Origin of the sequence: Paenibacillus rhizosphaerae (assembly GCF_014192015.1) — a bacterium.
GTDB lineage: Bacteria > Bacillota > Bacilli > Paenibacillales > Paenibacillaceae > Paenibacillus_AQ > Paenibacillus_AQ rhizosphaerae.
The window spans coordinates 671200-786122 of sequence record NZ_JACHXJ010000003.1; the positions used below are offsets into that span (position 1 = coordinate 671200).

Below are 114923 nucleotides of genomic sequence, written 5' to 3' on the forward strand. Positions count from 1 at the left end.
CTTCAGCGCCTGGGCGGACGTCTGCTGCTGCTTCCGCTGCTCATCCAGCTCTTGCTGCAGCGCCGCGTACTGCTCCTCGCGTTCCTTCAGCGCCTGGGCGGACGTCTGCTGCTGCTTCCGCTGCTCATCCAGCTCTTGCTGCAGCGCTGCATACTGCTCCTCGCGTTCCTTCAGCGCCTGCGCGGACATCTGCTGCTGCTTCCGCTGCTCCTCCAGCTCCTGCTGCAGCGCTGCGTACTGCTCCTGCTGCTCTTCAAGCAGAAGCTGGGCGAGCTCATACTGCTCCTCATGCTCAGCTACCTGCTTCCGCAGCTCACCGCACTGCTGCTCGTATTCGCCTGAACGGCTCTGCAGCTCGGTATACCTTGCCTGCTGCTTTTCCCACTGTTCCTTCAGGCCGGCATAACGTTTCCGTTCCTCTTCCGCCTGAAGCTGCAGCTCCGCATGGATCTCCCGTCTTCTCTCCAGCTCCTGCTGCAGGTTTTGTACGCTCTCCTGCTGCTCCTCCGATTGGATTTCGAGCTCGAGATACATTTCCTGCTGTTCCTCCAATTGAAGCCGAAGATCCTTAAGCTGCTGCGCATATTGGCTCGACTGCCGCTCCAGGCCTGCAATCTGCTCCTCTTTGGCCTCGATCTGCCGGCCGTAATCCTGCAGATCCTGCTCCCGCCCTTGCAACGCCTGCTTCAGCGACTCCAGCTCTTGCTCCTTCGCAGCCAGCTCCTGCTGCTGGGCTTCCAGCCGCTCCTCCAAACGCTGAAGCTCCTCTTCCTGCTCCGAGGAAGACATCTCCTGCGCGTGCAGCTTCTGCACCTGGGCTTCGAGCTGCTGCTGCTTGTTTGCCAGTTCCTGAGCAAGTTGCTGCAACTGCTCTTCCTTCGCGTCCAGCTCCTGCCGGAGCGTTTCACGCTGCAGTTCGGCTTCCTGGCGGAGCTTACTCTCTCCGTCCGCCTGCTCTTTCAGCACGCTCAGCTCGTCATGCAGCGAAGCCATGCCCGTCTCCAGCGTCTCGTTCTGCTCGCCGGCTTCCAGCACCTGCAGTTCCAATTCGCCGATTTCTTCCTTCTGCTTCTCGATCGTGCCTTGAAGGGTTTCAGCTTCGGCTGTCAGCTGGGCAATTTCGCCGGTCATTTTCTTGGATGCCTCGCTGTAATCCTCAAGCAGCTTCTGCATACGGCGGTGTTCCTCTTCCGAAGCGGCCGCCTCGTCCTTCAGCTTGCTGATCTGTCCGTTTAGCGCCTCCTCCTGATCGGTCAGGGCCTGCACCTGTGCCTTGGCCTCCTCCTCGCGCACCAGCACGACTTGATGCTGCTGCCGCAGTCTGGAATAGGCCTCCTTGGCGTTCTTCAGCTCCTGCTCCATGTTCTGCAGCTTCTCTTGGAGCTCGCCGCTGCTGCCGCGAAGCTCAGTCAGCTGCTTCTGCAGCTCTTGAATGGAGGCCGCATGCTTCTCTTCAAGCTCCTTGACGGCTCCCTGATGCTTCTGCTCCAGCTCGGTGATCTTCGCGCGATTCTTCTCCTCCGCCTCTTTCAATGCTCCGACCCGCTTCTGTTCGGCGGATTGAAGCGCAGCCGCATGCTGCCGTTCCAGCTCCTGCACGGCCGATTGATGCCGTTCTTCCACAGCCTGCTTGTCCTTCTGCATTTGCTCCGCGGCCTGTTTCTCCTTGCGGAGCAAGGATTCCTTCTGTTCCGTTTCCCGCTTCAGCGAAGCGCGGAGCTGATCCAGCTCCTTCGTCAAAGAATTGCGCGTCTGTTCCAGCCGCGCCGTAAGCTCGGACTGGGACTGCTCCAGCTCCTTCGCAAGCGCAGCCTTCTCCTGCTCCAGCCGCGTTTGCAGCTCTTCATTCTCCTTCTTGATCTGCTGCGCTTCTTCCTTCTGCTTGTTGACTTCCGCCAGCTGCTCGTCCCGCTGGGACTGCAGCCTGGTGAGCTGCGAGCGCAGCTCGCTGCGCTCGCCGGTCAACATCTTCACTTCGTTGCGGAGATCCTGCATCTGCACGGCTTCCTCCGCCATATGAACCGCGGCCAGAACGGCAATCCTTGGGGTGTCCAGCCGGGAATTGCTTTTGGAAATAGCATTCATCCGTTCATCGACATAACTGGCAATCTTCCTCATATAATCGGCACTGCTGCCTACCAGTTTATAAGAAGTCCCGTAGATCTCCACGGAGACGCGTGTACGATCAGGTGTAGTCACAGTTGTGCCCTCCTTCATATGTGTGTTGACTCTAAGATGTCTTGTTCTCTCCATAAAAAAATCACATCGAATCTCTGTGTCTAAGGATTCGATGTGATGGGATTCAATTCCTGCTATTTTCTTAATTCCGCTTGAAACTTTTGCTCAAGGGCGCTGACGACGCCGCCATGAGCCGCGGTTACTTCCTCATCCGTCAGCGTTCGCTCGTTGTGGCGGTAGACGAGCGAAATCGCGACGCTCTTCTTGCCTTCGCCGAGCTTGCTACCGGTAAACACATCGAATACCTGCACGTTCTGCAGGAGCTCGCCCGCGGCTTCGCGGATCGACTCAAGCAGGGAACCGGCTTCCACGGCGCTGTCCACTACGACCGCAATATCCCGCTCCGAAGCCGGGAAGCGCGGAAGCTCCTGATAGCGGATATCGAAATCGGCGTGATCGTACAGCGGCTGCAGCAGAATTTCGGCAACGTACACATCGCCGAGTCCGCGCTCCTGCTGCAATTCCGGATGCACCTGTCCGAGCGTTCCGATCAGCACCTGCTCACCGCCGCCATTGATGAGATAGACGGATGCCGAACGTCCGGGATGATATCCGGCCGGCTGGTTCGCCACATACCGGATCGCCCCTTCCAGGCCCAGATCCCCGAACAGGGTCTCCAAGGCACCCTTCAGGTCGAAGAAATCGACTTTCTCTGGCGAATGGTTCCACTGCTTCTGCCCGCGGCTGCCGCACAGCAGCAAGGACAGCACGTTCAGCTCTTTCGGCTGAACTGTCAGCGTCTCCTCCTGCGAGAAGAACACGTTGCCCACTTCGAACAGCGCCAGATCGTACTGCTTCCGGTTCGCGTTGTGCACCGCGATATCAAGCAGCTGCGGCAGCATGCTCGTACGCAGCACACTGCGCTCCTCGCTCATCGGCATCGACAGCTTCACCGGCACGCTTCCTTCCGTTAAGGCCGGGAACAGTACGGCCAGCTCCGGATGGGTAAAGGAGTAGCTGATCACTTCCTGCCATCCTCCATGAGTGAACAGTCTGCGGATTTCGCGGCGGATCGCCTGAGGCTTCGTATAGCCACCCGGCGTCGTCGGCCCTTCGATCGCCGTCGTCGGGATATTGTCGTACCCGTACAGGCGGGCGATTTCCTCGATCAGGTCGACGTCTTTCGTAATGTCGCCGCGGCGCGTCGGCACCTGCACTTCCAGAATGCCCTGGGCGGTATCCGCAGCGTGGAAATGGAGACGGCCAAAAATCGTCTTCACTTCCAGCATCGACAACTCGGTCCCAAGGAACCGGTTCAGCTTGTCGAAGGACAGAACGATCACCTTTTCCTCCGCCTGTGCGGCTCCTGCTTCGACGATGCCCTTATGAACCGTTCCTGCGCAATAGCGGGCGATCAGCGACGCAGCCCGGTTCAGCGCCGGAATGACCGCACCCGGATCGACTTCCTTCTCGAAGCGCTGGCTAGCTTCGGAACGGAGCCCGAGCTGGCGGGACGTCTTGCGGATGGTGCCTCCGTCGAACTTGGCGGATTCGAGCAAAATGTTTACGGTGCTGTCCGTGACCTCGGAATCCAATCCGCCCATAACGCCGGCCAATCCGACCGGCTTCACGCCGTCGGTAATGAGCAGCATGTGCGGCTCCAGCTTGCGCTCCTGGCCGTCCAGCGTCACGAGCGTTTCGCCTTCACGGGCCAGGCGGACGTCTACGGCCCCGCCTGTCAGGCGGTCCGCGTCAAACGCGTGCAGCGGCTGACCGTATTCGAGCATGACATAGTTGGTGATATCAACGATGTTGTTGATCGGACGGACGCCCGCAGCCATGAGGCGGTTCTGCATCCATTGCGGCGATGGCGCGATCTTCACGCCCGTAATATAACGCGCGGTATAGTGGCTGCAGTGCTCCGGCGAGCTGATTTGGACCGAGATATGGCTGCTTGCCGCATCAGCGACCTCAACCAGTTCTCTTTCCGGATCAGGCAGCTTGACGTCGCGGCCCAGAATGGCCGCCACTTCGTAAGCCGCGCCCCGCATGCTGAGGCAGTCGGAACGGTTCGGCGTCAGGTCAAAATCGAGTATCTTATCGTCCAGGCCAAGCACGGAAGTGATCGGCGTTCCGATCTCCGCGTTCTCCTCCAGGACGAAAATGCCCTCCTGCTGCTCCTTCGGCAGCAGCTTGTCGTTCATGCCCAGCTCTTTGGCGGAACAAATCATGCCTTGAGAAGCGACGCCGCGCAGCTTGGCCTTTTTGATCTCCAGCCCGCCGGGCAGCTGGGCGCCAACCAGGGCTACGGGTACCTTTTGTCCGGCATCCACGTTTTTCGCGCCGCAGACGATCTGCAGGTCTTCGCCCTGTCCCGCGTCAACGACGCAGACGTTCAGCTTATCCGCATCGGGATGCTTCTCCTTGCTTTTCACATAACCCACGACGACTTTCGAAATGCCGTGATTGCGGTGCTCAACCTCGTCGATCTCGATGCCCGCGCGCGTAATCTGCTCGGCCAGCTCTTCGGCCGTTACATTTTCCAGTGATACATAATCGGATAACCATTCTGTCGATACTTTCACTTACGTTCCCTTCCTTCTTCCCGTATTCGCTAACCTTACGCTTACATGCGGGCAAACTGCTTCAAGAATGCCACGTCGCCGCCATAAAAATGACGGATATCGTCGATTCCGTACTTCAGCATCGCAATCCGGTCCGGCCCCATGCCGAACGCGAAGCCGCTGTGCACTTCCGGATCGTAGCCGCCCTTGCGCAGCACTTCCGGATGCACCATGCCGCAGCCCAGAATTTCCAGCCATCCCGTATGCTTGCACACCCGGCATCCGCTGCCGCCGCATCTGGCACAGGTTACGTCGACCTCCGCGCTCGGCTCTGTGAACGGGAAGAAGCTTGGACGAAGGCGGATCTGCGTGTTCGGTCCGAACATTTCTTGGACGAATTGCAGCAGCGTGCCTTTCAAATCGCTCATGCGGATGTTTTCGCCGATCACCAGGCCTTCGATTTGGTAGAACTGGAACGAGTGCGTCGCATCGTCGTCATCCCGGCGGTACACTTTGCCCGGGCAGATGATCTTCACCGGCACCTTGCCCTCCATGCGTTCCATCGTCCGGATCTGCACCGGCGACGTCTGCGTTCTCATCAGAAGCTCCTCCGTAATGTAGAACGTGTCCTGCATGTCGCGCGCCGGGTGGTTCTTCGGCAGGTTCAGCGCTTCAAAGTTGTAATAGTCGGTCTCCACTTCCGGTCCTTCCGCAATGTGGTAGCCCATGCCGATGAAAATCTCCTCGATTTCCTGGATGACTTTGTTGAGCGGATGGGTGCCGCCCTGGGTCATTTTGCGGCCCGGGAGCGTAACGTCCACCTTCTCCGCCTGCAGGCGCTGCTCCGTTTCAGCCTTTTGGAAAGCCTGCTGCTTGGACTCGATCAATCCCTCGATCGCTCCGCGAACGTCATTGGCCACCTGGCCGATCAACGGACGTTCCTCCGCGCTAAGCGCGCCCATGCCCCGCAAAACCTCGGTCAGCGCCCCCTTTTTTCCCAGATACTTCACGCGCAAATCGTTCAGCGTCTGTACGTCAGCTACGTCATTCAGCTGCGCGATCGCTTCCTGCCGCAATGCTTCCAGCTTTTCTTTCATGAACTTCCTGCCTCCTTCTTGAAATCGCCAATACTGTTTTCGACCCATCCAATGCCCCGCAAAACAGAGCCTTTGCCCTGATAACTCCCCAGGTACTTAGCAGGGATCCTCAGAAAAAAATTTCCAAGAAATAAAAAAAGGCCTTTTCTCCCGAAAAGGGACGAAAAGACCGTGGTACCACCCTTGTTAGACAAGCGAAAAGCCATGTTGATTCGCACCCGCGAACTGCTGGCCTGCTTGATCTCACTCTCACTCGATGTAACGATCGAGAAACGGTATCCCCTACGCGGAATCCTGTCAGCACATATACTGTCGCCTGGATTCGTTCAGGGAACTGCTCCGGAGGGAATTTCGGCAGCCTGTTTCTGTAGAGACGCTCTCAATCTCCGGCGTCCCCTCCCTGTAAAGAGGCACTGCTTACTTATCTCCATCAACGCATTTGTCTTGGCATATAAATTGGATTGCAATGGCTGATCCATATGGCTCATTCATTCACCATGATCAGTCCGTTGACTATAGTCAATAATTATAGGCAAAAAAAGCTGAATTGACAAGTCCGAATCGCCTAAATCAATAGGCTTTCCCTTCTTCAGCATGCCCATTTTTCGCAGAACCAGACCTCATTTCTCGAATTACAGCCGTTCCAGCTCACTCCGGAGCCTGCGGATGCTCGCCATCCGTTCCGCAGCCTCCTCGTCGCTCCCGCCTTCTTCGTTCAGCAGCCGGGTCAGCTCCCATTCCAGCGCCAGCCGCGCGTTTTCCTTGTCAGTATCCTCCTTCAGCGCTCCGTTATGTCTGGCCAGCTGCTCTTCCTCTTCTTGAACCGTGCCCTCAAACAAATGCGGTTCTTCCGTATGGGAGACGGTCAGCAGCCGGTCCGCGAGCTTGCGGATCAGCATCCGGTCATGGGACACCACGACTAGGGCACCCGGATAAGCGGATAACGCCTCCTCGATGACTTCCCGCGTCGAGATGTCCAAATAGTTCGTCGGCTCATCCAACACGAGCAAATTCGCCCCGGAGAAATACAGCTGCACGAAGGCCGCACGGCATTTCTCCCCCATGCTTAAATCCCCGATCCGCTTGAACACGTCCTCCCGCTTGAACAGGAAGCAGCCCAGAAGCGTCCGCGCATGCGTCTCGGTCATCGAAGGGAGGCGGAGCAGACTGTCCAGCAGCGTTTCCTCTTCGTTCAGCACCTCCAGCTCCTGCGAGAAGTAACCGATCTTCAGGGCGGGATGCTGCCATACCGTTCCTTCGCCTGGAACAAGCTCGCCCATGATCAGCTTGAGCAGGGTCGATTTGCCCGCCCCGTTCGGCCCCCGCACGGCCAGCCGGTCGCCGCGGGAGAGGATCAGGCTGAACTTGTCGAACAGCTTCTTCGCCCCGTAGCCGAATGACAGCTGCTCAAGCCGCACCAGCACACGGGCGGAGAACCCACCTTCACCCAGCTGCAGGTTGACCTTCGGTCCGCTTTTCGGCTTCTCCACGCTTTCGCTCTCGAGCCGCTCCAGCTCTTTTTGCTTGGCATGGTACCTGGAGATGTTTTTCTTGGCTTTCGCTTTGTAGTAAGGCAGCGCTGCCTTCGTTTCCGTATTTTTGTCCGCCGATTTCTCGGCCTGGTGAAACCATTCCTGGTATTTACGGATCGATTCCTCCAGCGCTTCCCGGGCCTGCTTCTGCTTCTTGTAGAGCGCCTCCTGCTCCCGCAGTTCGCGGTCCTTTTCCCGCCGGTAATCGGAGTAGCCGCCCTTATATTTTTTCAGCCCGCTCTCGGTCAGTTCGCAGACTCCCGTCACCACCCGGTCCAAAAAGGTCCGGTCATGGGAAACGACAATGACGGTGCCTTCATAGTGACGCAGCCAATCCTCCAGCCAGTTCATGCTCTCCTCATCCAGATGGTTGGTCGGTTCGTCCAGGAGCAGCACCTCCGGCCTTTTGACCAGCAGGGCCGCCAGTCTAACCCTGGTTTTCTGACCGCCGCTCAGATCGGCAAAAGGGGCCGGCCACAGCTCGGGACCGATGTGGAGCATGGTCAAATGCTTCTCCAGCCCCGTCTCCCAGTCAAAACCGCCGCTAAGCTCATACTGCTCGAGCCGCTGGCCGTATTCCTCCAGAAGCTCAGGACTGACTTCGCCAGTCGCCATCGCCTGCTCAAGCTCCTTCAGCCGGCACTTGATCTGCCACAGCTCGCCGCTTTCGCGCCCCGCCGCATCCAGCGCGGTCAGATGCATTAACTCTTCCGACGTCTGCGTCATATATCCCCACTGCTCCAGCGGGACTCCACGCTCCACGGCGCCCCGGTCAGGCTCCAGCTGCCCGGTCAGAATCTGCAGCAGCGTCGTCTTCCCCGCGCCATTGACGCCGAAAAGCGCCAGCCTCTCGCCTTCGTAGATTTCCAGGTCTATATTTTCAAAAATGGTCTTCCCTTTGAATTCTTTGGCGATATGTTTCGTTTTAACGATGTTCAACATTAAGCATCACCCTTTAGAACATAGATTTGAATTTCCGTCGTTTCAGAAAAACCAGCCGTTTCAGTCCAGCCCCGGCCTCTGATCCATTTCACGAATCAAAAAAGCCGCAGGCAGTATCGCCTACGGCAGGAAATTCGTTTATCGTTGTCTATGTTAAGAAGAGGGAACACCCGTCCGAAATACCGTCCCGAACATCATAATTCCGGCACGAGATTACCCCATGAACACGTCAAAAACGCACAAAAAAAGCATTTTCCGTATCCATCGGTGAGGGTTCCAGTCTCTGAAAATAGACATAACGATTCTCTTCCCTGCGGCAGGCGCAGAAACTGCATGGTTTCAACATCAAGTTGGTTTGCAGATTACAGAGAACAGTCATGTTTATCCATCGGCTGTGTGGTTACCTCGTTTTCTTCAGGATGAAATGCTTGCTGTCATTTTAACAAAATTATCGGAAAAAGAAAAGCCCAAACCTGTTCGTCCACAGTCATGTACATCTCCGGGTGTACATCGGCCGAAAGAAAATCACCACACGGTTCGATTACGCGGCCGGTTCTCCTTGGTATGCTGGACTCATCACGATAAATGAATGAGGTGTTCGCGATGGATCAATACTCAACTTATATTATTATCCTGCTTGTCATCTGGCTTACCGCTAGAGAAAGAACCTTCCGCCCTTCCAGCATATGGATCGTTCCTGTGTTATGGGGAGGAATGACCCTTTCCTCCATCCCGTGGGCAACGGTAGGTCCGGTCGAAGTGGTGCTGTTCGCCGTGTTTGCCGCAGCAGGTTTGGCAACGGGGATCATCCGGGGTAAAATGGAAAAAATGCGCATGGGAACGGACGGCCAGGTTACCGTGCAGGGTTCCATTGCCAGCATCGTGCTGTTTCTCGCCGTGCTTGTTCTTCGGGTCCTTGCTCAGTCCTGGGGACAGACTCACGCCTTCTATCACATCGCAAATGCGCTGATGTTCATGCCGCTCGGTTCCATCTGCGCACGCCGTTACGTCATTTACCGGAGATATCAGGCGATGATGGGACAAAGGGCGTAAAGATCTGAAACGCGACGTCAATGTGCCAGCTAAAGGAGACCTGCTATGGAAACAGGCAACGACGAACGAACAATACAGTCTGCCAATCCGGCCAGAAGGGCGCTGCTGAGTTTGTTGATCGTGTATTCCGCGATTCAGAACGGAATGTACGGTGAGCCTCGCGCATTTGTTCCCGGCGTGCTGTTGACGTTGGCCGCGTTGTGCCTGCAATGGCGTCCCCGGTGGTTTACCCGCCGGGGGCCGGCTCCCGCTTTTGCCGTGTGCGCCTTGCTTGGTATCTCTTCCATTGGGGTCATGCTGGGACTTGACGGCAGCTTGTATATTATCGTCTTTTTTCTGCTGGGATGGGTGAGTTACCGGCTGCCGACATCGTACTCGGCCGCATACACCGTTCTAAATATAGCTACCGCAGCGTGGATCCTGCTGGATCAGCATCGGACTTTGGAAGCAGTGATGACCCAATGCCTGATTCTCGCGGCGGTCTATCTTTTATTTTTAGCCGGCAGGCTTCGGAGAACGACCCGAACGATGAAAGAAACGCATCTGCATGAGCTGACGGCCGCTCATCAGGAGCTGGAGGCTGCTTACCGCAGCCTGCGCCAAACTCATGAAGAGCTGGAGGAGACTTCCGAACAGGCGCTGCGCTATGCGGTATTGGAGGAGCGCGGCCGGATCGCAGCCGATATCCACGATAGCATCGGTCACGGCCTGACCTCCGTGATCGTGCAGCTGCAGGCGCTACCGTACATGATCGAAGCGGCGCCGGACGAAGCCCGCTCGACGCTCAGGCAGGTGACGGATGTAGCCCGCGGATGCCTTCAGGACGTCAGAACGGTCGTTCACGAAATGGGGCTTGTCCGGCCCGGCGAAGGGCTGAAGGAGCTTAGGAAGCTGGCGGATACCTTCAGTGAGCGAAGCGGGATTCCGGTAGCCTTTACCATGGATATCTCCGGCACAATCGCCCCGGAGCAGCTGTACGTCCTTTACCGCATCCTTCAGGAGTCACTGACCAACATGATGCGCCATGCCCAGGCCACCCAGGGTGAGGTCCGGCTTATAGGTAACGAGGAAGGCATCGTCTTGACCATCCGGGATAACGGCGTGGCGCAAGGTCCAATCCAGCCGGGATTCGGACTGACCGCTATGCGGGAGCGGTGTGAAAAAGCCGGCGGAAGTCTGACGGTCATCCCCCTCGTTCCCCATGGCCTGGAAATTACCGCAAGCCTGCCTTATTCCGCAGCGACACCCAATAACAGAGGGGAATGAATGCTAATATGGATCCAGAACATATCCGCATCATCATCGCGGATGACCAGCCCCTGATCAGGCACGGCATCGGGTTTATTATTAAAGCACAGCAGGACATGGAATGGTGCGGGGAGGCAGGGGATGGCCGCGAAGCCGTAACCCTTGCGCTCCGAACGCAGCCGCATATCGCCCTGATGGACGTGCAAATGCCCGGCATGGACGGGATCGAGGCGGCACGGGAGCTCCGGCGGCAGCTGCCGGAGTGCAAAGTCATCATCCTCACCACCTTCGACCTAGAGGAATACGTGTATGAAGGCATTCGGGCCGGAGCCGTCGGCTATTTGCTGAAAGATGCGGCACCGGAGGAGCTGCTCCATTCCATCCGCGCGGCGAGCCGCGGCGAAGCCATCTACCGGACGGGGGCCGCGGCCCGGATGATTTCAGAGGCGCTGCGCCAGTCGGAATCGTTCCAGGACCGCCAGGACGTGCGGCTGTCCCTGCCGGACCCGCTGACCGACCGCGAGCTGGAAGTACTGCAGGAAATGGCCTACGGCCTCAAAAATGAGGATATCGCCGCCAAGCTCCACATTAGCGAAAGCACGGTCAAAACCCACGTTCACCGCGTCCTGCAAAAAATCGGGGCCGAGGACCGCACCCAGGCCGTCGTGCTGGCCATCCGCAATCAATGGGTGCAGTAAATTGCCTTTACAAAAAAGCAGGCTTTGCCGGGGATCCCGCAAAGCCTGCTTTTATTTGAATTGAATCGTATTTATCCGCAATGCTTCGTCTTTACTCTGCTTCCGCCAAAATCATGACGCCGCGTCCCGGCACCTCAACTGCCCCGTCCACGGTTACCCCGCTGAGCAGATCCCGACGCTTAGCGTCCCCCGTGTGAACCGTTGCGCTCTCGGCGTTATGGTTCAGCACGAACAAGAATGAGCGTCCTTCTTTCACGCGGCGGGCAACCTCTACGCCGGCAGGAAGCCCAGGCACCAGCGGCTGAACGCCTTTCTCGGCGCAGACGGCTCCGAGGAAGCCTTCCATGAAGTCGCTGTCCGCGCTGGTCGCGACGTAATACGCTTTGCCTTCGCCAAAGCGGTTCACCGTGAGTGCAGGCATGCCTTTGTAGAAGTCCGAGCCGTACTCGGCCAGTACTTCCGCGCCTTCAGCATGAATGAGATCAAACAGCATCTCGCATTTGTAGCTGCCCTCCAAATTACCGTACGGCTGCTTCATGACGATTTCATTGTACTGTCCGAGCGGCAGGGCGTCGATTTCCTCCGCCCAAATGCCGAGCAGCTTGCGGAGCTCGCCTGGATATCCGCCAAGGGTCACGAGATCGGTCTCGTTCACGATGCCGCTGAAGAACGTCGTAATAAACGTGCCGCCGGCGGCAGTGAACGCTTCCGACTTCTCGGCAAAGCCCGGCTTGACCATATACATAACCGGCGCGATCACGATGTCGTACTTGCTGAAGTCGCCTAGGGCGCTGATCATGTCCGCCTCGATGCCCTGCTTGAAGAGGGCGTCATAAAACTTATGCACCTCGCGAACATAATTCAACTCAACAGTCGGTCCGCTCGAGAGCTCCATGGCCCACCGGTTTTCCCAGTCGTACACGATGCCGACTTTGGCTTCCGTTACCGCATCCAGCAGCGTGTCCCCGAGACGCCCCAGCTCTTCCCCGAGCTGCGCCACTTCTCGGAATACCCGCGTGTTCTCATGTCCGACGTGCTCAATGACGGCGCCGTGGAACTTCTCGCAGGCCCCCTTGGAGCGCCGCATTTGGAAGAACATGACCGTATCCGCGCCGCGGGCAACGGCCTGATAGCTCCACAGGCGCATCACGCCGGGACGCTTGAGCGAGTTGTACGCCTGCCAGTTTTGCTGGCTCGGCGTCTGTTCCATCAGCATGAACGGCGCCCCGTGCTTCAGGCCGCGCATCAGGTCATGCGTCATGGCGGTCTCACTGACCGGTGTCGTCAGAGACGGATAGTTATCCCAAGAGACGATGTCCATATGCTTCGCCCAGTCGAAGTAGTTGAGCAGCGGGAACGTCCCCATCAGGTTGGTCGTGATCGGCACGTCCTTCGAATGCTCGCGGATCGCTTCCGCCTCGATGTTGTAGCATTCCAGCAGACTATCGGACATAAACCGGCGGTAATCCAGGGAAATGCCCTGGAAAGCGCTGACGTTGCCTTCGCCCTCTTCACTCAGCCCGTCCGGAAGCACAATTTCGTCCCAGTCATAGAAGGTGTGGCCCCAGAAGCGGGTGTTCCATGCTTCGTTGACGGCATCCAGGCTGCCGTAACGCTTTTGCAGCCAGACGCGGAATTCGGCGGCACAGTTGTCGCAGTAACAGAAACCGCCGTATTCATTGGATACATGCCAAAGCAGCAGCGCCGGATGATCCTTGTAGCGCTCGGCGAGCTTGCCCGCCATCAAGCGGGAGTATTTGCGGTATGTCGGGCTGTTCGGGCAGGAATTATGTCTTCCGCCGAACTTTCTTTTCCGTCCGTAAAAATCGACGCGGGTCACGTCCGGATGCCGTTTGGCCATCCAGGCCGGATGTGCCCCCGTGCTCGTCGCCAGTACGACGCCAACGCCGTCCTTGTGCAGACGGTCCATCGTTTCGTCGAGCCACCCGAAATCGTAAGTGTCCTCATCAGGCTGGTTTAACGCCCAGGAAAACACGTTGATCGTCGCCACGTCGATCCCGGCCAGCTTGAACATCCGCTGGTCCTCTTTCCATTCTTCCGGTCCCCACTGTTCAGGGTTATAATCTCCGCCGTACCAAATCTTAGGCAGTTTATCGTTAATCACGTACCCACTTCCTTTCTTTTGTTGATTCGTCGATAGCCCGGAACCTTGGCCCATAACTTTAGCCCGTAACAAAAAATCATTTTCACCGGCTCCTTAGGCTTTCATTTCAGCCTCAGCTTCAGCTCACCGATACCTTTTCTTTGTCCCGTGGTGTAATCCGGTACGTCTCGCCCGCCACCGTAACAAACCCGCCGGCCGGAAGCTCCTGTCCGTCCGGCCCCTGCACCCGGTACAGGGAGTGGTCTGCGATCCGGCAGGTCCCGCCATGCGTGGAGGTTATTGCCGCTTCCTCGAGCGTTCCGGCGCTCCACTTCATGTCCACCACAAAACCGCCTCTCGCCCGCAGTCCTTTGGCTTCCCCTTCGCTCCAGGCTTCCGGCAGAGCCGGCAGCATCCGGATCTCGTCGAGATGGCTTTGCAGCAGCGCTTCCGCAACGCCGGCCGCATAACCGAAATTGCCGTCAATCTGAAACGGCGGGTGGTTGCCGAACAGATTTGGCAGGCTGGAGTCGCTGAGAATCCGCCGGATGGAGCGGTATACGTTTGCCGGCTCCTTAAGCCGCGCGTACAGGTTGAAAATCCAGGCCGCGCTCCAGCCCGTATGCCCACTTCCCGCCTCGATCCGCTTCTCCAGTGACAAGGAGGCGGCTTGCAGCAGCTCCGGCGTATTCTCGTTGACGGTGTCTCCCGGGTAAACTCCGTACAGATGGGATACATGTCGATGCCCCGGCTCGTTCTCGCCGAAATCGCGCTCCCATTCCCGCATCCGGCCGTCCTGCCCGATGCCGGGATGTGCCAGACGCTCCCTTTTCGAAGACAGCTCCTCCCGGAAATCCTCATCAATCCCAAGCATTTCAGCTGCATTGATGCAGTGTCCGAACAGCTCGTCAATGAGTGCCATATCCATCGCCGAGCCGGCAGCCGTGCTGCAACGCTCTCCCGATTCGGTCAGGAAGACGTTCTCCGGTGAAGTCGAGAGCCCCGTCGTCCATCGTCCGTCGGGAAGCTGGACAAGCCAGTCCAGGCAGAACGAGGCGGCTCCTTTCATCAGCGGATACGCCACCTCCTGCAGGTAGGCCGCATCCGGCCGGAACGCATACCGTTCCCACAGATGTCTGGACAGCCACACGCCGCCCATCGGCCAGAACGCCCACATGGCCCGCCCATCCGAAGGCGTCGACATCCGCCACAAATCGGTGTTGTGATGAGCCGCCCAGCCTCTTGCGCCGTAATGGATCGCCGCGGTCCGGCTGCCGGTGATGCTCAGTTCCCGGATCAGATCGAAGAGCGGCTCATGACATTCTCCCAGACCGCATACCTCAGCCGGCCAATAGTTCATTTCGGCATTAATGTTCGTCGTATAATTGCTGTTCCAAGGCGGCTGCTTGTGCGGGTTCCAAATGCCCTGCAGGTTCAGCGCCTGCGTGCCCGGACGCGAACCGGCAATCATTAAATAGCGTCCGTAATGGAACAGCAGCGTTTCGAGGGCCAGATCGTCGCCGCCTTGGCGATACAGCAGCAGGCGCTCGTCCGTCGGCATCTCCGCTTCAGCCTGCGGAAGCCGTGGGCTCAGCCCCACCTGCAGTTCCACCCGGTCAAACAGCCCACGGTGATCATCCAAATGCCGCTGTTTCAGATGAGAATAATCACTGTCCGCCGCGTCGGTATGTTCCCGGCACAAGCGTACCGGATCGACGGCGGATGCGCCCGGCATGACGTCAAAGCCTGCAAAATCGGTCGCTGCAGCCAGCACAAAGGTGACCGTGCTCGCTTTTTCGATCCGCAGCCGACCTTCTTCCTCCTTCAGCTCACCATCGGTCCGAACCGTCAGCACGGCCGCAAACCGGAGACCCAGTCCTTCTTCGTAGAGAACCGACTGAGGATGATCCCCTAAGTAATTGTCCGCGACATGCGACGGAGCTTGTCCTGTCAGAACCAAGGACGCCGGCTCTGCGCTCACATCGCTGAGATGCGGAGAGGTCAGCCAAGCCGACAACTCCGGCAGCTCCGCCTTCCCGGCCGGACTCCGTCCACCTGACTGTTCCGCCCGGAAATGGACGACAATGACCTCATCCGGCCGGCTCGCAAAAGCTTCGCGGATGACGCGCACCCCGCCGGTTTGAAAGGAAATTGACGCGACCGCATGCTCCAAATCGAGCTCGCGCTCATAATCGGTAATCTGATCGATGCGGCCAAAGGCAAAATGCAAATCGCCGAGCGGCTGGTAAGATTCCGTGCGGCGTCCCAGCATCCCGGCTTCGATCAGCGCCTCCGCTTCGGTATACCGGCCCTCGGCGACCAATGCCTTGGCCGGCTCCAGATGCCGTAGGGCGTTATAATTAACCGTGTCCCGGGGAAATCCGGACCACAAGGTGTCCTCGTTTAATTGAATCTTCTCTTCTTCCGCCCCGCCGAACACCATGCCTCCCAGCCGTCCGTTTCCGATCGGCAGCGCTTCCTCCCACACGGAGGCCGGCTTCCGGTACCACAGCCTTTTATTGGCGGCGCGTTTGCTGCTTTGCTCCACGCTTATCTCTCCCTTTATCCGCGATGAACGGTTGTTTCGTTCTGCACCTTGCCGGACCGGCGGCCGAAGCGTGATTTCGTATATCAGGCTGCCTTAAGAAACGTCTATCGACGTACCTTCAAAGAAGACAGACCGCTTCTAGAGCAGGTTTTTCTTGCGAGATCAGGAAGCAGAAGCTCCGAAACTTATACTTTCTGATCTCTTAAGAAATTACGGGAAGCCCGATGGATCGGACTTCCCGCCCTATTTGCTTTTCAGCATTTTAAATGAATGATCTCAAAAGTTATTGGCAGCACACGCCTAGCTGAACAGAGCCTTACGGTCCGCAGTTTTGGGGAATCCCCGCTATTTTTACCGCCAAATAGGCAAGGTACTGATGATCTACCCTTATTCTAAAGTCCTGAAAGCGATTGCAGTACCCCGAAAATTCGATAAAAAATCATGTCTAAATTAGACATTAAGCAAGGCTATCCGCATCTCATCCGGGCAAGGGAGGCTCCAGCTTCCTAGTTCCGGTAAGGAACCAGCTTGCGGTTCAGCTCGCGGGTTTGGCTGTATACTTCCTGATACAGGCTGAACAAGCCGTTGTACAATTCGGCCCGCTCCGCGTTCGGCGCGTACGTTTTGGCCGGACGGATGAACGCCTTCGCACAGTCCGTCAGCGACGGGAACCAGCCGCAGCCATATGCAGCCAGCATCGCCGCTCCCATAGCCGGGCCCTGCTCGCTTTCGAGCTTGATGATCGTTGCGTTGAAAATATCGGCCTGCATTTGCAGCCACGTTTCGTTCCGTGCACCGCCGCCAATGGCAACGACCTCATGGATTTCTTTGCCGGATTCGCGTACGATGTCGATCGATTCCCGCAGTGAGAACGTAATGCCTTCAAGCACCGCTCTGGCAAAATGGGAAAGCGTGTGGCCGGAGTCCATGCCGATAAAGCTTCCGCGGATATCCGCGTCCGGATGCGGGGTTCGTTCCCCGGAAATGTACGGCGTGAACAGCAGGCCGCTGCTGCCCGCAGGAATGGACCCGATACCTTCAAGCAGCTCATCGAAGCTCTTTTCCTTGGCGAACGTTTCCTTAAACCATGTCAGGCTGTGACCGGCCGCAAGCGTAACGCCCATGACATAGTACGCGTCCTTTTCACTGTGATTAAAGAAATGAAGCTTGCCGTCGACGTCCAGGTCCTTGCGGCTTTCAAAAGAGAGGACGACGCCTGATGTGCCGATGCTGCACATGGTTTGCCCTTCCTGCAAAATGCCCGCACCGATGGCGCCGCAAGCATTGTCCGCACCGCCCGCGAATACCTTGGTCGATGGCAGCAGGCCGGACGTCTCAGCGATGTCAGGCAGCAGCGTGCCCGTTTGATCAAAGGATTCCACGAGCGGCGGGCAAAGCGACAGCGGCAGATCAAAAGCTGCGGCAATGTCCTGGCTCCACGTTTTGCCCGAGACATCCAGCAGCAGCGTGCCTGCGGCGTCGGAATAATCCATCGCATATTCGCCTGTGAGGCGGTATCTCACGTAATCCTTCGGCAGCAGGAACAAGCTGGCTTGGGACAGAAGGTCCGGCTCGTTCTCCTGTACCCACAAAATTTTAGGCAGCGTAAACCCTTCCAGAGCGCGGTTTTTGGCAATACCGAGGAGCTTCGATTCCAGCGTATTCTCGATCTTGCGGCACTGCGCCGTCGTGCGGGTGTCGTTCCATAGAATGGCCGGACGCAGCACCTTTCCCTCCGCATCCACCAGCACAAGGCCGTGCATTTGGCCGGAGAAACTGAGGCCCTCCACCTGCTGCGGGTCGGCACCCGACTTTTCCATCAATCTGCGGAGACTGACGAGCGTCTTGTCCACCCAATCTTCCGGATTTTGCTCGCTCCAGCCCGGCTCAGGTCTGCTCAGCGGGTAAGCTTCAGAGTGCTCGTGCACGACTTCTCCCTGGGGATTCACCAATACCGTCTTGACGGCGCTTGTTCCCAGATCAACACCAATAACGTATTTCATACTTTTCCTCCTGTATGGATCGAATGAACATCTATGAATACCTGAATGTTCCTTAAGGAAATCCGGTTCAAAAAAAGGCTGCCCGAAGAAGCTTTCTTCAGGCAACCTTCGTTGCATTTCAAAGAGGTTTCATGACCGGCCTTGTAACCGGCCATGCCTGCTACCGTTATTGTTACTCGGCCAGGATGTATTGGTTCAGCTTCGCTTTCAGCAGCTCTTGGCGGCTGGACTCGTTGCGGCGCGGATTTTCATTGTTCAGCGCATACTCGGCCAGGGAAGCCAAGGTTGCTTTGCCGGATACGACGTCTGCGCCGATACCTTCCTTGAAGCTGGCGTAGCGCTTGTCGATGAAATCGTCGAACACGCGGTCTTCGATCAGCTTAGCGGCTACCTTCAAGCCTTTAGCGTACGTATCCATACCTGCGATATGCGCCAGGAACAGATCTTCCGGCTCAAACGACTGACGGCGTACTTTGGCGTCGAAGTTGATGCCGCCTTTGCCGAGACCGTCGTTCTTCAGCACTTCATACAGCGTAAGCGTGGAATCGTAAATGTTCAGAGGGAACTCGTCGGTGTCCCATCCGAGCAGCATGTCGCCTTGGTTGGCGTCCAAGGATCCAAGCATGCCATTGATGCGTGCTACGCGCAGCTCGTGCTCGAACGTATGTCCGGCCAGCGTTGCATGGTTGGCTTCCAGGTTCAGCTTGAAGTGCTTGTCGAGATCGTATTTTTGCAGGAACGAAATCGTCGTCGCCGCGTCAAAGTCATATTGATGCTTCGTCGGCTCCTTCGGTTTTGGTTCGATCAGGAACTGGGCGTCAAAGCCGATTTCCTTCGCATAATCCACAGCCATATGGAACAGGCGGGCCATGTTGTCCATTTCAAGCTTGAGGTCCGTATTCAACAGGGTTTCATACCCTTCGCGTCCGCCCCAGAATACGTAGTTTTCCGCACCAAGCTGTTTGCCGACTTCGAGGCCTTTTTTGACTTGAGCTGCAGCGTGGGCATACACGTCCGCGTTGCAGGTCGATCCGGCACCGTGCATGAAGCGTGGGTTCGTGAACATGTTAGCCGTGTTCCACAGCAGCTTCTTGCCGGAGGTTTTCATGCCTTGGCTGATCAGGTCGACGATCGTGTCGATGTTGCTGTAGAATTCGCGCAGGCTGCTTCCTTCCGGTGCGATGTCGATATCGTGGAAGCAGAAGAACGGCAGGTTCATTTTGTCCAAAAATTCAAAAGCGGCTTCTACGCGGGCTTTGGCCTTGTCCATGCCGTCGTATTTGTCCCAGCTGCGGACAGCTGTATCTGTGCCGAACGGGTCGGAACCGCCAGCTGTCAGCGTATGCCAGTAAGCCATCGCAAAGCGAAGATGCTCCTCCATCGTTTTGCCTGCTACCACTTCTTGCGGGTTATAAAATTTGAACGCGTACGGATTGGTCGAACGGCTTCCTTCATAAGCGATCTTCCCAACGTTCTCAAAGTATGCCATGTAATTAATCCTCCTCAAAATTTGCTTGTCGCAAACGTTTACAGGAACATAGTAACACATCGGATCGACTTTGTATATTGGTTAAACAAAGTTTTTTTTAAAAAGTGATTTCGGGTTGCTTTTTGCCGCGGATAACTCTAGACTAATTGATTATGTGCTAAAGGGATTACTCGAAGGATGTGCGATATACATGAAAGTCACCGGCGACCAGGCTCTGGTCAAAAAAATAAACCGCTCGCTTGTGCTTCACACGATCCGCAAGCATTCCTCCACCCTCTCCAGAGCACGGGTATCGGAATTGACCGGCCTTAATAAGGCCACCGTCTCCAATTTGGTGGCCGAGCTGTGCGAGCAGCAGCTGGTCACCGAGGTCGGCCCGGGCAAATCCAGCGGCGGGCGCAAACCGCTGCTGCTGCATTTTAACGCGATGGCCGGCACCGTCATCGGCATTGAGCTGCGGGTGAAGCAGCTGAAGGCCGTACTGTGCGACCTGGGGGGCAACGTACTGGAGGAACGTGATCATGCGTTGGAGCGTCACGATCTGTCTTATGTGCTTGAAGCCATGAAGAAAGTCATCTCCAGTCTTATGGAATCAGCTCCGGACACGCCATACGGCACCGTCGGGATCGGAGTCGGCGTTCCCGGCATGGTGGATGAAAACGGCGTCGTTTTGTTTGCGCCTAACCTCGGCTGGGAAATGGTTCATTTGCGGCAGCTGCTGGAGGAAGCCTTTTCGGTGCCTGTCACCATTGATAACGAGGCCAACGCCGGTGCTCAGGGCGAGCTGAACTTCGGTGCGGCAAAGGATGTGCGCCACCTGCTTTATATCAGTGCGGGCTCGGGTATCGGTTCCGGCATTATCATTGGCGGGGAACTGTACAAAGGTGCACGGGGTTACGCCGGGGAGACCGGCCATATGTGTATCGAGGCCGACGGTAGGCCCTGCACCTGCGGAAGCCGGGGCTGCTGGGAGCTCTACGCTTCGGAGAAAACCTACGATACGGCTGACGTTACCCTGCCGGCCCATAATACGCCCGAGCTCGTGCGCCTGGCTTCCACAGGAAATGAAGCCGCCCGGGAACAATTCGCCCAGATGGGCAAGTACCTGGGCATCGGCGTGACCAATCTCATCAACAGCTTCAATCCCGAGCTCATCGTGATCGGCGGAGCGCTCTCCGAAGCCCGTGAATGGCTGGCCGGACCGATGCAGGCGGTAGTTGCGGAGCGGACGCTTCCATACCATAAGCAGCAGCTTGAGATCACCTTCTCCCGGCTCGGCAGCCGTGGAACGATGATCGGCGCGGGCTTCGCCGCCGTCATGCACTTTCTCGGCCACGCGCGCGTCACGCTGTAACCGAAATTTTATAGAAAAGGCCGGAGATCCAATAGATCTTCGGCCTTTATGTTATCCCAATCCGACAGCGAACATTCAGCTCGCCCTCAAGGTAAATGTTGACACGCGTCCTGTTCGGCTCCTTCATGGATGCCTGCACGAACGGTCGAACCCTCGCGCGTGGGTTCTCTCCCACACAACCGCTCAACAACAAAAAAACGCCTTCCGGCGTTACCTTTTATTGTTTATGGAGCGGGTGGTGGGAATACTCAACATCTCGATCCAACAGCGAGCCTTCGGCTCGCCACTAAGGTAGATGTTGACGCGCGTCCTGTTCGGGTTCCTTCATGGATGCCTGCACGGATGGTCGCACCCACGCGCGCGGGTTCTCTCTTGCTCAACCGCTCTCAAAATAAAAAAAACGCCCATTGGCGTTGTTTCTTTTAACTAATATGGAGCGGGTGATGGGAATCGAACCCACGCTATCAGCTTGGAAGGCTGAAGTTCTACCATTGAACTACACCCGCATATCACCTGTAAAAGCAAAGCCGCAAAGGCGGATCTCATACTTTCTCAGGGTGAATGTCTAGTATCGGGATGACACGATTCGAACATGCGACCCCCTGGTCCCAAACCAGGTGCTCTACCAAGCTGAGCTACATCCCGTTGCATTCAAGATATATCATCTTGTGAAGACAAGAAATAATATACCACGGTAGCCGCGGGATTGCAATACTTTTTTAATTCAACAGAAAGGTCCGCTCAAAATCCTCCGGCGAGATCGGCTTGCTGAAATAATAGCCTTGACCCTCGTGGCAGCGCTGCTCCTTCAAGAAATGGAGCTGCTCCTCATTCTCTACGCCTTCGGCTGTTACCTTGAGCTGCAGATGATGCGCCATCGATGCGATCGTGGAGACGATCGCCGCATCGTTATGATCGCTCAACACTTCGTGGACGAAGGAACGGTCGATTTTCAACCGGTCGATCGGCATGTTCTTCAAATAATGCAGCGAGCTGTACCCTGTGCCGAAGTCGTCGATACTGATGAAGACACCGAGCTGCTTCAAGCGTCGAAGCTGGTCAAAGGCTGTCTCCTTGTCAAACGTCATGCTTTCCGTAATTTCCAGCTCGACGTACTTCGGATCCAAGCCGATTTCCTCCAGGATGAACCCGATGCGTTCAGCCAGCTGGGGCTGGAGAAACTGGCGCATCGATAGATTGATCGACACGCAGATCGGCTTATATCCGGCCTGCTGCCATTTTTTATTCTGCATGCACGCCGTGCGGAGAACCCATTCGCCTAGAGGAACGATCAGACCGCTCTCCTCAGCCAGCGGTATGAATTCGGCCGGCGATACGAATCCCCGTCTCGGATGCCGCCAGCGCAGCAGCGCCTCCATGCCGACGATCTCATTGCTTTCCAAATGAACGAGCGGCTGGTACTCCAAATAAAACTCCTCTCTCTCGATCGCTTTACGCAGGTCGTTCTCCAAGCGGAGCCGCTCCTTCGCCTTCATCTGCATGGATGGGACAAAGTGACGGACGTCAACTCCATAATCTTTGGCATGGTGAACGGCGGTGTCCGCGTGCTGAATCAGCTCTTCGGCCGTGTCTCCGTCCTGCGGAAAGACCGCCATCCCTGCGCAGAGCGTGATATGATAATCGTTTTCCTCGATGACGACGGGCTTTTCAAAGAGCTTCAGCAAATAGCGGATCCGCTCCATCCCCTCTTCCACGCCGGCAAGCGCAGGCAGAATGATGGCGAACTCATCGGAGCCCATGCTGAACACTTCCTCCCTAGACCCGGTATTCCGTTTGAGGCGGTCGCCGACAAGCTGCAGAATCCGGTCCCCTGCCTGATGGCCCAGGGAGTCATTAATATTTTTGAAGCCGTTGACGTTAAAAACGACGACCCCTGTCATTTCATGTCCCGCATTTTTGATCTTACTGGAAATTCGCTCAGTCAACCGGCGTTTGTTTGGAAGCCCAGTGAGGTCGTCATGGAACGCCAGATAGTTCATCCGCGCCTCCACCCGCTGCTGTTCTCGGAATGGATCCTCGATCGTCAGCCGGTAAACCCCTTTCAGCATCAGATAGTAAGCCACACCGCCGGAAAGGGTGCCAAACAGGTAATTCCACTGGTATGTATGATTCGCCGTCATCATCAGCCCCTGTCCGAGAGCGGAGTAAATCAGCGCCCGGATAATAATAAGCAGCGATGGGGCCCGGTCCTTTCTGCCCCGGTACATGATCGATCCGATGCCAATCAGGCATACCGCAATGATCACCAGGTCCAAATATTTCTTCAGCCAATTCATGCTGCCGTGGTTCAGCAGCAAAGGAAGTTTCTGATGCCACAGGAAAAAGGCAAGCACGCCAAATACGATCACGACCGACGTGATCATAAATACGAAGCGTTTATGGGCAATCGACACCATCGCGTCTTTCAGATTATAAATCGACAGAAGCCCGAGGGCACACGCCCCCTTGGAGATTATAAGCAGCCACATGGCATCGTCCTGGTTTAAGGCATAGCCGAATAGAGGGATTCCGGGCAAGCTGACCGTCTGCAAAAAGTCAAACACAGCCAGAAACAAAAACAGCGCAGCCGTATACAGCCTATGCCGCGACAGTTTGTGCGAAAATAACAGCCACCCCTGGGCGAACACGGCAAAGCTGACAGCTACGCTGCTCCAGCCGGCAAGGACATAAATCGTCTTGAACCAACCGGCGCCATCATGACGGTATAAAAATGCAGTTTGAACGATCTGAACTGCAACAAAAAACAAGATTCCCATCAAGGCCGTCCTGATTGTTCGTCTTTTCTCCACTCTGGTATGCATGCAGTCCTCTGACCCCCGGGCTTTTTCTGAAATATTTATATATGAATTTCATGCTAAATAATTCCACGTTCATGCCGACATTCCTGCTAACATCAGACAATAATTTCACATTAGGGCCATCGTTCGACATGAGTCGTTTTGCAAAAAAATGAATCCTCATCCTCCTTCATCCGTATTGTAGATTATAATACCTAAGGGGTGTGGCATTGTATGATCATTACAACAACCGAAAATGTAGCCAATCATGAAATTATCGAGGTACTCGGCACCACGTTTGGAGTCGTCGTTAGAGCCAGAGGCATCGGCGGGGATATTATGGCTTCCCTCAAGGGCCTTGTCGGCGGCGAGGTGAAGCAGTACACCCAGATGATTGAGGATGCGCGGCGGCAAGCGGTGGACCGGATGGTACAGAACGCGCATGCCATGGGCGGGGACGCCATCGTGATGATGCGCTTTGACAGCGGGGATATCGGCAATAACATGAGCGAAATTGTTGCCTACGGCACGGTCGTTAGAACCCGTCCTGTCGGCTGATGGGAGGTATGGTCATTATTCTGCTCATATACGCCTTGGAGCTGGTCGCTTTTCTGCTGCTGTTATGGGTAAGCTGGCGCTTCTTCGACAAGAGGTACCGCCGCCGGGACGACAGCGGGGGCAGCAGGGACATCATGAACGGATCGTTTACGCCGACTTCGGAAGTATTCATTGACCCGAAAGACGGCCATAAATACCAGGTCTATTATAATCACCGTACCGGTGAACGCGAATATATCAGACTCGATTGAAGCCAAAAAAGGGCTGCCCGCACACATGTGACGGGCAGCCCTTTTTTCTGGTGTATCTAATGATGTGGTTTACTTGTGTTTCGGATCAAAGTTGACTTCCGGAGTCGTCAGCTTGTCGTAGAAATCCACGTACTTGTCCTTATCCTCCGATGCCCGGAGCGCCATAGCGGAACGTGGATGCTCCCCCAGTGTTCCCGTAACCATGTAAGGAATCAGGTAGCCCCATTCTTCCTTCTCACGAAGCGGAATCATCAGGCGCTCGATCAAATCCAGCACCGGACGAAGGTTGTAATGGGTATTTTTCAGATGGGTGACGAGCAGCTCGGTCGGGCAGTTGCCTGCCGCGCGGCCCATTCCGTATACGGACGCATCCAGCAGTTCTACGCCCAGCTCTGCTGCGGTCAGTGTGTTGGAGAAGGCCAACTGCATATTGTTATGCGTATGGACGCCAAGACGCTTATTTGGCAGATGCTTCTTGAACTTCTCGACCAAGTACTCCATGTCCTTGTGGTCAAGGCTTCCGTAGGAGTCGACGATGTAGACGACATCCACCACACTCTCCCGAATCATTTCGAAGGCTTCCAGCAGCTCGTTCTCCATGACGTTGGACAGAGCCATAATATTCAGCGTCGTTTCGTAACCGCGTTCATGGAACGTCTGCACCAGCTCCAGCGCTTTATCCACGTCCTTGATGTAGCAAGCAACACGGATTAAATCCAGCATGCTCTCTTCACGCGGCAAAATATCATTTTCATCGACACGGCCGATATCCACGAGGGCGGACAGCTTGGTTTTGCCCTTCTGGGGGATCACTTCACGCAGGAAAGAATCGTCCAAAAAGCGCCAAGGTCCGGCAGAATCGGCGCCCTTCAGCAGTTTGGGTGAATTTTTGTAGCCGATTTCCATATAGTCAACACCGGCCTCATTCAGTCCGGCGTATAAAGTTTGTACAAACTCGACGCTGAAGTCCCAGTTATTGACCAGTCCCCCATCGCGAATCGTGCAATCGACAATTTTACAAGGGTTCGTTTTCATCCAACAAGCTTCTCCTTCCGGCATAAAATTTATTCCTTCATCATACTTGAAGGTGACCGGAAAAGTAAAGGTTAATTGTGCGGAGCGTATGACCGCAAATGACGGCATACGAAATAAAGCGGCTATCCCGCTCAGGATTCCGCTTTACGTTCATTGTCTTATGAGGATGCCGCTTGCGACAAAATCCACTCCAGCAGGGTGCGAACCATCACCCCGGTGCCTCCCTTGGGACTCACACCCCGCTCTTTTTGGACATAAGCGGTTCCGGCAATATCTAGATGAACCCACGGCAGCCCTTCGGCAAATGTGCCGATAAACAGGCCCGCTGTAATCGCAGCCCCCTTGCCTCCGGTGCTGTTGCGAATGTCCGCCACGTCGCTTTTGAGCATATCCCAAAATTCCTTATAAGCCGGAAGCGGCCATACTTTTTCGCCGGATCTTTTTGAAGCGAGAATCAGCTCCTGGAGAAAAGTATCATCGTTCGATACCGCTCCGGTCGCCACATCCCCTAATGCGGTCACGACGGCGCCTGTGAGCGTCGCTACATCGATCAGACGGACCGCTCCGAGCTGTCTGGCATAAGTCATGCCGTCGGCGAGTACCACTCTGCCTTCCGCATCGGTATTCAGCACCTCGATCGTCCGCCCGCTGAGCGACCGGATCACGTCGCCCGGCTTAAACGCACTGCCTCCAGGCATGTTCTCGGCGCTCGGAATGACGGCCACGACGTTCACTTTCGGCTTCAGCGTACCAAGTGCGTTCATGACGCCCAGCACCGCAGCGGCTCCGGCCATATCGCTGATCATCTCTTCCATGCCGAGCCGCTTCTTCAGCGAGATGCCCCCGGTATCGAACGTAATGCCTTTGCCGACAAGCCCTATAACGTCATCCCAGCTGTCTCTTCCCTGATACTTCATCACGATCATCCGCGGAGGGTGAGTGCTCCCCTGGCCAACCGAGAGCAATCCACCCATGCCGAGCGCCTTTTGCTCTTCGACATCCAGCGTACGTGATTCCATGCCATACTGCCGGGCAATCCGCTGCGCATGCTTCGTCAAATCTTCTGGAACCAGCATATTTCCGGGGAGGTTCGTTAAATCCCGTGCCAGACAGGTGGCTTCGGCCGCGGCCTTTCCACGGACAATGCCTTGACGCCATTCGTCAGCTTCCCGGGGATCCGCGTTTCCTTTTCGAAAAAGTACCAGCTCTTTGATTCCATGGTGCGCCGGAGGATTCCGTTTGTATTGATTGATCCGGTGTGCTCCCAGAATGAACCCTTCGGTCAGGGCCTGGGCGGCAGTGATCGTGCTCTGTTCCGCAGTAAATCGCATCATAGTGATCGGCACTTCCCATGCCAGGCTTTGGGCTTGGATTTTGAGCGCGGTTTTTGCCGCCCGGGCGGCAGCAAACCTGAGTTCTTCGGAGGTCAGCGGACGGTCGCCGGTCCCGACTAGAATGACGGCGCGATGACCACTTGAATCAGGAACAGGCAGTGCGTGGATTTGATTGAAGGCAGCACCGAACAGACGGCTGTCCCTGAGCTGCTGCACCATGGGTGCAAGACTGGGAGAAAGTGCGTTCCCCTCGAAGTCCTTCTGGGAAACCATAACAACAAGCGCATCCATACTGAGCTGTGAAGCTTCCGTATGATCCTTCCATGTGACCGTAATATCTTGTCCTTCGGAAAACGGATGTCCATTCATCGGCGTCATCTTCCTTTGTCTTCAAGTTTTCGGACGATAGTCATATATATTATTCCACCGTTGTCCAAAGCAACTCCAAAGACAAAATGTTCCTGCTGTGCCGAATCAGGACATTTCAACGATCGGAAGCGAGATCACAAACTCCGTTCCCTTCCCTACTTTGCTGTCAACAGAGATATATCCCCGGTGATTCTTGATGATCCGGTAACTGACGGACAGACCAAGACCTGTCCCGGTTTCCTTCGTCGTAAAGAAGGGATCGAATAAATGGCTCAGCGTGATATGATCCATACCCTTTCCGTTATCCGAAATACATATATTCACGTTTTTATGGTCCTTGCGCGTGCGGATTTCAATCCGTCCGGTATGCTCATGTCCCTGATCAGCGATCGCATCCATGGCATTTTTAATGATGTTGAGAATGACCTGCTTAATCTGCTTTACATCGACGGAAATATGAAGGGGTGTAGACTCATCGAGCAAAACGACCTCGCAGCCATTCATCAGCGCTTCACTCTCTGTAAGCAGAACAACTTCCTTCAGCAAAGACGAAACGGGGATGACGGTCGTTTGCGGCGCGGACGGCTTGGACGAATTCAGAAACTCATAAATAATGTCGTTCGCCCGGTCGATTTCGGTCAATATAATGCGTGCATACTCGTCTTTTCCGAGCTTGGTCAAATGAGGTCTCAGCAGCTGAATGAATCCGCGGATGGCCGTGAGCGGGTTGCGGATTTCGTGGGCGATCGATGCCGAAATCTTTCCAAGCATCGCCAGCTTGTCGTTCCGGTAGGCGGTTTGTTCGATCTGCTTGAAATCGGATACATCCTTGACACTAAATAAAAAATCACCGTCCATTTGATCGCCGTAGGTGACCGTAAGAAGCCACTGGCGTCCGGTTTCATCACTTAGCTCATGGTATCTTTTCCGGTGAAAAATGGTCTCGCGGTAAATACGCAGTATCTTCTTCTTCTTATACCGGCTTAACTGGGGATGACGCAAAATTTGAAGCAAGGTTAGTCCAGTCAACGACTTACGGGAAATTTCCAACAACCTCGCCATTTGCACATTAATAAATGTCAAAACGCCTTCACTGTCGAAAAGAATTACCCCACTGTCCAAGTGCTCCAAAATGTTCTCGTACTTGTTCTTCACAAGCTGCGTAGTTTGAAACGCCTCCAGGGACTGCAACAACGTCTCTTGGATTTCGCTCACACGATGCCCCCCCTTTATAAGGAAATGACGGAATTGGCAAATCGTTAGCAGGCAAATATTCCATCTTTTGGCCAGTAATAAAGATTAGTTTAATCATAGACAAGCTAGCCGGAAAACTCAACAAGAGATACTGTCGAAAAAAGAAAAAATGGTCCCAGCCTGAAAAAGAAAGCCGTCAATCGGCGTTCTTTCTTGGCCAAAAGTCCCCGCTTATGCAGAGGTTTCTCCTGTAAAATTAAGGATGCTGGCTCTTGCAAAATTTTACGCTTAAAACAAAAGCATCAGACACAAAAAATTTATTTTTGTACCTGATGCCTTGTCATGACCGGGCGCTCAGCCGGGACGATTTCCGCCGATTCGACGGCAGGCCCGGGTATCCGATGAAATTTTATGATTTATGCTGAAGACGCAGCCGGCGCTGGCTCATGACCGCGAGTCTTTTCTTCAGCTCGCTCTGCCATTTCTCGTCTTGAATTTGCTTGGCGACCGTCAACAAATCAAGGGCCATGTCAATCTGGCTCTGAATGATGTCCTTCGGATCTTCCTTCTCGCAGTTGATCACATTTTCAAAAATGGTCTCTTCGTCCTCGATCACATAATCCTGAAAGTCAATTTCTGCCGCTCCGTCACCATGCGCATATTCGGCCAAAATTTCGTATTCATTCTCAACCTTGTAATGAACCTCAACCCGGTGGCACACGGGACAGAACAACAGGGGAACATTATGGACCTGAGTGCGATAATGTTTAAGTGTACCTTTCGTTCCAACCATACTTGCTCCGCAGCAATAACTCATTCCAGTTCACCCTCCTCTGGATTCCACCGTATTTCTTCATAATGTATTCGATTCCAAGCTCGACAATTCCTTTTTTTCAACCCTGTACAGACCCAAGTTTTATCATGTATGCATGCTCTTTGTTTTTCTATATCGCCCTATTCAAATCCTGCTAAATAGAATGGGTTCATTCTACATAAATGTCAGAATAAGACGTTATGCCGCTCCTAGCCATGTTTCAACTTCTCAAAGGCATTCTAAACACAAAACCGCAGTTGATGAAAAACCCCCTTGGCCTGCATCAAGCAAGGCAAAGGGGGCTTGTCCGAATATTTAAAAATTAGTTGGTTACCAGATTTTTGTCGCCTGGTTTCCAGTTCATTGCGCACAATCCGCCGGATTGGAGCGCTTGGAGGACGCGAAGGGTTTCTTCAACGCTGCGGCCGATATCGTTGTGGTTAACCACTTGATATTTCAGCTCGCCTTCAGGGTTGATGATGAACAGACCGCGAAGAGCAACGCCTTCTTCTTCGATGTACACGCCGTAGTCTTTGGCAACGGATCTCGTGATGTCGGAAGCCAGCGGGAAGTTGATTTTTCCAAGACCGTTCGAGTCGCGCGGTGTGTTAATCCAAGCCTTGTGGCTGTGGATGGAGTCCGTGCTCACACCCAGAATTTCAGCGTCAAGCGCTTTGAACTGCTCGTAAGCATCGCTCAGCGCAGTGATTTCCGTAGGGCATACGAAAGTGAAATCGAGTGGATAGAAGAAGAATACGAGCCATTTACCGCGATAGTCAGTCAGGCTTGCTTTGCTGAAATCCGTGCCGTCACCTGTTACAGTTTCCATCGTAAATTCAGGAGCCGGTTTACCTACTAAACGTTCTGCCATGTCAAAAATTCCTCCTTTAATATAAAGAACAATTGCTGTGTTCTAGATTGAGTATCGTATTGCATCCCAAGTGGAATCTACATTTCAAATGGTATCATTCGACGAAATCAAAGTCAAGATTATATAGGTTATTTATTTATAATAATTATAAATAAGAAAAAAACGTGAACTTTTCGCGGGACCACCGGCGGACTGAAGTGAAAAAAGGGGCTACCGATCACCCGGAAGCCCCCTTTCCAAAAAAATCCCTACATTAATATAGCGTTAAACGACCTCAGTTTTGCGTTGAAAATTACTTCTTCATCGCAGCCACGATCAGGTCGCCCATCTCCCGGGTGCCGATCGCTTTGCTCTTATCTACAGCGATGTCGCCTGTGCGATGTCCGGCATTCAGCACGTCAGCCACAGCTGCTTCAATCGCGTCTGCCGCATCGCCGTATCCAAACGTGAGGCGGAACATCAGCGCCAGTGATAGAATCGTGGCGATCGGATTCGCCAGATTCTGTCCCGCGATATCCGGTGCGGAGCCGTGAACCGGCTCGTACAAGCCGAACGCACCCTCTCCCATCGAAGCGGACGACAGCATGCCGATCGACCCGGTCAGCATGGCGGCTTCGTCGCTCAAAATATCGCCGAACATATTCTCCGTCACGATGACGTCGAAGCTGGACGGACGGCGCAGCAGCTGCATCGCGCAGTTGTCAACCAGCACATGCTCCAGCTCTACGTCCGGATAATCCGGAGCGACCCGGTTCACCACTTCACGCCACAGGCGGGAAGTTTCCAGCACGTTCGCCTTGTCGACAGAGGCGAGCTTCTTGCGGCGCTTCTGGGCGATTTCAAAGGCTTGGCGCACGATCCGTTCCACTTCCGCCACATTGTACACGCAAGTGTCCACCGCTTCTTCGCCCTGCTCGCCTTGACGTCTCAGCTTGTCACCAAAGTAAATGCCGCCGGTCAGCTCGCGCACGACCATCAGGTCCGTGCCTTCCAGCACCTCAGGCTTCAGCGTCGAGGCGTCCTTCAAGCAGTCAAACACTACGGCCGGACGCAGGTTCGAGAACAATCCGAGCGCCTTGCGGATGCCGAGCAGGCCGGTCTCCGGACGGAGCTCCTTCGGATTGTTGTCCCATTTCGGTCCGCCTACCGCTCCGAGCAGCACCGCGTCCGCATTTTTACATACCGCCAGCGTCTCTTCCGGAAGCGGGGTTCCTTTCTCGTCGATCGCGATTCCACCGAACAGCGCATGCTCCGTTTCAAACGAGTAGCCGAACAGCTCTTCCGTGCGCTTGAGCACTTTCTCCGCTTCCGCGACAACCTCCGGCCCGATGCCGTCCCCTGCGATTACTGCAATCTTTTTAACCTCTGCCATAATATCAGTCACTCCTCCAGGTACAGGTACCTCATTTTCACTGTCCTAATTCTCTATATACTGTTGTAACACATGAAGGAGAGCATTGACCAAGATATAGAATCTATGACCTTAATAGTATTTTCCTATAAGCAGACCGCATGGATTAATTTATTCTATACCTGCCCTTAACATGGCACATTTCTTTTCCTGATTAATCCGGGTACAATGATATTGTTTGGACTTATACTCTTCAATCGCAAAGGAGTTGAACGGATTCATGCAGTATACGTATTTGGGAAAATCGGGTTTAAAAGTCAGCCGCTTGTGCCTGGGAACGATGAACTTCGGTCCGGCGACGGACGAAAAGGAAGCGTTCCGCATCATGGACGCGGCGCTTGACGCCGGCGTTCAGTTTTTTGATACCGCTAACATTTACGGCTGGGGCGAAAATTCCGGCTTGACCGAGACCATCATCGGCCGCTGGTTCGCCCAGGGCGGCGGCCGCCGCGAAAAGGTGGTTCTCGCTACCAAGGTTCATGGCGACATGAACGACCCGGCGGACGGCCCGAACGGGGCGCGTGGCTTGTCCTCGTACAAAATCCGCAGACACCTGGAAGGATCGCTCCAGCGCCTGCAGACCGACCATATCGAGCTGTACCAAATGCACCATGTCGATCCGAAGGTCACTTGGGACGAGCTGTGGGGCGCTTTTGAAATCGCGGCGCACCAGGGCAAAATCGGCTACGTCGGCTCCAGCAACTTTGCTGCCTGGCAGCTGGCCATCGCCCAAAGCGAAGCGAAGAACCGCCATTTCCTCGGGCTGGTGTCCGAGCAGCATAAATACAGCCTGAACTGCCGCCTTCCGCAGCTGGAAGTGCTGCCGGCCGCGCAAAGCCTCGGCCTCGGGGTGATCCCGTGGAGTCCGCTCGACGGCGGATTGCTCGGACGCAACGCGCTGAAGAAGCTGGAAGGCACGCGCAGCGGCGGAAGTGCGGAGCGCATTGAGAAGCATCGCGAGAAGCTCGAGGCGTTTGCCGAATTGTGCAATGAGCTCGGCGAGCCGCAGGACAACGTTGCGCTTGCCTGGCTGCTGACCAATCCGGCCGTAACGGCGCCGATCATCGGGCCGCGCACGCTGGAGCAGTTTGAAAGCTCCCTCGGTGCGCTCGAAATCAAGCTGGATGAAGCCGTGCTGAAGCGGCTCGATGAAATCTTCCCGGGACCGGGTGGCGCCGCTCCCGAGGCGTATGCCTGGTAAACGGGCGTAATAGCCGTACACGGCTGACGGAAATTCGCAGGATAAGTGAATGCCGCACTCTTCCCAGGACTCCGGGAACCTGTACATGGCGCGTCCTGCGGATGTCGTACCGCGTGCGGCAGTCATCATCGGCTTATCAGCTTACATCACTGCTTCACAAATGCAAAAGGCGGATCCCCACTAAATCCGGGGATCCGCCTTTTTTATTGATGGATGAGTGCCGTATGTTATTTCTTGATCCAATGCATCATTTCGCGCAATTGACCGCCGACAACTTCGATCGGATGGTTAGCTTCGTTACGACGCGTTGCATTCAGGAATGCACGGTTGGATTGGTTCTCAAGAATGAAGTCGCGGGCGAATTTACCTTGTTGGATGTCGGACAGCACTTCCTTCATCGCTTTCTTCGTTTCTTCCGTTACGATGCGAGGTCCGGTTACATAGTCGCCGTACTCAGCCGTATTGGAGATGGAGTCACGCATGTTAGCCATGCCTCCTTCATAGATCAGGTCGACGATCAGCTTCATTTCGTGGAGGCACTCGAAGTAAGCCATTTCCGGAGCGTATCCGGCTTCAACCAGCGTTTCGAATCCGGCTTTGATCAGGGCGGTTACGCCGCCGCAAAGTACAGCCTGCTCACCGAACAAATCCGTTTCGGTTTCTTCACGGAAGGAGGTTTCGATAACACCTGCGCGGGTACAGCCGATACCTTTTGCATAGGCGAGACCGATTTGTTTCGCATTGCCAGTAGCGTCCTGCTCGATGGCGATGAGCCCAGGGACCCCGAAGCCCTCGACATACGTACGGCGAACCATGTGACCTGGAGATTTTGGAGCAACCAGCAGCACGTCGGAGTCTTTAGGAGCGACGATTTGTCCAAAATGAACGTTGAAGCCGTGGGAGAACATAAGCGCAGCGCCTTTTTTCAGGTTAGGCTCGATTTCGTTTTTGTAGACGGACGCTTGAGTTTCATCCGGCATCAGGATTTGTACTACGTCCGCTTGGCTCGTTGCTTCGGCAACGGACAGAACTTCGAAACCGTCGTTTTTGGCTTTATCGAAAGATTTGCCTTCGCGAAGACCGATAACGACCTTGACACCGCTGTCACGCAGGTTTTGCGCCTGGGCATGACCTTGGCTTCCGTATCCGATAACGGCAACGGTTTTTCCTTTTAAAGCGCTGAGTTCTGCATCTTGCTCGTAATAAGTTGTAACTGGCATGTGAATAAATCCTCCTTTGTTTTTAAAAAGAACCCTTCATAAAGAGCGGGTGTTTCAAAGGACCCTGCACCCGGTTTGTCCCGCTTTCGGGATATGATCCTCTCAAACCCCCGCTCTTTAGCGGGAATTTAATGTGTATGATTATGCATTTCCACGAATCATGGCGGTGACCCCGGTGCGAGACAGCTCCCGGATCCCGTATGGCTTCAAGAGCTCGATCATGGCGTCGATTTTCGAGGAGTCCCCGACAACCTGCACCATGATGCTGCCGCTTCCGATATCGACGACCGAAGCGCGGAACGTTTCCACGACGCCGAGGATTTCCGGACGCTCCGCCGGTTCCGCACTGACCTTGATCAGCGCCAGCTCCCGCGCCACCATTGGCTTGGAGCTCAGGTTGATGACCTTGATGACATCGATCAATTTGTACAGCTGCTTCTCGATTTGCTCCAGTGTCATGTCGTCACCGATCGTGACGATGACCATGCGGGAGAGCCCCGCTTCTTCCGACTGCCCGACCGTAATGCTCTCAATGTTGAAGCCGCGGCGTCCAAACAGTCCGGATACCCGCTGCAGCACGCCCGGCTGGTCATTCACTAGAACGGCAATGGTATGTCTCATGCTCATAATTATGCATCCCCCATCAACATTTGATCAATGGTCGAGCCTTGAGTTACCATCGGATACACGTTCTCACCCTTGCTGACCACAAATTCCACAACGACAGGTCCCGGTGTTTCGAGCGCTTCTTTCCAGGCCGTTCTGGCCTCTTCCTTGTTCGTCGCCCGAAGTCCCTTCACTCCGTAAGCCTCGGCCAGTTTAACGAAATCCGGGCTTCCTTCCAGGTCGATATGGCTGTAACGGTTATCGTAAATCAGTTCCTGCCACTGACGAACCATACCGAGTACCTGGTTGTTGATAATGACGACCTTCACCGGAATGTTGTTGATGGCGCAGATCGCAAGCTCCTGGGAGCACATCTGCATGCCGCCGTCACCGTTCACCGAAATGACGAGCCTTTCCGGATTGGCCATTTGAGCGCCGATGGCGGAAGGAAGTCCGAATCCCATCGTTCCGAGTCCGCCCGAGGTTACCCAGGAACGCGGCTGATTGAACTTATAGTACTGTGCCGCCCACATCTGATGCTGGCCTACGTCGGTAGTGACGATCGCTTCGCCCTTCGTCGTATCGTTCAGCAGCTCGATGACCCATTGCGGCTTGAGTTCCGTATCCGAATCAGCGTAGCGGAGCGGATACTCCAGCTTCCACTGCTGAACCCGGGTTCTCCAGGCTTCAGCCTTGCCAGCCCGCTTCACATCGTTGTTCAACATTTCCAGCACCGTCTTGCAGTCGCCTACGATCGGAATGTCCGTCGGCACGTTTTTGCCGATTTCCGCCGGATCGATGTCGATGTGCACGATTTTCGCGTTCGGGGCAAATCCGTTCAGCTTGCCTGTTACCCGGTCATCGAACCGCGCGCCGATGTTGATCAGCAGGTCCGACTCCTGAATCGCCATGTTGGAGGCGTAAGTTCCGTGCATACCCGGCATGCCCGTCCAGAGCTCGTTCCCACTCGGGAATGCACCCAGACCGAGCAGCGTGGTCGTGATCGGAATTTCGGTCCGCTTCACGAATTCGTACAGTTCTTCATGTCCGCCGGAGTAAATCACGCCGCCGCCGGCAATGATCATCGGGCGCTCGCTCTCTTCGATCGCTGCGACCAGCTTGTCGAGCTGAAGCTTGTTAGGCACGAGGCGCGGGTTGTATCCGCGAAGGTTAATGCTGTTTCCCGGTTCAAACAGCGTAAGTGCCGCCGATACGTCCTTCGGAATGTCGATCAGCACCGGACCTTTGCGGCCGGTCGAAGCGATGTGGAATGCTTCGTGAATAATTCTCGGTAGATCTTTGACATCTCTGACGAGATAGCTGTGCTTCGTAATCGGCATCGTGATGCCGGTAATGTCGGCCTCCTGAAAAGCATCCGTTCCGATCAGGCTCGTTGCGACGTTACCCGTGATGACAACCAGAGGGACGGAATCCATATAAGCGGTGGCAATTCCTGTGACCAGGTTGGTCGCCCCCGGTCCCGATGTTGCTATACACACGCCGACTTTGCCGCTGGCCCGTGCGTAACCGTCTGCCGCATGGATCGCTCCCTGCTCGTGACGAGTCAGCACATGTTTGAAATCCTTAAATCCATACATCGCATCGTAAATGTAAAGCACTGCCCCGCCCGGATACCCGAAAACACACTCGACACCTTCCAGCAGAAGGCTGCGAAGCAGTATTTCCGAGCCGGAAATGACTTCCGGCTTCATCCATTTCTCACGTAATTGTTCTGTAGACCGCACTTCAGGAATTTGCGCGCTCATCAGTCATCCTCCTCTCAAGAATACGTTCATTTTTTTGTGATGGTAAACAAAAAAACCTTCCATCCCTCATCACACAATGTTCTTGTGTGAGGGACGAAAGGTTGTTCTTCCGTGGTACCACCCATATTTGCTCCGCACTTCACAGTGCACAGCCTCAGCAGGTATAGAAAATCAGGAACGGTGCCTCTTCATCGATGGCTCATCCGTTTCCATACCTTGAGTCCGTAACGTGGACCTGACGATTCTCCCTAATAGGCTAAAGTGCTTTTCAGGAGAACAGCTCCGAGGTGAGCTCGTATAAAAGGGGTTTTGGCGGAGGTTGCAGCAGATCCTCTCACTCTCTGTTCAAAAGAGCCCTTTAAACTTCGTCCTCTTCATTGCTGATGACTGTATACTCGATAAAATGTTTAGACACATTATATGACCCATCGATTCTATAGTCAATACCCAGATTCGGATAAAAAAATACATGTCCGCTTTTGTCCTCCATTTTCCCGGGAACTTTCGGCACACCGCCCACCCCTATTTTCATATGATGACGTATGTCGCTCATGGATGAATTGGGCAGCAGAACGGAGGACAGACTCTATGATTAGATACCGCAGACCCAAGCAGGACGATGCTGTCATCATGCATTTAATCGAGACCCAGCTTGTCCCGCTGTCCCATATGACCAAAAGCCAGCTGGAGCAGGTGCGAAAGGATCTTCCCGGACGCATGAACCGCGGCGTGACGCTCATCGCTTCCCCCTATTACGAAGGGGATCCGGTCGGATTTGTCCACTTTATGCTTCACGGCGATCTGCTCTATATCGATATGTTAGCCGTCGCACCCGAATCACAACGCAAAAGATGGGGGAACCTCTTGATGGCCCATGCGGAAAGATTTGCGTTGTCACGCGGGTGCAAACGGTCGAAAGTCATGGTTGATTCCGGGAATGCGAACGGTATGATATTCTACCAAAAGTTAGGATATTTCAATATCAAGTACCACGCCAAAAACCAGTGCCACGAATTGGAAAAGCGGCTTTCCTAGCAGTGGCGAGAACCTCCTGCACTCCCCTTAATAAGTGAGCCGGCAATTAAAGGCTTACCAGAATCCACCGCCGTAAGGATAAGCTCCCGGATATCCGGCGGGGCCGTATCCAGGGCCGTAGCCGCCATAAGGAACCCCGCCGAATCCCCCGTAAGGGCCGTAGGCGTATGGAGCCGTTCCGATCGCCAGCAGGTCAAACAAGACGAGCGGAATGATCGCTTTGGTGTGAACCTTTTTCCCTTTATCCCGCTGCAGAATCAGGCGGTTGCCCGAGATGCGCAGCAATTTTCCGGTCACCAGGCTTCCGTCTTTTTTGGCAGCTACAATATGTTTACCAACAAACTTCTGGGCGTGTTTACGAGTCACAGACTGTTGCATGTAATCCCTCCTCCAATGGTCTTCACATCAATCTATTCGAATGCCCCGCACGGCGCTTGTTCCATAGCCCGGTTCCTGGGAAGATGGGTGAAGCAGGCATCACGGGCGCTAACATTGGAAGCATGTACACTTATCCCGAGAAATCCGCTGCTTTTTCAATGCCATGACGCCCTGCTTTGCTGGATGCTAATCAAAAAAAGCTGCACTCCAGTTGAATGGAATGCAGCTTTTTTGCGGTTCGATCCTTATCTTTTTCCCGGATCGTACGGTTCCCCCAGCGCAGCCGGGGCGGACGAGCGTCCCACGGCCGCTACCAGAACGATGACCGTCAATACGTAAGGAAGCATGTAAATAAACTCCTGCGGAATGTCATGCGCCCAATCGAAGAGCTGGAAGTAGTTCCCGATCGCCTGGGAGAAGCCGAAGAAGACGGCGGCCCCGAACGCACCGAGCGGATTCCATTTCCCGAAAATCATCGCAGCGATCGCGATAAAGCCTTGACCTGAAATCGTATTATGCGAAAAAGTGCTTGTCGTCGTGAGCGTAACCGTAGCTCCGCCAAGCGCAGCCAAAGCACCGCTGATCATGACCCCGATATAACGCATCCGGCGCACTTTGACGCCGACCGTGTCGGCGGCGCTTGGATGTTCCCCGACCGCGCGCAGACGAAGGCCGAAGGAGGTTTTGTACAGGATATAAGAGGCAACGATGACGACAATAATAGCCAGGTATGTTGTCGGGTAATTGCTGAATATGCCTTCCCCGATAATCGGAATTTTGGAAAGGAAAGGAATCTTCCATTTCTGGAGACTCTCCATCAGCAGCGGAGTTTCACCCGCCCCTTCGAACATCAGCTTGACCATATAGAGCGTGCTTCCTGTTGCCAGGAAGTTGATCACGACGCCGCTGATCACCTGATCCGCCTTAAAGGTGATCGAGGCGACGGCATGAATCAGCGAAGCGACCAGCCCGATAACGATCGCGGCAAGCATCCCGATATAAGGGGAAGCCGCTCCCATCCCGGCATCTTCCGCGTAATAGGAAGCAACGCCGGCCGCAAACGCACCGAAGGTCATCAGGCCCTCAATCCCAATGTTCGTCACCCCGGAGCGTTCAGAGAAGATGCCGCCCATGGCAGCAAAGATGAGCGCTGTCGAAAAAACGAGCGTCGTATTCAGCAGCTGGCCAATTGTTGTGATCCAATCCATTTACAACACCTTCTCTTTCTTGCGCTTCAGATAGAAGGGCTTCAGAACCCAGCGCACAATGCCTTGTGCAGCAATAAAGAATATGATGGCTCCGATAACGATCCGGATGATTTCCGGCGGTACGTCCGCGCCAAAGCTCATGCCTGCGGAGCCGTACGTCAGCGTACCGAACAATGCGGCTGACAGCAGAATGCCGAACGGATGGTTCATCCCGATCAGCGCCACCGCGATTCCGTCAAAGCCGACACCCGGAGACCCCGTGAAGATCGCCTGGTAATGGAATACGCCAAGCACCTGAAAGGCACCGCCCAATCCGGCGAAAATACCGCTGATGAACATGGCTTTCACAATATTGCTCTTCACGTTCATGCCCGCATATTTCGCCGCATCCCCGTTATGTCCTACGGCCCGCAGTTCATACCCCTGCTTGCTCTTCCACATGAATACATAGAAAAACACAGCTGCTAGAATCGCAATCACGGTACCCCAGTGCATACGCGCATCGCTGAACATGTCGGACAGCCAGCCGATCGAAATCGACGCCGTATCCTGGATGTCCTCAGAGCGCTGCTGACCCTTGAGAAGCAGGAAGTTTCGCACGATATAATTACTCAAATAAAGGCCGGTCCAGTTCAGCATGATGGAAATAATAACTTCGTTTACGCCCCGTTTAGCCTTGAGATAGCCGGTAATGCCCGCCCAGATCCCTCCGGCCAATCCGCCGGCAATGATCGCGACGATGGCATGCAGAACGATCGGCAGCCCGGTCAGCTTGATCCCGACCGCTGTCGCGGCGGTCATGCCGACAATGTACTGTCCTTCCGCCCCGATGTTAAACAGACCTGCCCGGAACGCAAAGGCGACGGCAAGACCGGTCATGATCAGCGGCGTAATTTCGCGGATCGTTTCCCCAAAATCATAAAGGTTTCCAAATACGGTGCTGAACAGGGAACTGTACGCCAGAATCGGATCGTACCCCCCGATCAGCATAATGATGGCCCCTACGATGAGTCCAAGCACGATCGACACGAGAGGAGTCAACAGGCTGTTGACGGTAAAAATCTTAAACAATTTATTCATTAGGCCTTACCTCCCGCAACCTTGCTGCCTGCCATCATCAGACCCAGCTCCTGGTCATTCGTGTCCTCCGGCCGCACTTCGCCGACGATTTGTCCTTCGTAAATGACCGCAATCCGGTCGGACACGTTAATGATCTCGTCCAGCTCGAAAGAGATTAACAGCACGGCCTTCCCCTTGTCCCGCTGCGCAACAAGCTGCTTCTGCACAAACTCGATCGCACCGACGTCAAGTCCCCGCGTCGGCTGCGCCGCGATGAGCAGATCCGGATCTTTATCTATTTCCCGGGCTATAATCGCCTTCTGCTGATTACCACCGGATAAAGCACGAGCCTTCGTCTCAATGCTCGGCGTTCTGACGTCAAATTGCTCGATCAGGCGTTTCGCCTGGTCGTCGATGGCGCTTTTGTTCAGAAAGCCGCCTTTGTTATAAGGGGCCTTGTAATACGTCTCCAGCACCATATTTTCACTCATGGAAAAATCAAGGACAAGCCCGTGTTTATGGCGGTCCTCCGGAATATGGGATACCCCGCTTTCCGAGATGAAACGCGGCGCCTTGTTGGTAATATCTTTGCCGTTGATTTCGATCAGTCCGCTATCGACCTTACTCAGGCCCGTCAGCGCTTCGATCAGCTCGCTCTGCCCGTTCCCGTCAACGCCGGCTATCCCGAGAATTTCCCCTGCACGCACCTGAAGATCAAGTCCGTTCAAAACGGGAATTCCCTCTTTGTTTTTGGACACCAGATTTTTTACATTAAGCACGGTTTGCTTCGGTACAGACGGCTGCTTGTCCACCTTAAAGGAGACGCTGCGACCCACCATTTTCTCGGCAAGCTCATTCGGATTCGTCAGGGACGTCTTCAAGGTGTCGATAACTTTCCCCCGCCGGATGATCGTCACTGTGTCGGAAATTTGCATAATTTCCTTGAGCTTGTGCGTAATCAAAATAATCGATTTACCTTCGGCGACCAGACGCTTCATAATGCCCATAAGCTCGCCGATTTCCTGCGGTGTAAGCACGGCTGTCGGCTCGTCGAAAATAAGAATGTCAGCGCCGCGGTAAAGCGTCTTCAAGATCTCGACGCGCTGCTGCATGCCGACCGAAATGTCGTGAATCTTGGCATTCGGATTAACCCTCAAACCGTACTGGTCGGACAGGGCCTTGATCTTGGCAACCGACGCTCTGTAGTTCAGATGGACCCCGGCAATTTTGGGCTCCATCCCCAGAACGATATTTTCGGTTACCGTAAACGGCTGAACCAATTTAAAATGCTGATGCACCATGCCGATACCCAGCTCGATCGCTTGATTAGGGCTGTCAATGATGACGGGCTTGCCGTTTACTTCGATACTGCCCTCATCAGGCTGGTACAAGCCAAACACGATGTTCATCAAGGTCGATTTCCCCGCACCGTTCTCACCGAGCAGTGCATGGATTTCGCCCTTGTGCAGCTTCAAGCTGATGGAGTCGTTGGCAACGATGCCGGGAAAGCGTTTGGTAATTTGCTTCAACTCAACGACAGGGGTCGCTGCATCCATGAGATCACCCTTATCATATATTTTGCGGCCTTTGGGCCATAACGTAAGACAAGGCTAGTCATAATAACCAGCCTTGCCGTTTGGTACACATGAATTATATCCGTTCAAATTATCGTTATGGAATTATTCTTCAGGAACTTTGATTTCGCCGTCGATAATTTTTTGCTTGTACTCATCCACTTTTTTCAGAATATCTGCAGGAACGTTTTTGCTCGAAGTGTCGGCCAGACCTACGCCGTTTTCTTTCAGGCCAAGTGTCTCATGACCGCCTTTGAACGTGCCGTCGATAACTTCTCTCGTTACTTTGTCTACGGCTGTCGTTACGCCTTTAACCATAGATGTCAGCGTTACTTCATCGCCAAATTCCAGGGATTGGTCTTTGTCTACGCCGATAACCCATACTTTTTGTCCTGCTTTGTTGCGGGCAATCGCTTCGTTAAATACGCCTGTACCCGTTGCACCTGAAGCATGGAAAATAATGTCCACGCCGTCGTTGTACATTGTGGCTGCAGCCGCTTTACCTTGGTCAGGCTTGTCAAATGCACCGGTGTAGTTGATGATCACTTTCGCATCCGGATTCGCTGCGGCAACGCCCGCTTTAAAACCGGCTTCAAAGCGTTTGATTACCGGAATTTCGGAACCGCCGACAAAACCGATTTTGTTCGTTTTTGTCATGGAGCCTGCTACTACACCAACGAGGAATGCCCCTTCGTTCTCCGCAAATGTAACGGAATGAACGTTAGGCGCATCGACTTCAGCATCGATAATGGCCATTTTGGCATCCGGATTTTGATCGGCTACCGTTTTCATATCAACGCCAAGGTCAAAACCGATCCCCCAAGTGAGGTCGTATTTGCCTTTGACATATTTGTTCAGGTTAGGAACATAATCTTCTTTGGACTTACTTTGCAGATACTGGGCTTCGATCCCTTTGTCCTTCTTCAATGCTTCCAATGCTTCCCAAGCGGATTGGTTAAAGGATTTGTCGTTAACCCCGCCCACGTCAGTCACGAGACCAACCTTCACGCCAGATTTTGCTGCGCCGCCTTCGCTGCCGGACGAGCTGCTCGTATCTTCGTTCTTTTTACCGCAGCCGGCCAGTACGACTGAAAATGCAAGCAGCATAATCAGCGACAATTTGAACATTTTCTTCATTAACTTATAGTCCCCCTAGAATGAATTATATCCTTTCACCTGTCTTTGCCCTCCAGCAATTGATCTATGGTCAATTAATTGCTTGTAAAGGCTTGTTCAAATGTCGGACATTCCACAGAACAGATTATACATTTTACCTACGCCAAAATCCAGCAAATTTACGTCAGAAAACAAAACTTTTTCAAAGAAAAATCAAGGGAAAACGCTTTATTTTGCCACAAATCACATAGCCTGTTATTCCCATGGAAGAGTAGTTGTCCAGAAGCTCACCTGAAGTCGATTCAACATTGAAAAGATGTGTGAAATTAACATTCATACCCATTTATAAGTGAGACGCCTGGTGTCTGCAGCTTTGGCCTTTAATATATTTTAGAATGCGGGGCTTTTTCTTGTTGGAGATGTTCTTATATCTCAAAAAAACCGCCGGTAAGGGCGGTTTTAATATGCATTACAAGTATATTACGCGTTGACTTTCTCTTTAGCAACCGATGCGATCGAGTTGAACGCGTTGATGTCGTTAACGGCCAGGTCAGCCAGCATTTTGCGGTTGATGTCCACGCCAGCCAGTTTCAGACCATGCATCAGTTTGTTGTAGGACAGTCCGTTCATGCGGGCTGCAGCGTTGATACGCACGATCCACAATCTGCGGAAGTTCCGTTTCGTCTGACGACGGTCACGGTATGCGTAAACGAGGGATTTCATAACCTGCTCGTTAGCTGTTTTAAAAATGCGGTGTTTGGAACCGAAATAACCTTTTGCAAGTTTCAATACTTTTTTATGTCTACGACGAACGACGAATCCGCCTTTTACTCTTGCCATAATATAAACCTCCCAAAAATGTGTGATTAACTATTTCAAGTTCGCCAAGCCTTGTTTCAAGCGTCTTACGTCCCCCGGCGCCATTTCTGGGTTGCCTGCCAATACGCGTTTCGCGCGCTTGGACTTGTGGGAAAGCAAATGGTTTCTGTAAGCTTTGTAGCGAGTCACTTTACCGGAACCGGTAACTTTGAAGCGGCCTTTAAGGCTGCTGTGTGTTTTCATTTTAGGCATTGTACTTCCTCCTCAGGATCATTGGGCTTTTGGAGCCAAAATCATAATCATGCTGCGTCCTTCCAGCTTCGGCTGACGCTCAACGCTGGAGTGCTCGGCAACTTCTTCCCTTACACGCTCCAGAATCTTCTGGCCGATGCTCGCATGCGCGATTTCGCGTCCGCGGAAACGAACGGAGCATTTGACCTTGTCGCCTTCCTTCAGGAACTTGACGACATTGCGGAGCTTAGTCTGGTAGTCGTGCTCATCAATGTTTGCTCGGAACCATACTTCTTTAATATCAACGATTTTCTGATTCTTCCGGGCTTCCTTCTCTTTCTTCTGCTGCTCGTAGCGGAACTTGCCGTAATCCATGATGCGGCACACCGGCGGCTTCGCCTGCGGCGCCACGTTCACCAAATCCAGATTCAAATCCGCTGCCATCTGCAGAGCTTCACGAAGGGGCTTGATGCCAATCTGTTCGCCTTCAGCGCCTACCAAGCGAACTTCCTTCGCCCGGATCTCCTCATTGATCATATGTTCCTTACTGATAACCGTCCACCTCCAGATCTAATAGGTATTTCTGTGTGCAGAAGCAAAATAAAAAGGGATGCGGGTATCATCACCCAGCATCCCTATGATCAACTCTTCATGAAATATCGCATTCACAAATCATCGGATCAATAACCCGCCAACCTTCGTCAGTCAGGTGAGAAGCTGGAGCTTCTGCTTTGAATCCATTTCGTATTTAAAGCACTCAAATAATTTAACACAGAGCCCGGACGATGTCAACCCGGTTCCACGCTTTTATCCCTGCTTGCTCTGAACTTCTTCCAGTCTTACCACGCGGGTATGCTGGGTATGGCTCCACTGCTTGTTGTTCTGCGTGAAGAACGCATAGAACGTGATTGGATACCAGGAGATCAGATAGATTGGGAAGAGCACCAGGTACAAATAGACCTTCTTGAACGTGACCTTCTCCAAAATCATCGCAGCCAGGAACGTGAAGACGTTGGCGCCGATCGCCACAAAGCTCAGCCACAGCGGCAGATAGCCGTAGAGGTTGGCGATGTTCGGACCGTCGAAGAACGTATTATCCACCCAGATCGTGGCCGTCAACAGGAACGTCAAGAGAACGATGTATACGTTCGCCCCGTACAGTGCCAAGTCCAGCTTGACGATGCTTCGTTCCTTGATACTTTGCCAAATCAGCGGGAAGAAATAGCGGCGTGCCACCGTAAAGTGTCCCTGCATCCAGCGCAGGCGCTGTCTTGCGGAAGCCTTGAACGTCAACGGCTTCTCGTCGAATACTTTCGCGTCATAGTTGAATTTTGGATAGACGCCGCGCTTCACGCTGCGCATCGTAAACTCCAAGTCCTCAACCAAGCTGGTGGCCCCCCAGCCCATTTCCTTCAGCAGGTTGGTTTCAAAACACATCCCTGTACCGCCGAGGAAGTTGGCCATGTTCATGTTATGGCGCGACAGCTGCCACAAACGGTTGATGTACCAGTACGAAATCCCGTAAGCAGCCGTAATCCAGGAATCCTCGGGATTCTTGGTGTCGATATATCCTTGAATGACGCGTGCGCCGGAGCACAGGTCGTCGTTCATTTCTCTCAAGAAATTCGTATCTGCCAGGTTGTCGGCGTCAAACATGACGACCGCGTCATACTGGCGGGGCATGGCCCACAATTCCTTCAGCATCCACTCGATGGCATAGCCTTTGCCGCGAAGGTTGTTGTTGGTGCGTACGCAGGCGTTCATGCCATGCTCGCGCACGATGCGTGCCGTACCGTCCGTACAGTTGTCACAGATGACAAACACGTCGTACAGCTCCTTCGGATAATTCAGCTGCTTCAAGTTCTCCATCAGAGCCCCGACGACCTGCTCTTCATTGTGCGCTGCAACGAGCACAGCGAAGGACTTGGTCGGTTCAAAATGCTGCTTTCTCTTTTTCCTGTACAGCCCCAAAATGGAAAATACAAACTGGTACACACCGATCGCGGCCAGCAAAACCTGGAGCGCGATAAAAATGGCGTCTAACATGACTCTCAGAACCCCCCTTTTTTACCCCTCATAATCAATTTTTCTCTCTGTAGATAGATTACGGTAATGCCGTTTACCCTTTTCTAATTGTTTATGACCCTTTTGACCTTTTACATTCTTTTACGTTTTGTTAACGCTTCGGATGACCCTATCGATTTTCCACACTTTTCAGTCATTTGTCAAAACCGTAAAACCTCGTATTCGTCTAAAAAAACGGTAATGAGGCGGTTTCCTGACCGTTCAGACCCTTACGGGCTCTTATTCATGACTGTTAGTTCTTATTTTCATCTCTTTTCCCGGTTTTTATTTCTCAGGTCCCCCCTTTTTTTAGTCATCAGTTTCCATGATTATCGGCATACTTTATAAATAAACGAGATGAAGCCAAGAAAAGTTATACTTTAAACATCAATTCTTAATAAACGGATTGTATCCGTTTGAATCATTGTAAAGGTTCCTCCGGGTGAAGTCAAAATTGGCCAATTCCTTGCCGGGCCCCATTTTTTCGAGAAAAAAAGCTTTGGACAAGATCGGCCGATTCCCGACAAAGTTCTCGGGCGGTGTCAAATAACGACCCTGCATTGGGTTATATATTATAAGAAGGGGACTTACGAAGTTATAGTTTCTGCTCCCTTCGGAAATATGATAAAATTTAGAAAAACATCGCATGAGTTGTCCACGATCTGCCATTATTTTATAGAAGATTGGCTGTACACGGAGGGATGGAATGAGACGTTTGTTCAAGAAACTTCAATTATGGGACCGGCGTCTTTTCCAATGGATCAACGGACGTCTTCATAATCGTTTTTTCAATTTTTGGCTGTATTATTTAACGCATCTCGGAGGGGCCACGTTTACGATCTGTGCCTGCCTTCTGTGCTGGGGTCTGGCCCCGCCGTCATGGAGCACCCAAGGCGCCCAGGCCGCCGTCGCTCTGGCCGTCAGCCACATTCCGGTGGCGGCAGCCAAGAAGATGTATCCCCGGGTCAGGCCGCATCTCGCCCTGCCGGGAACCCGCACCTTTCGCAAACCGCTGGTGGACCACTCGTTTCCATCCGGACATACGACGGCAGCATTTTCCTTGGCAGTTCCTATGATGATCGGGCATCCTGAGTGGACCGCGCTTTTTTTGGCTTTAAGCCTCGTGGTCGGATTTTCCCGGATGTATTTGGGACTTCATTACCCATCGGATGTGCTTGCGGGAGCTGTAATTGGTACTTCCGTAGCTACAGCAACAGTTGCATTGTGGCCCTAAAGTCGATATGGTGGGTATAAGGAAAAACATGCAGGAACAGGTGAATTGAGAGTGATGAAAAAAAGAGTATTGTTATTATCTGAAGGCTTCGGTGCGGGACATACTCGAGCTGCTTACGCACTCTCAAGCAGTCTGCGCAAGCTGTCGCCGAGTGTGCAAACCAAAGTGCTTGAGCTCGGAAGCTTCCTGAATCCCAAGGTCGCGCCGCTCATTATTACCGCCTACAAAAAAACCGTTCTTTCGCAGCCAAGGCTCGTTGGAATGATGTACAGGCACCAGTATAAAAAGTCACTGAACCGGTTTACGACATTAGCGCTTCACCGCATTTTTTATACACATACCAAAAATATCGTCAATCAGCTGCGGCCCGACATCGTCGTCTGCACGCATCCGATTCCAAGCGCGGTCATTTCCCGCTTGAAAAGGCTCGGCTCCAAGATCCCGCTGTGCACGGTCATCACGGATTACGATGCCCACGGCACCTGGATCAGCCCGGAAGTGGACCGCTACCTGGTCTCTACCCAAGAAGTGAAATCCAAGATGCTGGAGCAGGGCGTCGCCGCCTCCAAAATCGAGGTCACCGGCATTCCGGTGCATCCGAACTTCTGGGAGCATCCGGTCAAGGAGGAGATCCGGGAGAAGTTCAGACTGAAGAACATGCCCACGGTGATGGTCATGGGCGGCGGCTGGGGCATTATGAATGACGAAGTCATCAACAATTACCTGACCCGCTGGAGGGACCAGATTCAGATCGTGTTCTGCCTCGGCAACAATGAGAAGGTCCTCCGTAAGCTCGAACAGGATCCGAGTTACAATCACCCGAACATCCGGCTGATCGGGTTTACGCCTGAGGTCGATAAGCTGATGGAAGTCTCCGATCTGCTTGTGACGAAGCCTGGCGGCATGACCTGTACGGAAGGATTGGCCAAGGGCATCCCGATGCTCTTCCACCACCCTCTTCCCGGACAGGAGGAAGAGAACTGCCAGTATTTCACAGCCCAAGGACTTGGAGAGCCGATATCCTCCCTGGACGTCATTACAAAGTGGATGAACAAATTAATTCACGAATACGATTCGATCCTGCAGCGGCGCGAAGAGCAGCTGAAGAGCATTGACCGCTACCGGCCGATGCAGAGCGCCCAGAGCATCATTGATATGCTGGAATCAAATAAGGTGCCTTCCTGAGGGAAGGCACCTTATTTCGTATCTATGGTTGTTCGCTGCGGACCTCATCCGGCTGCCCCGGCTTGTCCGCCCGCAGTCCGTATTTGTCCAGCCGCTGTTTCTGATACCGGCTCAGCGCTTCCTTGCCCACAATCACCTCGCAGCGGTGAATGTTGATGCCCTGACCCACGAATTTAGTCTCGTACTCGGTCATAACATGCTCTTCGTTCGGTCCCTCACGGTGCAGATTCAGCGAGATATTCGTCATCTGCAGACCATAATCCGCAAAGGAATTCAGCGAAAATTCAAACAGCGTCTGCGAGTCGGTCTTCAGATGAATTTCACCGTTATCGTTGAGCAGACCGCAGTATTTGTCGAGGAAACGGGGATGTGTCAAACGGCGTCGGGCATGTCTGGCTTTCGGCCAAGGATCGCTGAAATTCAGGAAAATCCGCTCGAGTTCTCCCGGAGCAAACACTTCCTCCGCATATTCGACATTGGCCAGCGCCAGCCGCAGATTCGGCGGATATTCGACCTCCCGCTCGGCCCAGGCAAGCTTGGCCTTTTCGCTGGCCCGGCGAATCAGTTCATCATACATATCGATGCCTATAAAATTAATGTCCGGGTTGCGATAGCTCATCTGGCTGATAAACTGCCCTTTGCCCATGCCAAACTCCACGTAGATCGGCCGGTCGTTGCCAAAGAGCGATGACCATTTTCCTTTATACGACCGGGGGTCCAGAACGACGAAGCCCTGCTGTTCTTCCAGACATTCCCGGATTCCTTTTCTTCCGCGTAAACGCATCTCATACCTCCGCTAGTTATACTTCCGTCCTGCCGCGGCTCTTGCGGCTACTGCAATATTGTGCCGAACTTAAGCCGAAATGTAAAGAGGCAAAGCATGGTCCTCCCCTAGCGGATACGCCTTAGCCATATAACAGTTTAACTTTCTGAATCTCTTAAAAAGAAAAAGAATCCCGTTCTCTCCCGTGCAAACACGAGGAATTCGGAATTCTTTTCCATTATCTATTTGGAATTGGGGTCCAACGGTTTCATTGTTGATAGTCTACCGCATCTTGATGCTGAAAATCAAATGTCTTTTCGAATGCGTTGCGAATTTTCCGGCGGGCAGCCGCTTTCACTTCCGGATTGCCGTTAAACTCTACGCCTGTCAGGGCAAGCGCCTCATCAGGAGTCAGCTCTACAGAAATCTTGCCTTTACCTTGTGTCTCAGCAGTTGAAGAATTCATCATTATCACCTCACGGTTAATATGTTGGCCATGACGTCACGCTTTTATGAATTCTATAATATATTTACCCCGAAACCGGGGTGCTGACGCTAATTAAAATATAACACTTCATGTAAGTTTTATCAATGGAATATTCGCCTGATTAGCCGCATAGCGGCGCTGTTTTTGAAACATTTTTTTGCTGTCTATGAACCTGAAATATCCCGGGTATTTCGCCCCGATTCATGGAGTACCTCAATATAAAATAAAGGCACAAAACCCAAGGGGAGAAAAGCCTGTATGGCCCAGCTTTCCCCCCGGGCCTCCTCATACCCTTTAGGCCTGATTTTTGTTACAATAGAGCAAGCGTAAAGTTTCACTTTCCCTGCGCAGCTTTTTTTTTTGCAGGCCGCAATGCACAATAAAGGAGTACCATCCATGAATAGTCCAACCCTTTCTTCTCCCCTGCTGTGGGGCGATAAAAGATTCCATACGTGGAATTACGAGATGCGGGAACAGTTTAACGATAAAGTGTTCAAGGTCATGCTGGATGCCGGGTTCACCTGCCCAAACCGCGACGGTTCAATCGCGCGGGGCGGCTGCACCTTCTGCAGCGCCCGAGGTTCGGGCGACTTTGCCGGCAGCCGGCGCGATGATCTGATCACCCAGTTTAACAGCATCCGGGACAAACAGCATGAGAAGTGGCCGCACGCCCGATATATCGGTTATTTCCAGGCCTATACCAACACGTACGCACCCGTCGATGTGCTGCGCGAATACTATGAAGTCATTTTGGAACAGCCGGGCGTTGTCGGCTTATCCATTGCCACCCGTCCGGACTGCCTGCCGGACGATGTGATCGAGTATTTGGCCGAGCTGAACGAGCGGACCTATCTGTGGGTTGAAATGGGGCTGCAGACCATTCACCAGGAGACGTCCGATCTGATCAACCGTGCGCATGACACCCAATGCTTCATCGACGCCGTGGAGAAGCTGCGGAGGCACGGCATCCGGGTATGCGCCCATATCATTTACGGCCTGCCGCAGGAAACCCACGAAATGATGCTGGAGACCGGACGTGCCGTGGCGAATATGGACGTTCAGGGCATCAAAATTCATCTGCTTCACTTGATGAAGGGCACGCCGATGGTCAGGCAGTACGAAGCGGGTCTGCTCCGCTTCCTGGAACAGGATGAATATATTAAGCTGGTCGTGGACACGCTGGAATTTCTGCCGCCCGAAATGATCGTTCACCGCCTGACCGGCGACGCTCCGCGGAAGCTGCTGATCGGCCCGATGTGGTCCCAGAAAAAATGGGAAGTGCTGAACGGCTTCGACGCCGAATTGAAGGCACGGGACAGCTGGCAGGGTAAGTATTGGAGGAAGGCATAGCAATGGGGTTTCTTTCCGTTCTTAGCTTTGCCCACAAACAAATCGCCGAGCGCCTTAATCCCGGGGATATTGCTGTGGATGCCACGATCGGCACGGGAGCCGATACGCTCTTTCTGGCCAAGGCGGCCGGTCCCAAGGGGCACGTCTACGGCTTTGACGTGCAGGAGCATGCGCTGGCCCTGACCCGGCAAAGGCTGGCGCAGGAAGCACCGGAGCGGATCGCTCCGGTGACGCTGTACCTGCAGAGCCATGCCGCGATGCGGGAGGCGCTGCCGGAAGGCGTGCATGGCCGGGTCGCGGCGGTGATGTTCAACCTCGGCTACCTCCCTGCCGAGGAGGCTGACAAAGCCGTCATCACCACGCCGGACAGCACGATTGAAGCGCTGGAAGCCGGCTTGTCCCTGCTGAGACGGCGGGGCATTATGACAGCCGTGCTGTATCCGGGTCATGCCGGCGGCGATCAGGAGGCTCAGGCGGTAACCGCTTGGGCCTCCGACCTGCCGCAATCGTCGGCCCAGGCTGTCATATACAGGCAGCTGCAGCGCGCGGATGCCCCTTATGTCATTGCCCTGGAGAAAAAATAGCGCGCTGGCCGCTGATGCGGCTCGTGCCGCGAGCTTCCGCCCTACCTGGCGGCGCGGCATGCTGAACATTTTAAAACCGTTGTGCCCGGGGCCCCGGCCGCCCTCTTCAACCGGATTGATTTCGGACCAAGGGGCTCGGCCCGGCCCAAGGTATTGTTTTACATAGTAGCGGTTTATCCCAAGCCATCACATGAACCCAAGAAAGGAACGATGAAGACATGACACAACCATATCCATTATTATTTCAGCCGGAGTTTAAAGAACGCGTATGGGGAGGCCGGGCGCTCGAGCAGTTCGGGCTGCAGATTCCGGAGGGACATATCGGCGAGGGCTGGATGATCGCCGATCATCCGAACGGCACGACATCGGTGATCAACGGTGAACTGAAAGGCCAAGGCCTGGACCAGGTCCGCGAACAATTCGGCAAGGAATGGTTCGGCGCCAAGGGATTTTCCGAGAAAAACGGCCGCTTCCCGCTCCTGATCAAGCTGCTGGACTGCAATGACGACCTGTCGGTCCAAGTCCATCCGACCGACGACTATGAAGGGCTGCCGAAAGGTGAGCTCGGCAAGACGGAAATGTGGTACGTGCTGGACGCGAAGCCGGACGCCAAAATCATCTACGGCCTTAAGGAAGGCGTTACGCGCGAAGCGATGAAGGAAGCGCTCGAGAACGGAACCGTCATGGGCAGCCTGCAGGAGGTTTCCGTTGAAGCCGGAGACACGTTCTATATCCCTGCCGGCACGGTGCATGCGCTGTGCGCCGGCGTGGTCGTGGCTGAAATCCAGCAGAACTCCGATACGACATACCGTCTTTACGACTACAACCGTCCGGGGTTGGACGGCAAGCCGCGCGAGCTGCACATTGAAGATTCGCTGAACGTCATCGCCTACGAAGGATCCGGCGCCACAACGATGAAGACAGCCGGCAGCGCTGCGGGTGAATGGCTGCAGTTGGCGAAGTCCCCTTATTTCATCGTGGAAAAGGGAATCGTGGACGGATCCTGGAGCCTCTCGACCACTCCGGACAGCTTCACCATTCTGGTGGTATGCGACGGCAGCGGCTCCATCGCCTGGGACGGCGGCTTGCAGGACTACAAAGCCGGCCAATGCTTCCTGCTTCCGGCTAATCTCGGTCAATATGAGCTGAAAGGAAATGCTACCGTTCTCCGTTCCTACCTGCCTTAAACATGATAAGGCACGGGGCATTTCTTCTGATTCATCTGTCATTCACGAAAGAATGAAGGAGTGACCTCCATTGCGGGAACAAACGTTTACGATGACGGATCCGCTGGGCACGCAGATCCATGTCTATGCTTGGCTTCCCGATGAGCCGGCCGGTGTGAAGGCCGTCCTGCAGATCACCCACGGCATGTGCGAAACGGCCGAACGCTACAAGCGGCTTGCCGCGCTGTTGACGCGTTTTCGCTATGCCATATACGCCCACGACCAGCGCGGGCACGGCCTAACCGCCGGCTCGATCGACCGGCTCGGCCATACCGGCAAGGAAGGCTTCCTGCATATGCTGCAGGACATTCAGCAGCTCGGCGGGATCGTTCGTGGCCGGCACCCGGATATTCCCCATTTTTTGATGGGGCACAGCATGGGTTCGTTTCTCGTGCAGCGGGTGATGGAGACCGACGGCGGACCATATACCGGATTTATTCTGTCCGGCACAAACGGACCTCGGAGCATGCTGAACGCCGGCAAAGCGGTCGCCAGGCTGCAGGGCGCACTCCAGGGGGAGTCACACCGCAGCATCCTGCTGAACGCGATGGTCTTCGGCAGCTATAACCGCAGCTTTGCCCCGACCCGGACACGGTTTGACTGGCTCTCCCGGGATCCGAAGGAAGTCGATAAATACATTGAAGATCCGTATTGCGGGGCCATTTGCACGACCGCATTCTTCTATGACTTCTTCAGCCTGCTGCAGGATATTCAAAATCCCGGCAGCTATAACGGCATTCCCCGGGATAAGCCGGTATACCTCTTCAGCGGGGAACTCGATCCGGTCGGGGAACAAGGCAAGGGCGTCCGGCGGCTGGAGGACATTTATCGCAGCATCGGCATCAAGGATGTGGAATGCAGGCTGTACCCGAACGGACGCCACGAAATGCTGAACGAGATCAACCGGGACGAAGTCATGACCGAGCTGCTTGATTGGCTGGAGCGGCATGTGTAGTGCCCTCCCCCGTTACTTCGAAGAATTACCCGTAGGTTCAAGTCCTGAAATGAAGAAAAGCCGCTGCACGGTATTCACCCCGTGCAGCGGCTCTTTTTTTGCATATGATCAACGCTCTAAACTTAGCCGATCTTAACGCGATCCATTACAGCGACTCTGCCGGCTGCAGCTTCATCGTGTAGAACGCCGGCAGCTCGCTCTCGTCCTGCTGGTACAGCACGATCAGCGCGGTACCCCCGGAAGCATCCGTTCCGTCGCCTCGGCCGGCCAGCAGCTCATCCAGCGCAAACGGCAGCACTTCGAGCACCGCATGCTTCTGCAGTTCCCGTTCGGACAAGCCCAGAGAAGCAAAGTTCCCCGACACGAGCTCGGGATGCTCCGTAACCTTCCGCATCAGGCTGCTCCAATCGTCTTTGGCGAGCGGCTGCTCCCACCATATTTTACGCGGCTTGTACTTATGGTTGAGAAAGTAATCCAGCTTCATCAGCCCCAGGATGACATCCATGCGCTTCGTCTTGCGCTGCTTCAGGAAGGCGGCCAGACGCGTGAACAGGTCCTCGAGCTGATGACCGATCTTCTGCCAGCCCTGCCCTTCCCAGTAATCGCCGAACTCCTGGAAGAAATCGAACGGAGACGGGAATTCATGCGTCATGAGATAGTTCAGCGTATGATCCATCCGGTGCGCGTTCCAGTACTTCTCCAGCACGTCCTCCAGCCGCTTAAGCCGGACAATGTCGGCAAAAGGCAGCTTGTGGCTGCCGAGAATTTCGTACGGCGCCTGATCCATGTACGTGTAATCGTACTTGCCGGCATCGTGGCGCAGGCCGGTGCCCCGCAGCATTTTCAGAAAACCGAGCTGCAGTTCTTCCGGTCCCAGGGCGAACACGTCGTTAAACGTCTTGCGGAACGTTTCATAGTCCTCTTCCGGCAGTCCAGCGATCAGATCCAAATGCTGGTCGATCTTGCCGCTATTTTTGATGATGCTGACGGTCCGGGACAGCTTCTCGAAATTTTGCCGCCGCTTCACGATGACGTTGGTCGGATCGTTCGTCGACTGCACGCCGATTTCGAACCGAAAGATCCCCGGAGGGGCGTTATCGGCGAGATACTGCAGCACTTCGGGACGCATGATGTCCGCCGTAATTTCGAACTGGAACACGCAGCCGCGGTTATTTTTAATGAGAAAATCAAACATCTCCAGCGCATACTGGTGGTTGATGTTAAACGTGCGGTCCAGAAATTTGATGATCTTCGCGCCGTGGTCGATCAAATACGTAATATCGGATTTCACCCGCTCGATATCGTAATACCGGACGCCGTTCTCAATGCTGGACAGGCAGAACTGGCACTGGAACGGGCAGCCGCGGCTCGTCTCGAAGTAGACGATTCTTTTGCCCAAGTTCGGGATATCCTCGGGAAAGCGGTGCGGCGTGGGCAGCGTATTGAGGTCGCTCTTCGGCCGCGGCGGGTTGATGATCACTTCGTCGCCCTTCCGGTAAGCAACGCCATAGACAAAATGGAACTTGCGGTCTCCTTCGATCACCTGCAGCAAATGGTGGAAAGTCTCCTCGCCGTCGCCCATAACGATGAAATCGACCGCCGGCATCCGCTCCATCCAGTACGGGGTGTCATAGGATACTTCCGGTCCGCCAAGAACGATGGTGACTTCCGGCATGACTTTCTTCACGATCTCGATCACTTTCAACGTCTCTTCGATATTCCAAATATAACAGGAGAACCCGATGACGTCGGGCTTCCGCTGAAACAGGTCGGACACGATGTTCATGACCGGGTCTTTGATCGTATACTCGGCCAGTTCGATCTCAAATTCATGCTGGCTGTACGCCTTGAGCAGGCGGATGGCCAGGCAGGTATGGATGTATTTGGCATTCAGGGTGGATAACAGGACTTTCATCGGTTCACGACCTTCTTCTTATTCATCATATCCGCCGGCGTAGGCATCATCGTTCTGGTTTTGGAAAAAATCAAGAAACGGTCTGCCGTACTTCCGGTACTTCACCTCGCCGACGCCTTTAATATTCAGCATTTCATCTTCAGTCTGCGGGCATACCACACTCATCTCGCGCAGCGTCGCATCGTTGAAAATAATATACGACGGCACATGCTCCTTACCTGCGAGCTCGCGCCGAATCAGGCGCAGCTGCTCGAACACGGTCTCGTTGACCGCCGACGGCGAGACGTCGCGGCTGCGGGAGCCTCGGCCGCCCGTTTGCGCCGCTGCCGGGCGCGCGGTGCGCTGCAGCACCTGCCGCTGGCCCTTCAGCACTTCGGCCGCCAGCGGCTGCAGCCGCAGTACGGGGTACTGGCCTTCCGAAAGCGCCAGGTACCCTTCCGAGGCGAGCACGTTAATGATCTCGGAAATTTCCTTCTCCGTCCGGCTCGCCATCGTCCCATAGGTAGACAGGCTGTCAAATCCGTACTGCAGCACCTTTTTATTCTTCGATCCCTTCAGCACCGCCGCCACCAGCGATACGCCAAAGCGCTCGCGCATCCGGTGGACGCAGGAGAAAATTTTCTGCGCATCGACCGTCATATCGACCAGCTCGCGATCATCCGTACAGGAGCTGCAGATCCCGCAGGGCTTGTCCTCGTGAGACTCGCCGAAATAGTCCAGCATCGCGCTGCGCAGGCAGCGGGTCGTATAACAGTAGTCGACCATTTGCTGAAGCTTGCGGTAATCGTTCGATTTGCGGTCCGTTTCCTGCGGGTTCTGCTCGATCAGAAACTTCTGCGTGATAATATCCTGCGGGCTGAAGAGCAGAATACATTGGCTCGGCTCGCCGTCCCGGCCGGCGCGTCCGGCCTCCTGAACGTAAGCCTCCATGTTTTTCGGCATGTTGTAGTGAATGACGTACCGGACGTTGGACTTGTCGATGCCCATTCCGAACGCGTTCGTGGCAACCATCACCCGGATGTCGTCGTACAGAAAGGCCTCCTGGCTGGCAGCGCGTTCCTCATCACTCATTCCTGCGTGATAACGGCCTGCGGCCAAGCCTACGCTGCTCAGCCGCTGGTACAAATCGTCCACGTCCTTGCGCGTTGCCGCGTAAATAATCCCCGGCTGGCTGTTATGCGCCTCGGCGTAGCTCATGACAAAATCGCGCTTGTTCTCCCCGCGCAGCACCGACATGGCCAGGTTGTCCCGGCCGAGCCCCGTCACGAACACCTCCGGTTCCCGGAGACGCAGCAGGCGGACCATATCCTCGGTCACTTCCGGAGTAGCCGTTGCGGTGAACGCCGCCAAGATAGGCCGCTCGGGCAGCCCTTCCACGAACGGAGCTACCGACAGGTAGCTCGTCCGGAAATCATGCCCCCACTGCGAGACGCAGTGGGCCTCGTCGACGGCCACGCAGGAAATTTCCAGCAGAGCCATTTCGTCGCGGAACCAATCGAGCTCAAGCCGCTCCGGCGCTACGTACAGGAGCTTCAGCTCCCCCCGCTTGGCCGCACGGATCCGCTCGTTCACTTCCTTGCCGGTGAGCGTGCTGTTAATGTACGCGGCGGCGATGCCCATCGCCGTCAGCGCGTCGACCTGATCCTTCATCAGGGAGATCAGCGGCGATACGACCAAGGTCAGACCCGGCAGCATCAGCGCCGGAATTTGGTAGCAGATCGACTTGCCTCCGCCCGTCGGCATGATGCCCAGCGTATCCTGATGCTTCAGGAGGCTGGATACGATATGTTTCTGGCCCTCCCGGAAGTCGGGATAGCCGTAATATTTTTGCAGCATTTCCTGTGCCCGTTCCAAAGAAGGGGTCTCCACACTCATAAATAAGAACTCCTAACGATGCAAATTCAGCAGCGGCCCAAGCACTTCAAGGCTGCGCCACATTTTTAATCTCAACCTTTGATTTTATGACTAAAGTACGTGATGACTTTCGATAATGACTTTATTCAGTCCAATTCTAAGTTTACCGGGGTTTCCGGGAATGAGCAACTGTGAGGAGGGATTCTCCCTGTGCTGGGAGGACACCCCTTGTTGGAAAAATAGAATGTACCAGCAGTGGTTGCAGGTTAAGCAGATAATTGGATGCAACTCCTGCCGGCCGGTTCTCGTCATCATTGGTAAATTAGGAGGGAGTGCAATGAAAAGAGTACTTTTATCTCTGCTTATCACTTTGACGTTCCTGACCGGGTGCTCTCAGGAGTCTGATTTGGATAAAGGTAACGTTTCTCCATCAGCAGAGATGGCAAATCAGGATGCCGGTATGCCTGCAGACATGCCGGATGATTTCAATTTCGCTGTCCGTTTTGGTTATGGCGAAGTCACCAAAAATGAAATAAACACCTATCAAGGGACCGTAACGAAAGATTTAATTACGAAAGGAACAGCAACGGCTCATCTCAAGTTCACCCAAGATGAAATGCGAGAAATTTACGGCAAAATGAGAGAAATAAACATCATGGCACCGAAGAAATTTGCCAAAAGCCAAAATTGCTCCAAATCGCCAAGCAATGAAGACGAGTGGACGATAACTGTTGACGGCAAAACACAATCATTCTCGTGGACGGACCGACATTGTGAACTGTCCGATGATGCCATAGCGCTGTTGGAAATAAGAAATTTCATTCAATCCATCGTGAATGGCAAGGCGGCCTATCAAGCTTTGCCGGCGGCTGAAGGCGGTTATGACTAAAGAGCCGCTTGTTCATGGCCTTAAAAGAATGCGGCAGCCCGCCAGGCGCCTCCCATGATCGACGGGTTCCTATGCACCGGCGGACTGCCGCTTATCGGCGGTATTCAGTTTTTTTGAGGATCGCCCATGATTGGATTCGCAGTTTGTGCCTTCAAATCGGTCGCGGCTGTCCAGTTGTCTACCTCAGCGCTGCTTCGATCTAGCCGCCTCGACGGTATCCCAGCGGTGGCTGTACTGGTCAAGCTTCGGATGCACCGCCTCCGGCTCCTCCGTCAGCAGCAGCCTCAGCTTGACGATCCATTCTCCAAAGGTGCTGTAGCTGGCAAACAGATTCGCCATATCCGGCGTCAACAGCAGAAAATGCGGCGCGGGATATTTCTCCGTCAGATGGCGAAGGGCGGCTTCCACCGGCGTGTATTTTTTCCGGCGTCCCTCCCAGTTCTCGATAACTGTCTTTCCGTGTCCTTCAGCCCTCCAGGCTTCCAGCCTTTTCTCCCGTTTATAATACGGGCTGACCGGTTCCTTGGTCATTCTTCGCACCGTCTCCTCGTGCAGCGGATACAGTACCAGCTTGGAAAAGGACAGCACGCCGGCCAGCGACTCCGCTTCATTCAGACCGGCTTCTTCCGCCTCTTCAAACGTATCGTAATAAATGAGCGTGCCCTTACGCTTCTGCACCGGGGGCTCGTACCCGTAGGGAACCGTCTGTACCGTATGCTTCATCCTCATCACTCCCTGATTCGTTTCCATATGTAATGTACCCGGCAGCGGATGACGTGATCGCTCCACTCCAAGCTTCGCAGGTTCGCAGCGTTATTCGTCGACCTCGTCCAGATGGTCCCGGCAGAAGTTTTCGAGAAGCTCCACTTCGTCTTCCTCCAGGTCAAAATCAAGATACTGCCCCGTCGTTTTTTCATAAATTTCGTATTTTGCGATCGCGGATTGGTCTTCGTCGACCTTGTAAATGACCCGGACATATAGTCCGTTCTCCGTAAACAGCTCATCGTCATCAGGCACCTCGATGTCGAGCTTGAATTCATAGCGGGTTCCCTGCAAAATGCGGAACGGGTCCTTGACCTTCTCCGCTTCATATTCGGTTATCGTCAGCATGTTGTCATCCTTTCATTCATTCATCCTACTCTTTATTGTACCAGACCTGTCCCGGTCCATTCACGGACACGAGCCCGCCCGGCATATAATAGCCCCATAAAGGGAGGCGTTGGCCATGATTTACGCAGTCATGCAGCTCATCGGCGGATTTATTTTGGCGTTCGGCTGGATTCCGCAAATTATTCAGGTCATACGAACCAAGTCGGTCGCGGATCTCAGCCTGAAAACGTTCGGCTCGCTCGTAGCCGGCATCGGCCTGATGGAGGTCTATGCCGTTCATATCGCGCTGGACGGTGTCGGCATTCCGTTTCTGATCACCAATACGCTGTCGCTAGTGCTGATGCTTATTATGATCGGCTGCATTTTAAAATACCGCAAGCGGCCGTAGCGCCATACTAGCGCCTACTTCCCTGACCTATCACCCATCAACCCAGCCACCCGATCATCAGCGGCAGCAGCACAAAGGAAGCGAGCGTCGTCCATAATATGCACCGGGTCACGACTTTGGGTGCCGCATCAAACTGCTCGGCCAAAATGACCGCGTTGACCGCGGCCGGCATGGAGCTGAGTACAAGCATGACGTTGAACAATACGCCCTGAATGCCGAGCAGGTACAAGAGAAGCGCGGACACCACCGGCGAGATGACCAGGCGCAGCGCCAGACCGGCGTAGAAAGCTTTGTTCATCGCTGTCGTATAGGCGGTCTTCCCGCTCCTTACACTGACCATCTGCGCCCCCAAAATAAACAGCGCCACCGAGGAATACGCGCCAGAAATCATCGATATTCCTTGATTCAGCTCCTGCGGCAGCTCCACATGTACCGTCCGGCAAACCACGGCAAGCACAGCCGCGTAGATCGACGGGAGTTTGAAGATCGACAGCGCTGCCTGCTTTACTGAAAACTGAGAACGTGCGGCAAAATACACACCCAGCGTATTGACGATAATGATCTGCAAAATGACATACACCGATGCCTTATCCAGCCCCGCTTGCCCAAAAGCCAGCAGTACCAGCGGCAGACCATAATTGACGCAGTTCGTAAACAGCGCCGTCAGCGTGAGGCCTGACCGTTCGGCAGCCGGGAGCGACCACGCTTTTCCAATCCCTACGGCAATCCCCCACAGCAGCAGCATGTTAAGGACCGTGAACAGAACCGTATCCGTAATCTCACCGTAGCTGATGTCGGCCCCGATCAGCGTTTCAAAAATAAGAGCGGGACTCAGCAGGTACAGGGACAGCGTGGAAATCGGCTTGGTATCGATCGGCTTAAAATGCTTGATCAGCGCCCCTCCGATCACCGGCAGCGATATCGGGAGAAACACCTGGTACACCGTAGTCAAAAACGTTTGCAGCATATGTAATCCTTTCCTGTCTTTGTCCTATGTCCTATGTTTAATCCCAAACCGGGGCCTTCTCCGGATGCCGCTTCAGTTCAAACATCAGCCTGATCTGCTCATCCGTATTGCGGATTTGCGACAGGGCAGGGAGGCCATCCTCTGCAAAAAACTGAACGCCGCTCGTCTCCACCCCTTCAGCTGCTTCGCCACCGGAGATTTCGCAGGCGATGAATATTTTATACACGTGATACGGTCCCGGCGGATTATGCTTCAAGTTGTCGAGCACGGCCAGAAGCCGGGTCGGTGTAACCACAAATCCGGACTCCTCCCGTACCTCTTTCACGGCAATTTCGGAAGGCGACAGCCCGATATCCGCCCAACCGCCTGGCAGCGACCATTCCCCTTCGGCCTTTTCGCGGACGAGCAATATTTGATTTTCCTGAAAAATCACCCCTCGCACATCCACCTTCGGCGTGGCGTATCCGTCTTCCCCGGCAAAAAGTGCCGTCAGCAGCTCGGTCTCAACATTTGTGTACTCCCGCATGATCTCTAAGCTCAGCGCCCGAAGCTGCTCAAAGCGTTCCAGGTCATATATGTCCCGCGAGTATGCCAGTCCTGTCTGGGCTACGGCTTGAATCTGTTTGGCCCATTCCAGCCATTTCAACGGTTTGTTCATCGGCAGGTCTCCTCCTCTGAATCGAATTCAATATTTTTTCATAAAAATTATTGAGAAAGATTATCATTGAGAATGAATGTGTGATACAATGATCTCGAGTCATCATTCATTAACATATCATAAGGAGTCGACGACCATGGTGAAAGCCCCTGATCAAAAATACGCTTCCTTGCGGGTTGACGATTATCTTGACCTTTTAAACCTGGCGAAGCAGCTGCAAGACACCCGGTGGCAGAAGGAAATTATCCGCAAGCTCGAACGCCTCAACAATACATCGATCCATCCATTATCCTGTTAACATAGAAGACCGCGGGGCGCGTATTTTGATAGTACCATGCCTTTGGGGGAATCTGAACCTATTTTCCAAAAGAATGCCGCAAGCGTATTTGATATTACAGCAGAGGTGCCCGTAGGGTGCTTCTGCTTTATTTGTGTTGGCCAACACTGGCCTTCAGCCAATTTTCCCATCGGCGGGTCATGGACAGGCGTGCCTCGGTGCTTCGCTCGGAATAGGTGCCTTGTCCTTCCCTCCACTCCGGTATGGGTGGAAATTGTACCCCTGTAATCCGTTCCAGTGCACTGCAGCGTTCGCCAAAGGTAGAAGCCCGTTGAAGATTCGCTTCCTCAGCTAATCCCGCTATCAAGGGCCGGACAAGCAGAGGATCGTTGATGTTTGCGGCGAGACGAACAGCCCAATACCGAATATCCAGGCTCGGATCCCCGAGCAAAGGAACGAGTTCCTCTGTTATCTCATTCCACCACTCTGGGTGCCTCTGGATCGCATACATTCCAGCCATGCGAACATGGGGACTTGGGTCCCGAAGCAGTTCCCTTGCAAATCCGGCCGTGCACCCTTCCGAATGTTCCGACCATAGAAGTGCGGACACGCAGCGAACTTTTTCAGCGGGATGCTGAAGTAATTTATACAGTGGTTGTTTCAGTTCGATTAGAGAGAAGGCATCGGGGTAAAAGGAGAGAAGCGACTTCATCACTTTATCTGTGTCCCCACTCTGCAACGCTTGCAGCCTGTAGGCCAATCCTTTGCTTTTCCACCGTTGCCAACAGGCGTACGCCCCCTCCCCTTGTAATTGCTCGGTTCCATGAACAAAGTTCACAGCTGCACGGACATCAACAACGCCTGCCTGCAGTTCGTTCCATATCGGGAGCGAGGCTCGGCTGGTCGCCAGTAGAGCAGACTTCACCTGCCGGGATGACCAGTTTGGTCTAGCCTCCCAGATGCAAGCGGCAGCTCCCAAGATCATCGGGGCCGCAAAGGAGGTTCCTTCTGTCCTGGCATAGCCCCGAGGCAAAGCGTCGGAAGAGGCAGTGAAATGATTCAGAAATTCCTCTCTGGACTGGAACGGAGTGGGCAGCACGATATTAGCGGCAGGGGCCAAAATTTCCGGTGTCCACTTATTTTCAAATGTCACGCCTCTGCTATTGGGATACGGGAGCGCATGCTCCACCTTTCCTACTTCCGGAACGATTACACCTCCCACCGACAAAACCGACGGGGCAGCCGCGGGTGCGTTACTAATCAGCTCGTGGGTATTCCCGCAAGCCGAGATTAACAGCAGCCCCTCGTCGGCCAGCTCCTCACATGTCCTGCGAACGGGATCAGCCTGCCAAGGCAGCAGCCCGGTGTCTCTGGAAGCGCTCACGGTCAATACTGCTCCGCGGATACAGTATGTGCGCCAGTTCGCTTTTAACCAGAGGAGTGCCCCGCCAATTTTCTCTTCAATATGTTCGGGAGTGTAAAACGGTCCCGTTTCGAGCAAAAACAAATGGGCTTCAGGCGCTGCTCCAGCATACCCTCCTTCCGAAAGTTCACCGGATCCGGCAGCAGCAGCTGCGCTCATTAATCCGTGATGCCCTCTATCCCATGGTCCTTGGTCAGCGGCAAGAAGTTCAGGCAGTGCCTGAGAGTCTGATGTGCGGACCAGATATGTATAGCGCCGTTTGTTTGATGTAACATCAGGATGGCGAGGGAAAATGCCGTCAATGACGGCGATATTGACGTTCTTCCCCGTTAAATGGTCTGGAATATCCAGAAATGATCGAATCGATGGCCACATGCTTGTTTCCTCCTTCATTTTGGAATAAATGCTTACTGCTGCCTCCCCCCACCACGCACGAAAAAACGGACTGCCTGCAGGCAGTCCGTTTCGTTGTATCCGTTAAGGTAAACTATGAAATTATCCTTCGAGCAGCAGAGATTCCGGATCTTCCAGCATCTCCTTGATCGTCACCAGGAAGCGTACGGCATCAGCGCCGTCTACGATCCGGTGGTCATAGGACAGGGCAATATACATCATTGGGCGGTTCTCCATCCGTTCGGCGTCGATGGCCACAGGGCGAAGCTGGATGTTGTGCATGCCCAGGATACCGACCTGCGGTGCGTTCAGAATCGGCGTGGACAGCAGGGAACCGAAGGTTCCGCCGTTCGTGATCGTGAACGTGCCGCCTTGGAGCTCGGACAGCGCCAGCGTATTGCTGCGCGCCTTGCCGGCCAGCGTAGCGATCTCTCTTTCGATGTCGGCAAAGCTGAGACGGTCGGCATCACGGACGACAGGTACAACGAGGCCTTCTTTGGCCGATACGGCGATACCGATATCGTAGTATTTCTTCACGATAATGTCTTCCCCGTCGATCTCCGCGTTCAGGTGAGGGAACTTCTTCAGCGCACCCACCACCGCTTTAGTGAAGAAGGACATGAAGCCAAGGCCAATCTCATGCTTCTCTTTAAAAGCATCTTTGCGGCGCTTACGGATGTCCATGATCGCCGTCATGTCCACTTCGTTGAAGGTTGTCAGCATGGCGGCCGTTCTTTGCGCTTCCACCAGGCGTTTGGCGATCGTCGCGCGGCGGCGGGACATGCGTGTGCGTTCCGCCGGTTTGCCCGGCTGGGATACCGCTGCTGGAGCGGCTGCCTGCGGCGCCGGTGCAGCAGCCTTAGGCGCTGCCGGAGCTTCCCCATGGTTCTTCACGTTGTCCGGATAAATGCGGCCTTTCGGATCACGGCTCGATACCTGATCCAGGTCGATGCCCTGCTCGCGGGCCAGCTTGCGTGCCGCCGGCGACGCGGCGAGGTAACCTTCGCCTTCGCCGGAGCGTGCAGGCTCGGCTGCTGCCGGTGATGCCGGTTGGGCTGGTGCCGCAGCCGGTGCCGAAGGCTGCTGAGCCTGCGGCGCCTCTTCCTTCGCTGCCGGTGCGGATGCCGGTTTGGCATCGCCACCGGTGCCCATACGTCCGATTACTTCACCGATTTGAACCGTATCTCCGTCTTTTCTCAGAATTTTCTCCACCACGCCGTCTTCTTCGGCACTGATTTCCAAATTGACCTTATCCGTTTCAAGTTCGAGAAGGACGTCGCCTTGGCTGACTGCCTGGCCTTCCTCCACATGCCATTTAAAAATCGTTCCTTCCGTGATGGATTCTCCCATTGCCGGTACTGTAATATCGCTCACTGCCGCTACCTCCCCAGAGTGATGTTATGTTTAATGGATTTTTGATTCAATGCTGCCGCAACGATTTGCTGCTGCTCGAAGGCGTGTACTTGTTGGAAGCCGCTCGCTGTACTGGAGCGTTCCGGACGGCCGTTGTAATTCACCGGCGTATCCTTCGGCGCTACCTTGCGGAGCTTGGACTCGATGTAGCGCCATGCTCCCATGTTCTCAGGCTCTTCCTGTACCCACAAAATTTCCTTCACGTTCGTAAAGCGGGCCAGAATGCCGGCGACTTCCTTCTCAGGGAACGGATACAGCTGCTCCACACGAAGGATATGCAGCCATTCGTTCGCTTCACCGCTCTTCTCCAGTGCCTCTTCCAGCTCAACGGCAATTTTGCCGCTGCACAGGACGATGCGCTCTACGCGCTCCGGACGTCCGCCCAGACCCGGCTGTTCCAGGACAGGCTTGAAGGAACCTTCGGAGAACTCAGCCGGGCTGGAAGCCACGCGGGCATTCCGGATCAGGCTCTTCGGCGACATCATGATCAGCGGACGTGCATCTTCGCTTTCGGTCAGCGCCGCTTGACGGCGAAGCAAGTGGAAATACTGGGCTGCCGTCGTAACGTTCGCTACCGTGAAGTTCTCTTCCCCGCCGAGCTGCAGGAACCGTTCCAGACGTGCACTGGAGTGCTCCGGTCCGGCGCCTTCGTAGCCGTGAGGCAGGAGCATCACAAGGCTCGATTTCTGTCCCCATTTGGAGCGGCCGGCTGAAATAAACTGGTCGGTGATCACCTGTGCCACGTTGGAGAAGTCACCGTACTGGGCTTCCCAAATAACCAGGGTTTCCGGCGAGTACACGTTGTACCCGTATTCGAATCCGAGCACCGATGCTTCGGACAGCGGGCTGTTGTAAATCGCAAAGGATGCCTTGGCGTCCGGCAGATGATGAATCGGGCAGTAAGTCGAGCCGTTCTTCGTATCGTGCAGCACCAGGTTCCGGTGAGCGAAAGTGGCCCGTTCGGCGTCCTGACCAGTCAGCCGGATCGGCTTGCCGTCTGCGACGATCGAAGCGAAAGCCAGCGTCTCTGCAAGACCCCAATCCACCTTTTCCCCTTCATTCAGCGCGGTTTCCCGGCGCTCCAGAATACGCTGGAGCTTAGGATAGACGTTGAAGTCATCCGGACGGGTCAGCAGGTCCTTGTTGATCTTGCGGAGCTTGCCAATCGGCACGGCCGTCTTGATCTTGGCGATCCGCTCTTCGGCAGGCGTCAGGTGATGCGAGTTGGCCGGATCCTGTTCCTTGTCCTTGATCCGGTCGTATGCCGCTTTCAGACGTTCCTGAACCTGCTGGATGACCTGCGCGGATTCCTCCTTGCTGATCACGCCTTCCTTGATCAAGATATCCGCATAAATAGCGGCAACCCGCGGATGTGTCTTCACTTTCTGGTATACGAGCGGCTGGGTCGTATCCGGATCGTCCGTTTCATTGTGTCCGTAGCGGCGGTAGCCGACCAAGTCAATCAGGAAGTCCTTCTTGAACTTGTTGCGGTATTCGCTGGCCAGGCGCATCGCGTTGATGCACGCTTCGGGATCGTCGGCGTTCACGTGAACGATTGGAATTTCATAACCTTTCGCCAGGTCGCTTGCGTAATGCGTCGAGCGGGAGTCCTTGCTCTCCGTCGTAAAGCCGATGTTATTGTTCGCAATAATATGAATCGTTCCGCCGTTCTGGAAGCCCGGCAGCTTGTTGAAGTTCAAGGTTTCGGCCACGATGCCTTCGCCCGGGAATGCGGAATCCCCGTGAATCAGCACCGTCGCGGCTTTGTTTACGTCCTGCTGCGGATATCCCGGCTCGGTACGGTTCTCCTGGGCGGCGCGGGCAAAGCCTTCGACCACCGGATTGACATACTCCAGATGGCTCGGGTTGTTCGCGAGCGTGATCTTCGCTTTGACGTCGCTTGCGACTTCAACAGTGCGGTTCGCACCCAGATGGTATTTCACGTCTCCGGTCCATCCGAAATTGATGCCCATCGATCCTTCCGAAGGGAACATCTTCTTGTTCGGGGAGTGATGGAATTCCGCGAAAATTTTATCGTAAGGCTTGCCGAGCACGTGCGCCAGCACGTTCAGACGGCCCCTGTGGGCCATGCCCATCAAAATATGCTCTGCTCCTTCGTCCACCATGTTGCGGACAAGCTCATCCAGCATCGGAACCATCGTGTCGGTTCCTTCAATGGAGAAGCGCTTCTGCCCGACAAATGTTTTGTGAAGGAACTCCTCGAATTGATCCACTTCCACCAGTCTTTCCAGCAGCGCCTTCTTCTGCTCTGCGTTCAAAGGAACCATAGACTGGTTCTCGACCTGGCGGTTAAGCCATACGCGCTCCTCCACTTCATGGACGTGGCTGAATTCGTAAGCAATCGTGCCTGTATATGTTTGACGCAGTTTCTGGATCGCTTCCCAGCCAGTTCTCACGTTATCGGGCGCTCCGTCCCAGATCAATGAAGCCGGAAATGCCTCCAGATCGGATTGGCTCAGCCCGTACTGCTCAGGCTCAAGCACCCGTGTGTCGGCTTTGGGGAGAATTCCCAGCGGATCAATGTCTGCCGCCAGGTGTCCATAAGTGCGGATGTTCCACACCAGCTTGCCTGCGTCAACGCCTTTCTTCAGCAGGTTGCCATCCAACGCGACGGACTTCGGTGCCGCAGGCGGCTCCAGCTCGGCAGACGCCATCGGCGGCGCTCCCCACAGCTGGAACACTTTACGGTATGTTTCGTCCACCGATTCCGGATCATTTACATAACGTTCGTACTGTTCCTGGACGTACCCCAGATTGGGCCCGTAATACGATTCCCATGCCCCCTGCGCTTGCTCGTCTCTCTTATTGGTTATCATCGTTAACGTGATACCTCCGCCTTGATTTTTTAATAGTCATATAGAATGAATAAACCGCTTCATTGTTCAATCTATATTTGGACGGAAATCTGAACAATCAATGCAATGTAAGCCATTTCACGAAAATGTAAGCGGCTCATTTTCTATTATAAACAAATCGGAGCCAGACCTGAAATAACCATTTAATATAGTTATCATCTAAAAAACAGATGGATTAAGTTTGTCACCCATTCTCGCATATGACAATATTTACAGCTCCCCTTCGCCAAAAAGCGACATCTGCCCCGGGGGCTTCTCCGGGGTCTTTATGCCGAGCTTGTCCATCAGCTGAATTGCATTGTCCGCCGCATCCCCGCCCGAATTGTTGTTAAAAATAACCCAGCATTCCCGGGTTTTCTCCAGCAGCTTCCCGATATGCTCCTTCCATTCCTCTAGCTCCTTGTCGCTGTACCTGTACAAATACCGGACTTCCCGCCAATTGGGCTGACCGCTGGAATGCCATCCCGACGTATTGCGGCCATGCAGCCGCACCAGCGACACGTCTTCACGGGTTGCTTCCAGAACGAGCGGCACCGATCCCTCTCCGGCCTGAGGCTCGTCGCAGACGGTATGAATCCAGCCTTCCTCCTGCATAAAGGCCAGCGTCTTCTCCCGCATCTCCCCGGCAAACCAGCTCTGATGACGAAATTCCAACGCCACCGGGAATCCGTCCATCCATTCGCGGGTCCGGCGTAAAATCTCCACATGCTTGCGCTCGCAGTCAAACCACGGCGGGTACTGAAACAGCACGGCGCTCAGCTTGCCGGCCTGGCGCAGCACCTCCGCGGACTCCCGGAACGCCTGGAACATCGTTCTGGAATCGGGATAAGGGCTTTTGCCCCGGGCGTGTCCGGTCATTCCCTGATAGGCCTTCACCACAAAACCGAAGGACTCCGGCGTTTGGGCGGCCCATTTCTCCATACGCTCCGGCGAGGGAGTCGCGTAGAAGGAGTTGTCCATCTCCACGATGGGAAACACGTTGCCGTACATCCTCAGCCTTTCCCCCGCCTTGGTTCCCTTGTCGTAAATGTCGTCATGATCCCCCCAGCCGGAAAGTCCGATTCGAACCCGCTCGGCGGGGGTTATCGTCTCATCCATAGCCATCGACTCCATCCATAGTATTGACCAACAATAATTTTCCAAGTATAACATCCTCTTACCATACCTATACCCGATTGGGCGAGGCGTCCTTCAGAACTTGCGATATTCCAAAAAGTGGATATGATAAGAGGTATGCGTCAGCTTTACGATCTTCAGTAGCAAAGGAGCATGAATTATGAGCCATTCGTTCGTCATGTTTTCCGGCCCGCACCTTGCTGCGCTGACGGTCTTCGTGCTCGCCTGCATCCTGCTGTTCCTGGGCAGACTCCGCCTTCAGGACAGCATGCCGGCCAGACAGACGGTCCGTTATGGGATCATCGCCTGTCTGATCGCCTCCGAAATCGCACTCGACATATGGAACATAACAGAAGGCTACTGGAACATCAAGTCCACGCTGCCGCTCGAGCTGTGCAGCATTACGCTGCTGCTCTCGGTGGTCATGCTGGCCGTCCGCAGCCGCTTCCTCTCTCAAATCCTGTTCTTCGCCGGGATCGGCGGCGCCCTTCAGGCCCTCATTACCCCAAGCCTGGTTTTTGCCTACCCTCATTTCCGGTTCTTCCAATTCTTCGCGGCGCATATGCTCATCATCTTGGCTTCCCTGTACATGACCTGGGTCGAAAAGCTTCAGCCCACCTGGAAATCCATCGGCTGGACGATGATTTTTCTAAACGTCCTGGCTCTTGGCGTTGGCGTCCTCAACTGGATGCTGGGGTCCAACTACATGTTTCTGATGCACAAGCCGCCGACCGCTTCGATTCTGGACTTTCTCGGTCCGCATCCCTTTTATTTGCTGGCTGAAGAGGGAATCGCCCTGCTGATTTTCGTATTGATGCAGCTGCTGTTTTTTGTCCTGCCTGCGAAAATATCCAAAGCATCCACGGCAGCCAAAGGCGGGGACAAAAGCGTCCTTTAAACCGGCCATAAAGCCTTTCACGCTGCCCGCGGCGGTATATCCATCTATTTCCTCGGCGTTGTGATCTCCCTGCCGAAGTTCTATAATGAACGGAAAGCTAGAAGCTGTGAACCGGCTGAAGAACTAACAAGGAGATGGACCCATGACTGGACCGAAAGTTGTGCAAAATATTACCGAGCTTATCGGCGATACCCCGGCGGTCAAGCTCCGCCGTTTGGCGGGAGAACAGGACGCCGACGTGTACGTGAAGCTCGAATACTTCAACCCTAGCGGAAGTGTCAAGGACCGGGCGGCTTATAATTTGATCGCGCAGGCGGAGCAGGACGGCCTGCTGAAGCCAGGTTCGACCATTATCGAGCCGACAAGCGGCAACACGGGCATCGGGCTGGCTATGAATGCCGCAGCCAAAGGATACCGGGCCATTATGGTGATGCCCGACAACATGACCAAGGAGCGGATCAATCTGCTGAAGGCCTATGGAGCCGAAGTGGTGCTGACGCCAGCAGCGGAGCGGATGCCCGGCGCCATCCGCAAGGCGCAGGAGCTGCACCGGGAAATTGAAGGCAGCTTCATCCCCCAGCAGTTCGAGAACCGGGCCAACCCGGATATTCACCGCCGCACGACGGCGCTGGAGATTCTGGAGCAGATGGAAGGGCGGCTGGATGCCTTCGTCGCAACGGCGGGCACCGGCGGAACCATTACCGGCACGGGCGAAGTGCTGAAGGAGAGACTCCCCGGCATCGGCATCTATGTCGCCGAGCCAAAAGGCTCGCCCGTGCTATCCGGCGGCCAGCCGGGACCGCATAAGCTGGTGGGCACCAGCCCCGGATTCATCCCGCCGATCCTGAACACGGACGTCTACGACGAAATTTTTCAGGTCAGCGACGAAGACGCCATCGGGACGACGCGCAGCCTTGCCGCCGAAGAGGGTATCCTGGTCGGCCCCTCCTCCGGCGCCTCCGTCTGGACCGCGCTGCAGGTAGCCCGGCGTCTGGGACCCGGCAAACGGGTGCTGTGCATTGCGCCGGATACCGGAGAACGGTATCTGAGCATGGGCATCTTTTAGTCGCACACAAATCGAAAGGCATCAACCGGTTTTTTACAGCCGGCTGATGCCTTTTTGTATACACCGGACGAGGTGTGCATATGCCCGAATGGGAGAGCAACATCTTGAAATCCCTCTCATGCTATAAATGACTCAGGCAGGCCATAACCTGTTAAACCGATGAGGAGTTGACAATATATGAATAGATTGACTGGAAAAACGGCACTGATTACCGGAGCGAGCCGCGGCATTGGCCGTGCCATCGCGCTGCGCCTGGCCGCCGAAGGAGCGCTGGTGGTTCTTCATTACGGAAAGAACCGCTCTGCCGCCGAGGCGGTTGTCCGCGAGATCGAGCAGCTGGGCGGATCGTCGATGCTGGTCGGGGCGGACTTCCGATCCGTACGCGGCATCCCGGAGATGTATGAAGCCCTGGACGGCCTTCTCGAGGATCGAACTGGCAATCCCGGCCTGGACATCCTTGTGAACAATGCGGGCATCGGCCTTTCTCTTCCTATCGAAGCAACGACGGAGGAAGCCTTTGATGAGGTGATGAGCGTGAACGTCAAAGCTCCGTTCTTCGTCATTCAGCAGGCGCTGCCGCGGCTGCGGGACGGCGGGAGGATCATCAACATCTCCTCCGCAACAACCCGGATCTCGCTGCCGGTGATTCCGGCCTACAGCATGTCCAAAGGGGCGATCAATACGCTGACCCTGACCCTCTCGACTCAGCTTGGCTCCCGTGGCATTACGATTAACGCGATCATGCCGGGATTCGTGGAGACCGAGATGAATGCCGAGACGCTGCAGACGCCGGAAGGCCGCGAATTCGGCGCTGGCTTCTCGATCTTCAAGCGGTGGGGACAGCCGGAAGATGTGGCTGATATCGCCGCCTTCCTGGCTTCGGATGACAGCCGCTGGATCACGGGCCAGCTGCTGGATGCAAGCGGCGGAATGCATCTGTAACGGGCTTGCCATGCCTCGGCACCCGGGTTCCCTGCAAACTGCCAAGGAAAGCAAAAAATCCAGTGCCCCGGCGGCACTGGATTTTCTTTGTTACACGATGATTATGGGATATACTGCTGCACCAGTTTGACTACTTTGCCGTCCTTCACCGTTAAATGAAACGGGAAAGAGCGAATGTCCAGCAGCTTGTCGTTATGGTAAATTGCCAAAAACTTGTTCAAGCTGACCGGTTCGTTCCACTGAATGTTCATTCCTTCATAGGTTCCGTCATGATCATACAGCTGCATCAGCACATCGGAGTCCGGAGCGATTTCGTACGTCTCCAGCGTCTCATCGTCGTTAACGATGTAATACCCGTCAGGAGCGCCGCCCAGCTCTTCGGCATCCGGCTCCCGTTCAAGGAATTTCTTGTCTGCCTCCGCGCCCTCGTACCATTCGATCGGATCCACCGTCACGTAGAGGTGGCCATTCTTTTGTCCGATGGTAGACAGCATCGCCGTCACCGTATCCTCGGTTTGCGGAACCGGCTTATATTCGTTATCAGACCCGACTGCACTCGTTGAAGTCACAACCAACCCCAGCAGAAAAACGATCATCAGGGAAGCGAACACGGTCATCTTTTTTTTCATTTGAAAATATCTCCTTTATGGAATCATGATTTCTATCCATATCAACCATTACCCTGCGGGATTGTTTTCAAACGCTGCGAGAGGGCTTTGTGATGTAACTTTATTGTAAGCCACAGCCGGGGCCAAATCGTCACAAATTCGTTACAGCCGAGTCAAATTGTTGTAAATTTTTCAAGCGCTTTCGTGGTTGGAGATACCCACACACACCTGGTCAGCCCTTTTTCTCCAAAATGTCCTTGATCTCCGCCAGATCGTGGATCTCATAGGTCGGGACGATGCCGGTTACGTTGGGCAGCCGGGTCGGGTTGTACCAGCACGTGTCGATGCCGATATTATTGCCGCCCTGAATGTCCGAGGTGAGGGAATCGCCGATCATCAGCATTTTATCCTTGCGGTTCTCCTGAATCACCCGGAAGGCATGCTCGAAAATGCCGGCTTGCGGCTTCTGGAATCCCGTATCCTCGGAGACGATGACCGCCTCGAAAAAGTCCTTCAGGTCGGAACGGCCGATCCGTCCGAACTGCACCTCTTTAATGCCGTTCGTGATAATGGCCATTTTGTAACCGCGTTCCTTAAGATAGAGACAGATGTCCAGGGCGCCCGCCAAAATAAACGCGCCTTCGGCAAGTGATCCCAAGTAACGTCTGCTCAATTCCTCGGCATCGTCGCTCAGCCCCTGTTCACGGCCGAATCGGCGAAAGCGCTCGACCCGCAGCTCCGCTGAGCTGATCCGTCCCTGCTCAAATTCGCGCCAGAGCTCCTCATTGATCCTTTTATAGCAGCCTGTTATTTCCGCATTGTTCGCATCGAGGCTGCAGCTGGTGAGCAGCTGGTTCAGCGCGTGGCTCTCCGACATTTTAAAATCGAATAGCGTCTCGTCCGCATCAAATAAAATCCATTCGTAAGACAAGATGTACCCTTCTTTCAGTAAAGTGATATAAACGGTGTTAGCATGCCTCCAATCAAAGTTCATGTAAGGCATCATCCGATTTGTGCGTTACTATTGTACCATGCTGCCAAATGCGCCTGCTTGCCTCCCCGTCCGTGGCCCAAAACAAAACGAATGGGCAATCCGGCCCCGGCATCATCCGTTCTCTGCCGCTTGGAGAACCTCATCCCAGGCTGACGCGAAGTCGGCCACAGAAGTGTACCGCCCGGCCCGATCGGCATGAGCCGCCTTAAGCGCAACTTCATACAGGGGCCTGCCGGCATCCCATTTGTCATAGGAACGGTCCAGCTCCCCGCCAAAGATGAAAAAGGCTGTCGCCCCCATATTATACACATTGGTCACACCGTCAATCGCAGCGCCTTGCTCAAACTCCTCGGGGGACATAAAGCGTGAGGATCCCCACAGCCTGCCCATCTGATTATAAAAAGGGCCTTTCTGGTACAGATCGATATCGCAGACTTTCGTCGTATCGGCGGCAAAATCGTAAAGAACGCTTCCGTCATAGAAATCAACCGCTATGTACCCTTTCTTCTCTACGTGAACATGAAAATCCAGAATGGCTCTGTACGACGTTAGCCGCTTCTCCAGCGGCAGTCTGCGGTAACGATAAAACGGGGACCTCGGGTCTTCATATTTTGCCGGAGGCGGAAATACCCAGTGGGGATGCAGCGTCTCCCCGTCAAACCATTCAAACACGGCGGCATAGCCGGGTCCGGCTTCAAAATGGCTCAGCAGCCGCACCAAGCCCGGATGATCCAAATCTTCGTAAATTTGAACAGCCTGCTTCAAACGCAGGATGGCGTCCGCCGGTTCGCCCTCAAACTCCGTGGTAGCCGCTCCGGCGTACTTGATGAACCGTCTGACTCCGTCCTTTTCCACGCCAAAAGAAAGGTTGCCGGAGTCCTGCTTGTCAAACACCGCAAACACTTTGCCCCAAGCGGGCAGCCATTCCAGCGGATGCAGCCTTTTCAATTGAAATGTTACGTCGTCGATGTTGATCGTAACCGGTTGATCCATTCGTTCAGCTCCTTTTTATGGTTGTCTTGTCGAAACACCTTGGCGCATGCCCGTTACTCTTCCTTCTGGGTACGATCGCTGCGTCCCTCTTCCGCCGTGCCGGGTTCCGCGGCCAGCTCCCGTTCGAGCTCCGCTTCAATGTCCTCGTCACTCATCTGGTAATCATCCTCTTCCGACATGCCCAGCCGCCTCTCCAAAGAGCTCACCCTTGCCCTCAAGTCTTCCACCATGCCGTACAAATAGCTTAACAGGCCGACCATAACAAGGAAGGTCAGTAATGTCCCCCAGGGTCCAAACACCCAGGTAGCGATCAGCCCCCCGGCAATAAACACGACGATCCCCATGATAAAATAACCCATGACCCACTTCCCCTCTGCCGATGGTTCAGCATCCGTCACCCCTGGGACGGCTAACTGCCGCTGCAGTAAGCCTCTATCTGCGCCCCAATCCTTCCGCAACCATATTCAAAAAGTAATCCCGGTGGTCCGAATGACAAGCGATCAGGTAAGGCTCTTCCGTCATGGCGTCAAAAGGATTTCCTTCAAAGTCCATCACCAGCATCCCCGCTTCCTTCGCGATCAGAACGCCGGAATAGAGGTCCTCCCCTTCGGAGTTATACAGGATGATGGCATCGATGTGCCCTCTCGCCAGCATGCACCACTGCAAGGTCGGCGCCCACAGCCGCATCATCCGCTTCGTATGCTGGTCAATGTGGTTTCTAAGCTTAGTGGCGCGGTCATCGCTGCTGCCTACCACATGTCCCTGAATCCAGGCGACCGTTGCTTTATTGAACGCCGGTGCAGGCACGTTCGTTACGGGCTGCCCATTGCAGGTTGTTCCACCGTAACGGGTGGACACGAACAGGCGGTCAATCATCGGTTCGTAGACCACCGCCATGACCGGCTGCCCTTGGTACATCAGCGTAATCGAGCAAGAGAACGCAGGCAGACCGATCGCATAGTTGTTCGTTCCGTCCAACGGGTCCACCAGCCACATCCAGTCGCTGTGCCGGCCATCATCTCCCGATTCCTCGGCCCGGATCCGGTGATCCGGAAATGTGCTGTGGATAAGCTCAAGAATTCGTTCCTCGGCCAAATGGTCCACCACCGTGACGAGGTCGCCGTTATCCCCTTTTTGGTCAACCTTCTCCAGCTTGTCAAAATGCGCCTTCGCGATGGCTCCCGCTTCCTTGGCTGCGGCGACCGCCAGCTGCTTCGCTTCTTCAATGATCCGTTGATCCATAGGTTTCCATCCGCTCCTCTTTGCCTAGTGTTCATATTACACCGCCTTCGCTCCTTCATGAAAGAAAAAACCCTGTGCAACAGGGTCTAATGTCAAGCATTATACTTTCCGTTTGAAAATGGCGATGACGTCCCGCGACTGTCCCTGGGATACGCTTGTGTCGAAGCACGATACCAGCTCCCAGCCCTCATAGCCATAGCTGTTCAGCAAATCCTCAAATTCCTCCTCGTCCACCTTGCCGCCTAAAAAGCCGCCCGTCTTATATTTCACCGTCTTGTACGACCATTGTTCCATCATTTCACGCTTCCTTTCATCGTATCGTTTGACCGCTCACGACATGCCAATGCATATGTTTGGACTCCTGGTAGTCCCCTAAATTGGTGACGACCTTGGCTGCTCCGGTCTGCCGTACCAAATCAGAAGCGACCTTCTTGACTACACGTAAAACTTCGAGCAGCAGTTGTTCGGTATTCGCCGCTTCTTCGGATATCAGTGAACCTATATGTAGCTTCGGGATCACCACGATGTGATGCTCATAATAAGGGCGCGTATGATGATAAGCGAGCACCTGATCCGTCTCATACACGCGGTTAACCTGCGTTTTGCCGTTTAGCACCTCGTCGCAATAAAAATCGTTCGACACGCCGCTCACCCTTTCCTTATACGTTGCTGCTTCAGCAGCCGCGAAACCTCCTCCACCCAACGGCCTTCGGAATCCGCGATAACCGTATGCCAGCCCAACGCTCTGGCAGGGATCAGATTTTTCTCCTGATCGTCCACATAAATGCAAGGTCCTTCCCCATCGCTGAAGTGCTCACATATGAGCTGATAAATGCGGGGGTCCGGCTTGCAGTATCCAGCCCTGCTGGATATGGTAAGGCTCTTTACCTGGTCCTTGACCGGTTCCAGCAGCCCGCTTAGCCATTCCTCCCGGTGGTTGCTCAGCAGGTGGACAGCCGCCTCCCTGCTCCAACTGGAAATACGCTCCAGAGCGGGGAGCGGTTGCAAATACTTCATGGCCAGCGCGTTCAGCCGCTCCATACTCAGATCCGGTCCATGCCCGGCGAGCCAGTCCCTGAACTGCTCCATGGTGGTGTCGCCTGTCCAGAACGACTCGCGAATTTCCCGCCTGAAGCGGTCTTTTAACTGACGATAACTCGTTCCACCGGCCATGGCGGCCTCTTCCCAAAATCCAGGCGAGAGGTTCGTGGCAATAACACCGGCAACATCCAAAATAAGCTGGGGTCTGTTCATCGGCTCCTCCCCTTCCAAGCGCCAAGGCATCATCCGCTGGGATTCGTGCTGCGCAGACATTCGTCTACCCATTCGTAGCAGCGCTGCAGATCCTCACGGCTGACAAGATCGGAGCGGTGCTCGAACTGAATTTTGACCTGCGGGTTCTCCTCACGGATGACAGCTAAATAATCTCCGATCGGGGCCCATCCGTCCTCCGGGCGTTGATCCGGCAGCACCGGGTAGCGCAGCTTAACGTGCGTTTTTGTGTACTGAAGATTCCACAGGTGGATGACCTCCGCATACTTCGCAAATTTACGAATGACCGGCAGGGCCTGGAAGAACGGGTCCACGTTCTCCTGCAAAAACAGCCTTCCCGTATCCAGACATAGCCGGATGTCCGGGTACTTCTTCAGCAGCCCTTCCAGCACGTCATGCTCATAAATATAAGAATTCAGCGCATCGAATTCCAAAACCGGCGTAAAGCCGTATTCTCTGGAAGCGGCGCTAAGCCACGCAAACAGCTGATCGCTGCGCTCCGCAAACCTTTCGAGCGAATAATCGCTATCATAGACATACTCCGCTCTGTCGGAAAAATGCCATTTGTCCCAGTTGACCCGGTCATCCAGGATGACGGGCTTTGGATAATGGAACAACACGTAATCCGGCTGTACGTTCCTTAAATAGTCGAGCTCATCCCGGATCAGCCGGAGCGCTTCATCACGGATATGCTCGTCCGCATCCAGAAACAGGGCGTCCCGAAGCAGCGACTTCCCCGCACGAAGCGGAAAATGTACGCCGATCCGGAAGCTGCGCGCTCTGGAGGCGCTCAAGAGCTTCTGCGTGTCCGCTTCATTTTCAAACAGACAGGCCTCGATTCCGTAAAAGCCGTCTCTGAAATCGCTCTCCATCTTTTGCTCGTCAAACGAGCCGTATTGCCCGATCATAAATCGCTTCATCGTCATTCCTCCGGCAGCGGTTGTGAACCATCCATATGCAAATTTAACCATTACTTCCACGTTCCGTCCAGTATTCCTTGAACCAAACCTGGACGAAGGCTGAAGAATCAATCGATAACGTATATAAGTTGAAATGAAGGATGGGAACAAGTACGTAAAGTGTTCCTACGATCGGATGATCAGGGACGAATCCCCTCCTCCATCATCCGCTGCTCAATCTCCTTCAGCATATCCCGGGCAAAATCCTGAAGCATCCGCGGCTCCACCCTCACTTTATCCGTCTGCCCCCCGTACTGAAGAAGGCACTGCCGCAGGAGCGATTCATACGCAGGCGGAAGGGCCGAGAGCCCCCATTCGCCGCCTTCCTTTTTGGAGGAAACTTCGCCTTCCCGCAAAAATCGCAAAATTCTGCACAGATTAAGCGTGTAATACACCGGCGTCTCGGCGATCTGCTCCACGGCATGCTCCACATCGGACCAGATCGACCGGATATACATCTCTTTCTCCGGCCTGAACACGGACCGTGCGGGCTCCCCATACAGCGTCATCCCGCGGTGGTAAATGACCATCATATGGGCCGCAAGATCAGGGTCTTCATAACCGCCGCATACATATTGCGCATCAGATTCATACCGCTCCCGGTGCGCCTCCGAATAATGGAATTCAAACGGTGTTGGGTGCAGCGGCTCTCCGGCATACTGCCTGAGGATGACGCTGACTTCCATCCCGCGGTGCCCCGGCATCAGCCCGTGAAGCTCAAGAAGGCCTCGGGCGAGCCGAGTCCAAACCTCCGAATCCGGCTTCTCTTCAATGACCGCAAGGAGATCGATATCGCTCCGGTCTTCACGGTAACAGCCCATTGCCAGCGAACCGTGCAAATATAAGCCGGTTAACGGTTCCCCGAGCTCGGCCATAAAAAGCTGTGTCAAACGGTCCAGCGCCTGCTGCGTTTTCATAACCTTCCTCCAATATAGAAAAATGGACGATAATGCCACTTCACATGCCTATTCCCGCCACGTTCGCGTAACCTGCCGCAGGGTCTCTCCTTCCCACTCCGTTTTGTAAATATCAGGCATGGAAGTGGATTCCCAGAAAGCGTAATCGAACCGCGAATCAAATTCGCCCAGCATTAACGTCATAATATCGCCGTGAGTCCCAATGACAATCCGCTGTCCGGCGTGCTGCTCCAACAGCTTCCGGATCACCCGGACCGCTCTTTGCCGCGCCTCCAGGCTCGATTCTCCCCCAGGAAAAGCAAAAGCGGCATCGCCGTATACCCTCCGCTTCGCATCCTGAAACGAAAGGGCACCGATTTGTCCGATCTCCCGTTCTCTCAAATCTTCTTCTATGATGATTTCCTTGCCTGCGGTGTCGGCCGCATCCCGGATCGTTCGCACGGCACGCTCGTAGGGACTGGATATGTACAGGTCAATGCCTTCGCCCAATAATCTGTCCTTGACCGCAAGCGCGTCTGCCAATCCCTGACGGGACAGCCCCCGTGTTCGTTCCCTGCCTTCCTCATACGGCGATTCGGCATGCCGGACAAAATATAGAATCGTGCTCCGCTTCAGGTGATGTACTGAATTTGCAATCATGAACCAGCAACCTTTCCACCATATTGGGTTAAAAAAGAAAAGCACCCGCTTCAACTCCATCATACCAGCGATCCTGCCGCTGACATATCTGAAAGTTTCACGGGTGCTTATATTAAGATAATAACGGTTTAAGCTCTTCTCGCCAGCTCGTAAGGCAGACACAACGGGACCCCGGTCCGGGGGTCGACGAGGATGTCGGCTTCAATAGCGAAGACCTCCCGCAGCACTTCCCGGGTCATGACTTCGCCGGGCGTTCCTTCCGCCACAACCGTGCCCGACTTGATCGCCACCATATGCTGCGCGTACCGTGTGGCATGGTTCAAGTCGTGAACGACCATGACGATCGTGCGTCCCTCTTCCTCATTGAGCTTCAACAGCAGCTGCAGCACTTCCAGCTGATGCGCCATATCGAGGAAGGTCGTAGGCTCGTCGAGGAACAGAATATCCGTCTGCTGGGCCAGCGCCATGGCGATCCATGCCCGCTGGCGCTGTCCGCCGGACAGCTGGTCGATCGCCCGGTCCCTGAAGGCCCCAAGCCCCGTAACGTTAATGGCCCACTCAATAACCTCGCGGTCCTGCGCGCTGATGCTGCCAAATCCGCGCTGATGCGGCGAACGGCCGAAGCCGATCAGCTCGGTTACAGTCAGCCCATCCGGGGCTGTCGGGGTTTGCGGCAGAATCGCGAGCTGCTTTGCCACGTCCTTGGTCGGCTGGCTGTGAATCGATTTGCCGTCGAGCAGCACCGCTCCGGAGGATGGCTTCATCAAGCGGGCCATCGTTTTGAGAATCGTTGATTTGCCGGAGCCGTTGGAGCCGACCAAAGCCGTAATTTTGCCCGCCGGAATACTCAGGTTCAAATTGTTGACAATCAGCGTATCCGCGTATCCGATGTTCAGCTGCTCAGTGCCGAGCCTCGACTGGAGCTGCTGTTTTTCCTCCTCGGCAATCTCTTGCTCGGGCCAAGCCAAAGTGTTTTGTACCATACCGTATCATCCTTTTTTAGGGATTGTATTGCGCGGCGGGTCGCCGCTCCGCATGCAGGGTGCCTTATGTTATGTTCAACGTTGTCGAAACGCCGTATCGTCTAACGCATGATTGCCTTTGTTGACACATTATGCGTGAAAAAGTGCAATTTATGTGTATGTATACACACATTATATGATAATGATTCTCATTTTCATTGTAAAGAGTTTTTTTACCCTTTCTCCCTATTATCTCACGAAAAAAAGGACAATGGAACTCATGGTCCCATTGTCCAAATATTGCATCCGACTCAATAGCTCAACATGTCCGGTAGCTCCTCCTGCTTTATGGCCGTGACCCGGGTTGTCCTCTTGTCAAAAGAGACGTTGATCTCTTCCACAAGCTCAACATCCCCGTCCGCGAACGTTAAAGTGAGCGTGACCCTGTATGGTGTCTCGATATACACCACGGTTAGCTCCAGCTGCAGATCCCCGGTCAATCGGGCCGAAATGACGGCTTCCTGCCGATGCATAGCCAGATCCTTCCGGAAGACGTCCTCTGTGCTTACCCTCTTCGTCAAATCAAAGAGGAGTTCGCGCCGGCTGCCATCGGCATAACGGAGCCGAAGCTCGTACCGCTCGTCCAGGCGGCACACCGTAATTTCGGCCATGCCGCCTGGCTCTGAATCCCGGACATGATATCGTCCCGCCCAAGCGTCCGGCAGGGCGGCCGGCGCTGAAGGTACAGAGTACGCAGCGTCTTCCTGCATTCGCGCGATCCGCCGCAGAAGCAGCGGGTACGCTTCGGAGCTAATTTGTTGCGACCGGTCCACCCGGTTTACGATATACTCATGGATGAGATCCAGCAGCTGTGGCAGCTGCTTTTTCATATGGCTCATGCCGGAAGCGGCTGCAATGACAATGCCGTGCTTCGGAGCAACAAAGCAGATCTGCCCGAACCCGCCGTTTCCCATATAGCAGCCCTGCCGGCACCGGAAAAACTGATAGCCATACCCTTCCGAAAAATCGGCTCTCGTCTCGCTGCGGCGGTTATCGCTCTGCTCCGAGGTGGCTAACCGGATGTAGTCCGCCGATACGATTCGCCGGCCGGCATACACGCCCTCGTTCAGCAGCATCTGTCCGAATTTTGCCACACCGTCGATGGGCATGCTCAGCCCCATGCCGCCTGCGGTCACTCCCATCGGGCAGGTCTCCCAATCCACCAAGCCAACGCCAAGGGGTTCAAACAATCTCGGCTTTAAATATTCGACGAGGCTCATGCCGGTCGCTCTTTCCAGAATGGCGGCAACCATATAAGTCGCATGGGTGTTGTACATGTAATGGCTTCCCGGCGGATACTCCGGCTCCAAGGATAAAAACGTTTGAGCCCAGTCGGGTCCTGCGTCCATAATCCGGCCGTAGATGTTGTCATGATGTCCTGTATTCATCGAGAGCAGATGGTGAATGGTCATCTGTGATAAGTAGGGCGGAACGTTACCGGGCAGCTTATCGGGAAAATACGAAACGACCGGATCCGTCAGCCGGATGTATCCTTCGTCCCTGGCGATTCCTGCGGCTATCGAAGTGAAGCTCTTGCTGAGCGAAAATAATAATGTGGGTGCCTCTTTACGATACGGCTCACGGTCGAAACGGGCTGTAACCTTACCATCCTGAAGCAGCATTAATCGGTTGACCTGAAGCTCCAGGTCTTCGATCCGTTCCAGAAGCCGAAGTACGTCGCTGGACGAGAGGCCGTGGCTCTCCGGCTGCGATGTTTCCAACTCCATTGCCAGTCCCAACCGTACACCTCCAACCTTCCGTCTTATGAAAGCTCCTTGATAAAAAATAGATTCAAATCATCGTCCACCCGGACCATCTCGCCCGGTACGACCGGCTCGTTTTTATACACAATGCCGTTGCCATCAGGGATATAACCTCTGCGGCAGTAAATGCGCTGTGCCTTGCCGTAGTCCTTGAACAAGCCCACACCGATCCCGATCCGCTTGCCCTTGCGGCTTACGATCGATTCAAACTCCTCGAGGATCCGGTTGCCGATTCCATGGCGCTGGAAGACGGGGAACACATTCAGATCGTTCACTTCCGGAATGCCCTGCTCTTTGAAAGGAGGATAGTCTGATTCGTATTTCAGGTGACACACCCCTGCGACCCGGTTATCCGCATAGGCGATAATCGTTTCACGGACACCCGCTGCGTTTTCAGCGAGACATTTGTCGTAGTACTCATCGGGGCGAAAGATCCCCTGTTCGGTAAAAGCCTGCTTCCACTGCTGCTTTAGTTCCTCAGAAGTGAGCAAAGTCAACGTGATTTTCATATACAGCACCTCCATATCGAATGTAGATTTCGTTCCCTCGTTCCGCGGCTCTCTTTTAAAAGTTAACGTTCACTTACTTTAGCATTGATGATTAAAGAGATTCACGATTATAATATGTATAAATATACCACGATTTGATAGTAGAGAGGGGAACTGCCATGCGATCCGCTGAAGTCCATAATTACGACTTTGCCTTTAGGCAGGCCGCGATCGGCATGGCCCTTATCGCGCCTGACGGAACCTTTCTAAAGGTCAACCCCGCTTTAAGCACCCTCCTCGGTTATACACCTGAACATTTCACTTCGCCGGATCTTCTTCCCGCGATTCAGGAACTGTCCCGCGACATCGTTAAGTGCGGGGAGTGGCTGCAGTCCATGAAACGGGATCAGCACCGGGTCGACCAGCATTACTATCATCCTTCAGGACAACGGTTGTCCCTTGATATCCGCATCTCCTTGATTCGGAATGAGGCAGGAAAACCAGAGATTTACTTCACGCAATTCGAGAACAAGACCCAAATAATGCAGATGGAAACCCGGCTGCATTATACCGAAACCCATCTGCACGAGCGTGAGGATTCCTTCATGCAGCTGCTGGACGGCCTGCCCCTGTCCGTACTGATTACGGACCACGGCCTGATTCAGTATGCCAATCCTGCCGGACTCAGGCTCGTTCATGCAGACAGCCTTGAAGCTGTGATCGGCATGTCAACGGACGATTTGGTCGATGTCGCCGACCACGAAATTCTGGCCGAGCGCAAGCAGCGGCATTACAGCAACATGCCCATCGGCTCAGTGCGCTACCGCATCCGCTGTCTCAATGGACAGCAGAGGCTTGTGGAAGGATTTTCGCTGAAGATCACCTATAAAAAAAAGCGATGCGTCATCGGGATCTTTAAAGATATCTCCGACCAGAAGCTCGAGGAAGATCGGCTCATGCAGTCCGAGAAGCTATCAACGGCAGGGCAGCTTGCCGCAGGCATTGCCCATGAAATCCGTAATCCGCTGACGGCCATTTTCGGCTTTTTGAAGCTCCTCCGCTCCTCCAGCCATAACAACGACCAGTACTTTGCGATTATGGAGTCCGAGCTGAAGCGGATCGAATTTATCGTCAATGAGCTGCTGGTGCTGTCCAAGCCCCAGGTTTCGCATGCGAGTAAGCCAATGGACATTTTGCCGCTGCTGGACCAGGTGATCACGCTGATGAACGGCCAAGCCGCATTAAAAAATATCGAGATCGTTTCCGCTTTCTCCGAGCCTTCCATCTGGATTGCCGGTGAAGCCAACCAGCTGAAACAGGTATTCATCAACCTGCTCAAAAATGCGATGGAAGCCATGCCGGACGGCGGCCTCATCCGGATTCACGCGCTGTCCCGGAACAACGAAGCCTGCATCAGCGTTCAGGACGAAGGCTGCGGCATGACTCCGGAGCAGATCCAGGCGCTGGGCAAGCCCTTTTTTACGACGAAGGAATCGGGCACCGGCCTCGGGTTTATGATCACACACAACATTATCCATAATCACGGCGGGAACATAGCGGTCCAGAGTACTCCCCAGGAGGGCACCACGTTTACCGTGACGCTCCCCATTATTTCCGAACCGGAGGCAGCCTCTTCATAACGGGCCTGTCCGATGATCAGCCGGTCATTTTAACTTTCATATCCTGTGACCCAAAAAGGACGGTATTTCCGTGCATGTTCCTATGTATTGGAGGAATACAGCAGGATGCCGTCCCTCCGGTTCCAGCCCGATTTGGCCCAAAAATAATTGCCGATCTCATTCTCCTCGATCACCATGATATGGCACTTGTCGATGCCCTCTTCCCGGAGCTTATTCAGCCCGGCTTTCGCCAGTTTTTGCCCGATGGCGCGTCCCCTGTAGGCCGGATCCACCGCAACGTGGTAGATATAACCCCTTCGCCCGTCATGACCGCACAGAATGGTGCCGATCACCCGCTCCCCCTCGATGGCCACAAAACTCATGCCCGGGTTCCGAACCAGATACCGGTGTATCGATTCTTTTGAATCGGCGTCGCTCAGCGCCATCCCTTCCGTTTTGCCCCACAGCTCCATGCACTGTTCGTAATCTTCAATCAACAGCTCTCGCAGTGTTTCCATGATGTTAGTTTCCTCCAGTCATTGATATGAACAATTTTCTATCAAAGCGTCTCTATGAAAATAGACCGCATCCGGCCTATTTTCCGGCCTTCGCCCGCTCTACCGGCTCCGGACCGAGAATCTGTCTGAAGTGATGCCGCATATGCTCCAGGTAATCGCTCACCAGCCAGTCCAGCGTCGCTTCACCGCCGCCGGGAAGAATGCAGGCTTTGCCGTAATCTTCTACGGTCAGCGTATCGAGAACATGGGCGATCTGCCTGTTCAGCATGACCCACAGCATAATGATATCCGGCTTGGTGTACTGCTCCTGATACCCGTGCAGGTCCACCCACCGTTCCTGATCGTATCCCTCGAGGGATACCGGATGCGCCGACAGCTTGATTTTGACAAAACGAAGATGGTTGTTCACCGCCGAATCGCATAAGTGACCCACGATCTCCTGCTTCGACCACTTGGCAGGCCCGGGTTTCTGTCTGAACTCCTCTACGGGCAAAGCCTTCAGTTCGCTCTCAAAATATCCGACCAAATGGTTCAAGGTTTGACTATAACGGTTCATTTGCTTCTCCTCTCTATCGGCTGGACTGTATTCGATCAGCCAGCAATCGCGATATTCCCCTTCATGCCATTCGCGCTTTTCAAGCAGCCTGATCTTGCGGAAGCCGCATTTCTCATATACGCGCAGCGCTCGGGTATTCCAAGTTTGCGGGTCCATGACGATTGTATCGGCTTGAAGCGTGTTGGTTAGATAAGATACCATGCCCTGAATCAGCTTTGTGCCGATTCCCCGGTTCCAGCAGTCAGGCTCCCCAATAAACTGATCCATGCCAAAAATCCGCCCGTCCCCCTCGCCATAGCCATATACCTCGCGTTCCTCCGGATCGACAGGGTAATACTGGATATAGCCGATATCACGGTCGTCCAGTTGAATGATGCAGGCCTCGATTTGACGTTCTCGGTAAAAGTGCTCCTGCACCATGGCCATATCATGCGGGCGGTCCCGGCCTTCATAATATTCGAGGACGCGCGGATCGCTGAGCCATTGGACCAACCTATCCGCATCGCCCTCCTCCAGTTTCCTTACGCGGATCCCGTGCTTGCTCCAAAGAATCAAAATGCACACCCCCTCCCTCATAACTCAAGCATGAAGCTGCTGACCCTATTTATATGAAAAGCTTAACGTTTTTGACCACGTAGTGGTACCCTGACAAGACGGTCATCATCACGGCGATCACCATCAAGAAGGAATCGACGCGAAGGCTCGTCAGCCATTGAAAGGGATAGTTATTCAGCAGCACGGCCGTAATGGCGACGACTTGGGACACCATTTTCCACTTGCCGTACCGGTCTGCCGCCAGAGCGATCCCCTGGGCCGACGCCGCCATTCGCAGAGCGGTAATGATGAATTCACGGCCGATCATCACGAAGGCCATCCAGGCCGGAACCATCCCGGCTTCGACCATCATGATTAACGCCACGGAAACTAGCAGCTTATCCGCGAGCGGGTCCAGGAGCTTCCCCAGATTGGTAACCAGGTGGTATTTGCGGGCAATATACCCGTCCAGCTTGTCCGTAGCGGAAGCAAGCACGAATACGCCCACCGCCATATAGGTCCCGTACTGGTTCAGAAATTGAATGAACGCGTTGGAATCCGCCATCCATACAGGGTACTCTGCGAAAACAAGGATAAACACGGGGATCAGCATGATCCTGGCCAGCGTCAGCTTGTTCGCCGGGTTCATGCATCCTTCCTCTCAAAAAACGTGATCCGGTTGCCGAAAGGGTCGATCACGCTCACCTCCATTTGCTCCAGCCCCGGGCGCGCATGCTTGTACTTTTTCGCTATCAGTTTGGCATGGAGGCTCTGGATGTCTTCGACTTCCACCCGGATCGCCGAGCCCGGGCAGCAATCGCCGTGATGCCCGCTCAAATGGATTTCGCAGTCCCCGCTGGATACCTGCATGTATAAAGGAAGATCGGCTTCATAGCGATGCTCCCAGTCGATCCGGAACTCCAGGAAATCCACGTAAAACTCCTTGGCCTTATCCTCATCGAAAATCCGAAAGATCGGCGTTATCTTCTTCATCACTCATCCTCCTATGGAAGTTGATCCAAACTCATCCCGGCTTGGCTATCGTACAGACAATGCGGCGCCAAGCTGCATAGGCGCCGACAGTTGAGGGTACCGGCTCACCACATAGGGATTGAACCAGACCGCATGGAAGACCTTCATCCCTGCCTGGTGGGCCCCATCCAGCTCTCCGGAGCCTCCGTCACCTACAAAAACGCAGTCCTCCGGAAGTGTCTGCAGCCGCCTGGATGCGAGTTCATAGATATCAGGATCGGGTTTACAGCATTGTACCTCATAGGAAAAAATAACGTCATTAAAATAACCGGCCAGCGGAGAATCTTCCCAGCCCCGGACTTCCTCCTCCGAACAGTTGCTGATCAGCCCAAGCTTCCAGCCATGGGTCCGGAGGTGTTCAAGCATTTCCAAAATGTCAGGGCGAACGGCTTCAAAAGGAATCCGCTTCTCCTGGATCCTTGCCTGGTAGAGTGATTGAACGGACTGTTCGTCCGCATCCAGGCCCCTGCCTCGGCAAATATCCCGGATGACGTCCGGAAAGCTTGCCAGCTCCCCGCGCATCCGCCGCTCCACCCGGCTTCTCCATTCCAGCTTGAACGCTTCCTGGCTCAGGCCAAGCAGACCCGGATAATCGTAGCGGCGCCCCGATATCCGGCGGCCATCCTCAAATTCGGTGATCAAGGTCTCGAACAGATCGAACAAAACGGCTTTCGTGCCCATGCGGCACCCTCCTTATCGGTCAGCGGGGATTTCCGGTTTAGATCGTGGCCCGGTCAGCTCCTCCTAAATATACGGTTGGGATGACTGTCTCCACCACATGCCCTTCCATGGCTTGAACCTCGTAGGCTTTGGCCTCAGGGCGAGAGCTTACCGCCCGGTGAAAAATACCATCCACATAATGCAGTGCTGCCCCGTCATCTGCAGCTATTCCCCCACCGATTTGGCCGCTTTGGATCAGCCGGTGATAACTGGGCCTTCGTTCCGCTTCCCCGTCATAATGGGGACAATGGCTTCCTGAAAGCAGGCCGAGGCCCTTCAGCCGGGTTAGTTCGCCAGGGATGGAATCCGTCACGCCTTCCTCAAACCAGCAAATGGAACCGGCGCTTAACCCGGATAAAATCACCCCATTCTCCCAGGCAGTCTTTAAATATCGATCCATACTCCGTTCCTTCCAAACCGCAAGCATCGATTTCGTATTGCCGCCCCCCACATAAATGATATCCTTATCCAGAATAAAATCCTCTAGATCTGCGGTCGGTGGGTGGACCAGGGATAGATGAGAGGGGGTGCATTCCAGACGATGAAACGCATCATAAAAACGATCGATATACCCTTGCGCGTCACCGCTCGCCGTGGGTACAAAGCAAATCCTGGGGCGGCCGGTGTCTGCCTGCCGAAGAATGTACAGATCCAGCAACGGGTTACCCGGTTCCATTGAGAACCCTCCGCCACCCATAGCGATAATTTGTTTGATGCTGACGCCCTCCTTTCCATGACGTGAATAAAAAAGTAAAACTGCCGCAAGCGATGTAATTTACCTATTCGACGGTAAAACGCCATACCCTTTCGCCACCGGGTACTTGCTAAAAATGGGTCGATATGGTAGCCTTTTAGTAATTTACGAAGAACGGAGGGTTACGTGTGGTAGATCAGTTTATCCGGGTTCGCACGTTTTGCAACTAACATATTGCAAAATTCTCTGCTTGTACGCGGAGGACTCAGGATTGGTCTGCCATTTTTTAAAGGTAACCCAGGCTTTATAACTCTTATGGCTGAGGCATCGTCTGCAGGAACGCGCATGATCATGTCCAGCCTCCCTTTAAAAATTTTTCTCACATGAACGAATTGCGGAATTGCACGCTCAATCGACAGGAGTGACGTTATCGCCCTGCCCTTGGGGCCTTTTCCGGCGTTCATGTAAAGACCTCATATCCTGCGGCCGAAGGAACGGTTGTTCCTCGGACCGGGCGGTCCTTTCGCGAAACACTGACACAGGCAGACAGCCTGTGTTTTTTTATGCTTATTTTTAGGTTAACGATGATTCTGGCAAGGAGGGTTACGTGTGGTAGATCAGTTTATCCGGGTTCGCATGGTGTACAGCTGCTAAGAAAAAAAGCCGTTGGCTTTGCTGTGTACAGAGAAACTCAGGATAGGTCTGCCCTTTTTGCCAGGTAACCTCCCTTTCGCTCAGGAATAAAATCGCTTGGCCGATGCCTATACGTCGCCACCCTCCGCTTCAACGCCGGGATTATATGCCGATGAACTGCTCTTTCATGCAGTGACGGACGGCCCGCACGGGTGCCCTTCATTCGGCGAAATCCGCCGGATTTCGCGGCGTTATCCTGAGTCTCTCCACTTCATAGCACTGCCGATGGACAAGAAACCATCGCTGGATAACGGAGGGATTCATGGATGCATAAACATCGACAACGTTATATCAAGACGCACTTGAACATAGAGAAGCCCGCAGCAAAAGGACAGCACCTGCTGCACCACGAGCCGGTCATTCACGACATGATCGGAATGGCCGGGGTCACAACCGCCGACACGGTGCTCGATCTGGGCGCCGGACGGGGAGCCATCACGTTCTCGCTTGCGAAGAAGGCGGGCAGAGTGCTGGCCATTGAGAACGACGCCGCATTCGCTGCCGCCCTTCGGGAAAAGACGGTCCCCGGCTCCAATGTAGCCGTTATTGAGAGGGACATTCGCGAGGCTTATCTTCCGAAAGAGCCGTTTCATGTTGTTGCCAACATTCCATTTTTTATGACGACATTCATTCTCGAGAAGCTGCTCGATCCGCCGGGTTCTTCGTTCCAGGGGGCGGTGCTGATCGTGCAGCACGGAGCAGCCAAGGGATTTACGGCAAGCCAGATTCGCAGCCCGCGTCTGCTCAAGTGGCGGATGTGGTTTGACTTCGAGCTGGTGAAGGTCGTGCCTCGGCGGCACTTTTCACCCCCACCTCAGGTGGACGCAGCCGTCCTCCGTATTCGGAGACGGAAAATACCTTGGGTGCAGACGAGGCATCATCATGCATTCGGCGGATTGGCCGAATACGCGCTGAACGATCCGGCACTGCCGGTGTGCGAGGCACTGGCCGGGATTTTTACCCCGGTGCAAATCAGGCACCTGCTGCAGCAAATCCGGGTGGAACGGAATACGCCTGTATGCTTGCTGCGCGAGCGGGATTGGGCCGCCGTATTTGATACGATGCGGGAGAAGGTCCCCTCTTATCGCTGGCCGAAAGCACCAACGAAGAAAAAGAGCGCCAGGTAGGCGTGAATTGAAATCTAAGGAGGATACACAAATGACGGAACAACTCATTAAAGTGGATGGTATTGAGCTGTGCACCGAAAGCTTTGGACGAAAGGAAGATCCGGCGATTCTGCTCATTATGGGCGCTACCGCCTCAATGATCTGGTGGGAGGATGAATTTTGCCGGCGGCTTGCTGACGCGGGGCGGTTTGTCATCCGTTACGATAACCGCGACGTCGGCCAATCGATGAACGATGAGCCCGGTAACCCGCAGTACGGCTTAGAGGACATGGCCGATGACGCCATCCGCGTGCTGGACGCCTACGGAATCGGCAGGGCCCATATGGCGGGCATGTCGCTGGGTGGCCTGCTGACGCTGATGGTTACGGTCAAATATCCCGAGCGGGTGCTGAGCGATACGCTGATCATGACCTCTTCGTTCCGTGACCCGAGTCTGCCGGAAATGGAAGAGAAGGTCGCTGCTTTTTTTGCTTCGGCCGATCAGGTTAACTGGGAGAACGAACAGGAGGTACTGAATTTCAGCGTTCAAAAATGGAACCTGCTCCGCGGGTCAAAGCATGCTCCGGACGAGGATAAAGTCCGCCGGCTGGCCGCACGGGAGCTGCAGCGGACCCGCAATTGGACGGCGAGCATGTTCAATCATGGCCTGCTGACCGGCGGGGAGGATCTGATCGCCCGGGTACCGGACATCCGGGTGCCAGCCCTTGTCATCCATGGCACGGAGGATCCGATCATCCCATATGCCCACGGTGAATCGTTGGCCCGGGAGATCCCGGGCACCCGGCTGCTGACCCTGGACGGAACCGGCCACGAGCTGCACTCGGGAGACTGGGATGCCATGCTGGATGCGATTATCCGGCATACCGATGGCATCCAGAAGAGCGAATCGAGATCAGTAAAGTAATGAATAAAACAGCGGGCAGGGATCTACTCCTGCCCGCTTTCTGTATGTAATTCCTATTGATGATGAATCCGATGTTTCAAGACAGCCCTGCCGTCAATTATAGACTTGATGTCTGTCTTCAGCTCTTCCGGATATACCGACAAGCCCTGTAATTCTTCAACCGTAAACCATTTGAAAATAAGCCTGCCGCCATCCTCAACCCCCGGAAATTCACCCTCCCGATCCAGTAGTTCATGGCCCTCGGGAAAAGAAAACGTGTAATAAAATCCGATTTCATGGTAATTCTTTTGGTCGTACTCGAAAAAATCCTCGTTGACATACAGCAGCTTGTCTATCCGTATATCGATGCCCAGCTCTTCCCGGATCTCCCGGATGAGAGCCTGGTCCGTCGATTCCTGAAACTCCACCCGCCCGCCGGGCAGGTTCCAGAAATCGTCCTGCAGCGTCGTGTGCAGCAAAATCCGGTGGCGGTGAACGGCGATTCCCGCAACCCGAAAGTTAAATTTGTTATGCCCGTCCGAAAAGGTAATCATCGTTCACACCCAGCTTCCGTTTCGGAGCAGCGGCTCGATCGTGCCGTCCTCATGCTCCGCATCGATGCTCAGTTCCGCCGAACCGACCATAAAATCTTCGTGCTGCATGCTGACGTTCGCCCCGCGGGCGAGCAGCTCCTCATCGCTGAGTTCCGCCCCGCCTTGCAAATTGGTCGGATAGGCACTCCCGAGCGCAAAATGGCAGGACGCGTTCTCATCAATGCCCACGTTATAGAAGACCCGGTTCAGACGGGAGATCGGCGAATCATGCGGTACGATCGCTATCTCCCCCAAATATCGCGTCCCCTCATCGGCATCCAAAAAATGCTTCAGTGCCTCATATCCGGTCTCCGCCGTAAAATCCACCACTCGCCCCTCGCGAAACGTCAGAGTGAAGCGGTCCACCAGCTGCCCGTTCAGCACAAACGGCCGTGTGCTCGATACCGTTCCGTTTGTCCCGGTGCGGTGCGGCAACGTATACACTTCCTCGGTCGGCATATTCGCCACGAACGGGATCCCGCCCTGATTGAACCCACCGCCGCCAAGCCAGACATGACCCGGAACGAGTTCGACCGTCAGATCAGTACCGGGTGCCTTGTAATGCAGCCTGCGGTACTGCTTGGCGTTCAGCTTGTCAGTGACGGTTCGTAAATGCTGCGTATGGCTCCGCCAGGCAGCCACCGGATCCTCTTCATCGATATGGTTCATGCGGAAAATCGATTCCCATAGCGCGCTCACCCGTTCTTCCAGCGGGCGGTCGGCAAACACTTGATCCGCCCACGCCTGGCTCGGCACGTTGACGATACACCAACTGATCCGGTTGGTGCGTATGTACCCGAGATACGTTCTGCGGGCGGCGGCAGCGGCTTTCCGGGAAGCCGATATTTTTGCCGGATCCACGCCGTCATATAAATTCGGGTTTTCCCCGTCCAACATCAGAACCGCTCCCCCGGACTCCGCGATGCTCTCCATCATGTGGGCCGTCCAAGGCGGATAGAACGTAAACGATTCCGGCACCGCCAGGTCATAGCGCATACGCTCTACCTTTTCATCACGCCAGTTCAGCTGCACAAACTTGGCCCCGGCCTGGTAGGCTTTGGCTGTAACCAGCCGCGCAAAATCCGCCGATTCTATAGGCGACTCCACATAGAGCACCTGGCCTGGCTGCACATTCATGCCCACTTGAACGAGCAGTTCCGCGTATTTTTCCATTTTCTTCTGAAACTCCGTCAATAACATCCCCTGCCTTTTCTATTGATAACGGGTACGATCTTCATAACGAGCCGATTAGCCGGGTGACCAGAGGAAACGCAAAAATGACCACCATGCAAGCCAGCAAAATCCAGCTGAGGATTCGCGGATACTTGGCACGGTACTGTCTCACGGTACCCGATATACCCGCCACGAGCAATGCCAAACCGGCAATGACCGGCAGATGATACCCGGTTGAACCCCCTGTCCACGGATTCAGGCCAAGGCTTGAGAATATCATGTCCCCTACGGATACTTTCTGATGATTTTGCACCAAAAGGACCAGCGCGGCCAGAATCATCAGGAAATACGGTATGCCTTTTTTCACGCGTAATCTCCTCCCTTGGAATCTGCTCCGCTTGGCTCGTTCCTTTCGAGCATCCAATCCAGGTGTTTCTTACTATGGTTCCATATCCAATGGGTCCCTGTCACGATTTGGGGCAGCAGCTCATTCAAGGCTTGGTACGCGAGTCTGTAATCCTCTTCCGTAATATCCGAACTGCGAAGCGCTTCGCTCAATTCGTCTTCATCTTTGATTACATAACTGCCGTCAGGAAAGACGACCAAGTCCAGATACAAGTCATCCCAGTAAGGAATGCCCTCCCCGCTCAGGCCGTTCTGTTTCGTTATATCTACGTACCACTGGATGACCTCACGCTCCGCATTAAACATGGTGGTGACGGCGTAGTGCTCCCTTTCCGGAAAGTGCTGCATCCAAACATATCCATGATCCGCGAGGCATAGGTCCCGGTTCTGCATCTGTACTACAAGAGGCTCTCTTATACGCCGAATTGAGATGAGTGTCACACGCCCGTTAAATTCTTCGGATCGGAGCGACCTGCAGATAAAGTCCCTCTCCAGCACCCGCCGCCAATCCTTCCGATCGGCATATTTTCGCTTCATTCGGTCCCCTCCCGGGCTCTCCGCTTCTGCATGGCCCAGGCCGCCGCCGCAAAGCAAGCGACTGAGACGATGCCAATCCCCACGTACAACCACCATATCGTTCGCATCTCCAGCCCTCCAGCATAAGCTCCCTGCTGAATCGCCAAAATGTACGTATCGTCCCCGGTTCGAACCGCGATGGCCTCATGGCGGCTCCGCCCTTGTAGGGCGTAGTAACCTGTTCCTTTGGGATATATATTGGAGAAATTCCCCCGGTACGTTCCTTCCCGGTCCGAATACTTCGTGACTTTGCCGATTTTTTGGCCGACGTCCTCGGGCTGTACGGCTTGTTCCGTGACCCGGTAGATATGGCCGGAGTATACGACAAATGGATAAGCCCAGCTTGCAGAGGCGATCGATAGCGGATAAAGAAGGATGAAACCAAGGAACAGAGGCAGCACTCTTTTCAAATGACATTCCTCCTCCGAAAAAATAGCTATCAGCAAAAACGCTAACCCGTGAACTTCTTACATAACGACCGTTAGCTTATGCCTGAACCCATGTTCCCCGGGTATAGCCCAGCTTCAGGCCTGCCCGCTCCATGTTCCGGTGGCTGGTCGAGGCGTAGGCCGCCTGGCCGACCACGATCCGGCAGCCGTTTCGATGCGACTCGGTGATCCTCTTTTCCAACAGCGCCTGCTGAATCCCCTGGTTGCGGTATTCCTCCAGCGTAGTGGCAAACGTAAGCGAAGACATGTCATCCTGGATATACATCACGCCTACGCCGACCGGTCTGCCGTTGACCCATGCCGCATAAAATTTCCATCCGTCCCTGTTATAAAGAACGATGTTGTTGTCGGCGATGTAGCGTTTGCCGGAAATCGGCAGACCGGTGCCCAGGCAGTGAATTTCGGCATACAAGTCCATTTCGTCTGCGGTCAGTTCCCTGACCGTGATATGATCGCCAACAGCTTCAAAAGACCGCGGTTCCCGGTATAAAGTTGCATGATATCCGGCCTGGTAATAGCCCCGATCGAATAGAGCCTTCAACAGCTTAGGATGAGATTTGGAAGGAACCACCTCAAACTGGCATCGGCCCTGCCGGCGCCGATAAAAATCCAGAATTTCATCCAGGCGCTCAGCCTCTTGCTCTCCAATCCCCTTCACCGTATTAAACTGCGGCCACGGCATCGCTTGACTATAGAACGCGGCTGCACCGCCAAAAGTTTGGATGTCGATCCCCATCGGATTGCCGGGCCGCTCCCGGATCGCCTTCATCCGGTCGATCATGTAATCGATTTCGGATTTTTCCATCAGATCGGCCAGTTCTTTGCTTATGTACATATTATGACGTCCTTTCGGGCTTGAGCATTAAAGTACCTATCGGAAACCGCAGCGCATCAAGTGCGCTCATCGTTCTTTTCCCCTTCCGTCACCTTCGCTGCCTCATGACTCTTATGCATGACGACCTGCCGGGTCGGCTTGTAGCCGGCTTGCCGATAAAAGTCCACCAGACCGCTTTCGCAAAATAAGCTGACCACGTGGATATCTCCCAATTCCGCAGTGATGCGGTCGGCGATCTCCCGTCCCAAGCCGCGTCTTCTGTAATCCTCATGCACGCCCATATCCTCGATATAGGCACGGAACAAGCCGTCCGAGACCGCCCTCGCAAACCCGACCAGCCTGTCTTCGTCCCAGGCGCCCACAGCAATGGATGAGCCGAGCATGGATTCGATATCGTTCAACGTTCTTTCCGGCCACCATCCCAGGTGATCATACAGCCGTTTCACTTGAGGGGCGGGGATATTTTTCTCTTGATACGTCCGTACAGTGATTGGACTCATAATTCTAGCTCCTTAATATGGAAATCTCCATTTGCATTAAATCCTCAAACACAGGCTGCTGAACGGAACTGATCGGCAAGTACTCGATTTCATCCATGGACTTGAATTCAAGCTGAAGCGACTCCTGATGGAGATCCTGAAAAAGAAGCTCTTTTTCGTTTACGGACAACCTTCCCTGCAAAATCACTTCCGCCTTGAAGATGAACATGACAAACACGACCTCGTTCCCGTCGGGGTAGGTATACTGCATTCTCGGCCCGCTATAGACTCCCATCAGTTCATGACTCTGAACGACCCGTCCGGTCTCTTCCAGCACTTCCCGCTTCATCGTTTCCTCAATGGTTTCTTCGGGCTCCATCGCGCCGCCGGGCAATCCCCAATCCCCGTAATCGGACCTGCGCTGCATGAGAATGCGGCCGGCTTGATCCTGAATGACGGCGCCGCCCGTAACGATAATGCGCATGGCTGCTGCTTCCTCCCTCCTGCGGCGAAATCAGCTCTTTGCCCACTCCCGCGCTTTTTTTAACAACTCAGCAATCGTTCCGGATTTTTCATCCGAGTATTTCAGTAACGTGTTGATGCCACTGGCCAACGTGTTCCGTTTTGCCTGTGCATAGGCTTGCGCTTGCTCCGGATGGGCGCGCAGGTAAGCCCTGAACAGCAGGTTATCCCGCCAAATGTCGGACTCCCACTCGGTAATTTGCAGATTGATCTTCTGCCCGATGCGTTTGCGGTAATGGATTCGCCCCGGCACTCCCGCCTCACCCATGCCCTCATACTGTAAAGCAACCAGCTGACGGTCTGTCCGCTCGTCAATATGAAGCTCTCGTAGGCCAATCAGGATATCGACAATCGGTTTGGCCGTCATGCCTTCGACAGATGTGCTCCCGATATGGGCAAATTCCACTGCTTGTTCCGCAAAGACAGGCTCCAGCTTCCTTTTCTCTTGCTCGTAGATTTTCTTCCATTCAGCTTGATAAGGGGACAGCTCGATGATTTCATCAATGCCCATAAGTTCCCTCCGATCCGATCATTGCTCTGTTGTCTTAGGGCTGCTCTTTATTTGGAAAAATCCAGTCCCTTATCCGCCAGGGCCCGCCGAAGCTGCTCTACCGCCGTGGGGCCGATGCCGTGAAGCTGCTTCAGTTCCGGCTCGGTAAGCTTCGCGACTTCCTCAAGCCGGGTAATGCCCGCATTCCGGAGCGCACGTACCGCCGGCTGCGCCAGCTTGGGCAGACCGCTTTCCGTCAAATCCTGCTTGTCCTTCGGCATGCTTAGAAACCTCCTCGATTAGATGGAAGGTATCTTCCAATCACTTTTTCATCCCAAATCTGTGCCTCAATGTATCGCTCTGGTCCCTTATCTCCATGCTTGTTCCATTCCTGCGGGAGCCCGTACCTGGCGATGACTTCCCGGATTTCACCCTTCGTATACACCTGCTTGCGGTAGGGCTTACCATCATCATAGCGCATCGTCGGAAACAGATCGCCGTATGTAAAACTGATCGAACGATCATCAAATTCGTCCCAGCCGAGTTGAATCACGCTTGGCTCCACATACCAGGAACACAACCAATCGCAAGGTCCGAGGGTCATATAATGCGGAAACGGATTTCCTGGCAGCCCGCCCTTGGCTGTAAATGCCTCTCTGGCCCGGTTCTCCAGTAAAAGCCTCGTTTCCATATAATCGCCTGCTCTTTGACTGGCAAACGTCTTCCCGTCCCGCACGATCTGCCCCAAAATTTCACGGGCTTCTTCCAGCGGCAGACTCGATAAGTTTCGAAAAGGACCCCGTGCTGCTTCATAGTAGTGATACAACACCAGCGTCATGGCTATCGCCCCTTTCGGCAGCTTTGTCGTACTTTACCCCACCCCAAAAAATAAAGCGTCAGAACATATCGACGATGTCTAACGCTTTACGTTTTATTCCATTTTAGTCAAAAGGAACTGCCTTCTCAATGAAAACTGTTGTTTTCATTGAGGAAGGTAACCTCTCGAAATACGTTTTGCTCCATGTGTCGGTCCCTACCCGATCAGCTTATCCACGGTTTCGCGGTCCAGCTTCTGGATCACCGCCGTCAGCAGGTCCGCGGCCTGGCTGAAATCGGATTTGGACATCACGGAGTTGTGGCTGTGGATGTAACGCGTGGCAAATCCCACGGACAGCGTCGGGCAGCCGATGCCGCTCGTATGAATCCGGCCGCCGTCGGTTGTGCCGCCGGTGATAGCGTCAAACTGCAGGGAAATCCCCAGCTCCTCCGCCGTGTCGATCACGAGGTCCCGCAGCGCGGTATTCGGAATCATCGAGGCGTCAAAGATGAGCACCAGCGGTCCGTCGCCCATATTGCATTTCATCGGGTTCGACTCGCTGCCCGGCGTGTCATGCGCGATACCGACGTCCAGCGCAAAGGCCACGTCCGGTTGAACCAGGTTGGCGGCCGTTCCCGCACCGCGGAGGCCTACTTCCTCCTGCACCGTCGCTCCTGCATAAATGACATTCGGATGCTGTTCGTTCTGCAGACGGGACAGAATTTCAACCGCCAGCGAGCAGCCGGAGCGGTTGTCGAGCGCTTTTCCCGCCCATAACTCGCCATCTCGCATCGTAAAGAAATCGCTCACCGGTACGACCCAGTCGCCAGGGCGAACTCCCATCTCCTTGGCATCCGCCTCATCTTTAGCCCCAATATCGATATACAGATCCTTCAGCTTCATGACCTTGGTCCGCTCATCGGCCTCCAGTACATGAGGCGGCTTGGAGCCGATGATGCCGATGTATTCGCCTTTACGCGTCTTTACTTTCACCCGGTGGGACAGAACATTATGTGCCCACCAGCCGCCCAGCTGGTTAAACCGTAAAAATCCCTTCGGCGTAATCTGGGTGACCATAAACCCGATCTCGTCCAGATGGCCGGCAAGCATTACTTTGGGTCCCCCGGCGAGGCCGGTTTTCACCCCAAATATACTGCCGAGCCGGTCCATAACCAGCCCCTCGCTGAGCGGCTCAAGATAGCTTTTCATTTGGGCGCGGACGGCGCCTTCGTGTCCGGGTACCCCGTCGCACTCGGTCAATACCTTCATTCGCTGCGTCATTTCATCCATCATGGTTATTCAACCTCCAAATCTGCGTTTATACATGTAAAATTTGGACGAACTCATCCGTTGTTCCCTCGTATATTGCTTCGCTCTCTCTACCCGGTTAACCTTCCTTTGAATAGGAAATTGCTTTTGGACATTCCGTTTGCACACCCCGGTTGGTCCTATTCGCGTCTACGATGAATTTCATAAGCTTCCACGCTTGCTGGACGGAACCCGTTTTTCTTTTCAAAACAAGAGAGGTACAATATGGATCTCGTCGTGTACAGCGTAGCCTCGTCCCGGCGTACCGACCCGGACAGCGGCAAGACGTACAACTCGGTCCTGAAGCCGATCGGGGCGCCCTTCACCGCCAAGGCCGTGAACTTTCATACCGGCGAAGTGACGGACGAAGTCACGACCGAGCCGGCGGAAGGCGACGACATCGACCAAACGATCGCCGTGATGGGAGGCGCCGATTGGCAGCGCTGGATTGACCGGCTTCGGCAGGCGAACCTCCTGGCCGACGGAGCGGTGACCATCGCCTACTCCTATATCGGCTCCGGTCTTACCCGGGCCATCTACCGGGAAGGCACCATCGGCAAAGCGAAGGAGGATCTGGAGACAACCGCGCAGCGGCTGACCCATGAGCTGTCTGCCTTGGGCGGAAGAGCATACGTCGTCGTCAGCAAAGCACTGGTCACCCAATCCGCTGCCGCCGTTCCGGTCTTCCCTCTGTACATTGCCTCGCTCTACAAAGTGATGAAGGAAAAGGGCATCCATGAAAATACGATCCAGCAGTCGTACCGCCTGTTTGCCGACAAGCTGTACCGCGAGGGCGGAACGCCGGTGGACGAAGCGGAGAGAATCCGCATCGACGATTGGGAACTGCGCCCGGATGTCCAGCAGGAATTAGCCCGGATCTGGGATCAAGTCACAACGAATAATGTATATGAGTTGACGGATCTGAAAGAGTACCGGCGCGAGTTTTTTCAGCTGTTCGGTTTTGATACGGACGGCATCGACTACGACAAGGACACGAATCCGGACGTATCCCTTCTAAACGCAAGGTAAGACAGAAAAGGCAGCCGGTAAAAAACGGCTGCCTTTGGATTTTTACTTTCATTCCTCACTCATCGTCTTTCGAATCAGCTCGTCGATCCAGCGGATCTCCCCAACAACCCGCGATATTGTGTGCTGAAGAACCTCATTCAGGAACATGTCATGCGCCACGCTTCCTTCCTGACGCTGCTGGATGCCGGCCAAGAGGGAATCGAGGTCCTTTTTGCGCATGTCCAGAATTCTGAGCCGGTTCTCACGGGAAATACGGTCAAAGAGGGATACCCGGATCATGAACTCAATTTCATGCTTGGCGTCTTTTTCGGTAAAAGTGTTGATCAGCTCGGCGATTTTCGCTCTGCCCACTTCGGTAATTTCGTACACATACTGGCTGGGCCGGCCTTCCTGCTCATTACGCTTTCGGATAATGGCCCCTTCCGACGTAAACCGGCGCAGCGCCGGGTACAGCAGGTTATGATTCACATCCATCAAATAGCCGAGGTCTTTTTGGATCTCTTTTTTGATTTCGTACCCGTGTTTGGGGGATTTTTCAATCTGGATTAAAATGAGTAAGTCGATATACATAGATCCTGCCCTCTCGTCTGATTTGACTGTTGTCCGGGTTTATGTATTTAATAGCATACCAATTCGGATAGGGTTCTTCAACGAATTCCGACAAACTCCGCATTTCCTAATGCACCCAAAGTCATGGGGCATTGGGCTGTGGCTCCCCTTCGGGCGATATGTTAAATTAACATATGATATTTTAAACATGAGGTCACCTACTATTCTTCAACACGGGAGGGAATGGAATGCAAGAAATCATTGCTTTGGCCGATATCACCCAATTCCGATCACGATCCGAAGAATTCAACCCGTACGATTGGTACCGGGACAAGCTGCAGAACGAGCCGATCAGCTACAACGAAGCCACGAATACCTGGAATGTATTCCGCTACGACGATGTCAAACGGGTGCTCAGCGACTATGAGTACTTCTCCAGCGTAAGAACGCGGACGACGATCAGCGTCGGCGCGGACAATGATGAAGGCCAGAGAAACGATAAAATCAACACGATCAATGCCGATCCTCCGGAGCACCGCAAACGCCGTTCCCTGCTGTCCGCCGCTTTTACGCCGCGAAGCCTGAAGCTGTGGGAACCGCGGATCCGCGAGGTCGTCCGGCAGCTGCTCGATAATATGGGGGATGCTTCGGTCATCGATGTAGTCAAGGAGTTTACCGGCGCATTGCCCGTCATTGTGATGGCCGATCTGCTCGGGGTGCCTTCCAAAGACCGGCTGCTGTTCAAAGAGTGGGTAGACATCTTATTTCTTCCGTATAACAAAGACAAGGCAGCGGAAATCAACGAATTGAAACGACATGCTGCCACAGAGTACTATACTTACCTTTTTCCTTATATTGTTCAAAAAAGATCCCAGCTCGGCGATGACATTATCTCTGACCTGATCCAAGCCGACGTCGAGGGAGAACGGTTCACGGATGACGAAATCGTCCGGACCACGATGTTCCTGCTGGGAGCCGGTGTGGAAACGACAAGCCATCTGCTGGCCAACACGTTCTATTCGTTCCTGTACGATAACGACCAGATTTACGGGGAGGTCCGGGCGAACCGGGAGCTGGTGCCAAACACTGTGGAGGAAATGCTGCGCTACCGCTTTAATATTATTAAATTGGACCGGACTGTCAAACAGGACAATAACGTGCTAGGCGTCGATCTGAAAAAAGGTGATGTCGTCATCGCCTGGATAGGCGCCGCCAACATGGATGATCAGGTGTTTGATGATCCCTTCACGGTGAACATTCACCGCCCCAACAACAAAAGGCATCTAACCTTCGGAAACGGGCCGCACTTCTGCATGGGCGCGCCGCTGGCACGCCTCGAGGCGAATATCGGGCTGGAGCTGTTTATGGATTACTTTGAGATGATCGAGCCGGTTCCCGGCTTCCAGCTGGAAGAGAATTTGACGCCTTCCGCCGCCGGCCAAGGGCTGGTAAGCCTGCCTGTGAGGGTTAAGCGGGCCTAAGATTGGGTTTGTCATATGAAAAGCCGCTTCCGGAAATCGGGGGCGGCTTTTGTTGTGGGCTATTCCGGATCATCCTCCAGCAAAATGTCCAGCATCTGCTCCGGGCTCTCCATCATTTTTCGGGTGATCACGTAATGGTCCGTGTCCTCCAGCTTCACCGGGCGCATGCCTTGATCGTCCAGCAGCCAAATTTCCGCATGGGGGTACGACATCAGGATTGGGGAATGCGTGGCGATAATGAACTGCGACCGCTTTTTCACCAGCTGGTGAATCCGCGACAGCATCGACAACTGCTTCAAGGGGGAGAGTGCAGCCTCCGGCTCGTCCATCAGGTACAGCCCTCTTCCCCCAAACCGGTGCATAAACGTGGCAAAAAAGCTTTCGCCATGGGACTGCTCATGCAGCGATTTGCCTCCATAGGAATCCCGGATCGGAGGAGCGCAACTCATCTCCGCATCCAGCTGGTCGATATTCGTCGCCACGTTATAATAGCTCTCCGCCCGGAAGAAAAAGCCATCCTTCGGCCGGACGACGCCACGCACGAGCCGCATGTACCGGTGCAGATCCGAGTGGGAGGACATCGTCTCAAAGGAAAAATTAATCGTGCCCCCTTCGGGATTAAATCCCCAGGCGACCGCCATCCCTTCCAGCAGGGTGGATTTGCCCGATCCGTTTTCGCCGACGATAAACGTCACCGGCTGTTGAAACGACAAGCTGTGAAAGTCATGGACAGCCGGCAGGCTGAAGGGATACGCGCGAAAGGACGGCACTTCCTCTCTCCTCAGCATCACGCTCCGCAAATATAAAGAACGTGCATCCAGCATGAACCGATCCGCTCCTTTCCTTTAGAAAATTATATGTGTAGATACTTCCTTGACGGAGAGGACCGCCCCGTCCTCCTTATTGCAGGCGGTACCATGCCGGCGGCCCCCCGTTTTGAAAATCATGCGTGTCGATCGTCCGCTCGATCTTTTCCAGCATTTCCTGCACTCTATCATGTTGGATGCCCCCGATCAAGGTCGCGTGCTGGTTCAGCGCCACAAACAGATTGTATTTCGGCCAAAAGTCATCCGGAATGCCATCTTGGAAATATCCATGGACCTGGCCCTTGGCAAAATACGGGCTGACCATGCAGGTATACTTCGGCAGTTTAAAAAAATCCTCCCACGGGTCTCCCCAGTCAAACCGGCCGAAGTCGATCACACCGGCAAACCGATGGTTCTGAAAGATCAGGTTGGATGGGTGAAAATCGTCATGCTGGAAGGTTACCGGACTGTTTTTAAGCAGCTCCAGGTGATCGTCGATATAGCTCTCCAAATCGTTCTGCCGATGGAAGCGAAGGCCCATTTCCCGAACCTACTCCTTTTTCTGCCTGTATTTCTCTGCACGCCGTGCCGCCCATTCGATGGGGACATCAGGGATGACCTGATGGATCTTCCTCAATTCTCTTCCAGCCGCCGCCCCCTGCTGAAGCTGAGTCTCCGGGGTTAATCCGGACAAATCTTCTTCCCCGCTAACGCCAGGGATGTAGGTCAGCAAGAATAAATAGCAGAGGTCAAGATACCCAGCCAGCCCGGCCATCAGCGGCTTGGAGCAGCGCACCTGATTCGCTTCGTGCTTCCGGAGCAGCTCGAACTCCAAACGTTGTCTGGCATACGCCCTTCCTTCATGTACCCGCAGCAGGTACACCGGGGTATCCGCCTGATACAACACAAATTTCCGCGCGTCCGAAAATCCCTTCTCAAGCGGCTCAGCCCGGTCATACCCAACTTGCTCCCTGATTTCGGCGAGTAACTTCCGAATCCGCTTCTCCATCGTTTTCATCCCTCTCCCCTGCCGTCCATGTGTTATTACGTTGTTCTCCCCGTCTCTGTACCATCCACCATATAGAGATCCCAACGCTATAGCCGTATAATGGTATCAAAAATATACAGGAAATGGGTGCAAAGGAAATGGCATTGCCTGACGTTCACCACAATTTTAGGCAGTTCTTTGATGGTTTGCAGATGCATGGTTCATCAGGGCGCCGCTACGAACGCATGAATCTTCATTCATGGATGGGAGAAGGATCGGTGCAGCGCCTGGCTCCCCGCCAGGATCTAGGGGTGGCGGCAGTCGATTTTCGTTTGAACGATGACTATACTGTAGCCCTGCACACCCAGGTGCCTATGGTCGAGCTGAGCTGCTGTGTTCAAGGCTATCGGAGAGTTGAGGTGTCCGGCAGGGAGTTCGAAATGAAGCCGGGGAGCTGGAGCCTCCAGTTTGCCAACCCGGCGGAAGCCCGCATGCCTTTTACCAAACATCAGCCGTTTCAAATGATGAGCATCGCCATTCCCGTCACCGCCTTCCATCATTTCATGGAAAATGCCGAGGGGACGCGGGCCGTGGATTTTCATCAGATTATCGGGACGCTGCCATACCGGGTGTTCCAGGAAGCCTATGATCCCGCTTCGGGCCACCTCCTGCAGCAGATGATGGAAGCCTCCGCCCGGCCGGACTCGCTGAGCTTAGAAATGGAGTGCCGGATTCTGGAGCTGCTGTCCCATGCGTTCCGTTCGATACTCCTTGACAGGGAGCAGAGGCCCTCCGGTCTATCCAGAACGGATCTGTCCAAGCTGGAACGGGCGAGGGAAATCATACTGGATAAAATGAGCCATCCGCCGTCCTTATCGGAGCTCTCCCGCCTCATCGGCCTGAACGAATTCAAGCTGAAGACCGGCTTTAAGGACCGGTACGGCAGCACCGTGTTCGGATATCTGAGGGAGGCCCGGCTGGAAACGGCATACCGCCTGCTTCAAGAGCCCCATGCCAGCGTTATCGACGTATCCGTGTCGGTAGGTTATTCCAATCCCAGTTATTTCGCCGAGGCGTTCCGCGGGAAGTACGGCATGAACCCGGGTACGCTGATTCGGAAAGCGTAACGCCTCACAAAAAATCCCGCCAACCAGCATCCGGCTCCGCCCACTGGTAGTGCTTCATTCCCTGATCACGATATGATGAGCGCATATCCGACAAGGGAGAGTGAAGACATGTCCGATTCACCCCAATTGAAGCTGAATGACGAACTGGCGGCCACAACCCGGCACGGCCTGGAAGTGCTGCCCGCAGCCGTTACCGAAGCGTTCGAGCGCTCCATCGAGGACTTACGCATATCCGGTGCCGCACGCGGCCTGAAGGCTGGAGATGACGCGCCCGATTTTACGTTAAGCAATCAGGCAGGTGACCCCGTTACGTTATCTGAAGAATTTGCGCACGGTCCGGTCATTCTGACCTTTTACCGCGGAGAGTGGTGCCCGTTCTGCAATTTGGAATTAAGGGCCTACCAGCGGATGTTGGACCGCATTCATGAAGCTGGAGCCCGGCTGCTCGCCATCAGTCCCCAGACGCCGGACCACTCCTTGTCTATGCAGGAAAAGAACGGACTCGGTTATCATGTTCTGAGCGACCTGCACAACAAGGTGGCGGAGAAATACAGGTTGACCTTCCGTCTGGCGGAAGACGTGCAGCAGGTGTACCGGTCACTTGGTTTTCCCCTGGACCAATTCAACGGTGACGATTCGTGGGAGCTTCCCGTGCCCGCCACTTACGTCATCGATCCGCAGGGCGTGGTCCGTTATGCCAGCGTGGACCCGGATTACCGGACGCGCGCCGAGCCGGAAGAAGTGGTGCAATTCGCGGAAAGCATCTAGGCGAAGCTTTTCTGGCGAGATTAGAGATCCTCACGCCTTACAAAAAAAGCCCGGAACGACCTTATGGTCATTCCCGGGCTTTTTCACTTTTCCCCCTGTTCCCTCAGCCCCCCTGCAATTCGCCGGACCCCCTCTGGAATCTGCTGCTCGGCTACATCGCCGAATCCCATAATCAGCCGGTCCTCGAACCGCCCCTTCACGATGGCATACGTTTCGGCCGGATAAATCCGTACACCCCTTTCCGCCAGCGCTTTGACCCGCTCCTCGTCAAAAACATGACCTGAAAATCCTGCGATCAAATGCAGTCCCGCAGCGTCGCCGCTCACTTGAACCGTGTTCCCGAACGTTTCGCCCAGACTGCGGATCAGCAGCTTTCTTCTCCGGCTGTATAGCCGCTTCATGCGGGTGACATGGCGCTGCAAATGCTGATCCGCGATAAACCGTGCCAGGATGGCCTGATCCAGCGTAGGCGTATGCATATCCATAAGCCGCTTGACCCCTTCCATGGACGCGACCAAGTCCCGCGGCAAAACCATATAGCCGATGCGAAGCGCCGGGAACAAATTTTTGCTGAAGGTGCCGATGTAGATCACCCGCACGGCATCCAGCTCCCTTAACGCATGGACCGGCAAGCCCGCGTAACGAAACTCGCTGTCATAATCGTCCTCAATGATGTAGCAACCGGTATAACGCGCATACTCCAGCAGTTCCATCCGCCGTCCGATAGATAAAATGCTGCCGAACGGAAACTGATGCGACGGCGTCACAAAAACAAGGCGGGGATGGGCCTGAACGGGAATATCCTGAACCCGCAGCCCATGGGCATCCACCGGAACCGGTACGATGTCCGCGCCGGCCGTCTGAAAAATCCCATGGATAAACGTGGATGTCGGGTCCTCCGAGATGACCGTCTCTCCCGGCTGCAGCAGCAGCTTGCATACCAGCGTGATCGCCTGCGTCGCACCGGCCGTAACCACGACCTGCTCGGGATCGCATACGATGCCCTTCGTATGGAGCAGCATTTCGCATATCTGAATGCGCAGCCCCCAGTGCCCTGCGGGACCGGCATACCCGTATTCCCGGTCGTCCAGCTGGTCATATACCTTATAGGCGACCTCGCGCCACTTTTTGCGCGGAACATGCTCCATCGACGGAAAGCTCGGGCGGAAATCGACTCCGTCGAAACCATAACCGTCATCAGGCTGCTTCCGGGAGAAATGAGGGTTCTGATCCGATGGCTCGAAGCTTGCTGGCTTCCTGTTTTCCAAATCGACCACATACGTCCCCGATCCGAGCCGCCCTTCCAAATACCCCTCCGCTACCAGCTGCTCATATACGCTGACGACCAGCGTTCGTGACACGCCGAGTTCCTGCGCCAGCTCCCGGCTCGACGGCAGGCGCATCCCCGCGAAATATTGACCCTGGAAGATCCGCTCCCTGAGCAAGGAATAGATTTGTCTTGTTTTGGTGTCCGCTGCCTGCACCCCTGTAGAGTCCTGTACCAATACGCCTTACTCCCTTCCTCTTCAAATTGGTATGATCAAAACCGCTCCAGATTGGTGCTTATTACAGCCAATCTAGCATGATAGGATGGATTTTGCAATGAATGGAAGGAAGGTGACGCCTATGTATCGGTCTTCAAAACCAACCCCTGGCAGCCTCATGACCGCCGCTCTCTTTCTGGCCGCCCTGAATCTGCGCCCAGCCATCAGCTCCGTATCCCCGCTGCTCGCGCTCATTCGGGACGACCTGGGCATGTCGTCCGCAGCGGCAAGCCTGCTGACATCCATCCCCGTGCTGTGCATGGGATTGTTATCACCGGTCTCGGCCAAGCTGGCCGGACGTGTGGGGACCGAACGCGTGATTCGCTGGTCCCTTGTCCTCATCGGATTTGGAACGGTCCTGCGGCTGTTCGTCCACTCAGCCGGAGTATTGCTGTTGACCGCCCTGATTTCAGGGCTTGGCATTGCAGCCATGGGCCCCCTGCTGTCCGGATTTATTAAGCAGCATTTTCCGAGCAGCGTCCCTGCAATGATCGCCGTCTACTCGGCCGGCTTGTCGCTTGGGGCTGCGCTGGCTTCGAGCTTATCCCTGCCCTTGCAGGCAGATTCCCAATCGTGGCAAACCGCCTTAGCGATATGGTCGGCACTCGGGGCGGCCGGCGCCGCCGTCTGGTGGACCATGCACCGGAGGAACCGTTCCGGTCCGCGAAAGGTTAGCGATGCCCCAACTGCCGGACTGCCTTGGCGGAACCCCAAAGCATGGCTGCTCACCCTGCACTTCGGCCTTATGGCAGCCTGCTTCTATTCCCTCCTCGCCTGGCTGCCGCCCGTGATGCAAAGCCTGGGGTACACCTCGTCGGAAGCAGCTGCCATGCTCACCATCTTTGCCATCACGCAGATTCCGGCCGGGACGATCCTGCAGCGGCTGCTGAGGCGCTTCCCTTCCCGCCTGCTGTGGCTATGGGTATCATCGATTACGCAGCTGGCTGGTCTGATCCTGCTGTTCTCGCCTTTGCCCTGGCTGGCCGCGGCCTTGATCGGCCTGGCCTGCGGGACCTTATTTGCGCTGGGCCTACTCCTCCCGATGGACGCAGCTGCAACCAGTCAAGAGGCCGCATCATGGGCAGCCATGACGCAATCCGCCGGTTACTTGATCGGGGCCGCAGGGCCTTTTCTCATCGGCCTGGTCCATGATGCCGCAGGTCCATTTTCGTTTGCCATTTACGGCTTGATGGGGGTCACTGTCGCGCTCATCGTCGTTCAATGGTTCGTGGCTCGTTTTCAAGCACATAAAAGGGTTGGTTCCAAGGCAGTGCCGGCAAAAAGGGTGGATCTCTCCGAATAAGAGACACCCTGAATTGAAAACAAAAGACCCGCCGCGGGGATCGCTTCCTCCGTGCGGGTCTTCATTCTATTTTTCCGACTTAGCCCAATTCCACCAGTGCCTCGATGACAGGATACGAAATGAGATGCCGGTCCCGGTAAATGTCCTGCACCGCGCCCGGCTTCGTGCTCACAATTCCCCTTTGCAGAATGGCTGCACGGAACCCTCTTTCCAGTGCACCGTTATAGGTGAACAGGACGCAGTATTCCGCGGCAAAACCGGACACCACCAGAAGATCGACGCCCTTTTCCGCAAGGATGGATTCCAGTTCCGTTTTCCAGAACGCATTGGAAAAGGTTTTATAAACCACCGTATCGCCGGGCTCCATCTGGATCCCTGGAATAAATCCGATTCCGTCCTCATTGACGTCCTCCGCGCCCTCCACATCTTTGATATGGATGACCGGATGGCCCTTCGAGCGCAGCAGACCGGCGGTGTAATTTATATATTCGCAGGCTCCGTCAATCGTTTGTTGATCCACGTACCCGTTCAGCAGATGCTTCTGCATATCAATGACCAGCAGACCCAGTTTCAAATGTATTCCTCCTCAACTTGTTGATCTCTTATAAAGTACATTTCGAATTTCTATACGAAATTTCCTGGTTCAAATTGATTTTTTCCAACTTTTGACCCCTACATAGGGCTAATATCGTACACAATAGTAGTCAATTAGCACCTTTTTCCATGGGATGTTATGGAATATAGGCGAACCGTGTCAGTATAGGAGTGAAGTACATAGCTATGACCTCCGTTGAGCAGATTCGCAGCCTTTCACAGACATCCCCCGCCGATGTCACTCGGGATTTGACGTTTATGTTTGAGGAAGGACTCCTCCCGGAAGGCAGAATCATCAATGGAACCGTCTACATCCATCAGCAGGCCTTCGACGATTACTTTAACGATGAGTACGATGAAGAGTATGAAGACGGGGACTCCTCCTCTGATGAAACCGGTCATGGACGCATCGAAGGAAGCCCTTCGGGATTTGAGCCCCCCGGTTCCGGCCATCCGTCCTCCCCGAAAACGGTCGAATGTCCCGGCTGCGGAGCAAGGGTGTTTCTGGGCGCAGAGCAGGAAAAAGAATGCGAGTACTGCGGCAATGTCGTTTGCGCCTAACTGCTTGGTGCTTAGTAGGACCTCACCCTTCCTTTTCCCCGCTTCGCCGGGTCCATGCCCAGAATAAAAGCGCAAGCGCACTGACGCCTGCCCCGAGCATGCACACACCATCCCAGCCGAATCGGGCATAAGTGCTTGTCGAGGCGATGGAGCCCGTAGCGCTGCCGATCGAATAAAACGTCATGTAAGCCGCGGTCAATCGGCTGCGGGATTCCGGGCGTACGCTGAAAATCATGCTCTGGTTCGTCACATGGACGGCCTGCACCGCCATATCGAGCAGAAGGATGCCCAGAATCAAGGACAGCAGGGAATGCTCCGTATATCGGATCGGAAGCCATGAAACGAGCAGCAGTGCCAAGGCGACACCTGTGGTACGCTGTCCCAGCCCCCGGTCGGCCAGCCGTCCGGCTCTTGCCGCCGAGAGGGCCCCGGCGGCCCCGGCAAGTCCGAACGCCCCGATCGCGGTGTGCGACAGGGAGAGCGGCGGACTGCTGAGCGGCAGCACCAGCGAGGTCCACAATATGCTGAACGCCATAAAAATAAGCAGCGCCAGCACGGCGCGAACACGCAGGATCCGCTCCTGCACGTACAGACCCAGCACCGACCGAAGCAGTTGGGGATAGTTCAGCGAAGCCTTCTCCGGGTCCTTTCCCGGCAGCATCTTTAGCAGAATGCAGGCCACGATCAGCATCAGACCCGCAGACGCCAGGTAGACGGAGCGCCAGCCGGCGGCATCCGTTAGCAGGCCGGCGAATGTTCGGGCCAATAGAATCCCGATGACCACCCCACTCGTGACCACGCCGACGATCCGCCCTCGTGATTCGGGGGCCGCCAGCGTCGCGGCATATGCAACCAGCACCTGCGTGACCACGGCCAAAAGCCCGACGACCGCCATCCCTCCAAGCAGAATGCCCCGGTTAGTCGCCGTACCTACGACGACCAGTGCAGCCACGGATATCAGCATCATGCCCGGAATTAACCTGCGGCGGTTCAACAAATCTCCCAGCGGAACGAGCAGCATCAAACCTATGGCATAGCAAATCTGCGTAACGGTAATGACCATCCCGACCGACGAATGCGAAATCCCGAACTGTGCCGCCAATGAATCCAGCAGCGGCTGGGCGTAATAGACGTTGGCGACGGCCAAGCCGCACGCCGCGGCAAACAGCAGCGCACTCCAGCGGGTTATCGGCTGCACAGATGCAGCCAGTGCAACTGGAGCTGAGACCGTCTCTTCCTCTTTTTCAGGACCCGACCTTTCTCCGGTTACCATCGATTCGGTTTCCTGTAGTTTGTTCACAACAAACCCCTCCCGGATTTCCAATTATCATAACATACCGATCAGTATATAATGATTTGTGCTTACCTTACCTTCTCGAGCGAAGTGCTGTCAAGAGGTTCGTGGATTGAAATTGTTAATGGGTCTGAATTTTAAAGATAAAACAAAATAATTATAAGCAAATCCGATCATAGATCTTGGCTGACCGAATTGACAGGAAGGGATGAATCTCCTACAATATAAACATACCGATCGATATGAAATGAGGTGCCCGAAAATGGTTAGGCAGCGTGAATTCGATGTGGATCAGGCGCTGGAAGACGCCATGCATATATTTTGGAGTAAAGGCTATGAGGCCACGTCTTTAAGCGATCTGACGGCGGGAATGGGCATTCAGCGCCCAAGCATTTACTCCGCGTTCGGGGATAAGAAGGAGCTGTTTGAAGCGGCTCTGCGGAAATATACCGCCGCACATGCGGCGCAGGCCAGATCCCGGCTTCTGCACGGCGAGTCCGTCAAGGAAGCCTTCAGACGTTATTTTGAGGGGATTGTCGAGGAGTCTTATGCCGACCCGCAGAACCGCGGGTGCTTCTGCATTAATACGATGGTGGAAATGGCTCCGCATGACGAAAAATTCGAGATTTTGACACGGGAGCATGAGATGTATTTGGGGGCGATTTTTCAAGAGGCGATCGAGCGGGGGCTCCGTTCAGGCGAGCTGCACACCGGTGTGGACGCCAGGTCCCTGGCGCAGACCCTGGTCGTCTCCTTGATCGGTCTGACGGTGATGATGAAAGCCCGCCCGGAGCGTTCCTTTGTCGATCATTCGGTCGAGGTGATACTCACGTTGATTCAATAAAGATGCACGTAGTGAAATGATCCCTGTGCCCGGGAAAAATAGCTGGGGGGGCTGCCAGCGGATCAAGCAGAATCCCGCTCAAGCGACAGGCTCGTCAGGCATCCTTTCAAGCCGGCGATCGCTTCTTCCTTTTGAGCCAGCAGCCGGTCCTGCGGCCAGACGCTGTCTCCCCGTTTCAAGTCGCCTGAAATCAGGAGCAGCATCCAAATGGAAAACACGGTGGAGAAGCGGCAGTAATCACGGATAAAATCGCCCAGATCCCACTCCACTCCATACAGCGCCGACTGAGCTACATAATAGGTCAGGAGCTTTTCCCGATCTTCAGCGGCCACCTGTTTCGGAAACAAGGGGTGCGACATATCGATGAGATGATACAGGTCCCAGAACGGGGTATTCAGGTGGGCATGCTCCCAATCCATGATGTACAAGCGGCCGTCAGCCGCAACAGCATAGTTGCCCAAATGCAGGTCCCCGTGGGATACCACCTTTATTTTCGGTAGAGCCCGGCCCTCCGCAAAGCTGAGTATCATGCCGTCCAGCTCCCACGGCTCGCCGATTTCGTTCATGACCGCTACGGCCTCGTCCCGTCTGTTCATGAGATCGGCGGCGATCTGCTCGATCTGCGGCTTCGGCCCCGTTCCGCCCAAGCCTTCCCGACGCTCCTCCGGCAGCGCATGCCACCAGGCAATCTGCTGTACCACTTTCATGGCGGTTTCCACATCATACTCATGGCGAAGCGGGCCAAGGTCTTCAAAAATCGACCATCCCTCCTCTCCAGCGCCTTCCTCCGAAGAAGCGAGCAGTGCCGGATAAATATCCGGAAAACCGGACAGCATATGCCGGTAAATCCAGGCTTCCCGGTCCACGCTTTCCCCATTAGTCAGCGGCTTGAAGATGTAGCTGTGCTGCCGATCCGGGTAGAACCGTTCTACGAATTTGCCGTTCATCCCCTGGTACAGGGCCTCCCGCTTCCACAGTCCCTCTCCGCTTAGCGTTCCGTTCGGTAAAACGAATTGGCTCAGGTTGTACATAAATGCTCCCCCTTCGGCTTGTTTACAAACCGATGTATTCGAAATCCCAGGCGTCAAAGCTCGCTTGATCCATCCATGTATTTTTTCGGTTCGAATTCCGACGAGCCCTGATTTGTAAACGATCTATGTCGAAGTCAGTTAGGACCACATTCGGCTTGCCTGACTTTAGAACAAGTTGCTCAACGGACGGCGCCATCCTCATAAAATTGCCTTTCATCAGACTAAGACTGACTAGTGAATGCTCCGACACTTTGTTAAAAGCAACCACGTAAGCGTCACCAAGCTCCTCAAGATCGAGCGGCGCAACCAATATTCCGCCTATACCTAACTGGTCGATCCAAGGCTGCGGAAGAAACGGCGGCTTTGCTGCCGCTATAATTCTATCGTATGGAATTGACTGATGAAATCCGTAAAACCCGTCTCCGCAGATGACTTTTACATTCCTGATTTCCGAACTGTCCAGCTTCTTCTTTGCACGTTTTGCAACAGACGGATCCACCTCGACCGTATGCAAGGTTCCTTCCGGTCCGATCAAGTTGGAGATCAGTGCCGCATTGAATCCGCTCCCGGTACCGATTTCAAGGACGCGCATTCCCTTCTGAACCTGAAGACACTCGAGCATTTCCGCCATAAAGCGAGGATTGGTACTTTGAATGACCCGGGAACCGTCTTGGTGGAACAGAAACTGGGCACCGTTAACGTGCTCAAACGCATTTATGATAGACGGTGATAAATGTAAGCCGTACAAATCGATGGAACGATTTTGATTCATCCTCATACCCCCTACATGAATTTTTTCAGGTGAGTAAGCCTGCCGATTCTACATAATTCGTCTGGTATACGCCCGCTTCCCCCAGAAAATTTCCGTAAACACAGGATGTGCGCTTTCACTTATATTCCGTTCTCCGATGCCCGTTGTGATGTGGATCTATTTTAGCATGGATTTTAGGCCGCAGACTCACCATTTTAAACAAAAACTGCTTATATAAGTTGATGATGGGGGCAAGTAAATCATTGTACTCCCTTGCCTGCATCGAACTCTTTTAGTTCAACTTATATATCCTTATTTAGCTATCGTCACTACAAAGAGAGAAAGCTTCCTCCCGATGCACCAGGAAGAAGCTTTCCTTACTGTCCGCTTATTTTTACACATACCCAACATCTATAACTAACCCGTGACCGCATAATGCAGCTGCACCACACCGGATCCCAGCGGCTTACAATTCAGCAGTTCTACGTCTTTAAATTGATACTCGTCTCGGTTCGTGACCAGGTTCAACCCTTTTCCTTCCAGTACCGGAGCCACATTAAACACCAGCTCATCGACAAGCCCGCTGCCCAGAAAAGCATTATGCATTTCGGCCCCTCCCGCCAAAAGTGCGGTGGAATGCCCCCGGCTTACGAGATACTGCAGCGCCTCTTCTGGAGAGCTTACGACCGTCACGCCCGCGATCTCCTTGACACTCTTGGTGACAACCACAATATCAAGCCCTGCAAAGGCTGCTCCACCGCCGCTGGCCTGCATGCTTTCAAAGGTTCTGCGCCCCACGATAAAGTTTCCCGATCGTCCAGCATGAGCCGCAAAATCGGCCAGAGCCTCCGGCTTCGGCGGGTTGTCAGGCCCGGACTGCGCATAGTTTCCGTTGGCGGACAGCGCCGCCCAAAGAATTGTTTTCATATAGATATCCTCCCTGGTTTCGTTTCTGCATATTTGATCATGTTCGGCCGCTTCCCTGCGCCACTTGTTCTTTCCAGGACTCTGCGGATGGATGCCGCTACCCGGTCCGGGCGGTCCTCCTGCACATAATGGGAAGCATCGCTCAAAGCCTCCGTTTCGTTCATTCGCAAAATGCCCTGCCAACGCTGCATTTCCTCTACCGGAAAACCGGCGCTGTCCTTCAGTCCCCACAAAATTTGCGCAGGAATCTCAGACAGCAGAGGCAGTCTGGATTCAATTTCAGCCAGCCACGGCCCGGCTTTACGGATGCTTCTGGGGAACACCCAGGTCGGTTTGCGAAGCGCCGGGGTAGGAAAAGGATCGGTATACGCCTTCCTTAAGGCTGCCGTGACCTTCTCCTTATGGTGAATTCCGCTGGGTACAATCGTATGGGCAAAAAAGTTCCGCCGGGTCTGAAGCCAATATCCGAGCGGCCAGCCGCCCATGGCTATCGAAAACAGCTTCATCGGCAAGATTTTGGCCGGCCATGCCCATGTATTCATGAGGACGATGCCGCGTACGTTGTCAGGGTGATGCACTGCATAATGGAGCCCAACCGGTCCGCCCCAATCCTGAACGACGAGGACTACATTTTGCAAGTCCAGCTGCTGAATCAGTGCCGTCACTGCTTCCGCATGCTCCTGGGGTGTATAGCCATAGCCCGTAGGGGCCTTCG

At 54.4% G+C, this 114923-nt stretch carries 109 protein-coding genes, 2 tRNA genes and 2 pseudogenes (1 of these 113 running past the window's edge); 30 read left to right on the forward strand and 83 right to left on the reverse strand.

What is annotated here, in order from left to right:
- From zapA to abc-f, 4 genes are all read right to left on the reverse strand, one after another.
- A partial coding sequence (gene zapA, locus FHS19_RS35350) for a cell division protein ZapA (RefSeq protein ID WP_183583525.1) occupies positions 1–2199 on the reverse strand: 2199 nt, incomplete at its 3' end.
- Positions 2200–2312: 113 nt separating this feature from the next.
- Positions 2313–4763 (reverse strand): phenylalanine--tRNA ligase subunit beta, encoded by a 2451-nt coding sequence (gene pheT, locus FHS19_RS19705; RefSeq protein ID WP_183583526.1) that lies wholly within the window; start codon positions 4761–4763, stop codon positions 2313–2315.
- Positions 4764–4804: 41 nt separating this feature from the next.
- Positions 4805–5839, reverse strand: coding sequence for a phenylalanine--tRNA ligase subunit alpha (pheS, locus tag FHS19_RS19710; protein WP_183583527.1), 1035 nt, complete (start codon positions 5837–5839; stop codon positions 4805–4807).
- 632 nt (positions 5840–6471) lie between these two features.
- Positions 6472–8313 carry a ribosomal protection-like ABC-F family protein gene (abc-f, locus tag FHS19_RS19715; protein WP_183583528.1) on the reverse strand — a complete coding sequence of 614 codons (1842 nt, stop codon included), beginning with the start codon at positions 8311–8313 and terminating at the stop codon, positions 6472–6474.
- A gap of 603 nt (positions 8314–8916) precedes the next feature.
- Here abc-f and FHS19_RS19720 point away from each other — a divergent pair.
- The 3 genes from FHS19_RS19720 to FHS19_RS19730 are packed head-to-tail and all read left to right on the forward strand — an operon-like array spanning position 8917 to position 11312.
- A complete protein-coding gene (locus tag FHS19_RS19720; RefSeq protein ID WP_183583529.1) occupies positions 8917–9366 on the forward strand; it encodes a CcdC protein domain-containing protein in 450 nt (149 codons plus the stop codon).
- Between the two features lie 45 nt (positions 9367–9411).
- Entirely contained in the window at positions 9412–10632 is a 1221-nt protein-coding gene (locus FHS19_RS19725; RefSeq protein ID WP_183583530.1) for a sensor histidine kinase, read from the forward strand.
- Positions 10633–10640: 8 nt separating this feature from the next.
- Positions 10641–11312, forward strand: coding sequence for a response regulator (locus tag FHS19_RS19730; RefSeq protein WP_183583531.1), 672 nt, complete (start codon positions 10641–10643; stop codon positions 11310–11312).
- Positions 11313–11403: 91 nt separating this feature from the next.
- Here the strand turns inward: FHS19_RS19730 and FHS19_RS19735 are convergent, their stop codons facing one another.
- The 4 genes from FHS19_RS19735 to xylA form a co-directional block, all read right to left on the reverse strand.
- Positions 11404–13437 (reverse strand): beta-galactosidase, encoded by a 2034-nt coding sequence (locus tag FHS19_RS19735; protein WP_183583532.1) that lies wholly within the window; start codon positions 13435–13437, stop codon positions 11404–11406.
- Between the two features lie 118 nt (positions 13438–13555).
- Positions 13556–15964: a glycoside hydrolase family 95 protein gene (locus FHS19_RS19740; RefSeq protein WP_183583533.1), complete on the reverse strand. Its 2409-nt coding sequence runs from the start codon at positions 15962–15964 to the stop codon at positions 13556–13558.
- A 506-nt stretch (positions 15965–16470) separates the two neighbouring features.
- The gene (gene xylB / locus FHS19_RS19745; RefSeq protein ID WP_183583534.1) at positions 16471–17967 is read right to left on the reverse strand and encodes a xylulokinase; all 1497 of its coding nucleotides are present in this window, start codon (positions 17965–17967) and stop codon (positions 16471–16473) included.
- A 172-nt stretch (positions 17968–18139) separates the two neighbouring features.
- A complete protein-coding gene (xylA, locus tag FHS19_RS19750) occupies positions 18140–19456 on the reverse strand; it encodes a xylose isomerase (RefSeq protein ID WP_183583535.1) in 1317 nt (438 codons plus the stop codon).
- A 190-nt stretch (positions 19457–19646) separates the two neighbouring features.
- Between xylA and FHS19_RS19755 the strand changes: the two genes are divergently transcribed.
- Complete coding sequence (locus FHS19_RS19755) at positions 19647–20810, forward strand: ROK family protein (protein WP_183583536.1); 1164 nt, start codon at positions 19647–19649, stop codon at positions 20808–20810.
- Between the two features lie 432 nt (positions 20811–21242).
- Here FHS19_RS19755 and FHS19_RS19760 read toward each other — a convergent pair.
- The 3 genes from FHS19_RS19760 to FHS19_RS19770 all read right to left on the reverse strand — a co-directional run bounded on the left by FHS19_RS19760 (position 21243) and on the right by FHS19_RS19770 (position 23587).
- Positions 21243–21316: transfer RNA gene (locus tag FHS19_RS19760), tRNA-Gly, on the reverse strand.
- 65 nt (positions 21317–21381) lie between these two features.
- Positions 21382–21455: transfer RNA gene (locus tag FHS19_RS19765), tRNA-Pro, on the reverse strand.
- Between the two features lie 74 nt (positions 21456–21529).
- A complete protein-coding gene (locus FHS19_RS19770) occupies positions 21530–23587 on the reverse strand; it encodes a putative bifunctional diguanylate cyclase/phosphodiesterase (protein WP_246426693.1) in 2058 nt (685 codons plus the stop codon).
- Positions 23588–23842: 255 nt separating this feature from the next.
- On the opposite strand from FHS19_RS19770, the gene FHS19_RS19775 reads away from it, so the two are divergent.
- Positions 23843–24166, forward strand: coding sequence for a YbjQ family protein (locus tag FHS19_RS19775; protein ID WP_183583538.1), 324 nt, complete (start codon positions 23843–23845; stop codon positions 24164–24166).
- Positions 24167–24174: 8 nt separating this feature from the next.
- Positions 24175–24417, forward strand: a complete 243-nt coding sequence (locus tag FHS19_RS19780) for a hypothetical protein (RefSeq protein WP_076173228.1) — start codon at positions 24175–24177, stop codon at positions 24415–24417.
- Between the two features lie 69 nt (positions 24418–24486).
- Here the strand turns inward: FHS19_RS19780 and FHS19_RS19785 are convergent, their stop codons facing one another.
- The 6 genes from FHS19_RS19785 to leuB form a co-directional block, all read right to left on the reverse strand.
- A complete protein-coding gene (locus tag FHS19_RS19785) occupies positions 24487–25452 on the reverse strand; it encodes an aldolase catalytic domain-containing protein (RefSeq protein WP_076173229.1) in 966 nt (321 codons plus the stop codon).
- A gap of 158 nt (positions 25453–25610) precedes the next feature.
- Positions 25611–27155, reverse strand: coding sequence for a leucyl aminopeptidase (locus FHS19_RS19790; protein WP_183583539.1), 1545 nt, complete (start codon positions 27153–27155; stop codon positions 25611–25613).
- Between the two features lie 105 nt (positions 27156–27260).
- Positions 27261–28370: an ATP-binding protein gene (locus FHS19_RS19795; protein WP_183583540.1), complete on the reverse strand. Its 1110-nt coding sequence runs from the start codon at positions 28368–28370 to the stop codon at positions 27261–27263.
- A gap of 388 nt (positions 28371–28758) precedes the next feature.
- Entirely contained in the window at positions 28759–29166 is a 408-nt protein-coding gene (locus FHS19_RS19800; protein WP_183583541.1) for a hypothetical protein, read from the reverse strand.
- Between the two features lie 319 nt (positions 29167–29485).
- The gene (locus FHS19_RS19805) at positions 29486–30034 is read right to left on the reverse strand and encodes a peroxiredoxin (protein ID WP_076173232.1); all 549 of its coding nucleotides are present in this window, start codon (positions 30032–30034) and stop codon (positions 29486–29488) included.
- A 292-nt stretch (positions 30035–30326) separates the two neighbouring features.
- On the reverse strand, positions 30327–31406 hold the full coding sequence (gene leuB / locus FHS19_RS19810) for a 3-isopropylmalate dehydrogenase (RefSeq protein WP_183583542.1): 1080 nt from the start codon (positions 31404–31406) through the stop codon (positions 30327–30329).
- A gap of 259 nt (positions 31407–31665) precedes the next feature.
- On the opposite strand from leuB, the gene FHS19_RS19815 reads away from it, so the two are divergent.
- Positions 31666–32646, forward strand: coding sequence for an aldo/keto reductase (locus FHS19_RS19815; RefSeq protein ID WP_183583543.1), 981 nt, complete (start codon positions 31666–31668; stop codon positions 32644–32646).
- A gap of 227 nt (positions 32647–32873) precedes the next feature.
- Here FHS19_RS19815 and ilvC read toward each other — a convergent pair whose 3' ends face one another.
- From ilvC to ilvB, 3 genes are all read right to left on the reverse strand, one after another.
- Positions 32874–33866 (reverse strand): ketol-acid reductoisomerase, encoded by a 993-nt coding sequence (gene ilvC / locus FHS19_RS19820; RefSeq protein ID WP_076173235.1) that lies wholly within the window; start codon positions 33864–33866, stop codon positions 32874–32876.
- A 141-nt stretch (positions 33867–34007) separates the two neighbouring features.
- Positions 34008–34493, reverse strand: a complete 486-nt coding sequence (gene ilvN / locus FHS19_RS19825; protein ID WP_076173236.1) for an acetolactate synthase small subunit — start codon at positions 34491–34493, stop codon at positions 34008–34010.
- 2 nt (positions 34494–34495) lie between these two features.
- On the reverse strand, positions 34496–36238 hold the full coding sequence (gene ilvB / locus FHS19_RS19830) for a biosynthetic-type acetolactate synthase large subunit (protein WP_183583544.1): 1743 nt from the start codon (positions 36236–36238) through the stop codon (positions 34496–34498).
- A 588-nt stretch (positions 36239–36826) separates the two neighbouring features.
- Here ilvB and FHS19_RS19835 point away from each other — a divergent pair.
- A complete protein-coding gene (locus FHS19_RS19835; RefSeq protein ID WP_105445852.1) occupies positions 36827–37273 on the forward strand; it encodes a GNAT family N-acetyltransferase in 447 nt (148 codons plus the stop codon).
- Positions 37274–37327: 54 nt separating this feature from the next.
- Here FHS19_RS19835 and FHS19_RS19840 read toward each other — a convergent pair whose 3' ends face one another.
- The 9 genes from FHS19_RS19840 to FHS19_RS19880 all read right to left on the reverse strand — a co-directional run bounded on the left by FHS19_RS19840 (position 37328) and on the right by FHS19_RS19880 (position 45704).
- Positions 37328–37651, reverse strand: coding sequence for a hypothetical protein (locus FHS19_RS19840; RefSeq protein ID WP_183583545.1), 324 nt, complete (start codon positions 37649–37651; stop codon positions 37328–37330).
- A 245-nt stretch (positions 37652–37896) separates the two neighbouring features.
- On the reverse strand, positions 37897–38859 hold the full coding sequence (locus FHS19_RS19845) for an ABC transporter permease (RefSeq protein WP_094595544.1): 963 nt from the start codon (positions 38857–38859) through the stop codon (positions 37897–37899).
- Positions 38860–39939, reverse strand: a complete 1080-nt coding sequence (locus FHS19_RS19850; RefSeq protein ID WP_183583546.1) for an ABC transporter permease — start codon at positions 39937–39939, stop codon at positions 38860–38862.
- A complete protein-coding gene (locus FHS19_RS19855) occupies positions 39939–41474 on the reverse strand; it encodes an ABC transporter ATP-binding protein (protein ID WP_183583547.1) in 1536 nt (511 codons plus the stop codon). Before FHS19_RS19855 ends, FHS19_RS19850 begins: the two co-directional genes overlap by 1 nt.
- Positions 41475–41597: 123 nt before the next feature.
- Positions 41598–42629, reverse strand: a complete 1032-nt coding sequence (locus tag FHS19_RS19860) for a BMP family ABC transporter substrate-binding protein (protein WP_183583548.1) — start codon at positions 42627–42629, stop codon at positions 41598–41600.
- 459 nt (positions 42630–43088) lie between these two features.
- On the reverse strand, positions 43089–43448 hold the full coding sequence (rplT, locus tag FHS19_RS19865; protein WP_094595540.1) for a 50S ribosomal protein L20: 360 nt from the start codon (positions 43446–43448) through the stop codon (positions 43089–43091).
- Between the two features lie 30 nt (positions 43449–43478).
- Entirely contained in the window at positions 43479–43679 is a 201-nt protein-coding gene (gene rpmI / locus FHS19_RS19870) for a 50S ribosomal protein L35 (RefSeq protein ID WP_076173245.1), read from the reverse strand.
- Between the two features lie 18 nt (positions 43680–43697).
- The gene (infC, locus tag FHS19_RS19875) at positions 43698–44195 is read right to left on the reverse strand and encodes a translation initiation factor IF-3 (RefSeq protein ID WP_076173246.1); all 498 of its coding nucleotides are present in this window, start codon (positions 44193–44195) and stop codon (positions 43698–43700) included.
- Between the two features lie 270 nt (positions 44196–44465).
- A complete protein-coding gene (locus FHS19_RS19880) occupies positions 44466–45704 on the reverse strand; it encodes a glycosyltransferase family 2 protein (protein WP_183583549.1) in 1239 nt (412 codons plus the stop codon).
- Positions 45705–46428: 724 nt separating this feature from the next.
- Between FHS19_RS19880 and FHS19_RS19885 the strand changes: the two genes are divergently transcribed.
- Both FHS19_RS19885 and FHS19_RS19890 read left to right on the forward strand, forming a co-directional pair.
- Positions 46429–46956, forward strand: a complete 528-nt coding sequence (locus tag FHS19_RS19885; RefSeq protein ID WP_076173248.1) for a phosphatase PAP2 family protein — start codon at positions 46429–46431, stop codon at positions 46954–46956.
- Positions 46957–47007: 51 nt separating this feature from the next.
- Positions 47008–48141 carry an MGDG synthase family glycosyltransferase gene (locus tag FHS19_RS19890; protein WP_312887271.1) on the forward strand — a complete coding sequence of 378 codons (1134 nt, stop codon included), beginning with the start codon at positions 47008–47010 and terminating at the stop codon, positions 48139–48141.
- A 22-nt stretch (positions 48142–48163) separates the two neighbouring features.
- Here FHS19_RS19890 and trmB read toward each other — a convergent pair whose 3' ends face one another.
- Together trmB and FHS19_RS19900 are read right to left on the reverse strand one after the other, a co-directional pair.
- Complete coding sequence (gene trmB, locus FHS19_RS19895; RefSeq protein ID WP_183583551.1) at positions 48164–48925, reverse strand: tRNA (guanosine(46)-N7)-methyltransferase TrmB; 762 nt, start codon at positions 48923–48925, stop codon at positions 48164–48166.
- A gap of 247 nt (positions 48926–49172) precedes the next feature.
- Entirely contained in the window at positions 49173–49370 is a 198-nt protein-coding gene (locus FHS19_RS19900; RefSeq protein ID WP_076173251.1) for a hypothetical protein, read from the reverse strand.
- A gap of 417 nt (positions 49371–49787) precedes the next feature.
- Between FHS19_RS19900 and mnmL the strand changes: the two genes are divergently transcribed.
- The 4 genes from mnmL (at position 49788) to FHS19_RS19920 (ending at position 53506) form a co-directional block, all read left to right on the forward strand.
- The gene (gene mnmL / locus FHS19_RS19905) at positions 49788–50741 is read left to right on the forward strand and encodes a tRNA modification radical SAM protein MnmL/YtqA (protein ID WP_183583552.1); all 954 of its coding nucleotides are present in this window, start codon (positions 49788–49790) and stop codon (positions 50739–50741) included.
- A 2-nt stretch (positions 50742–50743) separates the two neighbouring features.
- A complete protein-coding gene (gene mnmM, locus FHS19_RS19910) occupies positions 50744–51325 on the forward strand; it encodes a tRNA 5-(aminomethyl)-2-thiouridylate-methyltransferase MnmM (protein ID WP_183583553.1) in 582 nt (193 codons plus the stop codon).
- Positions 51326–51543: 218 nt separating this feature from the next.
- A complete protein-coding gene (locus FHS19_RS19915) occupies positions 51544–52512 on the forward strand; it encodes a type I phosphomannose isomerase catalytic subunit (RefSeq protein WP_183583554.1) in 969 nt (322 codons plus the stop codon).
- Positions 52513–52582: 70 nt separating this feature from the next.
- Entirely contained in the window at positions 52583–53506 is a 924-nt protein-coding gene (locus FHS19_RS19920; protein WP_183583555.1) for an alpha/beta fold hydrolase, read from the forward strand.
- Between the two features lie 145 nt (positions 53507–53651).
- Here the strand turns inward: FHS19_RS19920 and FHS19_RS19925 are convergent, their stop codons facing one another.
- A complete protein-coding gene (locus FHS19_RS19925; RefSeq protein ID WP_183583556.1) occupies positions 53652–55421 on the reverse strand; it encodes a B12-binding domain-containing radical SAM protein in 1770 nt (589 codons plus the stop codon).
- 18 nt (positions 55422–55439) lie between these two features.
- Entirely contained in the window at positions 55440–57296 is a 1857-nt protein-coding gene (gene recQ / locus FHS19_RS19930) for a DNA helicase RecQ (RefSeq protein ID WP_183583557.1), read from the reverse strand.
- 316 nt (positions 57297–57612) lie between these two features.
- Here recQ and FHS19_RS19935 point away from each other — a divergent pair, with 316 nt between their 5' ends.
- Positions 57613–58164: a hypothetical protein gene (locus FHS19_RS19935; protein WP_183583558.1), complete on the forward strand. Its 552-nt coding sequence runs from the start codon at positions 57613–57615 to the stop codon at positions 58162–58164.
- 183 nt (positions 58165–58347) lie between these two features.
- Here FHS19_RS19935 and FHS19_RS19940 read toward each other — a convergent pair whose 3' ends face one another.
- Together FHS19_RS19940 and FHS19_RS19945 are read right to left on the reverse strand one after the other, a co-directional pair.
- Positions 58348–58887: a hypothetical protein gene (locus tag FHS19_RS19940; protein WP_183583559.1), complete on the reverse strand. Its 540-nt coding sequence runs from the start codon at positions 58885–58887 to the stop codon at positions 58348–58350.
- Between the two features lie 90 nt (positions 58888–58977).
- A complete protein-coding gene (locus FHS19_RS19945; protein ID WP_183583560.1) occupies positions 58978–59274 on the reverse strand; it encodes a DUF6509 family protein in 297 nt (98 codons plus the stop codon).
- 115 nt (positions 59275–59389) lie between these two features.
- Between FHS19_RS19945 and FHS19_RS19950 the strand changes: the two genes are divergently transcribed.
- Complete coding sequence (locus FHS19_RS19950) at positions 59390–59662, forward strand: SWEET family sugar transporter (RefSeq protein WP_183583561.1); 273 nt, start codon at positions 59390–59392, stop codon at positions 59660–59662.
- Between the two features lie 37 nt (positions 59663–59699).
- Here FHS19_RS19950 and FHS19_RS19955 read toward each other — a convergent pair whose 3' ends face one another.
- Entirely contained in the window at positions 59700–60629 is a 930-nt protein-coding gene (locus tag FHS19_RS19955) for an AEC family transporter (RefSeq protein ID WP_183583562.1), read from the reverse strand.
- A 37-nt stretch (positions 60630–60666) separates the two neighbouring features.
- Positions 60667–61287, reverse strand: coding sequence for an NUDIX hydrolase (locus tag FHS19_RS19960; RefSeq protein ID WP_183583563.1), 621 nt, complete (start codon positions 61285–61287; stop codon positions 60667–60669).
- A gap of 136 nt (positions 61288–61423) precedes the next feature.
- On the opposite strand from FHS19_RS19960, the gene FHS19_RS19965 reads away from it, so the two are divergent.
- The gene (locus FHS19_RS19965; RefSeq protein WP_163878816.1) at positions 61424–61585 is read left to right on the forward strand and encodes a hypothetical protein; all 162 of its coding nucleotides are present in this window, start codon (positions 61424–61426) and stop codon (positions 61583–61585) included.
- Between the two features lie 127 nt (positions 61586–61712).
- Here the strand turns inward: FHS19_RS19965 and FHS19_RS19970 are convergent, their stop codons facing one another.
- The 4 genes from FHS19_RS19970 to FHS19_RS19985 all read right to left on the reverse strand — a co-directional run bounded on the left by FHS19_RS19970 (position 61713) and on the right by FHS19_RS19985 (position 68767).
- On the reverse strand, positions 61713–63362 hold the full coding sequence (locus FHS19_RS19970) for a S8 family serine peptidase (RefSeq protein WP_183583564.1): 1650 nt from the start codon (positions 63360–63362) through the stop codon (positions 61713–61715).
- 120 nt (positions 63363–63482) lie between these two features.
- Positions 63483–64754 carry a 2-oxoglutarate dehydrogenase complex dihydrolipoyllysine-residue succinyltransferase gene (gene odhB / locus FHS19_RS19975; RefSeq protein WP_183583565.1) on the reverse strand — a complete coding sequence of 424 codons (1272 nt, stop codon included), beginning with the start codon at positions 64752–64754 and terminating at the stop codon, positions 63483–63485.
- A 5-nt stretch (positions 64755–64759) separates the two neighbouring features.
- Positions 64760–67630 carry a 2-oxoglutarate dehydrogenase E1 component gene (locus FHS19_RS19980; protein ID WP_183583566.1) on the reverse strand — a complete coding sequence of 957 codons (2871 nt, stop codon included), beginning with the start codon at positions 67628–67630 and terminating at the stop codon, positions 64760–64762.
- A 249-nt stretch (positions 67631–67879) separates the two neighbouring features.
- Entirely contained in the window at positions 67880–68767 is an 888-nt protein-coding gene (locus FHS19_RS19985; protein ID WP_183583567.1) for a DUF72 domain-containing protein, read from the reverse strand.
- A gap of 178 nt (positions 68768–68945) precedes the next feature.
- On the opposite strand from FHS19_RS19985, the gene FHS19_RS19990 reads away from it, so the two are divergent.
- From FHS19_RS19990 to FHS19_RS20000, 3 genes are all read left to right on the forward strand, one after another.
- Complete coding sequence (locus tag FHS19_RS19990; RefSeq protein ID WP_183583568.1) at positions 68946–69683, forward strand: YwaF family protein; 738 nt, start codon at positions 68946–68948, stop codon at positions 69681–69683.
- Positions 69684–69825: 142 nt separating this feature from the next.
- Positions 69826–70749, forward strand: coding sequence for a cysteine synthase A (gene cysK / locus FHS19_RS19995; RefSeq protein ID WP_183583569.1), 924 nt, complete (start codon positions 69826–69828; stop codon positions 70747–70749).
- Between the two features lie 177 nt (positions 70750–70926).
- Complete coding sequence (locus FHS19_RS20000) at positions 70927–71691, forward strand: SDR family oxidoreductase (RefSeq protein ID WP_183583570.1); 765 nt, start codon at positions 70927–70929, stop codon at positions 71689–71691.
- Positions 71692–71792: 101 nt separating this feature from the next.
- Here the strand turns inward: FHS19_RS20000 and FHS19_RS20005 are convergent, their stop codons facing one another.
- The 14 genes from FHS19_RS20005 to FHS19_RS20070 form a co-directional block, all read right to left on the reverse strand.
- Complete coding sequence (locus tag FHS19_RS20005; protein ID WP_183583571.1) at positions 71793–72320, reverse strand: hypothetical protein; 528 nt, start codon at positions 72318–72320, stop codon at positions 71793–71795.
- A gap of 211 nt (positions 72321–72531) precedes the next feature.
- A complete protein-coding gene (locus FHS19_RS20010; protein ID WP_183583572.1) occupies positions 72532–73230 on the reverse strand; it encodes a YjjG family noncanonical pyrimidine nucleotidase in 699 nt (232 codons plus the stop codon).
- Between the two features lie 174 nt (positions 73231–73404).
- Complete coding sequence (locus tag FHS19_RS20015; protein WP_183583573.1) at positions 73405–74286, reverse strand: serine/threonine-protein kinase; 882 nt, start codon at positions 74284–74286, stop codon at positions 73405–73407.
- A 53-nt stretch (positions 74287–74339) separates the two neighbouring features.
- Positions 74340–74645, reverse strand: coding sequence for a hypothetical protein (locus FHS19_RS20020; RefSeq protein WP_183583574.1), 306 nt, complete (start codon positions 74643–74645; stop codon positions 74340–74342).
- A gap of 73 nt (positions 74646–74718) precedes the next feature.
- Positions 74719–75528, reverse strand: coding sequence for an inositol monophosphatase family protein (locus FHS19_RS20025; protein WP_183583575.1), 810 nt, complete (start codon positions 75526–75528; stop codon positions 74719–74721).
- 99 nt (positions 75529–75627) lie between these two features.
- Complete coding sequence (locus FHS19_RS20030) at positions 75628–75822, reverse strand: DUF4177 domain-containing protein (protein ID WP_076173494.1); 195 nt, start codon at positions 75820–75822, stop codon at positions 75628–75630.
- A 16-nt stretch (positions 75823–75838) separates the two neighbouring features.
- Positions 75839–76171, reverse strand: coding sequence for an HIT domain-containing protein (locus FHS19_RS20035; RefSeq protein WP_183583576.1), 333 nt, complete (start codon positions 76169–76171; stop codon positions 75839–75841).
- 5 nt (positions 76172–76176) lie between these two features.
- Positions 76177–76782: an HAD family hydrolase gene (locus tag FHS19_RS20040; protein ID WP_183583577.1), complete on the reverse strand. Its 606-nt coding sequence runs from the start codon at positions 76780–76782 to the stop codon at positions 76177–76179.
- A 29-nt stretch (positions 76783–76811) separates the two neighbouring features.
- A complete protein-coding gene (locus FHS19_RS20045) occupies positions 76812–77720 on the reverse strand; it encodes an IolE/MocC family protein (RefSeq protein WP_183583578.1) in 909 nt (302 codons plus the stop codon).
- A gap of 179 nt (positions 77721–77899) precedes the next feature.
- Positions 77900–78676 (reverse strand): aminoglycoside adenylyltransferase domain-containing protein, encoded by a 777-nt coding sequence (locus FHS19_RS20050; protein WP_183583579.1) that lies wholly within the window; start codon positions 78674–78676, stop codon positions 77900–77902.
- A gap of 48 nt (positions 78677–78724) precedes the next feature.
- Entirely contained in the window at positions 78725–79315 is a 591-nt protein-coding gene (locus FHS19_RS20055; RefSeq protein WP_183583580.1) for a histidine phosphatase family protein, read from the reverse strand.
- Positions 79316–79443: 128 nt separating this feature from the next.
- Positions 79444–80298, reverse strand: a complete 855-nt coding sequence (locus tag FHS19_RS20060) for an ABC transporter ATP-binding protein (protein ID WP_183583581.1) — start codon at positions 80296–80298, stop codon at positions 79444–79446.
- A gap of 290 nt (positions 80299–80588) precedes the next feature.
- On the reverse strand, positions 80589–82076 hold the full coding sequence (locus tag FHS19_RS20065; RefSeq protein WP_183583582.1) for a serine hydrolase domain-containing protein: 1488 nt from the start codon (positions 82074–82076) through the stop codon (positions 80589–80591).
- Between the two features lie 23 nt (positions 82077–82099).
- Entirely contained in the window at positions 82100–82609 is a 510-nt protein-coding gene (locus tag FHS19_RS20070; protein ID WP_183583583.1) for a GNAT family N-acetyltransferase, read from the reverse strand.
- 158 nt (positions 82610–82767) lie between these two features.
- Here FHS19_RS20070 and FHS19_RS20075 point away from each other — a divergent pair, with 158 nt between their 5' ends.
- Entirely contained in the window at positions 82768–84228 is a 1461-nt protein-coding gene (locus tag FHS19_RS20075) for an ATP-binding protein (RefSeq protein WP_183583584.1), read from the forward strand.
- Between the two features lie 80 nt (positions 84229–84308).
- On the opposite strand, the gene FHS19_RS20080 is transcribed toward FHS19_RS20075, so the two are convergent.
- The 6 genes from FHS19_RS20080 to FHS19_RS20105 all read right to left on the reverse strand — a co-directional run bounded on the left by FHS19_RS20080 (position 84309) and on the right by FHS19_RS20105 (position 88282).
- Positions 84309–84725 carry a GNAT family N-acetyltransferase gene (locus FHS19_RS20080; RefSeq protein ID WP_183583585.1) on the reverse strand — a complete coding sequence of 139 codons (417 nt, stop codon included), beginning with the start codon at positions 84723–84725 and terminating at the stop codon, positions 84309–84311.
- A 76-nt stretch (positions 84726–84801) separates the two neighbouring features.
- Positions 84802–85836 carry a GNAT family N-acetyltransferase gene (locus FHS19_RS35530; RefSeq protein ID WP_312887273.1) on the reverse strand — a complete coding sequence of 345 codons (1035 nt, stop codon included), beginning with the start codon at positions 85834–85836 and terminating at the stop codon, positions 84802–84804.
- A 49-nt stretch (positions 85837–85885) separates the two neighbouring features.
- Positions 85886–86464 (reverse strand): CDP-diacylglycerol--glycerol-3-phosphate 3-phosphatidyltransferase, encoded by a 579-nt coding sequence (pgsA, locus tag FHS19_RS20090; protein ID WP_183583587.1) that lies wholly within the window; start codon positions 86462–86464, stop codon positions 85886–85888.
- Positions 86461–86808, reverse strand: a complete 348-nt coding sequence (locus FHS19_RS20095; protein WP_183583588.1) for a glyoxalase superfamily protein — start codon at positions 86806–86808, stop codon at positions 86461–86463. Before FHS19_RS20095 ends, pgsA begins: the two co-directional genes overlap by 4 nt.
- A 45-nt stretch (positions 86809–86853) precedes the next feature.
- Positions 86854–87528, reverse strand: a complete 675-nt coding sequence (locus FHS19_RS20100) for an HAD family hydrolase (RefSeq protein ID WP_183583589.1) — start codon at positions 87526–87528, stop codon at positions 86854–86856.
- Positions 87529–87565: 37 nt separating this feature from the next.
- Complete coding sequence (locus FHS19_RS20105) at positions 87566–88282, reverse strand: Type 1 glutamine amidotransferase-like domain-containing protein (protein WP_183583963.1); 717 nt, start codon at positions 88280–88282, stop codon at positions 87566–87568.
- Positions 88283–89220: 938 nt separating this feature from the next.
- Between FHS19_RS20105 and erm the strand changes: the two genes are divergently transcribed.
- Both erm and FHS19_RS20115 read left to right on the forward strand, forming a co-directional pair.
- Positions 89221–90081 carry a 23S ribosomal RNA methyltransferase Erm gene (erm, locus tag FHS19_RS20110; protein ID WP_183583590.1) on the forward strand — a complete coding sequence of 287 codons (861 nt, stop codon included), beginning with the start codon at positions 89221–89223 and terminating at the stop codon, positions 90079–90081.
- Between the two features lie 31 nt (positions 90082–90112).
- Positions 90113–90985, forward strand: coding sequence for an alpha/beta fold hydrolase (locus tag FHS19_RS20115; protein ID WP_183583591.1), 873 nt, complete (start codon positions 90113–90115; stop codon positions 90983–90985).
- 53 nt (positions 90986–91038) lie between these two features.
- Here FHS19_RS20115 and FHS19_RS20120 read toward each other — a convergent pair whose 3' ends face one another.
- From FHS19_RS20120 to FHS19_RS20175, 12 genes are all read right to left on the reverse strand, one after another.
- Positions 91039–91518, reverse strand: coding sequence for an NUDIX hydrolase (locus FHS19_RS20120; RefSeq protein ID WP_183583592.1), 480 nt, complete (start codon positions 91516–91518; stop codon positions 91039–91041).
- A 3-nt stretch (positions 91519–91521) separates the two neighbouring features.
- Complete coding sequence (locus FHS19_RS20125; RefSeq protein ID WP_183583593.1) at positions 91522–92751, reverse strand: aminopeptidase; 1230 nt, start codon at positions 92749–92751, stop codon at positions 91522–91524.
- 40 nt (positions 92752–92791) lie between these two features.
- Positions 92792–93097 (reverse strand): hypothetical protein, encoded by a 306-nt coding sequence (locus tag FHS19_RS20130; RefSeq protein ID WP_183583594.1) that lies wholly within the window; start codon positions 93095–93097, stop codon positions 92792–92794.
- Positions 93094–93672, reverse strand: a complete 579-nt coding sequence (locus tag FHS19_RS20135; protein ID WP_183583595.1) for a ribonuclease FAU-1 family protein — start codon at positions 93670–93672, stop codon at positions 93094–93096. The genes FHS19_RS20130 and FHS19_RS20135 overlap by 4 nt, the downstream gene beginning before the upstream one ends.
- On the reverse strand, positions 93669–94121 hold the full coding sequence (locus FHS19_RS20140) for a hypothetical protein (RefSeq protein WP_183583596.1): 453 nt from the start codon (positions 94119–94121) through the stop codon (positions 93669–93671). The genes FHS19_RS20135 and FHS19_RS20140 overlap by 4 nt, the downstream gene beginning before the upstream one ends.
- A 76-nt stretch (positions 94122–94197) precedes the next feature.
- Complete coding sequence (locus FHS19_RS20145) at positions 94198–94995, reverse strand: GNAT family N-acetyltransferase (RefSeq protein WP_183583597.1); 798 nt, start codon at positions 94993–94995, stop codon at positions 94198–94200.
- A 56-nt stretch (positions 94996–95051) separates the two neighbouring features.
- On the reverse strand, positions 95052–95495 hold the full coding sequence (locus FHS19_RS20150) for a GNAT family N-acetyltransferase (RefSeq protein ID WP_183583598.1): 444 nt from the start codon (positions 95493–95495) through the stop codon (positions 95052–95054).
- A 4-nt stretch (positions 95496–95499) separates the two neighbouring features.
- Positions 95500–95958 (reverse strand): NUDIX domain-containing protein, encoded by a 459-nt coding sequence (locus FHS19_RS20155; protein WP_183583599.1) that lies wholly within the window; start codon positions 95956–95958, stop codon positions 95500–95502.
- 30 nt (positions 95959–95988) lie between these two features.
- On the reverse strand, positions 95989–96507 hold the full coding sequence (locus FHS19_RS20160; protein WP_183583600.1) for a GrpB family protein: 519 nt from the start codon (positions 96505–96507) through the stop codon (positions 95989–95991).
- 47 nt (positions 96508–96554) lie between these two features.
- Positions 96555–96767, reverse strand: a complete 213-nt coding sequence (locus FHS19_RS20165) for a helix-hairpin-helix domain-containing protein (RefSeq protein ID WP_183583601.1) — start codon at positions 96765–96767, stop codon at positions 96555–96557.
- Between the two features lie 2 nt (positions 96768–96769).
- Positions 96770–97324, reverse strand: a complete 555-nt coding sequence (locus FHS19_RS20170; RefSeq protein WP_183583602.1) for a hypothetical protein — start codon at positions 97322–97324, stop codon at positions 96770–96772.
- Positions 97325–97519: 195 nt separating this feature from the next.
- Positions 97520–98596: a M42 family metallopeptidase gene (locus FHS19_RS20175; RefSeq protein ID WP_376771931.1), complete on the reverse strand. Its 1077-nt coding sequence runs from the start codon at positions 98594–98596 to the stop codon at positions 97520–97522.
- Positions 98597–98818: 222 nt separating this feature from the next.
- Between FHS19_RS20175 and FHS19_RS20180 the strand changes: the two are divergent.
- Positions 98819–99640, forward strand: a pseudogene (locus tag FHS19_RS20180) (bifunctional NADH-specific enoyl-ACP reductase/trans-2-enoyl-CoA reductase); the annotation flags it as partial.
- A 48-nt stretch (positions 99641–99688) separates the two neighbouring features.
- Here FHS19_RS20180 and FHS19_RS20185 read toward each other — a convergent pair.
- Positions 99689–100210: a PadR family transcriptional regulator gene (locus FHS19_RS20185; protein ID WP_183583604.1), complete on the reverse strand. Its 522-nt coding sequence runs from the start codon at positions 100208–100210 to the stop codon at positions 99689–99691.
- Positions 100211–100437: 227 nt separating this feature from the next.
- Between FHS19_RS20185 and FHS19_RS20190 the strand changes: the two genes are divergently transcribed.
- Positions 100438–101670, forward strand: coding sequence for a cytochrome P450 (locus tag FHS19_RS20190; protein ID WP_183583605.1), 1233 nt, complete (start codon positions 100438–100440; stop codon positions 101668–101670).
- 59 nt (positions 101671–101729) lie between these two features.
- Here the strand turns inward: FHS19_RS20190 and FHS19_RS20195 are convergent, their stop codons facing one another.
- Together FHS19_RS20195 and FHS19_RS35000 are read right to left on the reverse strand one after the other, a co-directional pair.
- Positions 101730–102494 (reverse strand): AAA family ATPase, encoded by a 765-nt coding sequence (locus tag FHS19_RS20195; RefSeq protein WP_183583606.1) that lies wholly within the window; start codon positions 102492–102494, stop codon positions 101730–101732.
- A gap of 76 nt (positions 102495–102570) precedes the next feature.
- A pseudogene (locus tag FHS19_RS35000) lies at positions 102571–103494 on the reverse strand (aminoglycoside phosphotransferase family protein).
- Between the two features lie 215 nt (positions 103495–103709).
- Here FHS19_RS35000 and FHS19_RS20210 point away from each other — a divergent pair.
- Both FHS19_RS20210 and FHS19_RS20215 read left to right on the forward strand, forming a co-directional pair.
- A complete protein-coding gene (locus tag FHS19_RS20210) occupies positions 103710–104591 on the forward strand; it encodes a helix-turn-helix transcriptional regulator (protein WP_246426695.1) in 882 nt (293 codons plus the stop codon).
- Between the two features lie 108 nt (positions 104592–104699).
- Positions 104700–105359, forward strand: a complete 660-nt coding sequence (locus FHS19_RS20215; protein ID WP_183583610.1) for a peroxiredoxin-like family protein — start codon at positions 104700–104702, stop codon at positions 105357–105359.
- 83 nt (positions 105360–105442) lie between these two features.
- Here FHS19_RS20215 and pdxR read toward each other — a convergent pair whose 3' ends face one another.
- Positions 105443–106864: a MocR-like pyridoxine biosynthesis transcription factor PdxR gene (gene pdxR / locus FHS19_RS20220; RefSeq protein WP_183583611.1), complete on the reverse strand. Its 1422-nt coding sequence runs from the start codon at positions 106862–106864 to the stop codon at positions 105443–105445.
- A gap of 121 nt (positions 106865–106985) precedes the next feature.
- Between pdxR and FHS19_RS20225 the strand changes: the two genes are divergently transcribed.
- Positions 106986–108206, forward strand: a complete 1221-nt coding sequence (locus FHS19_RS20225) for an MFS transporter (protein ID WP_183583612.1) — start codon at positions 106986–106988, stop codon at positions 108204–108206.
- A 79-nt stretch (positions 108207–108285) separates the two neighbouring features.
- Here FHS19_RS20225 and FHS19_RS20230 read toward each other — a convergent pair whose 3' ends face one another.
- Positions 108286–108780, reverse strand: a complete 495-nt coding sequence (locus FHS19_RS20230) for a cysteine hydrolase family protein (RefSeq protein WP_183583613.1) — start codon at positions 108778–108780, stop codon at positions 108286–108288.
- 206 nt (positions 108781–108986) lie between these two features.
- Between FHS19_RS20230 and FHS19_RS20235 the strand changes: the two genes are divergently transcribed.
- Positions 108987–109361, forward strand: a complete 375-nt coding sequence (locus FHS19_RS20235; protein ID WP_183583614.1) for a hypothetical protein — start codon at positions 108987–108989, stop codon at positions 109359–109361.
- 22 nt (positions 109362–109383) lie between these two features.
- Here the strand turns inward: FHS19_RS20235 and FHS19_RS20240 are convergent, their stop codons facing one another.
- Complete coding sequence (locus FHS19_RS20240; protein ID WP_183583965.1) at positions 109384–110634, reverse strand: MFS transporter; 1251 nt, start codon at positions 110632–110634, stop codon at positions 109384–109386.
- Positions 110635–110917: 283 nt separating this feature from the next.
- On the opposite strand from FHS19_RS20240, the gene FHS19_RS20245 reads away from it, so the two are divergent.
- On the forward strand, positions 110918–111499 hold the full coding sequence (locus FHS19_RS20245; protein WP_183583615.1) for a TetR/AcrR family transcriptional regulator: 582 nt from the start codon (positions 110918–110920) through the stop codon (positions 111497–111499).
- Positions 111500–111561: 62 nt separating this feature from the next.
- Here FHS19_RS20245 and FHS19_RS20250 read toward each other — a convergent pair whose 3' ends face one another.
- The 4 genes from FHS19_RS20250 to FHS19_RS20265 form a co-directional block, all read right to left on the reverse strand.
- Complete coding sequence (locus FHS19_RS20250) at positions 111562–112530, reverse strand: phosphotransferase family protein (protein ID WP_183583616.1); 969 nt, start codon at positions 112528–112530, stop codon at positions 111562–111564.
- A 22-nt stretch (positions 112531–112552) separates the two neighbouring features.
- Entirely contained in the window at positions 112553–113302 is a 750-nt protein-coding gene (locus FHS19_RS20255; RefSeq protein WP_183583617.1) for a protein-L-isoaspartate O-methyltransferase family protein, read from the reverse strand.
- A 396-nt stretch (positions 113303–113698) separates the two neighbouring features.
- Entirely contained in the window at positions 113699–114208 is a 510-nt protein-coding gene (locus FHS19_RS20260; RefSeq protein WP_183583618.1) for a dihydrofolate reductase family protein, read from the reverse strand.
- A protein-coding gene (locus FHS19_RS20265; RefSeq protein ID WP_246426696.1) for an alpha/beta fold hydrolase crosses the window boundary here: on the reverse strand, positions 114205–114923 show its 3' portion. The gene runs 223 nt beyond the window's last position; 719 of the gene's 942 nt are visible here — the last part of the coding sequence; the start codon falls outside the window, past its right edge; the stop codon is at positions 114205–114207. The genes FHS19_RS20260 and FHS19_RS20265 overlap by 4 nt, the downstream gene beginning before the upstream one ends.

What these genes read in the sequence shown, in the direction of transcription:
- pheS (WP_183583527.1), bottom strand. Translation starts at nt 5,839, where the DNA reads ATGAAAGAAAAGCTGGAAGCATTGCGGCAGGAAGCGATCGCGCAGCTG.
- abc-f (WP_183583528.1), bottom strand. Translation starts at nt 8,313, where the DNA reads ATGTTGAACATCGTTAAAACGAAACATATCGCCAAAGAATTCAAAGGG.
- FHS19_RS19720 (WP_183583529.1), top strand. Translation starts at nt 8,917, where the DNA reads ATGGATCAATACTCAACTTATATTATTATCCTGCTTGTCATCTGGCTT.
- FHS19_RS19725 (WP_183583530.1), top strand. Translation starts at nt 9,412, where the DNA reads ATGGAAACAGGCAACGACGAACGAACAATACAGTCTGCCAATCCGGCC.
- FHS19_RS19730 (WP_183583531.1), top strand. Translation starts at nt 10,641, where the DNA reads ATGGATCCAGAACATATCCGCATCATCATCGCGGATGACCAGCCCCTG.
- xylB (WP_183583534.1), bottom strand. Translation starts at nt 17,967, where the DNA reads ATGAAATACGTTATTGGTGTTGATCTGGGAACAAGCGCCGTCAAGACG.
- xylA (WP_183583535.1), bottom strand. Translation starts at nt 19,456, where the DNA reads ATGGCATACTTTGAGAACGTTGGGAAGATCGCTTATGAAGGAAGCCGT.
- FHS19_RS19755 (WP_183583536.1), top strand. Translation starts at nt 19,647, where the DNA reads ATGAAAGTCACCGGCGACCAGGCTCTGGTCAAAAAAATAAACCGCTCG.
- FHS19_RS19770 (WP_246426693.1), bottom strand. Translation starts at nt 23,587, where the DNA reads ATGGGAATCTTGTTTTTTGTTGCAGTTCAGATCGTTCAAACTGCATTT.
- FHS19_RS19775 (WP_183583538.1), top strand. Translation starts at nt 23,843, where the DNA reads ATGATCATTACAACAACCGAAAATGTAGCCAATCATGAAATTATCGAG.
- FHS19_RS19780 (WP_076173228.1), top strand. Translation starts at nt 24,175, where the DNA reads ATGGTCATTATTCTGCTCATATACGCCTTGGAGCTGGTCGCTTTTCTG.
- FHS19_RS19785 (WP_076173229.1), bottom strand. Translation starts at nt 25,452, where the DNA reads ATGAAAACGAACCCTTGTAAAATTGTCGATTGCACGATTCGCGATGGG.
- FHS19_RS19790 (WP_183583539.1), bottom strand. Translation starts at nt 27,155, where the DNA reads ATGAATGGACATCCGTTTTCCGAAGGACAAGATATTACGGTCACATGG.
- FHS19_RS19800 (WP_183583541.1), bottom strand. Translation starts at nt 29,166, where the DNA reads ATGAGTTATTGCTGCGGAGCAAGTATGGTTGGAACGAAAGGTACACTT.
- FHS19_RS19805 (WP_076173232.1), bottom strand. Translation starts at nt 30,034, where the DNA reads ATGGCAGAACGTTTAGTAGGTAAACCGGCTCCTGAATTTACGATGGAA.
- leuB (WP_183583542.1), bottom strand. Translation starts at nt 31,406, where the DNA reads ATGGCAGAGGTTAAAAAGATTGCAGTAATCGCAGGGGACGGCATCGGG.
- FHS19_RS19815 (WP_183583543.1), top strand. Translation starts at nt 31,666, where the DNA reads ATGCAGTATACGTATTTGGGAAAATCGGGTTTAAAAGTCAGCCGCTTG.
- ilvC (WP_076173235.1), bottom strand. Translation starts at nt 33,866, where the DNA reads ATGCCAGTTACAACTTATTACGAGCAAGATGCAGAACTCAGCGCTTTA.
- ilvN (WP_076173236.1), bottom strand. Translation starts at nt 34,493, where the DNA reads ATGAGCATGAGACATACCATTGCCGTTCTAGTGAATGACCAGCCGGGC.
- ilvB (WP_183583544.1), bottom strand. Translation starts at nt 36,238, where the DNA reads ATGAGCGCGCAAATTCCTGAAGTGCGGTCTACAGAACAATTACGTGAG.
- FHS19_RS19835 (WP_105445852.1), top strand. Translation starts at nt 36,827, where the DNA reads ATGATTAGATACCGCAGACCCAAGCAGGACGATGCTGTCATCATGCAT.
- FHS19_RS19840 (WP_183583545.1), bottom strand. Translation starts at nt 37,651, where the DNA reads ATGCAACAGTCTGTGACTCGTAAACACGCCCAGAAGTTTGTTGGTAAA.
- FHS19_RS19845 (WP_094595544.1), bottom strand. Translation starts at nt 38,859, where the DNA reads ATGGATTGGATCACAACAATTGGCCAGCTGCTGAATACGACGCTCGTT.
- FHS19_RS19850 (WP_183583546.1), bottom strand. Translation starts at nt 39,939, where the DNA reads ATGAATAAATTGTTTAAGATTTTTACCGTCAACAGCCTGTTGACTCCT.
- FHS19_RS19855 (WP_183583547.1), bottom strand. Translation starts at nt 41,474, where the DNA reads ATGGATGCAGCGACCCCTGTCGTTGAGTTGAAGCAAATTACCAAACGC.
- FHS19_RS19860 (WP_183583548.1), bottom strand. Translation starts at nt 42,629, where the DNA reads ATGAAGAAAATGTTCAAATTGTCGCTGATTATGCTGCTTGCATTTTCA.
- rplT (WP_094595540.1), bottom strand. Translation starts at nt 43,448, where the DNA reads ATGGCAAGAGTAAAAGGCGGATTCGTCGTTCGTCGTAGACATAAAAAA.
- rpmI (WP_076173245.1), bottom strand. Translation starts at nt 43,679, where the DNA reads ATGCCTAAAATGAAAACACACAGCAGCCTTAAAGGCCGCTTCAAAGTT.
- infC (WP_076173246.1), bottom strand. Translation starts at nt 44,195, where the DNA reads ATGATCAATGAGGAGATCCGGGCGAAGGAAGTTCGCTTGGTAGGCGCT.
- FHS19_RS19880 (WP_183583549.1), bottom strand. Translation starts at nt 45,704, where the DNA reads ATGTTAGACGCCATTTTTATCGCGCTCCAGGTTTTGCTGGCCGCGATC.
- FHS19_RS19885 (WP_076173248.1), top strand. Translation starts at nt 46,429, where the DNA reads ATGAGACGTTTGTTCAAGAAACTTCAATTATGGGACCGGCGTCTTTTC.
- trmB (WP_183583551.1), bottom strand. Translation starts at nt 48,925, where the DNA reads ATGCGTTTACGCGGAAGAAAAGGAATCCGGGAATGTCTGGAAGAACAG.
- FHS19_RS19900 (WP_076173251.1), bottom strand. Translation starts at nt 49,370, where the DNA reads ATGAATTCTTCAACTGCTGAGACACAAGGTAAAGGCAAGATTTCTGTA.
- mnmL (WP_183583552.1), top strand. Translation starts at nt 49,788, where the DNA reads ATGAATAGTCCAACCCTTTCTTCTCCCCTGCTGTGGGGCGATAAAAGA.
- mnmM (WP_183583553.1), top strand. Translation starts at nt 50,744, where the DNA reads ATGGGGTTTCTTTCCGTTCTTAGCTTTGCCCACAAACAAATCGCCGAG.
- FHS19_RS19915 (WP_183583554.1), top strand. Translation starts at nt 51,544, where the DNA reads ATGACACAACCATATCCATTATTATTTCAGCCGGAGTTTAAAGAACGC.
- FHS19_RS19925 (WP_183583556.1), bottom strand. Translation starts at nt 55,421, where the DNA reads ATGAAAGTCCTGTTATCCACCCTGAATGCCAAATACATCCATACCTGC.
- recQ (WP_183583557.1), bottom strand. Translation starts at nt 57,296, where the DNA reads ATGAGTGTGGAGACCCCTTCTTTGGAACGGGCACAGGAAATGCTGCAA.
- FHS19_RS19935 (WP_183583558.1), top strand. Translation starts at nt 57,613, where the DNA reads ATGAAAAGAGTACTTTTATCTCTGCTTATCACTTTGACGTTCCTGACC.
- FHS19_RS19940 (WP_183583559.1), bottom strand. Translation starts at nt 58,887, where the DNA reads ATGAAGCATACGGTACAGACGGTTCCCTACGGGTACGAGCCCCCGGTG.
- FHS19_RS19945 (WP_183583560.1), bottom strand. Translation starts at nt 59,274, where the DNA reads ATGCTGACGATAACCGAATATGAAGCGGAGAAGGTCAAGGACCCGTTC.
- FHS19_RS19950 (WP_183583561.1), top strand. Translation starts at nt 59,390, where the DNA reads ATGATTTACGCAGTCATGCAGCTCATCGGCGGATTTATTTTGGCGTTC.
- FHS19_RS19955 (WP_183583562.1), bottom strand. Translation starts at nt 60,629, where the DNA reads ATGCTGCAAACGTTTTTGACTACGGTGTACCAGGTGTTTCTCCCGATA.
- FHS19_RS19960 (WP_183583563.1), bottom strand. Translation starts at nt 61,287, where the DNA reads ATGAACAAACCGTTGAAATGGCTGGAATGGGCCAAACAGATTCAAGCC.
- FHS19_RS19965 (WP_163878816.1), top strand. Translation starts at nt 61,424, where the DNA reads ATGGTGAAAGCCCCTGATCAAAAATACGCTTCCTTGCGGGTTGACGAT.
- FHS19_RS19970 (WP_183583564.1), bottom strand. Translation starts at nt 63,362, where the DNA reads ATGTGGCCATCGATTCGATCATTTCTGGATATTCCAGACCATTTAACG.
- FHS19_RS19980 (WP_183583566.1), bottom strand. Translation starts at nt 67,630, where the DNA reads ATGATAACCAATAAGAGAGACGAGCAAGCGCAGGGGGCATGGGAATCG.
- FHS19_RS19985 (WP_183583567.1), bottom strand. Translation starts at nt 68,767, where the DNA reads ATGGATGAGACGATAACCCCCGCCGAGCGGGTTCGAATCGGACTTTCC.
- FHS19_RS19990 (WP_183583568.1), top strand. Translation starts at nt 68,946, where the DNA reads ATGAGCCATTCGTTCGTCATGTTTTCCGGCCCGCACCTTGCTGCGCTG.
- cysK (WP_183583569.1), top strand. Translation starts at nt 69,826, where the DNA reads ATGACTGGACCGAAAGTTGTGCAAAATATTACCGAGCTTATCGGCGAT.
- FHS19_RS20000 (WP_183583570.1), top strand. Translation starts at nt 70,927, where the DNA reads ATGAATAGATTGACTGGAAAAACGGCACTGATTACCGGAGCGAGCCGC.
- FHS19_RS20005 (WP_183583571.1), bottom strand. Translation starts at nt 72,320, where the DNA reads ATGAAAAAAAAGATGACCGTGTTCGCTTCCCTGATGATCGTTTTTCTG.
- FHS19_RS20015 (WP_183583573.1), bottom strand. Translation starts at nt 74,286, where the DNA reads ATGGATCAACCGGTTACGATCAACATCGACGACGTAACATTTCAATTG.
- FHS19_RS20020 (WP_183583574.1), bottom strand. Translation starts at nt 74,645, where the DNA reads ATGGGTTATTTTATCATGGGGATCGTCGTGTTTATTGCCGGGGGGCTG.
- FHS19_RS20025 (WP_183583575.1), bottom strand. Translation starts at nt 75,528, where the DNA reads ATGGATCAACGGATCATTGAAGAAGCGAAGCAGCTGGCGGTCGCCGCA.
- FHS19_RS20030 (WP_076173494.1), bottom strand. Translation starts at nt 75,822, where the DNA reads ATGGAACAATGGTCGTACAAGACGGTGAAATATAAGACGGGCGGCTTT.
- FHS19_RS20040 (WP_183583577.1), bottom strand. Translation starts at nt 76,782, where the DNA reads ATGAACAGACCCCAGCTTATTTTGGATGTTGCCGGTGTTATTGCCACG.
- FHS19_RS20045 (WP_183583578.1), bottom strand. Translation starts at nt 77,720, where the DNA reads ATGAAGCGATTTATGATCGGGCAATACGGCTCGTTTGACGAGCAAAAG.
- FHS19_RS20050 (WP_183583579.1), bottom strand. Translation starts at nt 78,676, where the DNA reads ATGAAAACGCAGCAGGCGCTGGACCGTTTGACACAGCTTTTTATGGCC.
- FHS19_RS20055 (WP_183583580.1), bottom strand. Translation starts at nt 79,315, where the DNA reads ATGATTGCAAATTCAGTACATCACCTGAAGCGGAGCACGATTCTATAT.
- FHS19_RS20060 (WP_183583581.1), bottom strand. Translation starts at nt 80,298, where the DNA reads ATGGTACAAAACACTTTGGCTTGGCCCGAGCAAGAGATTGCCGAGGAG.
- FHS19_RS20070 (WP_183583583.1), bottom strand. Translation starts at nt 82,609, where the DNA reads ATGAAAATCACGTTGACTTTGCTCACTTCTGAGGAACTAAAGCAGCAG.
- FHS19_RS20075 (WP_183583584.1), top strand. Translation starts at nt 82,768, where the DNA reads ATGCGATCCGCTGAAGTCCATAATTACGACTTTGCCTTTAGGCAGGCC.
- FHS19_RS20080 (WP_183583585.1), bottom strand. Translation starts at nt 84,725, where the DNA reads ATGGAAACACTGCGAGAGCTGTTGATTGAAGATTACGAACAGTGCATG.
- pgsA (WP_183583587.1), bottom strand. Translation starts at nt 86,464, where the DNA reads ATGAACCCGGCGAACAAGCTGACGCTGGCCAGGATCATGCTGATCCCC.
- FHS19_RS20095 (WP_183583588.1), bottom strand. Translation starts at nt 86,808, where the DNA reads ATGAAGAAGATAACGCCGATCTTTCGGATTTTCGATGAGGATAAGGCC.
- FHS19_RS20100 (WP_183583589.1), bottom strand. Translation starts at nt 87,528, where the DNA reads ATGGGCACGAAAGCCGTTTTGTTCGATCTGTTCGAGACCTTGATCACC.
- erm (WP_183583590.1), top strand. Translation starts at nt 89,221, where the DNA reads ATGCATAAACATCGACAACGTTATATCAAGACGCACTTGAACATAGAG.
- FHS19_RS20115 (WP_183583591.1), top strand. Translation starts at nt 90,113, where the DNA reads ATGACGGAACAACTCATTAAAGTGGATGGTATTGAGCTGTGCACCGAA.
- FHS19_RS20120 (WP_183583592.1), bottom strand. Translation starts at nt 91,518, where the DNA reads ATGATTACCTTTTCGGACGGGCATAACAAATTTAACTTTCGGGTTGCG.
- FHS19_RS20135 (WP_183583595.1), bottom strand. Translation starts at nt 93,672, where the DNA reads ATGAAGCGAAAATATGCCGATCGGAAGGATTGGCGGCGGGTGCTGGAG.
- FHS19_RS20145 (WP_183583597.1), bottom strand. Translation starts at nt 94,995, where the DNA reads ATGTACATAAGCAAAGAACTGGCCGATCTGATGGAAAAATCCGAAATC.
- FHS19_RS20150 (WP_183583598.1), bottom strand. Translation starts at nt 95,495, where the DNA reads ATGAGTCCAATCACTGTACGGACGTATCAAGAGAAAAATATCCCCGCC.
- FHS19_RS20155 (WP_183583599.1), bottom strand. Translation starts at nt 95,958, where the DNA reads ATGCGCATTATCGTTACGGGCGGCGCCGTCATTCAGGATCAAGCCGGC.
- FHS19_RS20160 (WP_183583600.1), bottom strand. Translation starts at nt 96,507, where the DNA reads ATGGGCATTGATGAAATCATCGAGCTGTCCCCTTATCAAGCTGAATGG.
- FHS19_RS20165 (WP_183583601.1), bottom strand. Translation starts at nt 96,767, where the DNA reads ATGCCGAAGGACAAGCAGGATTTGACGGAAAGCGGTCTGCCCAAGCTG.
- FHS19_RS20170 (WP_183583602.1), bottom strand. Translation starts at nt 97,324, where the DNA reads ATGACGCTGGTGTTGTATCACTACTATGAAGCAGCACGGGGTCCTTTT.
- FHS19_RS20175 (WP_376771931.1), bottom strand. Translation starts at nt 98,596, where the DNA reads ATGATGGATGAAATGACGCAGCGAATGAAGGTATTGACCGAGTGCGAC.
- FHS19_RS20185 (WP_183583604.1), bottom strand. Translation starts at nt 100,210, where the DNA reads ATGTATATCGACTTACTCATTTTAATCCAGATTGAAAAATCCCCCAAA.
- FHS19_RS20190 (WP_183583605.1), top strand. Translation starts at nt 100,438, where the DNA reads ATGCAAGAAATCATTGCTTTGGCCGATATCACCCAATTCCGATCACGA.
- FHS19_RS20195 (WP_183583606.1), bottom strand. Translation starts at nt 102,494, where the DNA reads ATGCTGGATGCACGTTCTTTATATTTGCGGAGCGTGATGCTGAGGAGA.
- FHS19_RS20210 (WP_246426695.1), top strand. Translation starts at nt 103,710, where the DNA reads ATGAATCTTCATTCATGGATGGGAGAAGGATCGGTGCAGCGCCTGGCT.
- FHS19_RS20215 (WP_183583610.1), top strand. Translation starts at nt 104,700, where the DNA reads ATGTCCGATTCACCCCAATTGAAGCTGAATGACGAACTGGCGGCCACA.
- FHS19_RS20225 (WP_183583612.1), top strand. Translation starts at nt 106,986, where the DNA reads ATGTATCGGTCTTCAAAACCAACCCCTGGCAGCCTCATGACCGCCGCT.
- FHS19_RS20235 (WP_183583614.1), top strand. Translation starts at nt 108,987, where the DNA reads ATGACCTCCGTTGAGCAGATTCGCAGCCTTTCACAGACATCCCCCGCC.
- FHS19_RS20240 (WP_183583965.1), bottom strand. Translation starts at nt 110,634, where the DNA reads ATGGTAACCGGAGAAAGGTCGGGTCCTGAAAAAGAGGAAGAGACGGTC.
- FHS19_RS20245 (WP_183583615.1), top strand. Translation starts at nt 110,918, where the DNA reads ATGGTTAGGCAGCGTGAATTCGATGTGGATCAGGCGCTGGAAGACGCC.
- FHS19_RS20250 (WP_183583616.1), bottom strand. Translation starts at nt 112,530, where the DNA reads ATGTACAACCTGAGCCAATTCGTTTTACCGAACGGAACGCTAAGCGGA.
- FHS19_RS20255 (WP_183583617.1), bottom strand. Translation starts at nt 113,302, where the DNA reads ATGAATCAAAATCGTTCCATCGATTTGTACGGCTTACATTTATCACCG.
- FHS19_RS20260 (WP_183583618.1), bottom strand. Translation starts at nt 114,208, where the DNA reads ATGAAAACAATTCTTTGGGCGGCGCTGTCCGCCAACGGAAACTATGCG.